Below are 114,804 nucleotides of genomic sequence, written 5' to 3' on the forward strand. Positions count from 1 at the left end.
GGTTTGCCCATGGCTTCCAGACCCTGACCGAAGACGCCGAGCTGCTTTACTTGCACAGTGCCGACTACGCTCCCGAGCACGAGGGCGGCCTGTCGGTGAATGATCCGCGGCTGGCGATTGCTTGGCCGCTGCCTGTCAATAATCTGTCGAGCCGGGACAGCAACCATCCCTTGCTCGACGAGCGTTTCGCTGGAGTGCGTCTATGAACTGTCGAGGTTGCGGAACTGCCCTGGCTTTGCCTTTGATCGATCTTGGTACTTCGCCGCCATCCAACGCCTATGTGCGGGCCGACCAACTGGATCAGGCCGAGCAGTGGATGCCGCTCAAGGTCGCGGTGTGCCAGCAATGCTGGTTGGTGCAGACCGAGGACTACACCCGCGCGGACACATTGTTCGACGCTGAGTACGCCTATTTCAGTTCGTTCTCCAGCACCTGGCTGGCCCACGCCGAGCGCTACGTTGCCGAGATGGTGGAGCGCTTCGAATTGAGTGCAGACAGTCGCGTGGTGGAAATTGCCGCCAATGATGGCTACCTGTTGCAGTACGTGGCCAAGCGCGGTATTCCCTGCCTGGGCGTCGAGCCGACGCGCAGCACCGCCGAGGCGGCTCGTGCCAAAGGCCTGGTGATCCGCGAGTTGTTCTTTGGTCGCGAAACGGCCACGCAACTGATCGGCGAAGGCTGGGCAGCGGATTTGATGGCGGCCAACAACGTGTTGGCCCACGTGCCGGACATCAACGATTTCCTCGCCGGCTTCGCCACACTGCTCAAGCCAACCGGCGTCGCCACGTTCGAGTTTCCGCAACTGCTGACATTGATGGCCGGGCAGCAATTCGACACGCTGTACCACGAGCATTTTTCCTACTTGTCGCTGACCTCCGTGCAAACCCTGTGCGAGCGCAACGGGCTGGAAGTATTCGATGTCAGCCGGTTGTCGACCCATGGCGGTTCGTTGCGAGTCTTCGTCCAGCGTGCCGACGGAGTGCGGCGTTCGATCCAGTCCTCGGTGCAGCAACAATTGCAGGCCGAACAGGAGGCTGGCGTGAAGACCGCCGCGTACTACGCCACCCTGGCGCCGGCTGCCGAAGCGATCAAGCATGGCTTGCTGCGTTTCCTTTTGCAGGCCAAGGCCGACGGCAAGCGTGTGGTGGGCTACGGCGCAGCGGCCAAGGGCAATACATTGCTGAATTATGCGGGGGTCAGGCCCGACCTGCTGGCATGGGTAGCCGATGCCAATCCACACAAACAAGGTAAATACTTGCCGGGCAGTCGCATTCCCATAGTGGCGCCTGAGCGTATTGCCGCCGAGAAGCCTGATTACATTCTCGTCCTGCCTTGGAACCTGCTGAGCGAAGTCAGCCAGCAGTTGGAAGAGGTGCGTGGGTGGGGTGGCCGATTTGTAGTCGCCGTACCTGAGTTGACGCTCCTATGAAGGTGCTGGTGACGGGGGCAACCGGATTTGTGGGTCGACATCTCGTCGAAGCTCTGCTCGCGCGTGGTTGCCAGGTTCGGGCCGTTGCGCGTCGGATCGAGCCGGCCGAGGCGCTGCCCTGGTTCGACCGTGTTGAATTCGTCGCGGCCGATGTCCATTCCAAAGAGCTGGACGTCGCTGCATTGGTCAAGGGTGTCGATGCCTTGGCGCACCTGGCGTGGCCGGGATTGCCGAATTACCAGGCCCTCCTTCATTTCGAACATAACCTGATGGCCGATTATCAATTCATCAAACAGGTAGTCGTGGCGGGGGTGGGACAGGTGCTGGTCACGGGTACCTGTTTTGAATATGGCCTGCAGAGCGGGCCGCTTGACGAGAAGACTGCGCCACAACCGTCCAACCCTTACGGCTTGGCAAAAAATACCTTGCGCCTGTTTCTTGAACACCTGCAACGCGAGCATTCGTTTACGTTGCAGTGGGTACGCTTGTTCTATTTGCACGGCATCGGTCAGAACCCCAACAGCCTGCTCGCGGCGCTGGACCGGGCCATCGATGCCCAAGCGCCGGTATTCGATATGTCGGGTGGCGAGCAGTTGCGCGATTACCTGGCCATCGAAACAGCGAGTGCTTATATGGCGGGTCTGCTGTCGCTGCGCGAATTCAATGGTGTCGTCAATTGCTCAAGTGGCGAACCGGTGTCGGTTCGCGCACTGGTAGAAGCACGCCTGCGCGAGCGTGGCGCGGCCATTCGCCTGAACTTGGGCCATTATCCCTATCCGACCCACGAACCCATGGCGTTCTGGGGCGTGGCCGAACGTTTGCAAACCTTGTTGGGAGCCGAACATGACGCGTGAGCTGTACCGGGCCGCCGGCCTTCCGGTTCTGCAGAACCGTACCTTCGCCGATGAGCAGTCGGCCAGAGCCTCGGCGAGTGCCGACATGGTGTTGGTTCAGGACGACGTGAGCGGGTTGGTTTTCAACCAAGCGTTCGATGCGGACAAGCTCAGCTATGACAGCGACTACCAGAATGAACAGGCCCACTCCGGTCAGTTCCAGAAGCATCTCGCTGACGTGGAAGGCATCATCGCCAGGCATTTCAGCGGTCAGGACTTGATCGAGGTCGGTTGCGGCAAAGGCTATTTCCTGGAACTGCTCAAGGAACGTGGTTATGCGATCACGGGTATCGACCCTGCCTATGAGGGCGACAACGCCGACGTGATCAAGGCGCCGTTCACTCGCGATCTGGGCCTGTCGGCCGACGCGGTCGTGCTACGTCACGTGCTGGAGCATATTCAGGATCCGGTGGCTTTCCTTGCAGAAATCTCAGCGGCCAACCAGGGCGGACAGATTTACATTGAAGTGCCGTGCCTGGACTGGATCCTGGAGCATCGTGCCTGGTTCGACCTGTTCTATGAGCACGTGAACTATTTCCGCCTCGATGACCTGCGCCGGATGTTTGGCACGGTGCATGAGGCCGGGCACCTGTTCGGCGGTCAGTACCTGTACATCGTTGCCGATCTGGCCACGTTGCGCCTGGAGCCGGAGCAACCCGTTCCAGCCTTGCAAATGCCAGACGAATTCACCGCCAGCCTCAGTCGCGCCGTGCAGATCGTTCAGGCCGCGCCGCAACAAGGCTCGGCGATCTGGGGGGCATCCTCCAAAGGGGTGATCTACTCGCTATTCCTGCAACGAGCCGGTGTAGCGGTGGACTGCGTGGTGGATATCAACCCGGCCAAGCAGGGGCGATATCTGCCGCTGTCGGGCGCCCGGGTGTCTTCGCCGCAAGAAGCCATGAATGCATTGCCCGAAGGCGCCAACCTGTTCGTAATGAATTCCAATTACCTCGAAGAGATCAAGCGGATGACCGGTGGGCGCTACGTCTACCACGCCGTTGATAGCGCTTCGTTCCAATAACCGCGAGATTCGAAAAATGACTGACAACACTATCCATACAGCTTTCGAAGCCCAATGCCAGACCGAAATCGCCGGGCAAGGCCAAGATCAGAAACTCGTCGGCTTGGCCAAGGAGTTTTTCAACGAGTCGGCCCGCCACAAGTACAGCTACCATTTTTCATGGATGGGCCGGCCAATCATCCAACTGCCGCAGGACATGATGGCCATGCAGGAACTGATCTGGCAGATCAAGCCTGACCTGATCATCGAATGCGGTATCGCCCACGGCGGTTCGATCATCTATTACGCTTCGTTGCTGGAGTTGCAAGGCCACGGCGAAGTATTGGGCATCGACCTGGATATCCGCCCGCACAACCGTGAAGCCATCGAGAGCCATCCGATGAGCAAGCGCATCTCGATGATCGAGGGTTCGAGCATCGATCCGGCCATTGCCGAGCAGGTCCATGCAGCGGCCAAAGGCAAGAAAGTTATTCTGGTACTCGACTCCAACCACACCCATGACCATGTCCTCGAAGAACTGCGCCTGTACGCGCCGCTGGTTTCGGTGGGCAGCTACTGCGTGGTGATGGACACGGTGGTGGAAGACATGCCGGCGGACTTCTTCCCGGATCGCCCATGGGGCCCGGGCGACAACCCGAAAACCGCTGTGTGGAAATACCTCGAAGAAAACGACAGCTTCGAAATCGACCAGCAACTGCAGAACAAGCTGCTGATCACCGTTGCGCCGGATGGTTATCTGCGTCGGGTTCGTTAATCCATCCGTTTAAGTCATTGGCGTCTGGCAGGTTGTGGGGACTAGGAAATATGCAGGTTCGAAATATGCTTCAAAACAACGTGGCACCGCTGAGCGAGCGGTTCACCGTGGTAGTCATCTCCCACAACCGCAGCGCATTTCTGCGCCGCACATTGCATTACTACAGCAGCTATCCGTGTTCGGTACTGGTATTGGACTCGTCGGTGGAGCGCGATGATCGGATCGCCGAGGATTTTCCGTCGGTCGATTACCGCCACTTGCCCCAGTTCACCTACAAAGGGCTTCAGGAAAAATTGACCTACGGTGTCAACCAGGTCAAAACGCCTTATATGGTGTTCGCCGCCGACGACGATTTCCTGCTGCATGATGCCTTGACCGAATCGGTTGAGTTTCTCGAAGCCAACCCCGACTACGGCCTTTGCCACGGCTACGGCATCATGTATTTGTCCTGCGCAGCAGAAGTCTGCTACTTCCGCCGTGACCGCAAGGTGCATGAGGACTACGACAGCGAACTGGCCGAGGACCGTGTGATCCGTTTCATGGATCAATTCCTGCCGCCGTTCTACGCCGTGACCCGCACTGACTTGCTGCAACAGTGGTACGGCATGTTGCCGCCTGGCACCAGTTTCGAGTGGCAGGAGATCGGCCATACCTTTTACTTGCTGGCTTGTGCCAAGGCGCGGATCCTGCCGATTCCGTTCGCCGTGCGCGAACTCAACTACGGCGGTTCCGAACACAACACCAACGTCCTGACGGTGTTGAGTTACAAAGACGCCAAAAGCGTCGCCGAGCGTGAGCAGTTCGCCGAGTTCCTGGCATCGGTGCCGACCCAGCTCAGCGAGCAGGCTCCGGAACGCATCAAGCAGATTGCCCTGGACAGTTTTGCGGCCATGGCCGACTGCCTGCAGCAAGGGCGTTCGCTCAAGGGCACGCAGATTATCCGTTCGGCCTGGTTGGAGGCCGGTGGTGAGCCGGTTCGTTCGTTTGGCCCACAGCAATTTGTTGAAATGCCTTTCTACAATCAACGGGTCTTCGATCTTCTGACTCACTTTGAATTCCTGCTGCATGCCATGCCAGCCGGCCGCCTTCAGCTTCAACAATTGGAAGGCATTCTGCTGCGTCAGCATGAGCTGATGCGTGTGCAACCAAACGATAACGAGCGCACCCTACGCAGCCGTCTGTGGGAAGCCCAAGGCCTGTACGCGTTCAACCGCACCGTGATCAAGCGCCTAGCCGAGTCGTTGAAAAGCAGCGATGAGCCTGATGAGGCAGTGAAACTTCAGGCCTGGGCCGAGCGCCTGGACTCGGTGCCGGGTCAGCAAGAGCGCCGGTTACTGGAAAACATGCACTCCGGCCGTTTGTTGAATTGGCTTGAGGCGCGTAATCCAGATGCGCAGCAGCTCAAGTCCATCGCGGCGCACCTGGCCGAGCATCAAGGCGGCCCGCGGTTCGGCATCTTGTTGCTGGACCTGGACGCTGACATGTTCAAGCTGCAGGCGACCTTCGACAGCCTGGTCAACGGTCATAGCAAGGCGTTCAACGTGGTGGTTTTCACCACCGGCGACCTGCCGGCGACCACCACCGTGCGCGACACCGTGCACTTCGTCAAAGTCAGCACTGGCAATTATGTCGAGCGCATCAACCAGATCATCGGGCAGTCCTCCGCCGACTGGATGGTACTGGCCGAGGCTGGCGACCAGTTCACCGAAAGCGGTCTGCTGCGCGCCAGTCTTGAACTGATCGGCGCCGATGGCGTGCGTGCCGTGGCCATGGACGAAATCCAGCGTAAGGCCGACGGCAGCCTGGTCGATGTGTTCCGTCCTGGCGTCAATCTTGACTTCCTGCAATCGGTGCCTTCGCTGATGGCGCGGCATTGGCTGATTCGTCGTGACGTGCTGGTACAGGCACGCGGTTTTACGCCTGAATACACCCAGGCGTTGGAGTTGGACGTGTTGTTGCGTCTGATCGAAGAGGCGGGGCTTGCCGGCCTGGCGCATCTGTCCGAGCCGTTGCTGATCTGCAATGCCCCGGCGCAAGAGGAAAATGCCCAGGAGCGTCAAGTACTGACGCGCCACTTGGCGGCCCGGGGTTATCGCGCCCAGGTCACCTCGGCGCAACCGCTGACCTATCAAATCGACTACCAGCATGCCGAGCGGCCGTTGGTATCGATCATTCTCGAAAGCCGGGACAACTTCGAACAGATTCAACAGGCGCTGGTCAGCGTGCTGCAGCGCACCCGTTATCATCGCCATGAAATCCTGATCGCAGATAATCATAGCCAGTCCGAAGCAATGGCCCAGTGGCTCGACAGCCTGGAAGGCAAAGGCGATCGGATCCGTATCCTGCGCAGCGATCGGCGCTTGAGTGCGTCGGCTCTGTACAATTGGGCGGGCGCCCAGGCCAAGGGTGAATACCTGGTGCTGTTGTCGGCCGAGGTGCAAGTGATCAACGCCAACTGGCTCGACAGCTTGCTCAACCAGGCCCAGCGACCGGAAGTGGGGATCGTCGGCAGCAAACAGATGGATGTTCGCGGCATCACCACTCAGGCTGGCCTGGTGCTCAAGCCCGATGGCCAGGTGGCCTCGGTGTTCGTTGGCGAACGCAAGGACGCCAAGGGTTATCTCAATGGCCATCAGGCGGAACAGAACTACTCTGCGGTGTCCGGCGTTTGCCTGATGATTCGTAAGGATTTGTTCGAAGCCGTAGGCGGCCTGGACGAAGAACATTTCGCCGAGGCCTTTGCCGACGTCGACCTTTGTCTGAAAGTAGCTGACGCAGGCTATCTCACGGTCTGGACACCCCAGGCGCAGATGCTGCACGCCGGTACGGTCCCCGATGCGCCGGAGGCACTCGATGCCCTATGCAAAAAGTGGCAGGCGCGTTTCGAACACGACGCGGTCCGTAACCCGAACCTGGCCTTGACGGACAAAGGTTTTGCGCTGGGTACCGCCACGGCTGTCGACTGGGCGCGGTTGCTGGCATAGCCCGATGCCTCCTTCCATTGTCGTATAAGCCCTCGCAAAAAGGGCTTATTCGGCAATTTAGCGTGACCTGCGAGTCATAACGCGCATCTTCACTGTATTGTATTGACCGGGAAGATGGCGCCTGGCCCTTATCAGGACCGGTGATAGCCCTTTACACTTCCCGTTTGTCGGCGCCCCTCGATTCCTTGCGAGCGGTGGTATTGGGCTGTTTTTGATTGGGAAGCCGTAATGATTGGCATAAAAAGCATTGCGAGCTACGTTCCTGTAGCCGGCGTGGACAATTACGCACAAGGTGCAAAATTTGAAAAGGATGAAGAGTTCATCCTCGGCAAGATCGGTTCCGCCTTCTTGCCACGCAAGGATGACGGCCAGGAAACCTCGGATCTGTGCGTCGAAGCGGCCAATGCGCTGTTTGCCAATAATCCCGATCTGAAGCGCGAATCCATTGACGTGCTGATCGTCGTCACCCAGAACGGCGATGAAGAAGGGTTGCCCCACACGGCGGCTATCGTTCAGGACAAGCTCGGCCTGCCCACCAGCGTAGCGGCGTTCGATATATCCCTGGGTTGCTCGGGTTATGTCTATGGCATCTACGCCATCAAGGGCTTCATGGAAGCCGCTGGCCTGAAGAATGGCCTGTTGGTAACCGCCGACCCATACTCGAAAATCGTCGACCCGGAAGATCGCAACACCACGATGCTGTTCGGTGATGCCGCCACGGCGACGTGGATGGGCGAGGATGCGCCGTGGCAACTGGGCAAGGCAAAGTTCGGCACCGACGGCTCCGGTGCGCCGCACCTGAAGGTCAGCGACGGCGTATTCTTCATGAACGGTCGCCAGGTGTTCAACTTCGCGTTGCTCAAGGTGCCGGCACATTTGCATGAGTTGCTCGCCGATTCCGATCTGCAACCCAGTGACATCGATGCGTTCTGCATTCATCAAGGCAGCGCCGCAATCGTCGATGCCGTGGCGCGGCGTTTCGAAGGCGAGCCGGAGAAGTTCATCAAGGACATGGTCGAGACCGGCAACACCGTGTCGTCGAGTATTCCGCTCTTGCTGGAGAAGCACGTGCTCGATTCCGACTGGAAGCGAGTGGCGTTGAGTGGCTTTGGCGTGGGCTTGTCATGGGGCTCGGCGATCATCTATCGCCCTTGAGCGCCTAAAACCCAGGCACAAAAATAGCGTCCAAGGTGTAACCTTGAACGCTATTTTTTTGCCTGGTGCAAAAGCGAGACGCCATGAGCGAGTATTTTGAGCGCAATCTACAGGTGATCCAGCGGCGTTGGCCTGCACTGGCCGAGCGCTTGCTGCTGGAAGACGTGGGTAGATTGCAAGCTGATCTGGTGGAGGGCATTGGTTCGACCCTGAGTATCAATGGAATCCAACTGACCAGCCGACATGACCGTCTTGCCGAGGCGGAGCTGCAGGCCGCCAGTCTGCCTTTGGACGCTTGCGTCGTGCACGTCTACGGAACCGGGCTGGGCGACCTGCAAAACCGTTTGCTGGAACGGGCAGGGCTCGAGCGGTTGTATGTCCATGTGCTCAATGGCGCGGTGTTTGCCTTGGTATTGCAGGTGCTGGATCAGATGCCATGGCTTGCCGATCCCAGGGTGGTATTGCTCTACGCGGGAGATCTGACGGAAATCCAGCTGCCATTCTTCGCACTCCCCGCCGAGCTGGTACTGGCCGATGATTACAGTGCCAAGATTCGCGATCGGTTGATCAGTGAAGTTCATCTGGACTTCACCAACCGAACGTTCGACCCCAAGGCTCCCGAGGTCGTCGAGCGGCTGCAATCGACGTTCAATCTTGTACAGGGCGACCGCGATGTTGCCGAGCTGTTCGGCGCATTCCAGGGGCGTGAGGTATTCGTCGTTGCCACCGGCCCGAGCCTTGAGCACCATTTCGACAGGCTGCGCCGCGTGAGCGAGCGAGCTGAGCGACCGTTGTTGATTTGTGTCGATACGGCTTACCGACCGTTGATCAATCACGGCATCCGTCCTGATGTCGTGGTCAGCATCGACCAGCGTATCTCGGGGCGTCATCTTCCGCCTGAGCAAACCGAAGGCATTGCCCTTGTTTATCTGCCCATGGCCGACCCCTTAGTGATTCAGGCATGGCGGGGGCCGCGCTACGCCGGTTATTCCTCCAGTCCCGTCTACCGCCAGATGCGTGAGCGACTCTGCCGGGCCGAACTTCATGTGGGCGGGAGCGTGATTCATCCAGCGGTCGATTTAGCGGTGCAAATGGGCGCTGCGCAAATCACGCTGTTTGGTGCCGATTTTGCCTTCCCCCATGACAAGACTCACGCAGGATGGGGCGATGGCGATTTGGGGCCGCAGTTGGGGGCGTCAAGGCATTGGGTGCTCGATGGGCATGGACGGCGCGTCAAGACCCAGCTCAACTTTCGCAGCTACCTCTGTGAACTGGAGCGTTTCATTGCCAGGCACCCCAACGTACGCTTCTTCAACAGCAGTCGGGACGGGGCGATGATCGTCGGCACCGATTTCCATCCGGAGTACGTGCAATGACCACGCTTGATGAGGCACTCATTGATGCCCGCGCATGCGCGCGCCTGTTTCGACTAGGGCGGGATGTTGAGGCGGGGTTGGCGATGGTCACGCTGATCGAGTCGGCGCAGCCCCTGGTCGAACGGATGCCAGGCGATGTCCTCTCGTCGTGGAACGCGCTGCTTGCCCTGATGCTCGATGATCAACAGGCGCAGAATTGGGTTTCGCTGGCCGATTATCTTGAGTACGAGTGGGTCCAGCTGCTGACCGCTGGTCACTCCATCTAGCTACTTTTCGCAGCTTTCCCGCTGTCATGCGCTTCCAGCGACGTCAGCGGCGTTTCCCTGACGCCATTTTTTCACCCTTGAATCGCAGCCAAGTCCTTGATTTACGAGGGGTGGCACCCTGATGGCAAAATTTTTGAAAAATCTGCTAAAGCAAGTTCCGAATACGACGATAACTATTACGAAGGTTCTCTAGGCCACACCCGGCGGTTGCCAGGGCCGGAAGCCGCAGTACCCAACCAACGAGGAATTCGTCATGGCTTTAACAGTAAACACCAACGTCACATCGTTGAACGTTCAGAAGAACCTGAACAAGGCTTCCGATGCTCTGTCCACTTCGATGACCCGCCTGTCGTCCGGCCTGAAAATCAACAGTGCCAAAGACGACGCCGCCGGCCTGCAGATCTCCACTCGTATGACTTCGCAAATCCGCGGTCAGACTGTTGCGATCAAGAACGCCAACGACGGTATCTCCATCGCTCAGACCGCTGAAGGCGCTCTGCAGGAATCCACCAACATTCTGCAGCGTATGCGTGAACTGGCCGTACAGGCACGAAACGACAACAACGGTACAGCTGACCGTGATGCTCTGAACAAAGAATTTGCTCAGATGTCGGACGAGCTGACTCGTATCGCTGATTCGACCAACCTCAACGGCAAGAACCTGATCGACGGTTCCGCTGGCACCATGACCTTCCAGGTCGGTTCCAACACTGGTGCTACCAACCAGATCACTCTGACCCTGAGCGACAGCTTCGACGCTGCTACCCTGAGCGTTGACTCTGGTGCCATCGCGATCAGTGCTGCAGACAGCGCCGAAGCCGAAACCAACACCTCTGCTGCAATCGACGCGATCGACGCTGCTTTGGCGACCATCAACGCCAGCCGTGCGGACCTCGGTGCTGCCCAGAACCGTCTGACCAGCACCATCTCCAACCTGCAGAACATCAACGAAAACGCCGCTGCTGCACTGGGTCGCGTACAAGACACCGACTTCGCTGCTGAAACTGCCCAGCTGACCAAGCAGCAGACTCTGCAACAAGCTTCCACTTCGGTTCTGGCCCAGGCTAACCAACTGCCGTCCGCTGTACTGAAGCTGCTTCAGTAATAGTCGGATGAGTTTTAGCGGGGGAGTGCGCTTGCGTACTCTCTCGCTTTTTCCGTTCAAGAGGTGATGGACATGGATATGAGCGTGAAGCTGAACTTGTCTTATCCGGCGGCGAAACCGGCGCCTAGTGTGGCCGATAAGCCGGTGGAGAAGCCTCGGGCCGAGATGGCTGTGGTAGCTCCGGTCAAAGAAGTCCCTAAGGATGCTGCTGCCGAGCAGGACAAACTCAAGAAAGCCGTTCAGGAAATCGAGAAGTTCGTTCAGTCGGTCAAGCGTAACCTGGAGTTCTCTATCGATGAGCCTTCAGGCAAAGTAGTGGTCAAAGTGATCGCCAGTGGTTCCGGTGAAGTGATTCGCCAGATCCCGAACGAAGAAGTTCTGAAACTGGCCAACAGTTTGAATGATGCAAACAGCTTGTTGTTCAGCGCTGAAGCCTGACAACCGGCACGAATTCTGTTGTTATGTTCTTTTGGACGTTGTAAAGGTCAAAAGGCCGGCGACACACTGAAGGGAGTCCCACATGGCAAGTCCAATTCTACCTGGCTTGGGTTTAGGCTCTGGCCTTGATACCACTGCTATCGTCAAGGCACTGGTTGATTCTGACAAAGCGGCCAAGCAAGGTCAGATTGATCGTGCCACCAAGATCAATACGGCCAATATTTCGGGGATCGGCACCCTGAAGTCGCTGTTGGCTACCTTCCAATCCACGCTGAAAAGCCTGGGCAGCACGACTACGCCTCAATTTACCGGGGTTTCCGCGACTTCGGCCAACACCAGCGCGTTGACGGTGACAGCCGGCAACTCGGCGGTTAGCGGCACTTACACGGTAAACGTTACTCAGTTGGCAACCTCGTCGAAAGTTGCGACGGCTGCTTTCGCCGGTGGTGCTTCCAGTGCTGTGGAGACCGGTACGCTGACCATCAGTCAAGGAGACACGGATTACACCCTTGATATACCTGCTGATTCGACGCTGCAGTCGGTTCGGGACGCCATCAACAGTAAGTACTCGTCCAGCGGTCTGACCGCCAACATCGTGACCGACAGCTTTGGTTCACGCCTGGTGGTCGGCTCGACTAAAACCGGTGCGGGTAACGATATCTCCCTCAGCGGCATTGCCAGCCTCGCAGCTGATGGCTCCGTAGCCATGGCCTCATCACCCACCGCGACTTCTTCGGGGTCGCTGGGGTTTGCCAAGGACGCTATTTTCACTGTTGACGGCTTGGCAATGACCAGCCCGACCAACAAGCTGGATAACGTGGTCTCGGGCTTGAGCATGACGTTACTCGTCGAGGACACTGGCCCGACAGTCGTTACCGTCGCTACCAACGCCGACGGCCTTAAAGCTTCGATCCAGAAGTTCGTCGACGCTTATAATGCTGTTGCTAAGGCCGTGACGTCCCTGACCAAGCCGACCACAGATGCTGAGGGTAACTCGGTTCCAGCGGCCTTGACCGGTGACTCGTTGCCTCGCTCGCTTTTGGCGGCCATTCGCGCGCCTTTGTCTGAGACCGGGGCAGGTGACAAGCTGACGGTTCTTTCTCAGTTGGGAATCACCACCAATCAGACGACCGGGGCTCTGGATTTCGACAGTGGGAAATTCACCTCTGCGTTGAATGACAAACAGTTGGGTGGGGAGATCCAGACACTGTTTGTAGGTGAGAATGGCCTGCTTGAGCGCATGGATAACGCCATCAAGCCGTACACTGAAGGCAAAACGGGTGTGGGCGGTATCGGGGGCTCAGAGGCTATCCTGACTACTCGCTCCAAGAACCTCGACATCATCAAGACGAAGCTGTTCGAAGATCAGCAGGCTCTTGATCGCCGAATCGAAACCCTCACCGCCGTACTGACCAAAAAGTACAACGACATGGATACCCTCGTCGGCAAGCTGAAAGCCACTGCCAGTAACATCACCTCGATGTTTGAAGCGATGACGGCACAACAGAAGAACAGCTGATTTTCGACCGATACAAAAAGCCCGGCAGCGTTTTGACAACGCTCCGGGCTTTCGGCTTTTCGGTCTAAAGTTTTTTGACACAGCGTCGATACGCTGTTTATACGAACCGAAGTTTTTGATGAGGTAGAACATGAATCCGATGTTAGCCCTTCGCCAATACCAGAAGATTGGCGCCCAGGCGCAAACCTCCGAAGCAAGTCCCCATCGTCTCGTGCAGATGCTCATGGAAGGTGGGTTGGACCGTATCGCCCAGGCCAAGGGCGCTATGGAGCGCAAGGACATAGCCAACAAAGGCGTACTGATCAGTAAGGCCATCGGTATCGTGGGTGGCCTGCGTGAAGGCTTGGATCTGGAAAACCAGGCCGAGTCGGTAGCCGAGTTGGATGCTCTTTACACCTACATGATGAAACGTCTCGCCGAAGCCAACGCCAAGACCGATCCGAAGATCCTCGACGAAGTTGCTGATCTACTGCGCACGGTCAAGGAAGGCTGGGACGGTATCGCGCCACCTGGCCCGCAATTCTGAGGAATAAGCTCATGAGTCTTGTCTTGCAGCGCATAGAACAAACCCGAGATGCCCTGGTTGATGCCCTGGCTGAGCGCAATTGGGAGGCCATCGGTCAATTGGATCTGGCGTGCCGTTCCTGCATGGAAGACGTCATGGGCGAGTCCGAGGTGGACGAGGCGGCGTTGCGTAACAACCTGGAAGAGTTGCTTGGCGTGTATCGGCAGTTGCTGGATGCCGCGACGGGGGAACGTCAGGCGATCGTGAACGAAATGTCACAGATTAACCAGGCACAGAACGCGGCGAAGGTTTATCACCTGTTCGGATGATTTAATTTTCATTTAATCCGAACAAAGTGCGCCATAAATTTGACTGTGCACGATTTTTTGACTTAACTAGTGGCTGTTTACAGATTTCAGGCGTCTACAGGCATGACAAGTCTGCAAGCGTCTAGCTTGCCCCCAAATTCGGGCACTGAGTTGACTAGGGAAGTTGCTATTGCATGTGGCGTGAAACCAAAATTCTCCTGATCGATGACGATAGCGTCCGCCGCCGCGACCTGGCGGTGATCCTTAATTTTCTCGGCGAAGAAAATTTACCCTGCGGCAGCCATGACTGGCAGCAGGCTGTCGGCTCATTGTCGTCCAGCCGTGAAGTCATTTGCGTCCTTATCGGGACCGTAAATGCCCCCGCATCGCTTTTGGGCTTGCTAAAGACACTCTCAACCTGGGATGAGTTCCTTCCCGTTTTGCTGATGGGCGAAAATTCTTCCCTAGACCTGCCGGAAGACCAGCGCCGCCGGGTACTTTCCACCTTGGAAATGCCGCCCAGCTACAGCAAATTGCTTGATTCGCTGCACCGTGCCCAGGTTTATCGCGAAATGTATGACCAGGCCCGTGAACGCGGCCGGCATCGTGAACCCAATCTTTTCCGCAGCCTTGTCGGCACCAGCCGTGCGATCCAGCACGTGCGCCAGATGATGCAGCAGGTGGCCGACACCGACGCCAGCGTGCTGATCCTGGGTGAGTCCGGCACCGGCAAGGAAGTGGTTGCGCGCAACCTGCATTACCATTCCAAGCGCCGCGAAGCGCCGTTCGTTCCAGTCAACTGCGGGGCGATCCCAGCCGAGTTGCTGGAAAGCGAATTGTTCGGCCACGAGAAGGGCGCCTTCACCGGCGCAATTACCAGTCGCGCCGGGCGTTTCGAATTGGCTAACGGCGGAACGCTGTTCCTCGATGAAATCGGCGACATGCCGCTGCCGATGCAGGTCAAGCTGCTGCGCGTGCTGCAAGAGCGCACCTTTGAACGCGTGGGCAGCAACAAGACCCAGAGCGTCGACGTGCGGATCATCGCCGCGACTCACAAGAATCTGGAAAGCATGATCGAGGTCGGCAGTTTCCGCGAGGATCTCTATTACCGCCTCAACGTATTCCCGATCGAAATGGCGCCGCTGCGTGAGCGGGTCGAAGACATCCCGCTGCTGATGAACGAATTGATCTCGCGCATGGAGCATGAGAAGCGCGGTTCGATCCGCTTCAACTCCGCGGCGATCATGTCCCTCTGCCGCCATGGCTGGCCGGGCAACGTCCGCGAGTTGGCCAACCTGGTGGAGCGCATGGCGATCATGCACCCCTACGGCGTGATCGGCGTGGCCGAGTTGCCGAAGAAGTTCCGCTACGTCGACGACGAAGACGAGCAGATGGTCGACAGCTTGCGCAGCGACTTGGAAGAGCGCGTAGCGATCAATGGCCATACGCCGGACTTCACCAGTAACGCGATGCTGCCGCCGGAAGGCCTGGATCTGAAGGATTATCTGGGAGGCCTGGAGCAGGGCCTCATCCAGCAGGCGCTCGACGATGCCAACGGCATCGTCGCCCGCGCGGCGGAACGCCTGCGCATCCGTCGCACGACTCTGGTGGAAAAGATGCGCAAGTACGGCATGAGCCGTCGCGAAGGAGATGAACAGGCGGATGATTGACGCCTGTTTTACAACCGCCTGATTTCTGGGCGGTTTTTTTTCGGCACGGGTATTGCTACTGCCCTCGCAACGTTCCGTTTAACTGACGGTCAGCCAAGCGAGAGAGCACGATGACCCAAGCCGCCCTGATGTCTCCTGTCCCTGAGCCGGGACTCATGCCGTCCGCCGAGCAGGCTAGCCGGCTTGGACTTGAGCAGGCGTTTTCGCTGTTTAACCAGGTCTCCAGCCAGTTATCCGACTCCTACAGCCTGCTCGAAGCCCGGGTCACCGAGCTCAAGGGTGAGCTGGCGGTGGTCAGCGCTCAGCGCATGCAGGAGTTGGCGGAAAAAGAACGCCTGGCCAATCGGCTGCAAAACCTCCTCGACCTCTTGCCTGGCGGCGTCATTGTCATTGATGAGCACGGTTTCGTGCGCGAAGCCAACCCGGCAGCGTGCGAGCTGCTCGGCCTGCCATTGGAGGGCGAGCTGTGGCGGCATGTGATTGCCCGCTGCTTCGCTCCTCGCGAAGATGACGGCCATGAGATTTCCCTCAAGGACGGTCGACGCCTTTCTATCTCGACCCGTTCGCTTGACGCCGAGCCCGGGCAGTTGGTGCTGCTCAACGACCTGACTGAAACCCGTCACCTGCAAGATCAGCTGGCTCGCCACGAGCGGCTGTCTTCCCTTGGGCGGATGGTGGCGTCGCTGGCCCATCAGATCCGTACGCCGCTGTCCGCCGCGTTGCTCTACGCCAGTCATTTGACTGAACAGCAACTGCCGATGGATACCCAGCAGCGCTTCGCCGGCCGCCTGAAGGAACGCTTGCATGAGCTGGAGCACCAGGTCCGCGACATGCTGGTGTTTGCCCGCGGCGAATTGCCGTTGACCGACCGCGTGACGCCCAAGGCGTTGCTGCAATCCTTGCAGGCCGCAGCGTCGACCCACGTACAGGGTTTGCCGATCCGCTGGCAGTGTGACAGCCGCGCGGGCGAAGTCCTGTGCAACCGCGACACGCTGGTGGGCGCGGTATTGAACCTGATTGAAAACGCGATCCAGGCGGGCGACGGCGACGTTCGCCTGAAAGTCCACCTATACACCCGTGGCAGCACGTTGCGCCTGTGTGTCAGCGACAACGGCAGCGGCATCGATCCAGCCGTGTTGACCCGCCTGGGTGAGCCTTTTTTCACCACCAAGACCACCGGGACGGGCCTCGGTCTGACCGTGGTCAAGGCCGTGGCGCGGGCCCATCAGGGTGAATTGCAGTTGCGCTCGCGGCCGGGGCGCGGCACGTGTGCGCTGGTCCTCCTGCCGCTGTTTTCCAGTGTGCCAAGGGTGGAGTGAAGGCAATGGCAATCAAGGTTTTGCTGGTGGAGGACGATCGTGCCCTGCGCGAGGCGCTCGCCGATACACTGCTGTTGGCCGGGCATGATCATGCCGTCGTCGGTTCGGCGGAGGAGGCGTTGTTGGCGGTCGCCCGTGAGCCGTTCAGCCTGGTGGTCAGCGACGTCAATATGCCGGGCATGGACGGCCATCAGTTGCTCGGTTTACTGCGGGCGCGCCAGCCTCAATTGCCAGTCCTGTTGATGACGGCCCACGGTGCGGTCGAACGAGCAGTGGATGCCATGCGCCAGGGGGCGGCGGACTATCTGGTCAAGCCGTTCGAGCCCAAGGCGCTGCTTGACCTGGTGGCGCGCCATGCCCTGGGAAGCCTTGCCGTTGAAGGTGAAGGCCCGGTGGCGATCGAGCCGGCCAGTGCGCAGCTGCTGGAATTGGCCGCGCGGGTGGCACGCAGCGATTCAACCGTATTGATTTCCGGTGAGTCCGGTACGGGCAAGGAAGTCTTGGCCCGTTATATTCACCAGCAGTCCCGTCGCGCCAGCGAGCCGTTCATTGCCATCAACTGCGCGGCGATTCCCGACAACATGCTCGAAGCAACATTGTTCGGCCACGAAAAGGGTTCGTTCACCGGCGCCATCGCGGCCCAGGCTGGCAAGTTCGAACAGGCCGATGGCGGCACCATCCTGCTGGATGAAATCTCTGAGATGCCCCTGGGCCTGCAGGCAAAATTGCTGCGGGTGTTGCAGGAGCGAGAAGTGGAGCGGGTCGGCGCGCGCAAGCCCATCAGCCTGGACATCCGGGTGGTCGCGACGACCAACCGCGACCTGGCGGGCGAAGTGGCGGCGGGGCGTTTCCGGGAAGACCTTTATTACCGGCTGTCGGTTTTTCCGTTGGCCTGGCGTCCGTTACGCGAGCGCACCGCCGATATCCTGCCGCTGGCCGAGCGTCTGCTGGCCAAGCACGTCAATAAAATGAAGCACGCAACGGCGCGCCTGTCCGCCGAGGCACAGGCTTGCCTGATCGGGTATCCCTGGCCCGGTAACGTCCGGGAACTGGATAACGCGATCCAGCGGGCGCTGATCCTGCAGCAGGGCGGCTTGATCCAGCCCGAGGATTTCTGCCTGGCCGGTCCGGTGGCTTGTGCGCCTTTGCCGGTACCGCCGCTGGCGCCGGTAGTGCCTCCGGTCGAGGTAGCCGAATCAGCCGGTGCGTTGGAGGACGATCTGCGTCGTCGCGAATTCCAGATGATCATCGACACCCTGCGCGCCGAGCGCGGCCGTCGCAAGGAAGCGGCCGAACGCCTCGGCATCAGTCCCCGAACCCTGCGCTACAAGTTGGCGCAAATGCGTGATGCCGGGATGGATGTGGAGGCTTACCTTTTCGCCAGTTGAATCATTGATCCAAGCAGTTGCACCTCTAAATCTGTGGGAGCGAGCCCTGCTCGCGAAGGCGGTGATTCAGGCGATGTAGATGTTGACTGACAGACCGCTATCGCGAGCAGGCTCGCTCGCACATGAGTCCGGATGAGCTCGCGCATGCATTTGTTTTTTACGGCCATCGAGCTGGCACCCTTGTTGCTAACACCTACGTACCCGCTGAGTAAGTGTCAAAAAAATGCGGGCCGCCAGAGAGAATAGACCATGAGCCAAGGTATTGAATTTAATCGATTGATGTTGGACATGCGGTCCATGCAAATGGACGCCATGGCCCAGCCGAAATCGGTAGCGGTCCCCCAGGTGGGTGGCAGCAGCTTTTCCGACATGCTCGGTCAGGCCGTCAATAAAGTGAACGATACCCAGCAGGCTTCGAACCAGTTGGCCAGTGCTTTCGAGATTGGTAAAAGTGGCGTCGACCTGACGGATGTAATGATCTCTTCGCAGAAAGCCAGTGTCTCGTTTCAGGCGTTGACCCAGGTACGTAACAAACTGGTTCAAGCCTACCAAGACATCATGCAGATGCCGGTCTAAGGAAACTATTGAGTCATGGCAGAAGCAGCCGTTGATAACGTTCCAGCCAAGGCCACTCCGGTAGACGGCAAACCGCCGTTGTTCGGTCTGTCTTTCCTGGAAAACCTCTCCGAGATGACCATGCTGCGTCAGGTTGGCCTGTTGGTCGGCCTGGCTGCCAGCGTGGCGATTGGTTTCGCCGTCGTGTTGTGGTCCCAGCAGCCAGACTACCGTCCGTTGTACGGTAGCCTGGAAGGCATGGACGCCAAGCAGGTCATGGAAACCCTGGCTTCTGCCGACATTCCCTACACCGTTGAACCCAATTCTGGCGCCTTGCTGGTCAAGGCCGACGACGTGGCGCGCGCGCGCCTCAAGCTCGCTGCCGCTGGCGTGACACCGACCGATGGCAACATCGGTTTCGAGATTCTGGACAAGGACCAGGGCCTGGGCACCAGCCAGTTCATGGAAGCGACTCGTTATCGTCGCGGCCTGGAAGGCGAACTGGCGCGCACCATCTCCAGCCTCAACAACGTCAAGGCTGCCCGTGTGCACTTGGCGATCCCGAAAAGCTCGGTGTTCGTGCGCGATGAGCGCAAGCCGAGTGCTTCGGTACTGGTTGAACTGTATTCCGGCCGCTCCCTGGAGCCAGGCCAAGTCGTTGCCATCATCAACCTGGTGGCGACCAGCGTTCCCGAACTGAGCAAGTCGCAAATCACCGTGGTCGACCAGAAGGGCAACCTGCTGTCCGACCAGGCGGAAAACTCCGAACTGACCATGGCCGGCAAGCAATACGATTACAGCCGCCGCATGGAAGGCATGTTCACCCAGCGGGTGCATAACATCCTGCAACCTATCCTGGGCAATGGCCGCTACAAGGCCGAAGTCTCGGCGGACGTGGATTTCAGTGCGGTCGAATCGACCTCCGAGCAATTCAACCCGGATCAACCCGCGTTGCGCAGCGAGCAGTCGGTGAACGAACAGCGTACCGCCAGCAATGGACCGCAAGGCGTGCCGGGTGCCCTGAGCAACCAGCCGCCGTCGCCGGCCAGCGCGCCGCAAACCACCGGTGGCGCCACCGCCGCCGCGGGCATGGTGCAGCCCGGCCAGCCGCTGATCGATGCCAACGGCCAACAGATCATGGACCCGGCCACCGGCCAGCCGATGCTTGCGCCGTACCCGGCCGACAAGCGTCAACAATCCACCAAGAACTTCGAGCTCGACCGTTCCATCAGCCACACCAAGCAGCAGCAGGGCCGTTTGAATCGCCTGTCGGTCGCCGTCGTCGTGGACGATCAGGTCAAGATCAACCCGGCCAACGGCGAAACCAGCCGCGCGCCGTGGAGCGCCGACGAATTGGCGCGCTTCACTCGCCTGGTGCAGGACGCCGTTGGTTTCGACGCCAGCCGTGGCGACAGCGTCAGCGTGATCAACGTGCCGTTCTCCCTGGAGCGCGGTGAAGAAATCGCCGACATTCCGTTTTATTCGCAACCCTGGTTCTGGGATGTGGTCAAGCAAGTATTGGGTGTGTTGTTCATCCTGATACTGGTATTCGGCGTGTTGCGCCCGGTGCTGAACAACATCACCGGTGGCGGCAAGAACAAGCAGTTGGCAGGCTTGGGCGATGTAGAGCTGGGAGGCATGGGCGGCCTGGATGGCGAATTGGCCAACGATCGCGTCAGCCTCGGCGGGCCGCAGAGCATCCTGCTGCCAAGCCCGAGCGAAGGCTACGACGCTCAGTTGAACGCCATCAAGAGTCTGGTGGCAGAAGATCCGGGTCGTGTGGCCCAGGTCGTGAAAGAGTGGATTAACGCAGATGAGTGATAATCGAGCCGCTGTTGCCAAATTGTCCCGGGTCGACAAAGCCGCGATCCTGCTGCTGTCCCTGGGTTCGACCGACGCCGCCCAAGTGCTGCGTCACATGGGGCCCAAAGAGGTCCAGCGCGTTGGCGTGGCCATGGCCCAGATGGGCAATGTCCATCGCGAGCAGGTCGAGCAGGTCATGAGCGAGTTCGTCGACATCGTCGGCGACCAGACCAGCCTGGGCGTCGGTTCCGACGACTACGTGCGCAAGATGCTCACCCAGGCCCTGGGCGAGGACAAGGCCAACGGCCTGATCGACCGGATCCTGCTGGGTGGCAACACCAGCGGCCTGGACAGCCTCAAGTGGATGGAGCCGCGCGCGGTTGCCGACGTGATCCGTTACGAACACCCCCAGATCCAGGCGATCGTGGTGGCGTACCTCGACCCGGACCAGGCCGGTGAAGTGCTGGGCAACTTCGACCATAAGGTTCGCCTCGATATCATCCTGCGTGTGTCGTCGTTGAACACCGTGCAGCCGGCGGCCCTGAAAGAACTGAACCAGATTCTCGAGAAGCAGTTCTCGGGCAACTCCAATGCCTCGCGCACCACCTTGGGCGGTATCAAACGCGCGGCGGACATCATGAACTTCCTCGACAGTTCGATCGAAGGTCAACTGATGGACTCGATTCGCGAAGTCGACGAAGACCTGTCCGGTCAGATCGAAGACCTCATGTTCGTGTTCAACAACCTGGCCGATGTCGACGATCGTGGTATCCAGGCTCTGTTGCGCGAAGTGTCCTCCGACGTTCTGGTCCTGGCCCTCAAGGGTTCGGACGAAGGCGTCAAGGAGAAGATCTTCAAGAACATGTCCAAACGAGCGGCCGAATTGTTGCGCGACGACCTCGAGGCCAAGGGCCCGGTGCGCGTCAGCGACGTGGAAACCGCACAGAAGGAAATCCTCACCATCGCCCGCCGTATGGCCGAAGCCGGAGAAATCGTGCTCGGTGGCAAGGGCGGCGAAGAGATGATCTAAGGTCGTTATGTCTGCCAAGAGTGATGATGCACCCAGCGACCTGATCCGCGCCCGGGACGTCGGAGGTTTCGACGTCTGGTCGCTGCCCAGTTTCGACCCCTTCGTGCCCGAGCCCGAGCCGGAGCCGGTGGAAGAACTGCCGGAGATGGAGGAGGTGCCGCTGGAGGAAGTCCAGCCACTGACCCTCGAAGAAGTCGAGAGCATTCGTCAGGAGGCTTACAACGAAGGCTTCGCCATTGGCGAGAAAGAAGGTTTCCACAGCACGACGATCAAGGTTCGCCAGGAAGCCGACGTGGCGCTGACGGCGAAGCTACGTGCGTTGGAATCACTGATGCTCAATCTGTTCGAGCCCATCGCCGAGCAGGACACCCAGATCGAAAAGTCATTGGTCGGGCTGGTGCAGCACATCACCCGCCAAGTGATCCAGCGCGAGCTGGCGATCGATTCGAGCCAGATCGAACACGTCATGCGCGAAGCCCTCAAGCTGCTGCCGCTGGGCGTGGGCAACGTGCGGCTGTACATCAATCCTCAGGACTTCGAACTGGTGAAGGCCCTGCGCGAGCGCCACGAGGAAACCTGGCGCATCGTCGAGGACGAGTCCCTGCTGCCGGGCGGTTGCCGCGTAGAAACCGAGCACAGCCGCATCGACGCGACAATCGAGACGCGCATCAGCCAGATCATGGCGAAACTCTTTGACCAACTGCACGAACAGGCCCTGCATCCGGCTCCGGCCGACCTCAGCCTGGATCTGCCGGACGAACCCAAGGCCGCTGTCATCGTCGATCCGGACGGTGACGAACCGCTTGTTGGCGCAACGGACAGCCGCGATGCGCCTTGAGCGAACCAGCTTTGGCAAGCGCCTGGGCAGCTACGCCGAGGCCACCGAACTGGCCGGCCAGCCGATCCTGGAAGGTCGTCTGCTGCGTATGGTCGGCCTGACCCTTGAGGCGGAAGGCTTGCGTGCCGCCATGGGCAGTCGTTGCCTGGTGATCAACGATGACAGTTATCACCCGGTGGAGGTCGAAGCCGAGGTCATGGGTTTCTCCGGCAGCAAGGTATTCCTGATGCCGGTGGGCAGTGTCGCCGGCATCGCCCCGGGTGCCCGCGTGGTACCGCTGGCCGATACCGGTCGCCTGCCCATGGGCATGAGCATGCTCGGCCGGGTGCTGGATGGCGCTGGACGGGCCCTGGACGGCAAGGGCGGTATGAAGGCTGAAGATTGGGTGCCGATGGATGGCCCGACGATCAACCCGCTCAAGCGCGACCCCATCAGCGTACCGCTGGACGTGGGCATTCGTTGCATCAACGGTTTGTTGACGGTTGGACGCGGCCAGCGCCTGGGCCTGTTCGCCGGTACTGGTGTGGGCAAGAGTGTGCTGCTGGGCATGATGACCCGCTTTACCGAAGCCGACATCATCGTGGTGGGCTTGATCGGCGAGCGGGGTCGCGAGGTGAAGGAATTCATCGAGCACATCCTCGGCGAAGAAGGGCTCAAACGTTCCGTGGTGGTGGCTTCGCCGGCGGACGATGCGCCATTGATGCGCCTGCGTGCCGCCATGTACTGCACGCGTATCGCTGAATATTTTCGCGACAAGGGCAAGAATGTCCTGTTGCTGATGGACTCACTGACCCGTTTCGCCCAGGCCCAGCGGGAAATCGCCCTGGCCATCGGCGAACCTCCGGCGACCAAAGGGTATCCGCCTTCAGTCTTCGCCAAGCTGCCGAAATTGGTGGAACGCGCCGGAAACGCGGAGAAGGGCGGTGGCTCCATCACCGCGTTCTACACCGTGCTGTCCGAGGGCGACGACCAACAGGATCCGATCGCCGACTCGGCCCGTGGTGTGCTCGACGGCCATATCGTATTGTCCCGGCGTCTGGCGGAAGAAGGACATTACCCCGCCATCGACATCGAAGCGTCGATCAGCCGGGTCATGCCATCGGTGATCAGCCCCGAGCACATGAAGCGGGCGCAACAGTTCAAGCAGTACTGGTCCCGTTACCAGCAGAGTCGCGACCTGATCAGCGTAGGTGCCTATGTGCCTGGCGGCGATCGCGAAACCGACACGGCCATCAACCTCTATCCGGCCATGGCGGTGTATCTGCGCCAGGCGCTGAATGACAGCATCGGCATGGGCGCCAGCGAAGCGCACCTGCAAACCATTTTCGCCCCAGTCTCCGGCACGTAACCGATCATGGCCACGAGTCGTGCGGCGCGCCTGGCACCGGTGGTGGACATGGCGGAAAAGGCTGAGAAAACCGCTGTACAGCGGTTGGCGTATTTCCAGGGGCAAGTGGCTGTTGCTGAAAGCAAGCTGGCTGACCTGGAGAATTTTCGTCTGGAATACCAGGAACAGTGGATTGCCCGTGGCAGCCACGGCGTTTCCGGGCAGTGGTTGTTGGGTTACCAGGGGTTCCTGGCCCAATTGGGCACCGCCATCGATCAGCAGCGCCAAAGCCTGGTATGGCACCAGAACAATCTCGAGAAGGCTCGCCAGAGTTGGCAGGAAGCGTTCGCCCGAGTCGAGGGGCTGCGCAAGCTGGTACAGCGTTACATCGACGAGGCGCGGCAATTGGAGGATAAGCGTGAGCAGAAACTGCTGGATGAATTGTCCCAGCGCTTGCCGCGTCAGGACCCGTATTGATATTGGCGGTAGAGTTTTGTCGGGCAGGCGATTTGAAACCTTGCTCAGACCTCTACCAGGTGCTAAACCTTGTACACGTATGTCCACGACAAGGAAGTGAATATGTCTGTCGTTACCGAAGTATCTCCTGATGGGCAAAAACTGACGATCTCGATCAAGGGCCGCTTCGATTTTGGCCGGCATCAGGAGTTTCGTGAGTCCTATGAAAAGCTCAACACGAAACCCGAGTCCATCGTGGTGGATCTGAAAGAGGCCACTTACCTAGATAGCTCTGCCTTGGGCATGCTCCTGCTGTTGCGTGACCATGCCGGTGGCGACGAATCGGATATCCGCGTCGTCAACAGCAGCAGCGACGTCAAGAAAATCCTCGCGATTTCCAATTTCGACAAGCTGTTCGATATCAGTTGATCGCCATGCAATCGTCGCCGGAGCCGCTGACGATCCTGATTGCCGAAGACAGTGCCGCCGACCGACTGCTGTTGTCGACCATTGTCCGTCGCCAGGGGCACCACGTGCTCACCGCCGCCGATGGCGCCGAGGCGGTCGACGTCTATCTGGAGCAGCGTCCTCATCTTGTGCTGATGGACGCGATGATGCCGGTCATGGATGGCTTCGAAGCGGCGCAGAAGATCAAGCAATTGGCCGGGGATCAGTTGGTCCCGATCATTTTCCTCACCTCATTGACCGAAAGCGAAGGGCTCGCCCGATGCCTTGAGGCCGGTGGGGATGACTTCCTGGCGAAACCCTATAACCAAGTCATCCTGGCTGCGAAAATCAAGGCCATGGACCGCTTGCGTCGGTTGCAGGCCACGGTGGTCGAGCAGCGCGACCAGATCGCCCGACACCACGATTACCTTCTCAATGAGCAGCGGGTCGCCAAGGCCGTGTTCGACAAGATTGCCCACTCCGGTTGCCTGAGCGCGCCGAATATCCGTTATCTGCAATCACCTTATGCCTTGTTCAACGGCGACTTGCTGCTGGCCGCGTTCAACCCGGCCGGCGACATGCATATCCTGCTCGGCGATTTTACCGGGCACGGCCTGCCGGCGGCGGTCGGCGCGATGCCGCTGGCGGAAGTGTTCTACGGGATGACGGCCAAAGGATATGGCCTGGCGCAGATCCTGCGGGAGATGAATGCCAAGCTCAAGCGCATCCTGCCGGTGGATATGTTCTGTTGCGCGACGCTGTTAAGCATGAGTTTCCAGCGCTGCACCGTCGAGGTCTGGAATGGCGGCATGCCTGACGGGTATCTGCACGACAGCCTCAGTGGCGTGCGCACGCCGTTGCCGGCGCGGCACTTGCCGCTGGGTGTGCTGACGCCCCAGTTGTTCGACGATCGCACCGAGGTCCACTCGCTGTCGGTGGGTGATCGGGTCTTCCTGTTGTCCGACGGAGTGATAGAAACCAGCGACCACGATGATCAACCGTTTGGCGTGGAGCGGTTGCAGCAGGTGTTCTCGGCCAACCGCGAACCCGACCGTCTCTTCGAGGATATCCAGCAAGCCTTGCGGGATTTTCGCGGTGAGGCCCGTGATGACTTCAGCATGGTCGAGGTGCGGCTGGTCGCGCCGACGCAACTCAACCCGCCGCCACCGGTCTATTCCGATAGTGGCCAGTCCAGTCCGCTGGATTGGTCGTTGAGTTTCGAATTCCGCGCGCAAACACTTAAGCGCTTCAACCCGATGCCTTACCTGCTGCAATTATTGTTGGAGGTCCACGGGCTAAGGGCGCAGAGTGGAGCACTATACAACGTGTTGTCGGAGCTTTATTCCAACGCCCTGGAACACGGGGTGCTGGGGCTCGACTCCAGCCTGAAGCGTGATGCGACCGGTTTTGCTCGTTACTATCAGGAGCGCGGCGCGCGTCTGGACAAGCTGGACGATGGTCACGTGCGGGTGCATCTGCACGTCACGCCCCAGGGCGACGGTGGCAGACTAATCATTGAAGTCGAAGACAGCGGAAAGGGCTTCGATGTCGCCAAGGTGTTGGCGCGGCCGCTGGACCGGGATCGATTGTCCGGGCGCGGCGTGAGCCTGGTGCGCCAACTCTGTCATCAGGCCTCCTGGTCCGACGATGGTCGTAGTGCGCGCGTGGAGTTTTTCTGGGGGGCTCTGTCATAATCGGGGCCATTCTTGATCAGGGAGCGAACAAGTGAACGAAGTTCATCTGGATCTCGACGTGCTGAGCACGTTGAAGGAAGTCATGGAGGACGGGTATCCGGAGCTGTTGGATACTTTCCTCAAGGATTCCGAAGCCCGCCTTCGTGTACTGCACGAGGCGAGGGACGCGCAAATGCTCAGTGCTACTGCCCATAGCTTCAAGGGCAGCAGCAGCAACATGGGCGCCATTCGCCTGGCCGAGCTGTGTGGTGAGCTGGAGCAGCGTGCCAAGGAGCCGTCGCTGCACGGTATCGAGAGCCTGGTCAATGAAATCGATAGCGAATTCGCTCACGTTCGTACGCTTTGTCGAGAAGAGCGCGAAAGCTTTCACTGCTGAAGCATCCCGTTTGCTTCATTGGCCCGTCCCTTGCATTGCCCTGTCTCAACTGCATCTATGATTCCAGTGCAGCGGAGACCATCTTATGCCCGTTACACCCAACACACTGCTCCAGGCCACCGCCCAGGCCAAGCCGCAGGCCGCCGTCAATCCACTGGCAGCAGGTCCGGACGCCGAGAACAGAGCCTCCAGCTTCGCCCAGGTCTTCGCCAAGCAGGCACCCGTCAAATCACCGGCGGTGCCTGAGCCATCGGCAAAACCGGTGCGCGACAAGACCGCCGACAATGCCGCCAAGAAGGACGCGGGCAGCGATACTGCCGCTCCGGAGCCGGCGGTTGCCGATAGCGGCAAACCCTTGCCCGCCGACAAGCCGACCACTGCCGGCAGCAAGACGGCGGATGATGCCGACAGCGATGCGCCAGAAACGCCGGTAGCGGATGCCGCGCCTGTCGATCCGACGCTGGACCCTGCGTTGTTGCCGGGCACCGTTATTCCAGAGGGCGTCGCTGAGGCGCAGCCTGCCGTGGTGCCTACGATCGAGGCCCAAGTCACTGCGGCGGTAGCGGCTCCCGTTGCCCCGAGTGTGGCGGCCAATGCCTCGGCGCCGGTGACGGACCCGGAGTTCGACCCGCAGGCCGATCCGCTCGACGCACTACCGGCGTTGCGGTTGGCGATGGAGCAGAGCGGCCACGTGTCCGCTTCCAGCCAGGCGCAGTCCAAGACCGCTGCGCCGGCGTCTCTCGATGGTGAGCCGACTTCGGCCCAGACGTTCGCCGCCGGTATGGCGAGCATGCTCACCGTGCAAGCCGACCAGGACAGCACCGGTGCCGGCAGCCAGGGGGGTGACAAGGCGTTCAGTGGCCTGATCAGCGAAGGCCTCAAGGATCTGACGGCCGCTTCCAGCGATACGCGCGTGGATGACTTTGCCAACCGCCTGGCGGCGCTGACCCAGGCCGCCACACCGAAAACCGCCAACGCGGTGCCGGTCAATCAGCCCATCGCCATGAACCAGGGCGGCTGGACCGAGGAGGTGGTCAACCGGGTGATGTACTTGTCGAGCGCCAATCTCAAGGCGGCCGACATCCAGTTGCAACCTGCCGAGCTCGGACGCCTGGATATTCGGGTGAACATGATTCCAGACCAGCAGACCCAGGTGACCTTCATGAGCGCCCACTCAGGCGTGCGCGAAGCCCTCGAAGGCCAGATGCATCGTCTGCGTGACAGTTTCGCCCAGCAGGGAATGGGGCAGGTCGACGTCAGCGTGTCGGATCAATCCCGTGGCTCGCAGAACCAGGATCAACAGGCCCAGCAGCAAGCCCAGGCTGGACGCACCACGTCCTCCGGCGGCCGAGTTGACTCGCTGGATGAAGAGGTGCCGGCCAGCGTTGCCGAAGTGGCGGCCAGCACCACCAGCGTCATTGGCACCAGCGCGGTCGATTATTACGCCTGATTCAACGCATTAACCTTGTGGGAGCGAGCTGGCTCGCGATAACGATGGATCAGTCACCTGCAACGGTGGCTGAAAAATCGGCGTCGCGAGCAAGCTCGCTCCCATAATGGTTTAGGGTGTTCTCGAAATTGCGTCGACCATCGTTTCTCTTCTGGCATAACACTTGCTCCAGCCTAGCCATGCAACAGTGAACCCCCGATTAACGACGGATTATTGGCATGGCGAAGAGCGAAGCAGCAGCTGTAAAAGACCCCGCAACCAAAGGCAAACTCAAGATGATCATCCTGATCGTGGTGGGCTTGCTCCTGGCCGTGGGCGTGTCCGTGGGGGCGACCTGGTATTTCATGCACAACGCCCAGAGCAAGCCGGCCGAGGCGGTGGAAGCTGCTCCGGTGGGCAAGCAGCCAGCGGTTTTCGAGCCGATGGCCCCGGCCTTCGTCGCCAACTACACCCAGAACGGTCGTCAGCGCTACATGCAGGTGAGCATTACCTTGCTGGGGCGCAACCAGGCCGACCTGGAAGCGTTGCGTGTACACATGCCGCTGATTCGCAATAATCTGGTGATGCTGTTTTCCGGACAGAGTTTCGACACCCTGGCCACTCCGGTGGGCCAGGAAATGCTGCGTCAGAAAGCCACGGCCAGCGTGCAGGAAGTGGCCCAGAAAGAACTCGGCAAAGTGGTGATCGAACAGTTGCTCTTCACTAACTTCGTATTGCAGTAGGAACACGACATGGCCGTGCAGGACTTGTTGTCCCAGGACGAAATCGACGCGCTGTTGCACGGTGTCGACGACGGCCTGGTGCAGACCGAAAACGCTGCTGAACCGGGCAGCGTCAAAAGCTACGACCTGACCAGCCAGGATCGCATCGTTCGTGGACGCATGCCGACCCTGGAAATGATCAACGAGCGTTTCGCCCGATACACCCGCATCAGTATGTTCAACATGCTGCGCCGCTCGGCCGACGTGGCCGTGGGTGGCGTGCAGGTGATGAAATTCGGCGAATATGTTCATTCGCTGTACGTGCCCACCAGCCTCAATCTGGTGAAGATCAAGCCGCTGCGTGGCACGGCATTGTTCATCCTCGACGCCAAGCTGGTGTTCAAGTTGGTGGACAACTTCTTCGGCGGCGACGGTCGTCACGCCAAGATCGAAGGTCGCGAATTCACACCGACCGAACTGCGTGTCGTGCGCATGGTGCTGGAGCAGGCTTTCGTCGATTTGAAGGAAGCCTGGCAGGCGATCATGGAAGTGAATTTCGAGTACATCAACTCGGAAGTGAACCCGGCGATGGCCAACATCGTCGGCCCAAGCGAAGCGATTGTCGTCTCGACGTTCCACATCGAGCTCGATGGGGGTGGCGGCGACCTGCACGTGACCATGCCGTATTCGATGATCGAGCCGGTGCGTGAAATGCTCGACGCCGGTTTCCAGTCGGACCTCGACGACCAGGACGAGCGTTGGATCAACGCCTTGCGCCAGGACGTGCTGGATGTCGACGTGCCGATCGGCGCGACGGTCGCCCGGCGTCAGCTACGATTGCGGGACATCCTGCACATGCAGCCGGGGGATATCATCCCCGTCGAAATGCCGGAAGACATGATCATGCGCGCCAATGGCGTGCCGGCCTTCAAGGTCAAGATGGGCTCTCACAAAGGCAACCTGGCGTTGCAGGTGATCGAGCCGATCGAACGCCGCTGAGCGGTGTCAACTTCTTAAGTTTTGGTTTTTAACCGATTTTTGCCCGCCGAGGAAACATGATGGCTGACGATATGAATACCCAGGATGACCAGGCGCTGGCCGATGAGTGGGCTGCGGCCCTGGAAGAAACCGGCGATGCCGGGCAGGCAGACATCGATGCATTGCTGGCGGCTGACACAGGCAACCATGGGTCCAACCGCTTGCAAATGGAAGAATTCGGCAGCGTGCCGAAAAGCAACGAACAAGTGACGCTCGACGGTCCCAACCTGGACGTGATCCTCGACATCCCGGTGTCGATTTCCATGGAAGTGGGCAGCACCGACATCAACATCCGCAACTTGCTGCAGCTCAACCAAGGCTCGGTGATCGAGCTGGATCGCCTGGCCGGTGAGCCGCTGGATGTGTTGGTCAACGGCACCCTGATCGCCCATGGCGAAGTGGTTGTGGTCAACGAGAAGTTCGGCATTCGCCTGACGGACGTGATCAGCCCGAGCGAACGCATCAAGAAGCTGCGCTGAATGAAAGGCTTTCTCGCCGCAGCCCTGATGCTGCCGTTCAGTGTTCTGGCAGCCGAGCCGGTGGCCACGGCTGCCGTTGCGCCGGCGAGTGGCAGCGGCATGGCCGGGCAACTGGCGCAACTGGTGCTGGGCCTGCTGGTGGTGCTCGGGTTGATTTTCTTCCTGGCGTGGATGCTGCGACGCGTTCAGCAGGCGGGGCCTGCCGGCAAAGGGCAGGTCATCGACATTGTCGGTTCCCGCGCGCTGGGGCCACGGGATCGGCTGGTGCTGGTGCAGGTCGGCACCGAGCAGATCCTGCTCGGCCTGAGTCCTGGCAGCATCACTGCGCTGCATGTCCTGAAGGAACCGGTGCAGGTGCCGGTCACGGAGCAGGCCACGCCCGAGTTTGCCCAACGGCTCATGGAACTGCTGGGAAAAGACCAAAAGGATAAAAAGTAATGCCGTTGCGCATTCTCTTGGCGTTGGCCCTGATGCTGGCCGCGCCGTTGGCGTTCTCCGCCGACCCGCTGTCGATCCCTGCGATCACCTTGGGCACCAACGCCGAAGGGGCACAGGAATACTCGGTCAGCTTGCAGATCCTGCTGATCATGACCGCGCTGAGTTTCATCCCGGCGTTCGTCATGCTGATGACCAGTTTCACCCGGATCATCATCGTCTTTTCGATCTTGCGCCAGGCCCTTGGCCTGCAACAGACGCCGTCGAACCAGATCCTCACCGGCATGGCGCTGTTCCTGACCATGTTCATCATGGCGCCGGTGTTCGACCGGGTGAACCAGGACGCGCTGCAACCCTATCTGGCGGAAACCCTCAGCGCCCAGGATGCCGTGGCCAGGGCCCAGGTGCCGATCAAGGATTTCATGCTCGCCCAGACCCGCAGCAGCGACCTGGAGCTGTTCATGCGCCTGTCCAAACGCACCGACATTGCCAGCCCCGACCAGGCGCCATTGACCATCCTGGTGCCGGCGTTCGTGACCTCCGAGCTCAAGACCGCCTTCCAGATCGGTTTCATGATATTCATCCCGTTCCTGATCATCGACCTGGTGGTCGCCAGTATCCTCATGGCCATGGGCATGATGATGTTGTCGCCGCTGATCATTTCGCTGCCATTCAAGATCATGCTGTTCGTGCTGGTGGATGGCTGGGCGTTGATCATCGGCACCCTGGCGGGCAGTTTCGGCGGTGTTTAGACCTCTCACGCGGGTAGCACGATATGACGCCTGAAGTAGCGGTAGACCTGTTCCGCGAGGCCCTCTGGCTGACCACCATGATGGTGGCCATCCTGGTGATCCCGAGCCTGCTGGTTGGCTTGCTCGTGGCGATGTTCCAGGCCGCCACGCAGATCAACGAGCAGACCCTGAGTTTCCTGCCGCGCCTGCTGGTGATGCTGGTAACGCTGATCGTCGCCGGCCCCTGGCTGGTGCAAACCTTCATGGAATACATCCTGCAGTTGTACGGCAGTATTCCGCAGTTGATCGGCTGACGATGTCGATGCTCGCGCTGACGGATACCCAGATCAGTACCTGGGTGGCGTCGTTCATCCTGCCGTTGTTTCGTGTCACGGCCGTGCTGATGAGCATGCCGGTCTTCGGCACGACCTTGGTGCCGGGTCGTGTGCGCCTGTATTTCGCTCTGGCGATTACGGTGGTCATCGCCCCCGGGCTGCCGCCCATGCCGCCGGTCAACGCCCTGGACCTCACCGCGTTGATGCTGGTGGCCGAACAGATCCTCATAGGCGCCTTGTTGGGCTTTTCGCTGCAGTTGTTTTTCCAGGCATTCGTGGTGGCCGGGCAAATCATCTCGATCCAGATGGGCATGGCGTTCGCCTCGATGATCGACCCCACCAACGGCGTGAACACTGCCGTTATCGGGCAGTTCCTGACGATGCTGGTGACGTTGCTGTTCCTCGCCATGAACGGGCATCTGGTGGTGTTCGAAGTATTGACGGAGAGCTTCACCACATTGCCGATAGGCAGCGCGATGCTGGTCAATCATTTCTGGGACATTGCCAGCAAGCTTGGCTGGGTCCTCGGCGCGGCGATGGTACTGGTGTTGCCGGCGATTACCGCGCTGCTGGTGGTCAACATCGCCTTCGGCGTGATGACCCGGGCGGCGCCGCAGTTGAACATCTTTTCCATCGGCTTCCCGCTGACCCTGGTGCTGGGCATGGTGATTTTCTGGGTCAGCCTGGGGGACATTCTCAATCAGTATCAGCCGTTGGCCACCCAGGCCTTGCAGCTGTTACGCGACATGGCACAGGCGCGCTGAACCATGGCCGAGAGCGAAAGCGGTCAGGATAAAACAGAAGACCCCACCGAGAAACGCAAGAAGCAGTCCCGGGAAAAGGGCGAGATTGCCCGTTCCAAGGAGCTCAACACCCTGGCGATCATGCTCGCCGGTGCCGGTGGCTTGCTGATTTACGGTGGCGGACTGGCGTTGGATCTGCTGGAAATCATGCGGTTGAATTTTTCCTTGCCTCGCGAGGTATTGCTCACGCCGGGCGCTATGACGCAGTACCTGTTGCATTCGGGCAAGATCGCGATGCTTGCAATGCAACCGGTGCTCATTTTTCTGCTGTTGGCGGCTTTCATCGGCCCGATTTCCCTGGGCGGATGGCTGTTCGCCGCCGGTAGCCTGGCACCGAAGTTCAGCCGGATGAATCCGGCCGCCGGTATCAAGCGCATGTTTTCCACCACGGCGTTGATGGAACTGCTCAAGGCTTTCGGAAAATTTCTCCTGGTGTTGTTCGTCGCGCTGGCGGTGTTGCAGGCCGATATCGACGATCTGCTGCGCATTGCCCATGAGCCGCTGGAGCAAGCCATCATCCATAGCGTGCAGTTGGTCGGCTGGAGCACCTTGTGGATGGCTTGCGGGCTGATCCTCATCGCCGCCATCGACGTGCCGATCCAGCTCTACCAGAGCAAGCAGAAATTGATGATGACCAAGCAGGAGGTGCGCGACGAGTACAAGGACTCGGAGGGCAAGCCGGAGGTCAAGCAGCGGATCCGCCAGTTGCAGCGCGAGGTTTCCCAGCGGCGGATGATGGCGGCGATTCCCGACGCCGACGTGGTCATCACCAACCCGACTCACTATGCCGTCGCGCTCAAGTACGATCCCGACAAGGGCAATGCGCCGGTCCTGCTGGCCAAGGGCAGCGATTTCCTGGCGTTGAAGATTCGCGAGATCGCCGTCGCCAACGAAGTGATGCTGCTCGAATCTCCGGCATTGGCGCGGTCGATCTACTACTCCACCGAGCTTGACCAGGAAATCCCGGGAGGCTTGTACCTCGCCGTCGCCCAGGTGCTGGCCTACGTCTACCAGATCCGCCAGCACCGCGCCGGCAAGGGCAAGCGGCCAGAACCGCTCAAGGACCTGCCCATCCCGCCGGATTTGCGCCGCGATTCCTGAACCAAGGTGCCAAAGCCCCTGTGGGAGCGAGCTTGCTCGCGATAGCGGTCTTCCAGTCAACGCTCGCACAAACTGACCCTCCGCCATCGCGAGCAAGCCCGCTCCCACAGGTCGGCATCCCTTGAAAGCCTCTATTTCAACCTCCCGCAAAAGTTGGAAAGCTTCTTGCAATACCCCGCCTGCGCCCCTTCCGGGCGTCAAAAGTTTGCTTCCAGGAACGGGGAATATTGGTGGATCGCTCTCAGTTACTCAGCACCGCTCGCAGCAACGTCGTAGACCTCAGCAGGGGCAATCTGGGCGTGCCGCTGTTGCTGCTGGTCCTGCTCGCCATGATGATGCTGCCGGTACCGCCGTTCCTGCTGGACGTGTTCTTCACGTTCAACCTCGCCTTGTCGATCGTGGTGCTGCTGGTGTGCGTATACGCCCTGCGCCCATTGGACTTCGCCGTCTTCCCGACCATCCTGCTGGTGGCGACGCTGTTGCGCCTGGCGCTGAACGTGGCGTCCACCCGGGTGGTGATGATTCACGGTCACGAGGGGCACCAGGCCGCCGGTAAGGTGATCCAGGCCTTCGGCGAAGTGGTGATCGGCGGCAACTACGTGGTCGGTATCGTGGTCTTTGCCATCTTGATGATCATTAACTTCGTCGTGGTGACCAAGGGCGCCGGGCGGATTTCCGAGGTGAGCGCGCGTTTCACCCTCGACGCGATGCCTGGCAAGCAGATGGCGATCGACGCTGACCTCAATGCCGGCTTGATCGATCAGAGCCAGGCCAAGCTGCGCCGTCTCGAAGTAGCCCAGGAAGCCGAGTTCTACGGGTCCATGGACGGTGCAAGTAAGTTTGTCCGCGGTGACGCCATCGCCGGCCTGCTGATCCTGTTCATCAACCTGATTGGCGGCATGGCCGTCGGTATCTTCCAGCACGGCATGGCTTTCGGCGACGCCGGCAAGGTCTACGCGTTGCTGACCATCGGTGACGGTTTGGTGGCGCAATTGCCATCACTGTTGTTATCCACAGCGGCGGCGATCATGGTGACCCGTGCTTCGGGCTCCGAAGACATGGGCAAGCAGATCAATCGCCAGATGTTCGCGTCGCCCAAGGCCCTGGCCGTGGCGGCCGGCCTGATGGCGGTGATGGGTCTCGTGCCGGGAATGCCGCACTTTTCTTTCCTGAGCATGGCGGCCTTGGCCGCGGGTGGCGCGTACCTGTTCTGGAAGAAGCAGAACGTGCAGAAGGTCCAGGCGCTGGAAGAGGTCAAGCGCCAGCAGGAACTGCTGCCGTCGCCAGCGCGTGCCATGGAAACCAAGGAATTGGGTTGGGATGACGTGACGCCGATCGACATGATCGGCCTGGAAGTCGGCTACCGCTTGATTCCATTGGTCGATCGCAACCAGGGCGGTCAGTTGCTGGCGCGGATCAAGGGCGTGCGCAAGAAGCTGTCCCAGGATCTGGGCTTCCTCATGCCCACCGTCCACATTCGCGACAACCTCGACCTGGCGCCGAGCGCCTATCGCCTGACGCTCATGGGCGTGATCCTGGCGGAAGCCGAGATCTACCCGGACCGCGAGCTGGCGATCAACCCAGGGCAGGTCTACGGTTCGCTCAACGGCATTACCGCCAAGGATCCGGCTTTCGGCCTGGAAGCGGTGTGGATCGAAATCAGCCAGCGGGCCCAGGCCCAGTCCCTCGGTTATACCGTGGTGGACGCCAGCACGGTCGTGGCGACCCACTTGAACCAGATTCTCTACAAGCATTCCAGCGAGCTGATCGGTCACGAAGAAGTCCAGCAACTGCTGCAAGTACTGGCCAAAGGCTCGCCGAAACTGGCTGAAGAATTGGTGCCGGGCGTGGTTTCGTTGTCCCAATTGCTCAAGGTGTTGCAGGCGCTGCTGGCCGAACAGGTTCCGGTGCGCGACATACGCAGCATTGCCGAAGCGATCGCCAACAACGCTTCGAAGAGTCAAGATACCGCCGCTCTGGTGGCTGCGGTGCGGGTCGGCGTATCCCGCGCAATCGTCCAAAGCATTGTAGGCACTGAGTCTGAGCTGCCTGTGATCACTCTGGAACCAAGGTTGGAACAGATATTGCTCAATAGTCTGCAGAAGGCAGGACAAGGCTCGGAAGAGGGTGTTCTGCTGGAGCCAAGCATGGCCGAGAAGCTGCAGCGTTCGCTGATCGAAGCAGCCCAGCGGCAAGAGATGCAAGGCCAACCGGTGATCCTGCTGGTGGCCGGTCCGATACGCGCGATGCTTTCGCGGTTCGGGCGCCTCGCGGTCCCGGGGCTGCATGTGCTGGCGTACCAGGAAATACCGGACAACAAGCAAGTGACCATCGTTGCGACAGTAGGGCCCAACGGCTGAGGTAGTGGTTTATGCAAGTGAAGCGTTTTTTCGCCGCCGATATGCGTCAGGCCATGAAACTGGTTCGTGACGAGCTGGGCGCTGAAGCAGCCATCATCGGCAACCGTCGTATCGCCGGCGGTGTCGAGCTGACGGCGGCCCTGGACTACAAATTGTCGGCGCTGGCCCCTCGCGTTCCGAACATGGAGCTCGAGGACGAGCTGCGCAAGACTCAGTCGCGCATCGCCAGCGCCCAGGCCGAGTTGAGCCTGCGCAGCAGCGAAGGCTCGGCCAGCGCGGGCACCAATCGTCAATTGTTCGCCGGCCAGCCACTGACCGCAGGCCTGCCGCTGACCGCTGCCGAACCGCTGATCGAGCCGACGCCGGCCGAACCGCGTCGTCCGGCACCGGCACCCGTTGCCGCAGCCGCGGGCGTTGATCCCCGTGCCCTGGACTCGATGCGCTTCGAACTCAACAGCCTGCGCGAGCTGATGGAAGTCCAGCTCGGCTCGCTGGCGTGGAACCAACTGCAAGGCAGCCGTCCGGCCCAGGCCAACCTGTGGCGTCGCCTGCAACGCATTGGCCTGTCCGGCCCGCTGGCGCGCGACCTGCTGGCATTGATCAGCGACATCGACGAGCCTCGCCAGGCCTGGCGCATGCTGCTGGCGCACCTGGCGCGGATGATCGCCACGCCGGAAGTCGAGCCACTGGAAGAGGGCGGAGTGATCGCCATGGTCGGCCCGGCCGGCATGGGCAAGACCACCACTCTGGCCAAGCTCGCGGCCCGTTATGTACTCAAGTACGGCGCCCAGAGTATCGCTCTGGTGAGCATGGACAGTTTCCGCATCGGTGCCCAGGAGCAACTCAAGACCTTGGGCCGGATCCTCAATGTGTCGGTGACCCATGTGGATCCGGGCCAGTCCCTGGCCCAGGCGCTGGAACCGCTGATGCGCAAGCGCGTCGTACTGATCGACACCGCCGGCCTGCAAGCCAGCGATCCGGCCCTGCGCATGCAGCTGGAAAGCCTGGCCGGGCGTGGCATCAAGTCAAAAAATTATCTCGTGTTGGCAACCACCAGCCAGAAACAGGTTCTAACCGCCGCATACCACAGTTACAAACGCTGCGGGCTGGCCGGCTGCATCCTGACTAAGCTGGACGAAACGGCAAGCCTGGGCGAGGTGTTGAGCCTGGCGATCGGTCATGAACTACCGGTGGCCTACCTGACCGACGGGCCGCGGATCCCGGATGATTTGCATCTGCCGCGCCGTCATCAACTGGTCAGTCGTGCCGTGAGTGTGCAAATGCAGGAAGAACCCAGCGAAGAAGCCATGGCTGACATGTTCGCTGATATCTACCACAGCCCGACCAAGCAGGTTGGCTGAGGTATTCATGAATATTTTTTGTACCTACATCGATGGTCTGCCATGCATTGTTCCGTATGTGAACGCGCAGCCAGTAATGTGGCCTCCGTCTAAGTAAGACAAGGTAAAGAACGAACATGGGCAGCATGCATCCCGTACAGGTGATCGCGGTGACCGGCGGCAAAGGTGGCGTCGGGAAGACTAACGTGTCAGTGAACTTGTCCCTGGCTCTGGCAGAGCTTGGCCGACGGGTCATGCTGCTGGACGCCGACCTGGGCCTGGCGAACGTCGACGTGCTGCTGGGGCTCACACCCAAGCGCACGCTGGCGGACGTGATCGAAGGGCGCTGTGAATTGCGCGACGTGCTGTTGCAAGGCCCCGGCGGGATTCGCATCGTGCCGGCCGCCTCCGGCACCCAGAGCATGGTTCACCTGACCCCGGCGCAGCACGCCGGCCTGATCCAGGCCTTCAGCGACATCGGTGACAACCTCGATGTGCTGGTGATCGACACGGCTGCCGGTATCGGTGACTCGGTGGTCAGTTTCGTGCGCGCCGCCCAGGAAGTGTTGCTGGTGGTCTGCGACGAACCGACGTCGATCACCGACGCCTACGCGCTGATCAAACTGCTTAACCGCGACTATGGCATGAACCGCTTTCGCGTCCTGGCCAACATGGCCCAAAGCCCACAGGAAGGACGCAACCTGTTCGCCAAGTTGACCAAGGTCACGGATCGCTTCCTGGACGTCGCCCTGCAATACGTCGGCGCAGTGCCTTACGACGAAAGCGTACGCAAGGCTGTCCAGAAGCAACGTGCCGTTTATGAAGCTTTTCCTCGTTCCAAATGCGCCCTGGCGTTCAAGGCGATCGCCCAGAAGGTCGACACCTGGCCGCTGCCGGCCAACCCACGTGGGCATCTGGAATTTTTCGTCGAGCGTCTCGTGCAACAAACAGCAGGGCCCGTGTTATGACAGCCAGCGGTTACAACCATCTCTACACAAAATCGGCACGGGACGCCCAGTACGAATTGATCGAGCGTTACGCGCCACTGGTCAAGCGCATCGCCTACCACTTGCTGGCGCGTTTGCCGGCCAGTGTCCAGGTCGAGGACTTGATCCAGGCGGGCATGATCGGCCTGCTCGAAGTGTCGAATAAATACGACGCGAGCAAGGGCGCCAGTTTCGAGACATACGCCGGTATCCGTATCCGCGGGGCGATGCTCGATGAGGTCCGCAAGGGCGACTGGGCGCCGCGTTCGGTGCATCGCAACACCCGCATGGTCAGCGACGCGATTCGTGCGATTGAAGCGAAAACCGGGCGAGACGCTAAAGATCACGAGGTTGCGGCCGAACTCCAGTTGAGTCTCGATGATTATTACGGGATTTTGAACGATACCTTGGGCAGTCGCCTGTTCAGTTTCGACGACCTGTTGCAGGACGGCGAACACGAAGGGCTGCACGAGGACGGCGCGAGTGCTCACATGGAGCCGTCGCGCGACCTGGAAGATGAACGTTTCCAGAGCGCCCTGGCGGATGCGATTGCCAATTTGCCGGAGCGTGAGCGACTGGTCTTGGCGCTGTACTACGACGAAGAGCTGAACCTCAAGGAAATCGGTGAGGTCCTGGGGGTCAGCGAATCGCGGGTCAGCCAGTTACATAGCCAGTGCGCGGCCCGCTTGCGGGGGCGTTTGGGGGAGTGGCGAGCGCGCTGACGAGCAGTGTGGGGACGCTGCGAGCGGGGCTGGCATGGCGTATGCCGGGCCAGTCTCCATCCGTTGTGCTCCATACCGTTGTCGAGTGTTGTGCCGGATTGATTGAAATGGCGCGTCCAGGTGCTGGGCGCGTTTAAGACTGCTTGGAGGTCGAATTGGACAAGAACATGAAAATCCTCATCGTTGATGACTTCTCAACGATGCGGCGGATCATAAAAAACCTGTTGCGTGACCTCGGGTTCACCAACACGGTCGAGGCCGACGATGGCACAACCGCCATTCCGGTCCTCAACAGCGGGAGCATCGACTTTCTGGTGACTGACTGGAACATGCCTGGCATGACCGGTATCGACTTGCTGCGCCACGTGCGCGCCGACGAAAAACTCAAGCACCTCCCGGTGCTGATGGTCACTGCCGAAGCCAAGCGCGAGCAGATCATCGAAGCGGCCCAGGCCGGTGTGAACGGCTATGTGGTCAAACCCTTCACGGCCCAGGCGTTGAAAGAGAAGATCGAAAAAATCTTCGAACGCATCGGTTAACGGCGCCACGGGGGAGCTATGGACAACGAATCTTCAATGGGCGATTTCGAATCGACCCTGAAAAAACATGCCCGCGAACTGGTAGACAGCCTTGAAAAGGGCCGCTTCGGCGATGCGGTTCAAATGATTCATGAGCTCAACCAGACCCGTGATCGCGGTCTGTACCAGGAAGTCGGCAAGCTCACCCGTGAACTGCACAGCGCGATCGTCAATTTCCAGATCGATCCGAACATGCCGCAGGCCGAGGAAGTCTCGCAGATCACCGACGCCACCGAGCGCCTGGGTTATGTGGTCAAGCTGACCGAAGCCGCAGCGAACCGCACCATGGACCTGGTGGAAAGCGCAACGCCCCTGGTCAACGGCCTGAGCGAGGAAGCCCAGGCGTTGAGCACCGATTGGGGACGGTTCATGCGTCGCGAAGTCGGCGCCGAGGAGTTCCGGGAGCTGGCCCGTCGGGTTGACGGTTTCCTGGCGCGCAGCAGCGCCGAGAATCGCGCCGTGGCCAGCAACCTCAACGACATTCTGCTGGCCCAGGACTATCAAGACCTGACCGGCCAGGTGATCAAGCGTGTGACCCAACTGGTCACCGAAGTGGAAAGCAACCTGCTCAAACTGGTGCTGATGGCTAGCCAGGTCGACCGCTTTGCAGGTATCGAACACGACCGTGAAGCGATGCTTGCCGAAAAAGATCCACAAAAACATCTCTCTCAGGGTGAAGGTCCGCAGATTCATGCCGATAAAAGAGAAGACGTTGTGTCCGGTCAGGACGATGTGGACGATTTGCTGTCCAGCCTTGGATTCTAAGTTTTAGCCCTATTTTAGGAGCAGCCATTAATGAGCTTCGGCGCCGATGAAGAGATCCTTCAGGATTTCCTGGTTGAGGCCGGCGAGATTCTAGAGCAACTATCCGAACAGCTGGTCGAGCTGGAAAGCCGACCTGATGATGCGGATCTGCTCAATGCAATTTTTCGCGGTTTCCACACTGTAAAAGGAGGCGCCGGCTTCCTCCAGCTCAATGAGCTGGTGGAGTGCTGCCACATTGCCGAGAACGTGTTCGACATCCTGCGCAAGGGTGAGCGTCGCGTCGACTCGGAACTGATGGACGTGGTGCTCGAGGCCCTGGATGCGGTCAACAGCATGTTCAGCGAAGTGCGCGAGCGCTCGCCGATCACCCCGGCCACCCCCGAGCTGCTCGCCGCGCTGTCGCGCCTGGCCGAGCCGCAGTCGGCTGACGAAGCCATGCCCGTTGCCGAGCCTGTGGTCGAAGAACCGGTTGCGCAAGAATCGGGCGACATCACCGATCATGAATTCGAATCGCTGCTGGACTCGCTGAACGCCGTCAAGGCCGAAGCCGAGGCTCCGGCCGCGCCCGCTGCGCCAGCCGCCGATGCCGCTGCCAGCGATGAAATTACCGACGATGAGTTCGAATCGCTGCTCGACCAACTGCACGGCAAGGGCCAGTTCGCCCCCGATGCGGTCGTAGCGCCGGCGGCCCCGGCTGCGCCAAAGGCAGCGGGGGATGACTCCGACATTACCGACGACGAATTCGAAGCCTTGCTCGACCAGTTGCATGGCAAGGGCAACTTTGCCGTCGACGCGTTGGATTCGGCCATCGCTTCGGCGCCGACCCCGGCCAAACCAGTGGCAGCGGCAGCCGGAAGCGACTTGATCAGCGACCACGAATTCGAATCGCTGCTCGACGAGCTGCATGGCAAGGGCAAGTTCAGCGAAGTCGGCACGGCCGCCGCCGCGCCTGCCGCTGCCGCCACGGCTGCACCCGCCGCCAAGGCCGCGCCGAAGCCGGCCGCCAAGGCGCCGGAACCGAAAGCCGAAACCCCGAAGCCTGCCGCCGCAGTGGCGCCAGCCCCGGCTCGCGCGCCTTCCGCCGCGCCCGCCGAAAAACCGGCGAGCGAAGCCGAGACCACCGTTCGCGTCGACACCGCGCGGCTGGATGAGATCATGAACATGGTCGGCGAACTGGTGCTGGTGCGTAACCGGCTGGTGCGCCTGGGCCTCAACAGCCAGGACGAAGCCATGTCCAAGGCCGTGTCGAACCTCGACGTGGTCACGGCTGACCTGCAAACCGCGGTCATGAAGACCCGGATGCAGCCGATCAAGAAAGTTTTCGGGCGCTTCCCGCGCCTGGTTCGCGACCTGGCTCGCCAGCTCAAGAAAGAAATCAACCTGGAACTGGTGGGTGAAGAGACCGACCTCGACAAGAACCTTGTCGAGGCCCTGGCCGACCCGCTGGTCCACTTGGTGCGCAACGCGGTCGACCACGGCATCGAGTCGCCGGAAGAGCGCGAAGCGTCAGGCAAGGTCCGCAGCGGCAAGGTGATCCTGGCCGCCGAGCAGGAAGGCGACCATATCCTGCTGTCGATCTCCGACGACGGCAAGGGAATGGACCCGAACGTGCTCCGTTCCATTGCCGTGAAACGCGGTGTGATGGACAAGGACGCGGCCGATCGCCTGAGCGACACCGAGTGCTACAACCTGATCTTCGCCCCGGGCTTCTCGACCAAGACCGAGATTTCCGATGTGTCGGGTCGTGGCGTGGGCATGGACGTGGTGAAAACCAAGATTTCCCAGCTCAACGGTTCGATCAACATTTACTCGACCAAGGGCCAGGGCTCGAAGATCGTCATCAAGGTCCCGTTGACCTTGGCGATCATGCCGACCCTGATGGTGATGCTGGGCAACCAGGCGTTCGCCTTCCCGCTGGTCAACGTCAACGAGATTTTCCACCTCGACCTGTCGCGCACCAACGTCGTCGATGGCCAGGAAGTGGTCATCGTACGGGACAAGGCACTGCCGCTGTTCTACCTCAAGCGCTGGCTGGTCAGCTCTGCCGCTCATGTGGAGCAGGGCGAAGGCCATGTGGTGATCCTTTCGGTGGGCACCCAGCGGATCGGCTTCGTCGTCGACCAGTTGGTGGGCCAGGAAGAAGTGGTCATCAAGCCGTTGGGCAAGATGCTCCAGGGCACCCCGGGCATGTCCGGCGCCACCATCACCGGCGACGGCCGCATCGCGTTGATCCTCGATGTGCCTAGCATGCTCAAGCGCTACGCCGCTCGGCGTATTTGATTCTGGAGGGGCGCGGCCCGACGCCGCGCCTTGTCTAACGGAGTGTTTATGGTAGTTAAAGTCCTGGTGGTGGACGATTCGGGGTTTTTCCGCCGCCGCGTCTCGGAAATTCTTTCAGCGGACACGAGCATTCAGGTCGTCGGTACGGCGACCAATGGCAAAGAGGCGATCGATCAGGCCCTGGCGCTCAAGCCGGACGTGATCACCATGGACTACGAGATGCCGATGATGGACGGCATCACGGCAGTGCGGCATATCATGCAACGCTGTCCGACCCCGGTTTTGATGTTCTCGTCCCTGACCCATGAAGGCGCCCGAGTCACCCTCGATGCGCTGGATGCCGGGGCGGTGGACTTCCTGCCAAAGAACTTTGAAGACATCTCGCGCAACCCGGACAAGGTCCGCCAGTTGCTATGTGAGAAGGTCCACAGTATTTCCCGCAGTAACCGCCGCGTCAGTGCCTACAGCGCACCGGCGTCAGTGCCGGCTGCTGCGCCAGCACCAACGCCTGCGCCTTCTGCGTCGAGCAGCTTCAGTTCGGCGCCGGTTCGCAGTGCTCCTACGCCGGCGCCCGCTCGCCCGGCGCCCGCCAGCCCGTCGTCGCCAGCGCCCAAGCGCAAGGCCTACAAACTGGTCGCCATCGGCACGTCCACGGGCGGCCCGGTTGCGCTGCAACGGGTCTTGACCCAGCTGCCAGCGAACTTCCCGGCCCCGATCGTGTTGATCCAGCACATGCCCGCCGCGTTCACCAAGGCGTTCGCTGAACGTTTGGACAAACTGTGCCGCATCAGCGTCAAGGAAGCCGAGGATGGCGACATTCTCCGTCCAGGCCTGGCGCTGCTGGCACCGGGTGGCAAGCAGATGATGATCGACGGCCGTGGCGCGGTGAAAATCCTGCCGGGCGATGAGCGCTTGAACTACAAGCCTTGCGTAGACATTACCTTCGGTTCCGCGGCGAAATCCTACGGCGACAAAGTTCTGGCGGTGGTGCTCACCGGCATGGGTGCCGATGGCCGCGAGGGTGCGCGCCTGCTCAAGCAGGGCGGCAGTGCGATCTGGGCCCAGGACGAGGCCAGTTGCGTGATCTACGGCATGCCCATGGCGATCGTCAAGGCCGACCTGGCTGACGCGGTCTACAGCCTGGACGACATGGGTAAACATCTGATCGAGGCGTGCCTGTAATGGATGTGCTCAGTCTGATCGGCATCATCATGGCGTTCGTCGCCATCATTGGTGGCAATTACCTGGAAGGCGGTCATCTCGGTGCGCTGGCCAACGGCCCGGCCGCGTTGATCGTGATCGGTGGCACTGTAGGCGCTGCGCTGTTGCAGTCGCCGATGAGCGCCTTCAAGCGCGCCATGCAGGTCCTGGTGTGGATTCTGTTTCCACCTCGGGTCGACCTGGCCGGCGGCATCGACCGCGTAGTCAACTGGAGCCTGACCGCCCGCAAGGAAGGCCTGCTTGGGCTGGAAGGGGTGGCCGATGCCGAACCCGACAGCTACTCGCGCAAGGGCCTTCAATTGCTCGTGGACGGCGCCGAACCCGAAGCGATTCGCAGCATCCTGGAGGTGGATTTCTACACCCAGGAAAGCCGCGACATCGAAGCGGCCAAGGTGTTCGAGAGCATGGGAGGCTACGCGCCGACCATCGGTATCATCGGTGCTGTCATGGGTTTGATCCATGTGATGGGCAACCTGGCCGATCCGTCGCAACTGGGCAGCGGCATTGCCGTGGCATTCGTTGCCACCATCTACGGCGTGGCGAGCGCCAACCTGGTGCTGCTGCCGATCGCGGCCAAGCTCAAATCCATTGCGTTGCGCCAGTCGCGCTACCGCGAAATGCTGCTGGAAGGGATCCTGTCGATTGCCGAAGGCGAGAACCCGCGTTCCATCGAGTTGAAGCTCCAGGGCTTCATGGACTGATGGGGGAAATGGCAGATGGCGCGTCGCAGACATCGTGAAGAACACGTCAACCATGAACGCTGGCTGGTTTCCTATGCCGACTTCATCACGCTGCTGTTCGCCTTTTTTGTGGTCATGTATTCGATCTCTTCGGTGAACGAAGGCAAGTACAAGGTCATTTCCGAAGCGTTGATCGGCGTCTTTACCGATTCGGACCGCGCCCTCAAGCCGATTCCCATCGGCGAAGAGCGTCCGAAGACGACGACCCCGGCCAAGCCGCTGGTCAAGGACAGCGAACAGGTCGACGCCGGCATTGCCGGTGGCAGCGATCCGTTGAAGAGCATTGCCGATGACATCAGTTCGGCGTTCGGCGACCTGATCAGTTCCAACCAGATGACCGTGCGTGGCAACGAGTTGTGGGTCGAGATCGAACTCAACTCCAGCCTGCTGTTCGGCAGCGGCGATGCCATGCCCAGCGACATGGCGTTCAACATCATCGATAAAGTGGCGGCGATCCTGAGACCGTTCGACAACCCTATCCACGTCGAAGGTTTCACCGACGACCAGCCGATCCGCACCGCGCAGTACCCCACCAACTGGGAATTGTCGTCGGCCCGTTCGGCAAGCATCGTGCGCATGCTCGCCATGCAGGGTGTCAACCCGGGCCGCCTGGCGTCGGTGGGGTATGGCGAATTCCAGCCGGTGGCCAATAACGCCACGGCCGAGGGGCGCGCACGCAATCGACGGGTGGTGCTGGTGGTTTCGCGCAACCTCGATGTGCGTCGCAGCCTGACCGGTACCGGCACCGCCAACGCAAAGCCCGATGCGGCATTGAAGCGGGCTGGCACACAAACTGCACCGACCCCGGTCAAGTCGCCGGATAGACAGAACGCCGTCAATTCTCCGTCACCGGCTTTATAACCGAGCTATTTCTCGGTCGAGCACGTCTCGACCGGGAGGAACGATCCGAATGAGAGTCTGGGCAGTCGCCAATCAAAAAGGTGGTGTGGGCAAAACCACATCCTCCATCGCTTTAGCCGGTTTGCTGGCCGAGGCCGGCAAGCGCGTGGTCATCGTCGATCTGGACCCCCATGGCTCGATGACCAGCTACTTCGGCTACGACCCCGATAGCCTGGAACACAGCAACTACGATTTGTTCCTGCACAAGGGCAGCGTGCCCGAAGGCTTGCCGGGGCAGTTGCTGCTGTCCACCAGCGACGAGCGGATCTCCTTGCTGCCGTCGAGCACCGCCCTGGCCACCTTGGAGCGCCAATCGCCCGGCCAGAGCGGCCTGGGCCTGGTGATCGCCAAGAGTCTGGCGCAGCTGTGGCAGGATTTCGATTACGCGATCATCGACAGCCCGCCGTTGCTGGGCCTGCTGATGGTCAATGCGTTGGCCGCCAGCCAGCAATTGGTCATTCCTGTGCAGACCGAACACCTCGCGGTGAAGGGCCTGGAGCGCATGGTCAACACCCTGGCGATGGTCAACCGTTCACGCAAGCAGTCGCTGGCATTCAATATCGTGCCGACCCTGTTCGACCGTCGTACCCAGGCGTCCCTCGGCACCTTGCGAGTGCTGCGCGACATGTACCCGGACGACATCTGGCAAGGCTACATCCCGGTGGACACCCGTTTGCGCGACGCCAGCCGCGCCGGCGTGACACCGTCGCAATTCGATGGCAAAAGCCGTGGCGTACTGGCCTATCGCGCGCTTCTCAAGCACCTGCTGGCCCAGCAGCTCGTTGCGCAGCAGGTGGCTTGAGTTGATGAAGTTCTCCTTAGACGTTGTGCTTGCTTGCGGGCGCTCAAGTCCTGCCGTATCCATGCCGATAACCTTTTCAAGTGGCGCACAGTTCCCATGAACCGCCCCATCAAGACAACTTCGCGTCCCCAATTGGCCCTGCAGTCCTATCTGGATGGGCTGTTGCAGGAAGCGACCGATGAATTGCCAGCGCAGCCGAGCGCGTTCCAGGCGTTGCCCGAGCCTGTCGAAGCCGAACCCGCGCTCGACGAGTTCCAGGCCGCCGTGCTCGAGGAGCAGGCCCGTGATGCACAGGCTTCAGCGGTTGTGACAGCGGTGGAAGCGCCGTTCGTCAAGCCGCAGTTGGCGGTGATGGAAGCACCCGCACCGATCCTGGCGCCGGTCTCCACCGTCGCGCCATTGTTGCAGGGGTTGGTGACGCCGGTAGTGGAAATCCACATGCCGCCGAGCAACACGCCGCCGCCGGCGCCGGGCGATGATCGCCCGGCGTGGGCCGCCGAGCCGTTCGAGTGCTTGTTGTTCGATGTGGCCGGTTTGACGCTGGCGGTGCCGCTGGTGTGCCTGGGATCCATCTACTCCCTGGCCGGGCAGGAATTGACGCCGTTGTTTGGCCAACCGGAGTGGTTCCTCGGAATCCTGCCGAGCCAGGCCGGCAACCTGAAAGTGCTGGACACCGCGCGCTGGGTCATGCCGGATCGTTATCGCGATGATTTTCGCCAGGGCCTGCAGTACGTGATTTCTGTGCAGGGCTACGAATGGGGATTGGCGGTGCATCAGGTCAGCCGTTCGCTGCGCCTGGACCCGAACGAGATCAAGTGGCGCAGCCATCGAGGGCAACGGCCATGGCTGGCCGGTACGGTGATCGAACACATGTGCGCCTTGCTGGACGTTTCCGAACTGGCGGAGCTGATCGCCAGCGGCGGGGCAAAACACCTGGACGGCGCCAAGCCGGTCCGGAAACCGAAATAAGACAACCGGCGGCGCAGGGCGACGCCGGACAGAACACACACCGCCACAGGCGGTTTTTCGAGGGGTCAGGGTATGAATGATAAGGCGTCGTCTCTCAAGGGTTCCGAAGATCCGATCTTGCAATGGGTGACTTTCAAGCTCGATAACGAAACCTACGGCATCAACGTGATGCGCGTGCAGGAAGTGCTGCGCTACACCGAGATCGCCCCGGTCCCGGGTGCGCCAAGCTACGTGCTGGGCATCATCAACCTGCGTGGTAACGTCGTGACCGTGATCGACACCCGTCAGCGTTTCGGCTTGAACTCCACCGAGGTCAACGACAACACCCGTATCGTGATCATCGAGGCGGACAAGCAAGTGGTCGGTATCCTGGTCGATAGCGTTGCTGAAGTGGTTTACTTGCGTCAGTCGGAAATCGAAACCGCGCCTAACGTCGGTAACGAGGAATCGGCCAAGTTCATCCAGGGCGTGTGCAACAAGAACAACGAGTTGCTGATCCTGGTCGAACTGGAAAAAATGATGAGCGAAGAAGAGTGGTCGGAACTGGAGAGTATCTGATTTGATTCTTGAGGTAGCAGTCATTGTCCTGTTCCTTTTCTGGGCAGGCACGCTGGCGATGTTTTTGTCCTACATACGTGGCCAGCGGGAAATCGCCGCTCAACAGGCCCAGGGCGATGCGCTGCGCGATCAGCGCATCCGGGACCTGGCCAAGCGTGTCGACGACTATCAGAACGGCACCGTGCGCATGGGCGAAGCGCTCCATGAGCTGCGTGCCGTCGTCGCGCCATTGCCGGACAAACTGGCGCAACTGGAACAGCGCGACCCCTCCAGCCTGTCCTTTGCCCAAGCCGCCCGGCTGGTCGGCATGGGCGCCAGCATCGACGAACTGACCCAGGCGTGCGGCCTGACCCAGGCCGAGGCCGAATTGATGAGCAAGTTGCACAAGGGCGGCTGATATCTATCCATCCCCCAGGACCCATGTGGGAGCGAGCTTGCTCGCGATAGCGGTGTGACAGTCAGCAAATAGGTTGTATGACCGCCATCGCGAGCAGGCTCGCTCCCACAGGTTTTTCTGGCGTTCAGAAATAATCATTCCAGCCCGGTCCCCGTGGCGAGGGAGCTTGCTCGCGCTGGGTCGCGCAGCGGCCCCAGGTTTTTACGACTGCTTCGCAGCCGAGCGGGAGCAAGCTCCCTCGCCACGGGTAGCGTCGTCGCTGATCGCTGATCATTCCCGCGTTCCGTGACCTCTGTGTGGGAGCGAGCTTGCTCGCGATAGCGGTGTGACAGTCAGCAAATATGCTGAATGTATGACCGCCATCGCGAGCAGGCTCGCTCCCACAGGTTTTTCTGGCGTTCAGAAATAATCACTCCAGCCCGGTCCCCGTAGCGAGGGAGCTTGCTCCCGCTGGGTCGCGCAGCGGCCCCAGGTTTTTACGACTGCTTCGCAGCCGAGCGGGAGCAAGCTCCCTCGCCACGGATAGCGTCGTCGCTGATCGCTGATCATTCCCGCGTTCCGTGACCTCTGTGTGGGAGCGAGCTTGCTCGCGATAGCGGTGTGACAGTCAGCAAATATGCTGAGTGTATGACCGCCATCGCGAGCAGGCTCGCTCCCACAGGTTTTTCTGGCGTTCAGAAATAATCATTCCAGCCCGGTCCCCGTGGCGAGGGAGCTTGCTCCCGCTGGGTCGCGCAGCGGCCCCAGCTTTTACGACTGCTTAGCAGCCGAGCGGGAGCAAGCTCCCTCGCCACGGGTAGCGCCTTCAGCGATTAGTAATCATCCCCACGCTCCGTCACGTCTTTCTCGATGTTTTGCGCATGCGGGTCGAAGCCCTGGGGAAATTTGCCCTTCAGGTTCCAGGCAAACGCAATGATCTCGGCAATCGTGCGGTACAACTCTTCCGGAATGCTGTCGCCCAGCTCCAGCCGTGCCAGCAACTTCACCAGTTCGGCATTTTCGTAGATCGGTACTTCGCTCTCGCGGGCGATGCGCAGGATTTCCTCGGCCAGGGCTTCGTCGCCCTTGGCGGTGAGGGTGGGGGCGTGGTGGCCGTCGTACTTGAGGGCGATGGCCTGGCGGGGTTCGGTGTGGGTTGTCATGCGGTTTCGTCCACCCAGCGTTGTTCCAGCCGGGTCTTGGGTCCTTGGGGCGGGGTGCCGAGGTGGCAGTCGAGGTCGCCGACATTCAACCCGCACGTCACAAGGCGCTCGCGCAATGCGGTCAGGTTCCTTTCGATCAGGCTCGCGGTGTACGCTCGTTCTGCCCACAGCTGACTGGAAAGGCTGCCACTGAGCAACTGGGCCTGGATCTGCAGCGGCCCCAGCGGTTCCATGTCGAAGGCCAGCTCGACCCGCCAGAGCTGCTGTTTCGGTTCGGTTTGTTCGCGGCGTTCGTCCGGTTGTTCCCGGGCGGCGGTTTCCTCGCGCTGGAACTTGACCTGCAACGGCACGATGTCCTGCAGGTTGCGCATCGGAATCTCCAGTTGCCAAGTGCTCATCAACCGGCCGTCATCGGTCAGCCCGGTTTGCTCCAGGCTGGACAGCTGATGGCTTTGCAGACGTGACACGGCGGCGGCCGCCAGGCGCAGCAGATGCTCCAGGTCACCTTCTTCATCCTGACCTTTCAATAATCTGGCGGGCAGCGGAAAGCCGGTGGGTTGTGGCTTGGCGCTGACCTGGCCGAGCATCCCCAGGGCGCTGCGCACGAAGCTGGGCAATGCCTGGGCCAGGGTGTTGGCGGCGATGACCGCGGAGAGGTTGGTGGAAGCGGGCAGGGCGGGTGTCAGTTGGGCGATCAGTTTCAGGAGGTCGCCTTTCATGTCCGGGGCCAGGCTTGGCGGTTGGCCGGCCAGCAGCTTGCTTTCCAGGAACACGCCGCTGGCGGCCATGGCTTGGGCCAAACCCTTGGGTGTGCTCAGTTGTTGTACGTCCGGCAGGCCAGCCAGAAGGCGTGTCACCGCCGCGCGCAGTTCGGGGCCGGCGTCATCGCTGGCGGGAAGGTTTTGCAGGGCGGTGAGCAGGCTGTCCAGCGAGCCCTGGCGGCTCACTTGCGTCACCAATTGCTGGCTCACCGCCAATTGCTCCTGGCGATTGCTCAAGGGCACGAATTTCAATGTCTGAGCATCCTGTACCTGGGCGCTCAACAGCATGCCGATGCGCAGCGGCTGCGGGCTGTCGATGTCCAGGGTGCTGCCGGCCTGGGCGGTGTTGAGCAGGCTTACCAGCGAGCGATACACCGCCGGTTGCCCGGGCTGTTGCGGCAAGGCCTGGCTGGTCAGCACTTTGCCCTGCAACAAAGTGCCCACGGGCAATTGCGCGGTGTCGATCCGGGTCAGGGCGGCGACGCTGGAGGCGAGGGCCTGCTGCACGGTAATCGCCAGGTTGCTGGCCGAAGGCTGAGTCACGGCCAGGCTGGTGCCCTGGGGCAGCGGCTGGGTGCTGGTGGCTTGTACGGTGGCCTGCCGGCCGCTCTCCAGCGTGACCTTGAGCAGCAGTTGGAAAGCCTGGTCCGCCTGCTTGAGCGACAGCACCTCGGCCTTGGCGGTCTGGCCCGGACCGATCAATCCCTCGGCCGGTGCCAGCAGCTTGAGCAACTCGCCCGTGACCGCCGGCATACGTGTCGTTGCCGTGGGCTGGGGCAGCGGCGGGATGTTCATGTCGCCTGTCATCTGCGGTATTACCTTGGGGAAATCAGCGCTCTTGAGAGAAGAACTTCACATGTATAATGCCGCCCGCCTTCCAGAGAGTGGCAAAACCTTGCAATTGTTTGACGCAGCTCTGTGGATCGGGCCGTCAATGCATCTATGCTGCATCACTTTAACGGCTGCCGCACTGCCGACTTGAACCGTATAAGGCTCGTGATCCCTTGACCAGTCCTCTCCTGCAAACCGTCGGCCTCGCCTGTGAGCGAGATCTGCGACTGCTTTTCGAAAATCTCGAATTGAGACTCTCGCCTGGCGATATGGTACAGATCAGTGGCCCCAACGGCAGTGGCAAGACCAGCCTGTTGCGCCTGCTGGCCGGGTTGATGCAGCCCACCGCCGGCGAGATCCTGCTCAACGGCCAGCCGCTGCACAGCCAGCGTAGCGAACTGGCACGCAACCTGCTCTGGATCGGCCATGCCGCCGGCATCAAGGACCTGCTGACCCCCGAAGAGAACCTGAGTTGGCTCTGCGCGTTGCATCGTCCGGCTGGGCGCGAGGCGATCTGGCGGGCATTGGCGGCGGTGGGATTGAAAGGTTTCGAGGACGTTCCGAGCCATACCCTGTCGGCCGGCCAGCAGCGCCGCGTGGCCCTGGCCCGGCTGTACCTGGACAGCCCGCCACTGTGGATCCTCGACGAGCCGTTCACCGCTCTGGACAAGCAGGGCGTGGCGCAACTTGAAGAACACCTGGCCGGCCATTGCGAAAACGGCGGCATGGTGTTGCTGACCACGCACCACACCTTGGCCCGGATGCCCTCCGGTTATCGCAGCATCGACCTGGGGAACTGGGCGGTATGAGTGTCTTTGGCTTGTTGCTCGCCCGTGAGGCGCGCCTGTTGTTCCGTCGTCCGGCAGAACTGGCCAACCCGTTGGTATTCTTCGCAATCGTCATCGCCTTGTTCCCGCTTGCGGTCGGCCCGGAGACTCAATTGTTGCAAACGTTGTCGCCTGGACTGGTCTGGGTGGCAGCGCTTTTATCGGTCCTGCTCTCGCTGGACGGGCTTTTCCGCAGTGATTTCGAGGACGGATCCCTGGAACAGTGGGTCCTTTCGTCGCACCCCCTGGCCCTTCTGGTTTTGGCCAAGGTACTGGCACACTGGGTTTTTTCCGGCCTGGCGCTGGTGCTGCTCTCGCCGTTGATGGCGATGATGCTGGGCTTGCCCGCGGCCTGCATGCCGGTGCTGCTGTTGTCGCTGTTGCTGGGCACGCCGGTGCTGAGCCTGCTCGGCGCGGTAGGCGCGGCGCTGACTGTGGGGCTCAAGCGCGGAGGCTTGTTGCTGGCCCTGCTGATTCTGCCGCTGTACATACCGGTATTGATCCTTGGAAGTGGCGCCTTGCAAGCGGCACTGCAAGGCATGCCGGCAACCGGTTATCTGCTATGGCTTGGGAGCCTGACCGCCCTGGCGATAACCCTGACACCCTTTGCAATAGCCGCTGGCCTGAAGATCAGCGTCGGCGAATAATAATGAGGCCTGGTCAGGAGTTGACCACTTCCCAGGAAGTAAAGGCCGCCCCAGCGGTTCGCGATAGCGAGCCGCAACCGTGATGGAATCTGCAATGAACTGGACCTGGTTTCACAAGCTCGGCTCACCCAAGTGGTTCTACGGCATCAGTGGCAAAATGCTGCCCTGGTTGAGCATCGCCGCCCTGTTGCTGATCGGCATCGGCGTGGTCTGGGGCTTGGCGTTCGCGCCGCCGGACTATCAGCAAGGCAACAGCTTCCGCATTATCTATATCCATGTCCCGACGGCGATGCTGGCCCAGTCGATCTACGTGATGCTGGCGGTATGCGGCGTGGTCGGGCTGGTGTGGAAAATGAAACTGGCCGACGTAGCCCTGCAATGCGCCGCGCCCATCGGCGCCTGGATGACCGCCGTGGCGCTGGTCACCGGGGCCATCTGGGGCAAGCCGACCTGGGGTTCGTGGTGGGTCTGGGATGCACGACTGACGTCGATGCTGATCCTGCTGTTCCTGTACTTCGGTCTTATTGCGCTGGGCAACGCCATCAGTAATCGTGACAGCGCCGCCAAGGCCTGCGCGGTGCTGGCGATCGTCGGGGTGATCAACATTCCGATCATCAAGTACTCGGTGGAGTGGTGGAACACCCTGCACCAGGGCGCGACCTTCACCCTCACCGAAAAACCGGCGATGCCGGTGGAGATGTGGCTGCCGCTGTTGCTGACCGCGCTGGGGTTCTATTGCTTCTTCGGCGCGGTGCTGCTGCTGCGCATGCGCCTGGAAGTGCTCAAGCGTGAGTCCCGGGCCAGCTGGGTGAAAGCCGAAGTACAGAACAGCCTGGAGGCCGCTCGATGAGTTTCGCGTCATTCGGCGATTTCCTCGCCATGGGCCATCACGGCTTGTATGTCTGGTCAGCCTACGGCATTTGCCTGGCGGTGCTGGCTCTCAACGTGGCGGCGCCGATCCTGGCCCGCAAGCGGTATCTGCAACAAGAGGCGCGTCGTCTGCGCCGGGAGAATGGTCAGTGAATCCGCTGCGCAAAAAACGTCTTGTCATCATTCTGGCGATCCTGGTCGGCGTCGGCGCGGCGGTCGGCCTGGCCCTGAGCGCCCTGCAGCAGAACATCAACCTGTTCTATACCCCGACGCAGATTGCCAGCGGAGAGGCGCCCAAGGACACTCGCATCCGCGCCGGCGGCATGGTGGAGCAGGGGTCGCTGGTGCGTTCCGGCGATTCGCTGGACGTGAGGTTCAACGTCACCGACTTCAACAAGACCGTGACCATCACCTACCGCGGCATTCTCCCTGACCTGTTCCGCGAAGGGCAGGGCATCGTCGCCCTGGGCAAGCTCAATGCAGACGGCGTGGTGGTGGCCGACGAAGTGCTGGCCAAGCACGACGAGAAGTACATGCCGCCGGAAGTGACCAAGGCCCTGAAAGACAGCGGCCAATCGGCGCCCGCGCCCGCGAAGGAGGGTTGATAAGATGACCACCGGTATCTTCATCCCCGAGCTGGGCCATCTGGCGATGATCCTGGCCCTGTGTTTCTCCCTGGTGCAGGCCGTGGTTCCATTGCTCGGCGCCTGGCGTGGTGACCGTCTGTGGATGAGCCTCGCCCAGCCAGCGGCATGGGGACAGTTCGCGTTCATGCTGTTTGCCTTCGCCTGCCTGACCTACGCGTTCATGGCCGACGACTTTTCCGTTGAGTACGTCGCCAGCAACTCCAACAGCGCCTTGCCCTGGTACTACAAGTTCAGCGCGGTGTGGGGCGCCCACGAAGGTTCGTTGTTGCTCTGGGCCTTGATCCTCGCCGGGTGGACCTTTGCCGTGTCGGTGTTCTCTCGGCAATTGCCCCAGGTGATGCTGGCCCGGGTATTGGCGGTGATGGGCATCATCAGCACCGGTTTCCTGCTGTTTTTGATCGTCACGTCCAACCCGTTCGAGCGCATCCTGCCCCAGGTGCCGACCGACGGTCGCGACCTGAACCCGTTGCTCCAGGACATAGGCCTGATTGTCCATCCGCCGATGCTGTACATGGGGTACGTCGGTTTTTCCGTGGCCTTCGCGTTTGCCATCGCCGCGTTGCTCGGTGGTCGCCTCGATGCCGCTTGGGCTCGCTGGTCGCGCCCATGGACCATTGTTGCCTGGGCCTTTCTCGGCATCGGCATCACCCTCGGCTCGTGGTGGGCCTACTATGAACTCGGCTGGGGCGGCTGGTGGTTCTGGGACCCGGTGGAAAACGCCTCGTTCATGCCATGGCTCGTCGGCACGGCCCTGATCCATTCCCTAGCGGTCACGGAAAAGCGCGGGGTATTCAAGAGCTGGACGGTCCTGCTGGCCATCGCGGCATTCTCCTTGAGCCTGCTGGGAACCTTCCTCGTGCGTTCCGGCGTGCTGACGTCGGTGCATGCCTTCGCCTCGGACCCGGAGCGTGGCGTGTTCATCCTGATGTTCCTGATGGTCGTGGTCGGCGGTTCGCTGACGCTGTTCGCCCTGCGCGCGCCGGTGGTCAAGAGCCAGGTCGGCTTCAACCTCTGGTCCCGGGAAACCCTGCTGTTGGGCAACAACCTGGTGCTGGTGGTGGCGGCGTCGATGATCCTGCTGGGCACGCTGTACCCGCTGGTGCTCGATGCGTTGTCCGGCGCCAAGCTGTCGGTTGGCCCGCCGTATTTCAACGCATTGTTCATACCGCTGATGGCGATCCTCATGGTGGTGATGGCCGTCGGCGTGCTGGTGCGCTGGAAAGACACGCCGGTCAAATGGCTGATGGGCATGCTGACACCGGTGCTGTTGGGCACGGCTGCCCTGGCCGTGGTGGCCGGGATCGCCTACGGCGACTTCAACTGGGCCGTGCTGGCGACCTTCGTCCTGGCCGCCTGGGTATTGCTGGCCGGCGTTCGGGACATCTTCGACAAGACCCGTCACAAAGGCCTGATCAAGGGCCTGCCGACCCTGACCCGCAGTTATTGGGGCATGCAACTCGCCCACCTGGGCATCGCCGTTTGCGCCCTGGGCGTGGTGCTGTCCAGCCAGAACAGTGCCGAACGTGACCTGCGCCTGTCGCCGGGCGAATCCATGGACCTGGGTGGCTACCAGTTCGTCTTCGAGGGCGCCAAGCATTTCGAAGGGCCTAACTTCACCTCCGACAAGGGCACCGTGCGGGTCCTTCGCAACGGCCAGGAAATTACCGTGCTGCACCCGGAGAAACGCCTCTACACCGTGCAGAACTCGGTGATGACCGAAGCCGGGATCGATGCTGGTTTCACCCGTGATCTCTATGTCGCGCTGGGCGAATCCCTGGGCGATGGCGCCTGGGCGGTGCGCGTCCACGTCAAGCCGTTCGTGCGCTGGATCTGGTTCGGTGGCTTGCTGACCGGCCTGGGCGGAGTCCTGGCGGCGCTGGATCGTCGTTATCGCGTCAAAGTGAAGACCCGGGTGCGTGAAGCGCTGGGCGTGACAGGAGCCACTGCATGAAACGTTGGTTGATGGTATTGCCGCTGGCGCTGTTCCTGATGGTTGCGGTGTTCCTCTACCGGGGGCTGTTCTTGAATCCGTCGGAGTTGCCCTCGGCGCTGATCGGCAAGCCGTTCCCGGAGTTTTCCCTGCCCTCGGTACAAGGCGACAGGACCCTGACCCACGCCGACCTGCAGGGCAAGCCGGCGTTGGTCAACGTGTGGGGTACCTGGTGCATTTCCTGCCGGGTCGAGCATCCGGTGTTGAACAAGCTGGCCCAGAATGGCGTGGTGATCTACGGCGTCAACTACAAGGACGTCAACGCCGACGCCTTGAAATGGCTGGCTGAATTCCACAACCCATATCAGCTCGATATACGCGACGAGGAGGGCACCCTCGGCCTGAACCTGGGTGTGTACGGCGCGCCGGAAACCTTCTTCATCGACGCCAAGGGCATCATCCGCGACAAGTTCGTCGGTGTGATCGACGAACAGGTCTGGCGCGAAAAACTGGCTGGCAAATACCAGGCCCTGGTGGATGAGGCCAAGCCATGAAGCGCTGGTTAGCCGCTGCGGTCCTCGGCTTGAGTCTGTCGGGTGTGACCCATGCCGCCATCGATACCTATGAATTTGCCAATGACGCCGAGCGCGAGCGGTTTCGCGAGCTGACCAAGGAGTTGCGCTGCCCCAAATGTCAGAATCAGGACATCGCCGATTCCAACGCGCCGATCGCGACCGATTTGCGCAAGGAAATCTTCCGGATGCTCGGCGAGGGCAAGGACAACCAGCAAATCATCGATTTCATGGTGGATCGCTACGGTGAGTTCGTGCGCTACAACCCAGCCCTGTCTTCCAAGACCGCGCTGCTATGGTTCGGCCCCGCCGGGCTGCTGCTGGGTGGTTTCGTGGTGATCGCGGTGATCGTGCGCCGCCGTCGGGTGCAGCGCAGCGCCGCCCCGGATACGCTTTCTGTCGAAGAGCGCCAGCGCCTCGACCAACTGTTGGATAAAACCAAGCATGATTGATTTCTGGCTCGCCGCAGGTCTGCTTCTCCTGGTCGCCCTGAGTTTTCTGTTGATCCCCGTGTTACGTGGCCGTCGCGCCCAATTGGAAGAAGATCGCACCGCGCTGAACGTGGCGCTGTATCAGGAACGGGTTGCCGAACTGCAGGCCGAGCGGGAAGAGGGCGTGCTCAACGCGTCCCAACTGGACACCGGGCGCGCCGAGGCCGCCCGAGAATTGCTGGCTGATACCGAAGGCGCCGATGCGCCGCGTGAATCCCGCCTGGGCAAACCGTTGCCGCTTCTCGCCGCTGTGCTGGTGCCGGTGTTGGGCCTGGCGTTGTACCTGCATTTCGGCGCCATCGACAAAGTCGAACTGACCCGCGAATTCGCCCAGGCGCCGCAGTCCATGGAGGAGATGACCCTGCGCCTGGAGCGCGCGGTGGCGGCACAACCGGATTCCGCCGAGGGCTTGTATTTCCTCGGTCGGACCTACATGGCGCAGGATCGGCCGGCGGACGCGGCGAAGATTTTCGAACGCACCGTGGCGGTCGCGGGTCGCCAACCGGAGCTGTTGGGCCAATGGGCGCAGGCGCAGTACTTTGCCGATGGCAAGAAATGGTCGGATAAAGTCCAGGCCCTGACCGACGAAGCGCTGAAGCTCGACCCCAAGGAAGTGACCAGCCTTGGCCTGTTGGGCATCGCCGCGTTTGAAGGCGAGCGTTATCAGGAAGCGATCGATTATTGGGAACGCTTGCTGGCGCAATTGCCTGAAGGCGATAGATCCCGCGAAGCGTTGCAGGGCGGCATTACCCGGGCCACCGAGAAGCTCCAGGCCAGTGGAGGCAAGCTCGCCCAGGCGCCGACGGCCAAGGCCGTGGCACTGCTCAAGGTTCGCGTCGACCTGGCTCCGGCGCTCAAGGCGAAGGTGCAGCCGGGCGACAGCGTGTTCATTTTTGCCCGCGCCGTTTCCGGGCCGCCGGCGCCGCTGGCGGCCAAGCGCCTGACCGTCGCCGACCTGCCCGCCAGCGTCGAGTTGGGCGACGCGGACGCAATGATGCCGCAGCTGAAACTGTCGAACTTCCCCGAAGTCCAACTGGTGGCGCGTATATCCCGGGCCGGTCAACCGACCGCCGGCGAGTGGATCGGTCGCAGCCAGCCCTTGGCGAGCAGTACCACCGCACCGCAGCAATTGACCATCGACAGTCCGGACCAATGACAGGAACTCGCCCCATGACCGCCATCGCTCGTATCACACTGCTCACGCTCGTCCTGGGCCTGAGCGCTTGTGCGGTCCAGCGTCCGCCCGAACCTTCGGCGCCGCTGCCGCCCATACCGCCGTCGACACCGACCACCAAGCCAGCACCGTCGACCGCCCCCGGCAAACCGGTGACCCCGAACAAACCGGCCAAGCCAGTGCCGCGTACCTCCGCCAGTTTCGCGCCCCCACCCGGCGGCAACAGCCATTGGGATGCCAAGCTCGGGGTCTATGTGCTGGATGATCAGACCAATACCTTCTACCGCCAGCGCACCTACTATCGCTGGAACAATGGATGGAGCCGTTCCGTCAGCCCGAACGGGCCGTGGGAAGACACCACCATCGAAGGCGTGCCGGCTGGGCTCGGACGCAAATTCAACTAAAAAACCATGGTGGGGGAGCTTGCTCCCTCGCCACAAAGGCTGCGTTGTGTCGTCAGACAGTTGAAGGTTCGACCTGTCATCCCCAGCGTCGTAGAATGCGCGCCTTTGCGAGCCTCACTGGCCAACCGCGTATTTATCGGAGCACCTGACCATGACGACCACCCCGACCGGCGATTACCTTGAAACCCTCTACGAAGGCTATGGCCAGCGTTTTCGCATGGACAAGCTGCTGCATGAAGTGCGCACCGAGCACCAGCACCTGGTGATTTTCGAAAACCCGCGCATGGGCCGGGTCATGGCCCTGGACGGCGTGATCCAGACCACCGAAGCCGATGAATATATCTACCACGAGATGTTGACCCACGTGCCGATCCTGGCCCATGGCGCGGTCAAGCGCGTGCTGATCATTGGCGGTGGTGACGGCGGCATGCTGCGGGAAGTGACCAAGCATGTGGGCATCGAGCACATCACCATGGTGGAGATCGACGGCACGGTGGTGGACATGTGCAAGGAGTTTTTGCCGAACCATTCCAAGGGCGCCTATGACGACCCGCGCCTGAACCTGGTGATTGACGATGGCATGCGTTTCGTTGCCACGACCCAGGAAAAATTCGACGTCATCATTTCCGACTCCACCGACCCGATCGGTCCGGGCGAAGTACTGTTCTCGGAGAACTTCTACCAGGCATGCCACCGCTGCCTCAATGAAGGCGGGATCCTGGTCACTCAGAACGGCACGCCGTTCATGCAGTTGGGCGAAGTCCAGACCACCGCCGGGCGCTTGCACGGCCTGTTCGCCGACTGGCATTTCTACCAGGCCGCCGTGCCGACCTATATCGGCGGCGCCATGACCTTTGCCTGGGGTTCGACCAACGCCGCTTACCGCAAGCTCTCCCGCGAAACCCTGCGCGAGCGCTTTACCGGCAGCGGTATCGTGACGCGCTACTACAACCCCGAGATTCATATCGGTGCGTTCGCCATGCCGCAATACGTGCTGCAGGCGATCAACAAGCCGAGCAACGACTGACGTCAGCGACAGTCTGCTCCTGTGGCGAGAGAGCAAGCTCCCTCGCCACTAGGCGCTGGCCCTTTTGTGTTGCCAAATATTCAATCAACAAAATTTTCACGAAACCTTGCAGACAATCCCACGCGCTTTTATTGCGGCGGTTATTAATGGCAATGCCATGACCGTTCGTGCAAGATTTGCGCTTTCGCGCAAGCCCCGGCCTTGAATGGCTCAACAGAGGGCGCGCTGTTGTTCCTACTTTCGACCCCACTTCCAATAGGTCCTAAAACGACATGGCAATCCCGGACGCCCTGAGTCAGCAGCGCACCACGCATCGCCTGCTGCAACCGACCGTCAAATCGCACCTGGCCTACACGCTGCTCTGTGCCCTGGTGATGATGATCATGCTCAGCCTGCTGCGCGTGGCGCTGCTGGTCTACAACCGCCAGATGATCCTCGATACCCCAGCCTCGACCTTCGTGGAAGCTTTTATCAACGGGCTGCGTTTCGACTTGCGTCTGGTCGTCTATCTCTGCATTCCGCTGCTGCTGGCATTGTTCAGCGCGCGGGCCATGGCGGCACGTGGGTTCTTTCGTTTCTGGCTGACGGTCACCTCCAGCATCGCGCTGTTCCTGGGCTTGATGGAGATGGACTTCTACCGTGAGTTTCACCAGCGCCTCAACGGCCTGGTCTTCCAGTACGTGAAGGAAGACCCCAAAACCGTGGCGAGCATGCTCTGGTATGGTTTTCCCGTGGTTCGTTACCTGCTGGCCTGGGTGGGCGGCACCATCATCCTGAGCCTGGCGTTCAAGGGCGCCGATCGTGCCACACGGCCGCGTGGGCCTTTCAGTGGCGGCAGCATCGGCACGCGCCAGATCGCGCCGTGGTATGGCCGTGTCGCCGTGTTCCTGGTTTGCCTGCTGGTGGCCGTGGCCGCTGCGCGTGGCACCCTGCGCCAAGGGCCACCGCTGCGTTGGGGTGACGTCTACACCACTGATTCCAACTTCGCCAACCAGTTGGGTCTCAACGGCACGCTGTCGCTGGTGGCAGCGGCGAAGAGCCGGATGTCCGAAGACCGTGACAACATCTGGAAAGCCACTCTTGAGCAGCCGCTGGCGCAGCAGACCGTGCGCGACATGCTGGTGATGGCCGACGACAAGCTGGTGGAGGCCGAGACGGCCGCCGTGCGTCGCGACTACACGCCGCCTGCCGACAAGACGCTGCCGATCAAGAACGTCGTCGTGATCCTGATGGAAAGCATGGCCGGTCATTCCGTGGGCGCCCTTGGCGCGCCGGGCAACATCACGCCTTACCTGGACAAGCTGTCCAAGGAGGGCCTGCTGTTCGACCGCTTCTTCTCCAATGGCACGCACACCCACCAGGGTATGTTCGCCACCATGGCCTGCTTCCCGAACCTGCCAGGTTTCGAATACCTGATGCAGACGCCGGAAGGCAGTCACAAGCTGTCGGGCTTGCCGCAGCTGCTCAGCGCCCGTGAATATGACGACGTGTATGTCTATAACGGCGACTTCGCCTGGGACAACCAGTCGGGCTTCTTCAGCAGCCAGGGCATGACCACGTTCATTGGCCGTAACGACTTCGTGAACCCAGTGTTCTCCGATCCGACCTGGGGCGTGTCGGACCAGGACATGTTCGACCGTGGCCTGATCGAGCTCAAGGCACGGGAGAATGGCAAGCCGTTCTATGCGTTGTTGCAAACCCTGTCCAACCACACGCCCTACGCCCTGCCAACGCCGTTGCCGGTGGAGCGCGTGACTGACCGTGGCAGCCTGAACGAACACCTGACCGCCATGCGTTACTCCGATTGGGCGCTGGGCCAGTTCTTCGAGAAGGCCCGCAAAGAGCCTTACTTCAAGGAAACCCTGTTCGTGGTGGTCGGCGACCATGGTTTCGGCAACGAGCGCCAGATCACCGAAATGGACCTGGGCCGCTTCAACGTGCCGATGCTGCTGATCGGACCGGGCGTGCAGGAGAAGTTTGGCCAGCGCAATCACACCGTGGGCACCCAGGTCGATATCGTCCCGACCATCATGGGCCGCCTCGGCGGGGAAGTGCGCAATCAATGTTGGGGCCGTGACCTGCTGAACCTGCCGCAAGGCGATACCGGTTTCGGCGTGATCAAGCCGTCCGGTAGCGAGCAGACCACGGCGATCATTCGCGACGACAAGATCCTGGTGCTGCCAAAAGAGAAAGAAATGGCGCCCAAGATGTATCGCTATGAACTCGGTGCGAACCCGCGGGCAGAAGTCATTCCCGATGCACCGGAAACTGCCGAGATGAAACTCAAGCTTGAATCGTTCCTGCAAACCGCGACAAAGAGTTTGTTGGATAACACCGCCGGCGTTATCGACGGCAAGCCGGACTGATAACCGGTGAATAAAAAAGAGGCCTTGAAGGCCTCTTTTTTTTTGCGCTTGGGGATCTATATCTTGCCAAGTAACAGCAGGATCAACAGCACCACCAATACTACGCCGATGATACCGGACGGGCCGTAACCCCAACTTCTGGAGTGCGGGAAGACCGGAAGGCCACCGATCAGCAGGAGGATCAGGATGATGATAAGTATAGTGCCCATTGTTGATTTCCTTATTGGTCAGTTCTGGAGTGATGAAACTTTCAACTGCCAGCGCGCATGCATTAAATCCGGGCGGCTTATAAACTCCGACCGTAACGTCCTGTAAAAAATTCAAATTTTTTTGTCGTCGCCATTGCGCGCGGGTTGACGCCATCTCTTGCCAAGGTTTCAAACCCATCAACTGTCATGGTTTGCCCTCGCCATTCAGCAAGATGATGGAACGTGGGTCGGGCCGGCTCCTTCGCTACACTCGGCCCATCTCTCCCGGAACAACAAGGCTGTTTCCCTATGCAAAATCGCATGATGATCACCGGTGCTGGCTCTGGCCTGGGTCGCGAAATCGCGCTGCGCTGGGCCCGCGAAGGCTGGCGCCTGGCCTTGTCTGACGTCAGTGAACCGGGCCTGCAGGAAACCCTCAGGCTGGTTCGCGAAGCGGGCGGCGACGGCTTTGTGCAACGTTGCGACGTGCGTGACTACAGCCAGCTCACCGCGTTTGCCCAGGCTTGCGAAGAAAAACTTGGCGGCATCGACATCATCGTCAACAACGCTGGCGTGGCGTCGGGTGGATTCTTCAGCGAACTGTCCCTCGAGGATTGGGACTGGCAGATCGCGATCAACCTGATGGGAGTGGTCAAGGGCTGCAAGGCGTTCCTGCCACTGCTGGAGAAAAGCCGTGGCAAAATCATCAACATCGCCTCCATGGCGGCCCTGATGCAAGGCCCCGCCATGAGCAACTACAACGTGGCCAAGGCCGGCGTGGTGGCGTTGTCGGAAAGCCTGCTGATTGAACTGGCGCAGCAGGAAATCGGTGTGCACGTGGTCTGCCCGTCGTTCTTCCAGACCAACCTGCTGGACTCGTTCCGCGGGCCGACTCCCGCCATGAAAGCCCAAGTCGGTAAATTGCTGGAGAGCTCGCCGATCAGTGCCGCTGACATCGCCGACTACATCTACCAGCACGTTGCCGAGGGCCAGTTCATGATCCTGCCCCACGAACAGGGGCGCGCGGCCTGGACGTTGAAGCAGAAAAACCCACAGCTGCTCTACGACGAAATGACCGCCATGGCAGACAAAATGCGCGCCAAGGCGCGACAGTCCCCAAGTTGACCTGCCTTCCCGGCATCCATCAGGATAGCGCCTCGTGCCCTCCTGATGGACCGCTCCATGCTCAATTACCTGTGGTTTTTCCTTGCCGCGCTCTTTGAAATCGCCGGGTGCTATGCCTTCTGGATGTGGTTGCGCCAGGGCAAGAGCGCCTGGTGGATCGCGCCGGCGTTACTCAGCCTGACATTGTTCGCCCTGCTGCTGACTCGTATCGAAGCCACGTATGCCGGTCGCGCCTATGCCGCCTATGGTGGGATCTATATCGTCGCGTCCATCGGCTGGCTGGCGGTCATCGAGCGCGCGCGGCCGCTGGCTTCCGACTGGATCGGCGTGGCGCTCTGTGTAATGGGGGCGGGAATAATTCTCTTCGGGCCGCGATTCACGGGACCTTGATCGGCTTCGATAAACGTTTTTTGCAGGACATTTCCTTCAGTTACAAGGATCCCGATGTGTAGGGGAATACTGAATTCGCGCCGGTATCTTGTGCATGGAAAACAGGCCGGGCATGGTCAAGGTCCAGACACTCTTAAGGACAAGAACCATGCTCGTATTAAGCCGCGCAGTGGGCGAGTTGATTTCCATCGGTGACAATATTTCCGTGCGCGTGCTGTCGGTCAGCGGCAGCACCGTGCGTTTCGGCGTGGAGGCGCCTCGACACGTCGAAGTGCATCGTTCCGAAATCTACGACAAGATCCAGAGAAAAAAGGCCCAGGCGGCACGCAAGGCCTGTTCAATCGAATAGATGCTTGGGCACGTCGTGCTTGAGCATCAATTGGCATTGTTCGCTTTCCGGATCGAAGACAATCATTGCCTGGCCTTTGGTCAGGGCCTGGCGGACCCGCAGGACGCGGGTTTCCAAAGGCGTGTCGTCGCCATTGTCGGTCCCGTCACGGGTGACGAAATCCTCGATCAGGCGGGTGAGGGTGTCGACTTCGAGTTGGTCGTGGGGGATCAGCATGATAGGGCTCCGCTAAATATTGGGCGGATGCTACGGCGGATGAGCTGTGGCGGCTAGCCCGGGCTTTCTCATGTCTGCTCTGGCCTCATCGCGAGCAAGCTCGCTCCCACAGGGCCTCAGTGCATTGAAGTCTATCGTGGGAGCGAGCGTGTTCTTGATGGAATAGTGAGCATGTGGGATCAGCTATCGGAACGCTGCCCAATCAGGCTGTCCACAGAAGGCACCCGGGTGTCGCTTTCCATTTGTGCATCGTGTTCGATCTGATGGCTGAAGCGGTCCAGTGAACCCTGGGCCGGTTGCGCATCGCTGGCAAACACCGGCGGGCTGAGGATGTAGGCGCCGAGCAGACGGCTGAGAGCCGCCAGGCTGTCGATGTGGGTGCGTTCGTAGCCATGGGTGGCGTCGCAGCCGAAAGCGAGCAGGGCGGTGCGGATGTCGTGGCCGGCGGTGATCGCGGAATGGGCGTCACTGAAGTAGTAGCGAAACAGGTCACGGCGCGCCGGCAGTTCGTTTTCCTTGGCCAGTTTCAATAAGTGCCGCGACAGATGGTAGTCGTAAGGGCCGCCGGAATCCTGCATCGCCACGCTTACGGCGTGTTCGCTGGAGTGCTGGCCCGGCGCGACCGGTGCGATGTCGATCCCGACGAACTCACTGACGTCCCAGGGCAGCGCGGCGGCCGCGCCGCTGCCGGTCTCCTCGGTGATGGTGAACAGCGGATGGCAATCGATCAGCAGCTCTTCGCCGCTGTCGACGATGGCCTTCAGCGCCGCCAACAACGCGGCGACCCCGGCCTTGTCATCCAGGTGACGGGCGCTGATATGGCCGCTTTCGGTGAATTCGGGCAAGGGATCGAAGGCCACGTAGTCACCGATGCCCACGCCCAGGGTCTCGCAATCGGCGCGGGTGGCGCAGTAGGCATCCAGGCGCAGTTCGATGTGGTCCCAACTGATGGGCATTTCATCCACGGCGGTATTGAACGCGTGACCGGACGCCATCAACGGCAGGACGCTGCCGCGAATCACGCCCGTATCGGTAAACAGGCTGACCCGGCTGCCCTCGGCAAACCGGCTCGACCAGCAACCCACGGGCGCCAGTGTCAGGCGACCGTTGTCCTTGATGGCCCGGACCGAGGCGCCAATGGTGTCCAGGTGCGCCGAGACCGCGCGGTCGGGGCTGCTTTTGCGGCCCTTGAGGGTGGCGCGAATGGTACCGCGCCGGGTCATTTCGAAAGGAATGCCCAGCTCTTCGAGGCGCTCGGCGACGTAACGGACAATGGTGTCGGTGAAACCGGTAGGGCTGGGAATGGCGAGCATTTCCAGCAAGACTTTCTGCAGGTATTCGAGATTCGGTTCGGGAATCTTACTGATCATGGAAACTCCTCGCGAAATATTGGAACGAGAGACCCGTGGCGAGGGAGCTTGCTCCCGCTCGACTGCGAAGCAGTCGCCTTGAGCTCAAATCGGAGCACTAAGTGAGTCAGCAGGGCCGCCTCGCGCTGGTGGCCGGCCCGGCCCAGCGGGAGCAAGCTCCCTCGCCACAGAAATCTCAGACCACCGCTTGGCTATGGGGAAACAACAAGTCCACAAAACGCTCTGCGGTGGGTTGCGGTTCGTGATTGGCCAGCCCGGCGCGTTCGTTGGCTTCGATGAACACGTATTCCGGTTGATCAGCCGCCGGGACGAGCAGGTCCAGGCCGACCATCGGGATGTCCAGGGCCCGTGCTGCACGAACCGCCGCATCGGCCAGGGTCGGATGGAGGATGGCGGTCACGTCCTCCAGGACGCCACCGGTATGCAGGTTCGCCGTGCGCCGTACGAACAGATGCTCACCCTTGGGCAGCACGCTATCGTAGGCATAACCGGCCGCGCTCAAGGTGCGCTCGGTTTCGGCATCCATCGGGATCTTGCTCTCACCGCCGGTAGCGGCCTGGCGCCGTCGGCTCTGGGCTTCGATGAGCGCGCCGATGGTGTGCTGCCCGTCGCCGATTACCTCGGCCGGGCGACGGATTGCCGCGGCCACCACTTCAAAACCGATCACGAGGATTCGCAAGTCCAACCCTTCGTGGAAGCTTTCTAGCAATACCCGGCTGTCAAACCGCCGGGCAGCTTCGATGGCGGCCTGTACTTCTTCGATCGTGCGCAGGTCCACCGCCACGCCTTGGCCCTGTTCGCCGTCCAACGGCTTCACGACCACCCGTTCATGCTCATCGAGAAACGCCAGGTTGTCGTCGGCATTGCCCGCCAGCTGTTGGGCCGGCAGGTTCAGGCCAGCGTTTTTCAGCACTTTGTGGGTCAGGCTCTTGTTCTGGCAGAGCGTCATGCTGATTGCGCTGGTCAGGTCGCTCAGCGATTCCCGGCAGCGAATCCGGCGGCTGCCGTGCATCAGGGTGAACAGGCCGGCCTCGGCGTCGTCCACTTGCACTTCGATGCCGCGACGATGCGCTTCCTCGACGATGATCCGCGCATAGGGGTTGAATTGCGCCTCGGGGCCGGGCCCAAGGAACAACGGCTGGTTGATGCCATTCTTGCGCTTGATGGCGAAGGTCTGGAGGCTGCGGAAACCGAGTTTGGCATAGAGGTTTTTCGCCATCCGATTATCGTGCAGTACCGACAGGTCGAGGTAGCTCAAGCCCCGGCTCATGAAATGCTCGATGAGGTGGCGCACCAGCACCTCGCCAACGCCGGGGCGTGAACACTGTGGGTCCACCGCCAGGCACCAGAGACTGCTGCCGTTTTCTGGATCGTTGAAGGCTTTCTGGTGATTAAGGCCCATGACGCTGCCAATCACCGCGCCGGTGTCGTCGTCCTCGGCCAGCCAGTAGACCGGGCCACCTTGATGGCGCGGTGTCAATCGCTCCGGGTCGATGGGCAGCATGCCGCGAGCCTGGTACAGCTGATTGATGGCCTGCCAGTCGCTATCGTTCTGGGCGCGGCGGATCCGGAAACCGCGGAATACTCGCGTGGCTTGTCGGTAATCGCTGAACCACAGGCGCAGGGTGTCGGACGGATCGAGAAACAGGTGCGCCGGCTCCAGCCCCAGCACTTGTTGGGGCGCGGCGACGTACAGGGCGATGTCCCGTTCGCCGGGTTGTTCGTTGAGCAGTTCCTGGGCCAGGGTCGCCGGGTCCGGGAACGTATGGCCGATCAGCAGCCGGCCCCAGCCGCAATGCACGGCGATGGGGGCGGCATTGAGTTCGCTGCCGTCTTCGGCCAGGCGTGCCTGCAAGCGTTCGTAGGACGGCGGTTGGCCGCGCAAGAGTCGTTGGTTGTGGAGGGTGGAATGGGGTTTCATCGGTCAGATTCCTTGCTCGCTGAGCCACAGGTTCAGCGCTGCCAATTGCCACAGCCGCGAACCGCGCAACGGCGTCAGCTGGCCGTTGGGGTCGGTCAGCAGGCGATCAAGCATGGTCGGGTTGAACAGGCCGCGATCCTGGCTCGGATCCAGCAGCAGTTCACGGACCCAGGCCAGGGTGTTGCCTTCAAGGTGCTTGAGGCCCGGCACCGGGAAATAGCCTTTCTTGCGGTCGATGACCTCGCTCGGGATCACCCGGCGTGCCGCTTCCTTGAGCACGTGCTTGCCGCCCTCGGGGAGCTTGAATTTGGCCGGCACCCGAGCGGAAAGCTCCACCAGACGGTAGTCGAGGAACGGTGTGCGTGCTTCCAGGCCCCAGGCCATGGTCATGTTGTCGACGCGCTTGACCGGGTCGTCCACCAGCATCACCGTGCTGTCCAGGCGCAAGGCCTTGTCGACGGCGGCATCGGCGCCCGGCTGGTCGAAGTGCTCCTTGACGAAGTCTCCGGCGGCATCGTTGGCCGTCAGCCATTTGGGTTGAACGGTGGCGGCATACTCCTCGTAAGTGCGGTCGAAGAACGCCGAGCGATAGGCCGCATACGGGTCGCTGGCGCCATCCACCTGCGGATACCAATGGTAACCGGCGAACAACTCATCGGCGCCCTGGCCGCTCTGAACCACTTTGCAGTGCTTGGCCACTTCCCGCGAGAGCAGGTAGAAGGCGATGCAGTCGTGGCTCACCATCGGTTCACTCATGGCGCGGAACGCGGCGGGCAACTGTTCAATGATTTCTTTTTCGTCGATGCGCAACTGATGGTGGCGGGTGCCGTAGTGCTTGGCGATCAGGTCTGAATATTGAAACTCGTCGCCGCGCTCGCCGCCGGCGTCCTGGAAGCCGATGGAGAAGGTGGACAGGTCGTCAACGCCGACTTCGCGCAGCAGGCCCACGAGCATGCTCGAGTCCACGCCGCCCGACAGCAGCACGCCGACATCGACGGCGGCGCGCTGGCGGATGGCGACCGCTTCGCGGGTGCTGTCCAGTACGCGCTCGATCCAGTCTTCCAGGTTGAGGTTCTGCTCGTCGGGCCGGGGGCCGTATGGCAGCGTCCACCAGGTTTTCTGCTCGGTGCTGCCATCCGCCTCGACGCGCATCCAAGTGGCCGGGGGCAACTTCTCGATGCCAGCCAGCAAGGTGCGAGGCGCCGGGACGACCGCGTGGAAATTGAGGTAGTGATTCAGCGCGACCGGGTCGAGCACCGGGTTGATGTCGCCGCCCTTGAGCAATGCCGGCAATGCCGAGGCGAAGCGCAGGCGCTGGCCGGTGCGAGACAGGTACAGCGGCTTCACGCCGAGACGGTCACGGGCGATGAACAGCCGCTTGGCGTCGCGCTCCCAGATGGCGAAGGCGAACATGCCGTTGAGCTTGGGCAGCAGAGCTTCGCCCCAGGCGTGATAGCCCTTGAGCAGCACTTCGGTGTCGCCGCCCGAATGAAAGGCGTAGCCCAGGCCTTCGAGTTCGGCCCGTAATTCCGGGTAGTTGTAGATCGCGCCGTTGAACGCCAGTGACAGGCCCAGTTGATTGTCGATCATCGGCTGGGCCGAGCCGTCGGACAGGTCCATGATTTTCAGGCGTCGATGGCCGAGGGCAATTGGGCCCTGGCTATGAAAGCCCCACGCGTCGGGGCCGCGAGGGGCCAAGTGATGGGTGATGCGCTCTACGGCCGCAAGGTCCGCAGGGTGTTGATCGAAACGTAACTCACCAGCTAATCCGCACATAAGTCCTTACCGGTTTTTCCGTTGGGGAGGGGTCAAGCCATACACGCCAAAAGGGCGGGTACTCTGAAACTGACCGGAGGGATGGCTGTGAGTTTTATATCGATGCGTTATAAGCCGACGGATGGAGGCTGTGGGTCTTGCGACATTTGTCCAGGAAAAACTAGACCTTGTGGGAGCGAGCCTGCTCGCGAAGGCGGTGGTTCAGCCAACTTCTAAGCCGGTTGAACCACCGCTTTCGCGAGCAGGCTCGCTCCCACAGGAGAATGTGGCGAATCGTCAAAGTCCGTCAGGCCTTGCCCCGAATCAACGCCCGTAACGCAAATCGGTTGGGATGACAGGCCTCGGCCACGCTTCGCGGCAGGGGCAGCGGTTCGTTCTCCAGCCACGCGGCGATCAGCTCGCCCGACAGCGGCGCGGTGATCAGGCCTCGGGAGCCGTGGCCGCTGTTGACGTACAGGCCGTCGAGCCAGGGGCAGGGGGCGTCGGGCACTTGACGGGCGTCCTTGGTCAGAACCGAATACGCCTCGATGAAGGCGGAGTGATCGGCCAGTGGCCCGACGATTGGCAGGTAGTCCGGGCTGGTACAGCGAAACGCCGCGCGGCCTTCCAGTTGCGCTGGGTCCAGCGCTTTGGCGTTGAGCCGGTCTACCAGGTCCACGGAAATATCTTCGAGCATCTTAAGATTACCGGCATGCTCGGCGGCGGTGGGGGTCAGGTCGTCGCTGTGGAAATCGAAACTGGCGCCCAACGTGTGCTCGCCCATTCGCGGCGGCGCCACGTAGCCTTCGGCACAGACCACCGTTGCCAGGCGCTGGCTGCGGGTGGTTTGCGGCAGGCGAGTGATCTGCCCGCGAATGCGCTTGAGGGGCAGCTCGGCGGCAGGCTCGAAACGTTTGATCTCGGCCGCGCTGGCGAGGATCGCCACCGGTGCGCTGGCCACGCAACGTTCGCCGTCCCAGGCCTGCCATTGGCCGTCGACACGCCGCAGTTCCAACACTTCATGGTGTGGCTGCAAGGTAATCGCAGGGTTCGAAGCCTGCCAGCGACACAGCGCTGGCGGATGCACCCAGCCGCCCTCGGGGTAAAACAGGCCCCCGCTGGGCAAACCAATGCCGGCATGCGCCTCGGCCTCGTCGCGATCAAGCGCCTTCAACAGACTGGCCGCAAAGGCCTCGGCCAAGCGCGCCTGGCGCTCGGCTTCCTTGGCATCGAAGGCCAATTGCAGGACACCGCAGCCGTCCCAGTCGAGGCTGCGCTGCAGGTGTTCGAGCACGCGCCGCGTGTAGCCGAAACCGCTGAGGATCATCTGCGACAGCGCCGTGCCGTGGGCCGACAGCTTGAGGTACAGCACGCCCTGGGGATTGCCGGACGCTTCCTCGGCCAACCCAGCGTGACGCTCCAGCAAGGTCACGTGCCAGCCACGGGCCGCGAGGCTGGCCGCGCTGGCGCAACCGGCCAGTCCGCCGCCGATGACCAAGGCCCGCCGCTCGCCGGTATGCGGGGCGGGCCGGGCGTACCAGGGCTTGATCGGCGCGGGTGCCGGCGTCTGCTCCGGCCAACCGAGGAACACGCCGCGAAGAATCTCCCATTTATGGCCGATGCCTGGCGTGCGCTTCATCTTGAAACCCGCCGCGTTCAACCGGCGCCGCACCCAGCCGGTGCTGGTGAAGGTGCTGAGGGTAGCCCCCGGCGCGGCCAGTCGCGCCAGCTCGGCGAACAGCTCGGCGCTCCACATCTCGGGGTTTTTCGCCGGGGCGAAACCGTCGAGGAACCAGGCGTCGATCCGCCCATCCAGTTGCGGCAATTGCTCCAGGGCATCGCCAATCAACAACGTCAGGGTGACCCGGCCGCTCGCCAGGGTCAGGCGCTGGAAACCTGGGTGGATCGCCACGTACTGCCCGAGCAATTGATCGGCCTGGACTTTGAGCGCGGGCCATAAGGCCAGGGCCCGGCGCAGGTCCTCGGGGCTCAGGGGAAACTTCTCGACGCTGACAAAATGCAGCCGTGCCCCGGCCGGTGCGCATTGCTCGAACAACTGCCAGGCGCAGAGGAAATTCAACCCGGTACCAAACCCGGTTTCACCGATCACCAGCCGCCCGCCCTCCGCCAGCCCGGCGAAACGCTCGGCGAGGTTGTTCTGTTGCAAGAACACGTAGCGGGTTTCTTCCAGGCCCGACTGGTCGGAGAAATAGACATCGTTGAACACCCGGGAGCGGGGGCGACCCTGGTCGTCCCAGTCGAGTTGGGCGTGGTGTTGAATGGGCGTCATGACGGGCTCGGCGAAAATGAAGGCGCCATTCTAGCCGATCGGCAAGGCGTTGCTTGATCCAAGGCAAGGGTGCCCGCACGCGGAAGGAATCTGCTGCGCAGGCGCGCATCCAATCCGCTAGTCTTGCCCCATTCCTTGAAGGAGCTGCCCATGTTCGAGTCCGCCGAAATCGGTCACGTCGTTGATAAAGAAACCTATGAGGCTGAAGTCCCGGCACTGCGCGAAGCGTTGCTCGAAGCGCAATACGAGCTGCACCAGCAGGGGCGTTTCCCGGTCATCGTACTGATCAACGGCATCGAAGGCGCGGGCAAGGGCGAGACGGTGAAGTTGCTCAACGAGTGGATGGATCCGCGATTGATCGAGGTCCGCACCTTCGACCAGCAGACTGACGAGGAGCTGGCGCGGCCGCCGGCCTGGCGCTATTGGCGGATGCTGCCGGCCAAGGGGCGCATGGGGATTTTTTTCGGTAACTGGTACAGCCAGATGCTGCAAGGGCGGGTCCACGGCGAGTTCAAGGACCCGCGGCTCGACCAGGGGATCAACGGTGCCGAACGCCTGGAGAAAATGCTCTGCGATGAGGGCGCGCTGATCTTCAAGTTCTGGTTTCACCTGTCCAAGAAACAGATGAAGGCCCGCCTTAAAAGCCTCAAGGACGATCCGCTGCACAGCTGGCGCATCAGCCCGCTGGACTGGCAGCAGTCGAAGACCTACGACAAGTTCGTCAAGTACGGCGAGCGCGTGCTGCGCCGCACCAGTCGCGATTACGCGCCGTGGCATGTGATCGAAGGGGTGGATGCTTGTTATCGCAGCCTTGCGGTCGGACGCATCTTGCTCGAAGGCTTGCGCCAGGCCCTGGATCGGCCGAAGGTCAAGGCGGCCAAGGTCAACGTGGCGCCGTTGCCAGCGCTGGATGACCAGGTGACCTTGATCGATAGCCTGGACATGACGCTACGTCTGGACAAGGCCGACTACGAAGAACAGTTGATCACCGAGCAGGCCCGCTTCGCCGGCCTGCTGCGCGACAAGCGCATGCGCCGGCATGCCCTGGTGGCCGTGTTCGAAGGCAACGACGCGGCGGGCAAGGGCGGTGCCATCCGCCGGGTCGCGGCGGCGCTCGATCCGCGCCAGTACAGCATCGTGCCGATTGCCGCGCCCACTGAGGAAGAACGTGCCCACCCCTACATGTGGCGGTTCTGGCGACATATTCCGGCCCGGGGCAAGTTCACCATGTTCGATCGCTCCTGGTACGGCCGGGTGCTGGTGGAGCGGGTCGAAGGCTTTTGCAGCCGCGCCGACTGGCTGCGGGCCTACGGCGAAATCAATGATTTCGAGGAACAGCTGGCCGATGCCGGCGTGGTGGTGGTGAAGTTCTGGCTGGCGATCGACAAGGAAACGCAGCTGGAGCGCTTCCAGGAGCGGGAGGAAATCCCCTTCAAACGCTTCAAGATCACCGAGGACGACTGGCGCAACCGGGACAAGTGGGACGCCTATCGCTCGGCGGTCTGCGACATGGTCGATCGCACCAGCACCGAGATCGCGCCCTGGACGCTGGTGGAGGCCAATGACAAGCGCTGGGCCCGGGTCAAGGTGTTGCGCACGCTCAATGACGCGCTGGAGGCCGCGTTCGAGCGTTCCGCCAGGCAAGCGCGGAAAAAGAGCTAGCACGATGGGCACGCATACGCGGGGTGAATGATTGTCGCGTTCGGTTATGCGGTGGATTTATCCTCGAATCCACTCTTAACCGATAACAACAATGAGGTGCCGCCATGCGTGAAGTGGTGATCGTCGACAGCGTACGGACCGGATTGGCCAAGTCCTTTCGCGGCAAGTTCAACATGACCCGTCCGGACGACATGGCGGCGCATTGCGTCAATGCGTTGCTGGCGCGTAACGACATCGACCCGGCCAGTGTCGAGGATTGCATCGTCGGCGCCGGTTCCAACGAAGGCGCCCAAGGCTTCAACATCGGGCGTAACGTGGCGGTGCTCTCGCAACTGGGCATCGGCACCGCCGGGATGACCCTCAACCGTTTCTGCTCCTCGGGCCTGCAAGCCATCGCGATTGCCGCCAACCAGATCGCCTCGGGTTGCAGCGAGATCATCGTCGCCGGCGGCGTCGAATCCATCAGCCTGACGATGAAGAGCGTCAACACCGACAACTTGATCAACCCATTACTCAAGGAGCAAGTGCCGGGGATCTACTTTCCCATGGGTCAGACTGCCGAGGTCGTCGCGCGCCGTTATCAGGTGAGCCGCGAGGAGCAGGACCGCTACGCCTTGCAGAGCCAGCAGCGCACGGCCCGGGCCCAGGCCGAAGGGCTATTCAACGATGAAATCGTGCCGATGACGGTCAAGTACCGGGTCGAGGACAAGAACACCGGCGCGGTTCAGATTCTGGACGGTGTGGTTGACCGCGATGACTGCAACCGCCCCGATACCACCTACGAAAGCCTGGCCGGCTTGAAGCCGGTGTTTGCCGAGGACGGTTCGGTGACGGCGGGCAACTCTTCCCAACTGTCCGATGGCGCCTCGATGACGCTGGTGATGAGCCTGGAAAAAGCGCTGGCCCTGGGGCTCAAACCCAAGGCGTTTTTCCGCGGCTTTACCGTCGCCGGTTGCGAGCCGGACGAGATGGGCATCGGCCCGGTGTTCTCGGTGCCCAGGTTGCTCAAGGCCAAGGGGCTACAGATTGGCGACATCGACCTGTGGGAGCTCAACGAAGCGTTTGCCTCCCAATGCCTCTACAGTCGCAACCGGTTGGAAATCGATAACGAGAAATACAACGTCAACGGCGGCTCGATTTCCATCGGTCACCCGTTCGGCATGACCGGCTCGCGGCAAGTGGGGCATCTGGTGCGGGAGTTGCAACGGCGCAACCTGCGCTATGGCGTCGTGACCATGTGCGTGGGCGGCGGGATGGGGGCGACGGGGTTGTTCGAGGCGGTGCGATAAGCGCCGCCTCTGGAGCTTCGTGGCGAGGGAGCTTGCTCCCGCTCGGCTGCGAAGCAGTTGCCCCTTTTTACTGGGTATGAACCATAGAAGGGCCGCTTTGCGGCCCAGCGGGAGCAAGCTCCCTCGCCACGGGAGCTGCAAACTGTTCAGCCACCTTGGGCAACTTCTGCATCCGTTGGATGTATGCCGCAATCTCCTGCTCCGCCGCCTCACGAGTTTCGAACGGACCTTCCTGGGTGCCTTCGCGCGTATTGAAATAAAATTCGCCATTCACCCGGCAGATCCGGTCACTTCGGAATACTGTCTTGGGGGCGTCTGTATCGTTTGCGCGCGTTCCTGGCATTTCGGGTCTCCATGGGGGCTGCGTGGTTGTCTCAATTGAGCATATGTGGTGTCGCAGGTTTGCGCCTGTCCAGCCGATCGACGGCTAGCGACCCGTACAATTGCGTCGGCGCCAAATGCCCGATTGTGCCTGTGCCACCGATCGATCCGAGCCTAGAATGGGCGTTCATATCGAGGGCTTCGAGGGTTGCATGCACATATCGTCCGGTCGCTGGGTCTACGGGCTTCTTCTGGCTTTGTTGACCGCCCTGTTGTGGGGAATCCTGCCGATCAAGCTCAAGCAAGTGCTGCAAGTGATGGATCCGGTGACGGTGACCTGGTTTCGGCTGACGGTGTCCGGCGGGTTGCTCTTCGTGTACCTGGCGGCGACACGGCGCCTGCCCAGCCGCAAGGTGCTCGGACCGCGTGGCGGCTGGCTGGTGGTGATGGCGGTGTTGGGGCTGGTGGGTAACTACGTTCTGTACCTGATGGGCCTGAACCGCTTGAGTCCCGGTACGGCGCAACTGGTGGTGCAGATGGGGCCGATCATGCTGCTGGTCGCCAGTCTGTTTGTATTCAAGGAGCGTTTCAGCGTGGGGCAGGGCATTGGCCTGCTGGTGTTGCTGATTGGTTTTGCGCTGTTCTTCAACCAGCGTCTCACCGAGTTGCTGACGTCGTTGAGCGACTACACCGCCGGGGTCTTGCTGGTGCTGTCTGCGTCGACGGTCTGGACGTTTTATGCCCTGGGCCAGAAGCAACTGCTGACGGTCTGGAATTCATTGCAAGTGATGATGGTGATCTACCTGTTCTGCGCGTTGTTGCTCACGCCTTGGGTACATCCGCTGGAGGCGTTGCAACTGACCCCATTGCAGGGCTGGCTGTTGCTCGCCTGTTGCCTCAACACGTTGATTGCTTATGGTGCGTTTGCCGAGGCGCTGGCCCATTGGGAAGCCTCGCGGGTCAGCGCGACCCTGGCGATCACGCCGCTGGTGACGTTCGCCGCCGTGGCGATGGCCGCCTGGTGGTGGCCCGAGTATGTCCATGCCGAACAGATCAACGTTTTGGGGTATGGCGGGGCGGTGTTGGTCGTGCTGGGATCCGCGCTGGTGGCGTTGGGACCATCGCTCATCGCCGGGCTCAGGGCCCGGCGCGAGCGTTTGGCGGTGGGTCGCTAGATCGCTGAGGGAGCGTAGGTGGGTGTCATGTATGGTGATGTCGAGCCTGCTGGCGATGGCGGCCTTCAGGACAACAAACTCAACCCTGCCCACCGGCCTCCAGCATGTTCTCCGGCCGGACCCAGGCCTCGAACTCCTCATCGGTCAGGTACCCCAGCTGCAACGCGGCCTCCCGCAGGGTCAGCCCCTCGCTGTAGGCTTTCTTGGCGATTTCCGCCGACTTGTCGTAGCCGATGTGCGGGTTCAGCGCCGTCACCAGCATCAATCCGCGTTCCAGGTGCGCCGCCATCTGCTCGGCATCCGGTTCGAGGCCGGCGATGCAATGCTGTTGGAAGTTGCTGCAGCCATCGGCCAGCAGGCGGATCGATTGCAGCAGGTTGTGGATGATCACCGGCTTGAACACGTTCAGCTGCAAGTGACCCTGGCTGGCGGCGAAACCGATGGCCACGTCGTTGCCCAGGACTTGGCAGGCGAGCATCGACAAGGCTTCGCACTGGGTCGGGTTGACCTTGCCAGGCATGATGGAACTGCCCGGCTCGTTGGCCGGCAATTTCACCTCGGCAAACCCCGCTCGCGGCCCGGAACCCAGCAGGCGAAGGTCGTTGGCGATTTTCATCAGGGTCACGGCCAGGGTCTTCAGCGCGCCGGACAATGTGGTCAGCGGCTCATGGCCCGCCAGCGCAGCGAACTTGTTCGGCGCGGTAACGAAGGGCAAGCCGGACAGCGCCGCCAACTCAGCGGCAATCGCTTCGCCAAAACCATGGGGGGAATTGAGCCCTGTGCCCACCGCCGTGCCGCCCTGGGCCAGCTCGCAGACGGCCGGCAAGGCGGCCCGGATCGCTCGTTCGGCGTAATCAAGTTGGGCGATGAACGCGGACAGTTCCTGGCCGAACGTGATCGGCGTGGCGTCCATCATGTGGGTACGGCCGGTCTTGACCAGCTTCATATGGCGCGCCGCCAGTTCCGCGAGACCACCCGACAACTCGCTGATGGCCGGCAGCAATTGCTGGTAGACGGCTTGGGCGGCGGCGATGTGCATCGCGGTGGGGAAGCAGTCGTTGGAACTCTGGGAACGGTTGACGTGGTCGTTGGGGTGAACCGGGCTCTTGCCGCCTCGCGGGTTGCCCGCCAGCTCATTGGCGCGCCCGGCGATGACCTCGTTGACGTTCATGTTGCTCTGGGTCCCGCTGCCGGTCTGCCAGACCACCAGAGGAAACTGGTCGTCATGCTGGCCGGCCAGCACCTCGTCGGCGGCCTGCTCGATCAGGCGGGCGATGTCGGCGGGCAGGTCACCGTTGCGGTCGTTGACCCGCGCGGCGGCTTTTTTGACCAGCGCCAAAGCGTGCAACACCGACAGCGGCATGCGTTCGTTGCCGATGGCAAAGTTGATCATGGAGCGCTGTGTCTGTGCGCCCCAATAGGCTTCATCCGGGACTTCAACCTGGCCAAGGCTGTCGGTTTCAATACGGCTCATCGGGTCAAACTCCTGTAGGTCTGAATGCGCAGTTTAGGCCCTGGTGGGCGCCAGCGGTTCCCTCAATCACCCCTCAATCTAGGAGCGCGCGGTTCTGTCCGTCAATCGGCCCCGCCAAGGGTCGGGGTTGAGCCCCGGCGTTTATTAGGCGCAGAATGGTCGCCCTTGGGGTTTTACCTCGCCTGTTAGAAAAGGAAACTCGATGACCCGTCTTCGTGCCATCTGTACCGCCGTTGCTCTGGTGTGTGCCAGCGGCCCTGTCTTCGCCGATACCGCCAGCCACAACGCCAGTGCCGAAGCGTTCCTGACCCTGGCGCATGCCGACAAGCTGGGTACCCCCGTCTACATGCAAGTACAGCAGATGTTTGCCCAGCGCTTCGAGCAGACCAAAGCTCCCGAGTCGAAAAAGGCCACGCTGGAAACCTACCAGGCCAAGGCCAATGCCGCGCTGGACCAGGCCATCGGCTGGAACAAGCTCAAGCCGGACATGGTCAAGCTCTACACCAGCAACTTCAGCGAATCGGAGCTCAAGGAACTGGTGTCCTTCTATCAGTCTCCCCTGGGCAAGAAAGTCCTGGAAAAAATGCCACAGCTGACCCAGCAATCGGCGCAACTGACCCAGGCCAAGCTGGAAAGCGCGGTGCCGGTGGTCAACAAGCTGCTGGCGGACATGTCCGCCGAGCTCGAGCCGAAAGCCGCTGCCCCGGCCAAGAAAAAGCCATAAGCGGAGCCCTGGCATGAGCATGCAACAACGCATTGAATCGACCCTTGGGCTTCTGCAGCCCGAGCACTTGCAAGTGCTGGACGAAAGCCACATGCACAGCCGTGGGTTGCAGACCCACTTCAAGGCGGTCGTGGTCAGCCGACAGTTCGAGGGGCTCAATCGGGTCAAGCGTCACCAGGTGGTCTACGGCACGCTGGGCGAATTGATGGGCGAATTCCATGCACTGGCGCTGCACACCTACACGCCGCAAGAATGGGCCCAGATCGACGCGGCCCCGGCTTCGCCGACCTGTGCCGGAGGCAGCAAGCACTGATTGTCATGGGTGAAGTAGCTTGTTGTGGCGAGGGGATTCATCCCCGCTGGCCTGCGAAACAGGCCCATCCGGAAGGAAGCCTGGCGCCTGCTTCGCAGCCGAGCGGGGATAAATCCCCTCGCCACAGGGCAGTGTCCGGCCTTGCAATTGCAGCCCTGCAATACATATGTTTTTGCTAGAATCCGCACCGCGCCGCTTACCCGGCGCGTTTTTTTTCGCATCCGGTTCACCCTTTGCGAGGGTAGCCACCTGGAGAAATACCCATGACACCACCCATTGTCGTGGCGGCACTGTATAAGTTCGTCACCCTGGAAGATTACGTCGAGCTGCGCGAGCCCCTGCTCAAGGCGATGCTCGACAACGGCATCAAAGGCACGTTGTTGATCGCCGAGGAAGGCATCAATGGCACCGTTTCCGGCACCCGCGAAGGGATTGACGGATTGATGGCCTGGCTCAAGAACGACCCGCGCATGGATGATATCGACCACAAGGAGTCGTACTGCGACGAGCAGCCGTTCTACCGCACCAAGGTCAAGCTCAAGAAAGAAATCGTCACCCTCGGCGTCGACGGCGTGGACCCGAACAAGCAGGTTGGCACCTATGTCGAGCCGCAAGACTGGAACGCCTTGATCAGCGATCCGGAAGTCCTGCTGATCGACACGCGCAATGACTACGAAGTGGCCATCGGCACCTTCGAAGGCGCCATCGATCCCAAGACCACCAGCTTCCGAGAATTCCCCGACTACATCAAAGCCCACTTCGACCCAACCCGGCACAAGAAAGTGGCGATGTTCTGCACCGGTGGCATTCGTTGTGAAAAAGCGTCGAGCTATATGCTTGGCCAAGGTTTCGACGAGGTCTATCACCTCAAGGGCGGCATCCTTAAATACCTTGAAGAGGTGCCCCAGGAAGAAACCAAATGGCGCGGCGACTGCTTTGTATTCGATAACCGCGTGACCGTGCGCCACGATCTCAGCGAAGGCGACTACGATCAATGTCATGCATGCCGTACGCCGGTGAGCGTTGAAGATCGCGCCTCCGAGCACTACGTGCCCGGGATCAGTTGCCCGCACTGCTGGGACAAGCTGAGCGAGAAGACCCGCCGCAGCGCCATCGACCGGCAAAAGCAGATCGAACTGGCCAAGGCCCGCAACATGCCGCACCCGATCGGCTACAACTACAAGCAAACACCTTCCGAGGCTTGAGCCATGGCGTCGCGCCTGCTGTATGTGATGGACCCGATGTGTTCCTGGTGCTGGGGCTTCGCGCCGGTGGCCGAGGCGTTGGCCGAGCAGGCGCAGGCCGCGGGCGTGGAATTGCACCTGGTGGTGGGCGGCTTGCGCACTGGCAGCGGTTCGGCCTTGGAGCCGACGACTCGGCGCTACATCTTGGAACACTGGCAGGCGGTCACCCAGGCCACCGGCCAGCCGTTCAAGCTCGAGGGTGCGCTACCGGACGGTTTCGTCTATGACACCGAGCCCGCTTGCCGCGCGCTGGTGACGGCCCGCAGCCTGGCGCCGGACATGACCTGGACGCTGATGAAGCTGATCCAGCAGGCTTTTTATGCACAGGGTCGCGACGTGACCCACGCCAGCGTCCTGGTGGAACTGGCGGAGCAGGCCGGGCTGCCTCGCATCGAGTTTGCCGCCGCCTTCGATCGCGCCGATCAACATGCCGCCACGGCCGCTGACTTCACTTGGGTACAAGACCTGGGCATCGCCGGATTCCCCACGCTGCTGGCCGAACGGGACGGCCAATTGGCCTTGCTGACCAACGGCTACCAACCTTTGGATCAGTTGGCTCCGCTGCTGGGCCGCTGGTTGGAGCGCGCGGCCTGTGCCTGACCTGCCCGGTGATGGCGTATCCGCCACGCGGCGCATCGATCGGTTGAGCTGGGCGGAAATCCGTCGCCTGGCCCTCAAGCACAAGAAAGCCCTGTGGATCGCCAACGGCGTTGCCGTGCTGGCGACGCTGTGCAGCGTACCAATCCCGTTGTTGCTGCCGTTACTGGTGGACGAAGTCCTGCTGGGTCACGGCGACGCGGCATTGAAGGTCATGAATCATGCGCTGCCGGCGGCCTGGCAGAGTGCGGCCGGCTACATTGGGTTGATGCTGCTCGTGACGTTGGCACTGCGTTGCGGCGCATTGCTGTTCAACGTCTTGCAGGCCCGTTTATTCGCCAGCCTGGCCAAGGACATCGTCTATCGCATCCGTATCCGGCTGATTGAACGCCTCAAACGCATTTCCCTCGGCGAATACGAAAGCCTGGGCAGCGGCACCGTGACCACCCATCTGGTCACCGACCTGGACACCCTGGACAAGTTCGTCGGCGAAACCCTTAGCCGGTTCCTGGTGGCCATGCTGACTCTGGTGGGCACCGCCGGGATCCTGATGTGGATGCACTGGAAGCTGGCGCTGCTGATCCTGTTGTTCAATCCGTTGGTGATCTACGCCACGGTGCAGCTGGGCAAGCGGGTCAAGCACCTGAAGAAGCTGGAAAACGACAGCACCTCGCGTTTCACCCAGGCGCTGACTGAAACCCTGGATGCCATCCAGGAAGTACGCGCCGGTAACCGCCAGGGATTTTTCCTCGGACGATTGGGGATGCGTGCCCGGGATGTCCGGGACTACGCGGTGAATTCACAATGGAAAACCGACGCCTCGAACCGTGCCAGTGGCCTGCTGTTCCAGTTCGGCATCGACATTTTCCGCGCCGCGGCCATGCTCACCGTGTTGTTTTCGGACCTGTCCGTGGGCCAGATGCTCGCGGTGTTCAGCTACTTGTGGTTCATGATTGGCCCAGTCGAGCAACTGCTGAACCTGCAATACGCCTATTACGCGGCGTCCGGCGCCTTGAATCGCATCAACGAATTGCTGGCCCGCGCCGATGAGCCTCAGTACGACGGTGGCGTCGACCCATTCAAAGGGCGGGACACGGTAGGCATCGACATTCAGGGGCTCAGTTTTGGCTACGGCGAGGAGCGGGTGCTCGATCAGATGAACCTGTCCATCTCGCCGGGGGAAAAGGTCGCAATCGTCGGGGCCAGCGGTGGCGGAAAAAGCACCCTGGTGCAACTGCTGTTGGGGCTCTATACGCCACAGGCCGGCAGTATTCGGTTCGGGGGCGCGAGCCAACAGGAAATCGGCCTGGAAACCATCCGGGAAAATGTCGCGGTGGTGCTTCAGCACCCGGCGCTGTTCAACGACACGGTGCGGGCCAATTTGTCCATGGGTCGCGATTGCAGCGATGAGGATTGCTGGCGAGCACTGGCGATCGCCCAGCTCGAATCGACAGTGCGGGCGCTGCCCATGGGGCTGGAGAGTGTTGTGGGTCGATCCGGGGTGAGGTTGTCGGGCGGGCAGCGTCAGCGACTGGCGATTGCGCGCATGGTCCTGGCCGATCCCCGGGTGGTGATCCTCGATGAAGCCACATCGGCGCTGGACGCCGCCACCGAATATAACCTGCACCAGGCATTGGCGAAGTTCCTGCACGGGCGCACCACCTTGATCATCGCCCACCGGTTATCGGCGGTGAAACAGGCCGACCGGGTATTGGTATTCGACGGCGGGCAAATCGCCGAAGACGGCGACCATCTGCAACTGATTGCCGAGGGTGGTTTGTACGCTCGACTCTATGGTCACTTGCAACAAATACAGCGACCTTGAGTTTCCTTTGCTTTTCTGTGCTTAGTATCGGAAAAAAATCAGCCAGAGCCCCCGATTCGTCCGAATCTCCACCCCAAGCCAAGCGATCCCGTGATCCATTCGTTCGAAGGATCGAAAACTAGCCTAGGCTGTGGAATCTGGAGCGGAATTCTCGCGGGTGCTCATTGGCAATGCTTGTGCAAGGGACCTCATGAAGCAAAAGCGGACTCTCGGAACGCCACGATTGTTGGGCATTGTCTGGCCCTTTATTGCCGTTGTGCTATTTCAAGCATTGCTTGGCGGCGTCAGCCTGTATGTCTTGTCTGCGGTACGCGGATATGTGGCGGGGGAAAGTCTTTGGTCCAAGGGCCAGAAAGACGCCATTTATTACCTCAATTTGTATGCCGACAGCCGTGACGAATCGATTTTCCGCAAATACCAACAGGCCATCGCCGTGCCTGAGGGCGGCCATGACCTTCGCGTGGCCCTCGACCGCCAACCGCCGGACCTGGAAGCGGCGCGGGCCGGGATCCTCCAGGGCGGGAATCATCCGGACGACGTTTCCAGCCTGATCTGGCTGTACCTCAACTTTCGCCACTTCAGTTACCTGGAAGAAGCCATCGACCTCTGGACAGTGGGCGATGGCTACCTCACCGAGCTGGATAATGTCGCGCGACAAATGCACCGCAGCATCACGGCGGGGGAGGCGACGGAAAACGACGTGCGAGGCTGGAAAGCGCAGATTTTTGCGATCAACGATTCGGTGACGCCGGCCGCCAAAGCTTTCAGCGATGCGCTGGGCGAGGGGTCGCGGTTCATCCTGCGCCTGTTGCTCGTGACCAACTTCGCCACGGCCCTGGGGCTGATCGTGCTGGCGCTGTTGCGCACGCATAAATTGCTGGCCCAGCGACAAGTCTTCGCCAACGCGCTGCAGTTAGAGAAGGAGCGGGCACAGATCACCCTGCAATCGATCGGCGACGGGGTGATCACCACCGACGTTGAAGGCGCCATTGCCTACATGAACCCCGCGGCCGAAGCGATGACGCACTGGAAAGCCGAGCATGCGGCGGGGCTGCCCCTGGCGGCGCTGTTCAATCTGCTCGATGACAATGCCCAGACCGAGGGGCTGACATTGATCGAGCATATCCTCAGCGGGCGGCTTGGCGGCGGCAGCGAGCATTCCAAGCTGATCCAGAGGCTGGACGGCAGCACCGTGTCGGTCACGCTGGTCGGTGCGCCGATCCGCCACGCGGGCAAGGTCAGCGGCGCGGTGCTGGTGTTGCACGACATGACCCAGGAGCGGCAGTACATCGCCAACCTGTCCTGGCAGGCCACGCACGATGCATTGACCGGCCTGGCGAACCGTCGCGAATTCGAATACCGCCTCGAACAGGCCCTGCATAACCTGACTCGTCAAGTGGGCCGCCACGCCTTGATGTTTCTCGACCTGGATCAGTTCAAGCTGGTCAACGACACGTGCGGTCATGCCGCGGGTGACGAGTTGCTGCGCCATATTTGCGCGCTGCTGCAATCGGGGTTGCGGGAAAACGATACATTGGCCCGGCTGGGCGGGGATGAGTTCGGCATCTTGTTGGAAAACTGTTCGCCGGACGCGGCGGAAAAAATTGCCGAAGGTCTGCGCCAGACCGTACAGAACCTGCATTTTGTATGGAAAGGCCGGCCATTCGTGACCACCGTGAGCATTGGCCTCGTGCACATCGCCCAGAGTCCGACCACGCTGGAGGCGTCCCTGCGGGCTGCGGACATGGCGTGCTACATGGCCAAGGAAAAAGGGCGCAACCGGGTCCAGGTCTACCATGCCGACGATTCGGAACTGTCCCTGCGTTTCGGCGAGATGGCCTGGGTCCAGCGCCTGCATATGGCCCTGGAAGAAAATCGCTTCTGTCTCTACGCCCAGGAAATTGCCGCATTGGGTCCGGGTGACCATGGCGGCGGTCACATTGAAATCCTGTTGCGCCTGCATGACGAGGCGGGCCGGATGATCCTGCCGGACAGTTTCATCCCGGCGGCGGAACGTTATGGCCTGATGACTTCGCTGGACCGTTGGGTAGTGGAGAATGTTTTCAGGATCATTCGCCAGTGCCTGAACGAATCAAGGCGGGGTCCGTTGGCAATGTGTGCGATTAATCTGTCAGGCACGACTATAGGAGATCAGGCATTCCTGGACTTCCTGCGTAAACAGTTTGAGACGTACGCCATCCCACCAGAAATGATTTGTTTTGAAATTACCGAGACCAGTGCAATTTCCAATCTGGGCAGTGCGATCCGCTTTATCAATGAACTCAAAGGCTTGGGTTGTTACTTTTCCCTGGATGACTTTTGTGCCGGAATGTCTTCATTCGCTTACTTGAAACATTTACCTGTAGACTTCCTGAAGATCGATGGGAGTTTCGTAAAGGATATGCTGGACGACCCGATTAACCGGGCAATGGTCGAAGTGATCAATCATATCGGCCACGTCATGGGTAAGCGTACGATTGCCGAGTTCGTAGAAACGGTACAGATCGAACAGGCATTGCTTGAGATTGGCGTGGATTACGCTCAGGGGTATGTTATCGAGCGTCCACAAATGTTTACCTGTGACACATTGCAGTGCAGGCCGGCCAGGCCCCAACCGTTGTTATTCAAGGCCCCCGGCACGTTCCGCTGAAACTCTTGTTGGTCCGCAAAAAATCACAATCAAAAGGAGCCCGACAGTGATCGACACATTCAACCGAACAGGCCCGCTCATGGACGCTAGTAGCTATCCGAAATGGGCACAGCAGCTCATTACAGATTGCAGCGAGAGCAAGCGCCGGGTTGTCGAACACGAGCTGTATCAACGCATGCGTGACAACAAGCTCAGCGCCAAGACCATGCGCCACTACCTCATTGGTGGTTGGCCGGTCGTTGAACAGTTCGCTTTATACATGGCACAGAATCTCACCAAGACCCGCTTTGCCCGCCACCCTGGCGAGGACATGGCGCGTCGCTGGCTGATGCGCAACATTCGTGTCGAACTCAATCACGCCGACTACTGGGTGAACTGGAGCGCCGCCCATGGTGTGACGCTCGAGGATCTCCAGGCACAGCAGGTGCCGCCAGAGCTGCACGCACTGAGCCATTGGTGCTGGCACACCAGCTCGGCGGACTCGCTGATCGTGGCGATCGCGGCGACCAACTACGCCATCGAGGGCGCGACCGGGGAATGGTCGGCGCTGGTCTGCTCCAATGGCGTCTACGCATCGGCCTTCGCCGAGGAAGACCGCAAGCGGGCCATGAAATGGCTGAAGATGCATGCCCAATATGACGATGCCCACCCTTGGGAAGCGCTGGAAATCATCTGCACACTGGCCGGCATGAACCCGAGCAAGGCGCTGCAGGTGGAGCTGCGGCAGGCCGTTTGCAAGAGCTACGACTACATGTATCTGTTCCTGGAACGATGCATGCAGCTGGAGCAATCGGGCGTAGCCGAGAAGACCCCGCCCAGCCGCGAGCGCCTGGCGTTGGCGGGTAGCTGATACCCGATAGCTTGACCCACCTGTGGGAGCGGGCTTGCTCGCGATGGCGGTCTGGCAGTTAATCTTGTGTTGGCAGACCCGGCCCCTTCGCGAGCAGGCTCGCTCCCACAGTGGTTTTGTGGTGAGTGAAGATCTTATCTACACCGCCAATCCCTTGTGGGAGCGAGCCTGCTCGCGATGGCGGTGTGTCGGCGTCAAGCAGTTGGGGCTTCAGCCCGCCATCGTCAACCGGTTTCTGCCCTCGCGCTTTGCTACATACAGCGCACTGTCGGCTCGGCGCAAGAGGCTTTCGGCCGACTCGCCCGGCAGCAATGTCGCGCAGCCGAGGCTGACGGTCAGTTCAATCCTTGTCCCGCCGGCGAAATAATCCTGGGTCTGGGCGGCATAACGCAGCCGTTCGCCGACCATGGCCGCGGCATCCCGGCTGGTGTTGGCCAGCAGGATCAGGAACTCTTCCCCGCCAAACCGGAACACCATGTCGACATTGCGCAGATGGCTCTTGATCGAGTCAGCGACGGCCCTGAGCACTTCATCGCCGACACCATGCCCATGGGTGTCGTTGATCCGCTTGAAATGATCGATGTCCAGCATCAACAGCGACAGTGGCTGCATGTGGCGCCGGGCCATGTCGATCTCACGTTCCAGCGTCTGGTCCATCGCGATGCGGTTGCCGGTGCCGGTCAGCGGATCGCGTAGGGCGCTTTGGGTGGCGGCGCGGTAGAGCAAGGCGTTGCGTAGCGGAAAAAACAGCGAAGACAGTGTCGATTCCAGATCGCTCTGTTCCGACTCGGTAAAGCGCTGATTACGGCGGAACACCAACTCGCCCAGATGTTCGCCCTCATGGCTGAGGTTGTAGCTGAGGTTGTGGTGTCCGCGTTGGCCGAATTCCATACGCAGGTCGCTGGGCTTGTGCTGATACGCCAGCGCGTCCAAGGGCACCAGCCGTTGCACTTCGCGGAAGAACAAGCCAAGGATCCGTTGCGGTTCCAGGCTGGTCTGCAACTGTTGACCAAGTTGTTGGCGCAGCTGGGACAGGCTGACGGGCCGCGCCACGAGTGGAGACGGCTGGGCCAGGCCCAGGCGCTGCAACTTGGCGCTATCAAAGTCGATCGCGTTGGTCTGTGTGGGCGTTTTCATATGGCGTGAGCCCCTGAACTTTATCGATCCTGACCGGCGGGGGTGAGGTGGCCCTAGGCTACGCGTCGTACTGATCCATCAGTCCCGAAGGACACTGAGTTGAGTTTAGTCCGCTTTATCTGGCAGGCATAAACCCTTCGCAATGTTCGCTACTCGCCGGACACGGCGTGTTTAAAAGGGTTAGAGCGAAACTCGTGCCATTCAGTTCACCTTGATAAAAACCACTATTGAATCAAGGCGTTGATGACTGACGGTGGTCGTAATGCGAGCAAGGGGGCGGCGACGGCTTGGCGTTTCGGTTGGGTGGCGCATCGAGGAAGGGTGCGTCGCGACGGTAAACCGCCGCGACGCGGATGGCTGTCACTGCGCGTTGAGCGCTTGGCCATTGACGCCCTGGCTGTCAGGTCCCATGAGGTACAGGTAGACCGGCATGATTTCTTCGGGTGTCGGATTGTTGAGCGGATTTTCTCCTGGGTAGGCCTGGGCCCGCATGCTGGTGCGGGTGGCGCCGGGATTGATGCTGTTGGAACGCACTGGCGCTACGGTGTCGACTTCGTCAGCGAGAGTTTGCATCAGCCCCTCGGTGGCGAACTTGGACACGCCATAAGCGCCCCAATACGCCCGGCCTTTGCGTCCGACGCTGCTGGAAGTGAACACCACGGAGGCATCCCTGGACAATTTGAGCAGCGGCAACAACGTGCTGGTGAGCATGAACATGGCGTTGACGTTCACTTGCATCACGCGCATGAAGTTCTCGCCGGAAAGCTGCTCCAGCGGCGTGCGCGGACCAATGATCGAGGCGTTGTGCAGCAGCCCGTCGAGGTGACCGAACTCGGTCTCGATCATGGCGGCCAGCTCATCGTATTGATGGGGCAGGGCAGTTTCGAGGTTGAAGGGAATCACCGCTGGTTGCGGATGGCCGGCCGCTTCGATTTCGTCATAGACCTGGGTCAGGTTGGCCTCGGTCTTGCCCAGCAACAGCACGGTGGCGCCATGGGCGGCATAAGCCTTGGCGGCAGCGGCGCCGATCCCGCGGCCGGCGCCGGTGACGAGAATGATGCGGCCTTCGAGCAGGTCGGGGCGGGCGGAGTAATCAAACATAAAGAAACCTCACGAAACAAAACAATGCGTCAGTGGTGCGCAGTTGTGGCGAGGGGATTTATCGAAACGTCGCACCGCCCCTCTGGGTTCGGTTTGATGTACTGCGGTGGCAGTTATATTTTTGGGGACGCTGCGCACCCCAGCGGGGATAAATCCCCTCGCCACAGCAAGCTCCCTCGCCACAAGAGCGGGCCTCAGATCAGCAACTGCACAACGCGTTATCCAGCACTTCACGCAGGGCCAGGGGATGGTCGATCACCACATCCGCGCCCCAGTGCTTGGGATTGTCGTCTGGATGGATATAGCCATAAGTGACCGCACAGGTCTTGGTGCCAGCGCCGCGGCCCGACTCGATATCGCGTAGGTCATCACCCACGAACAGCACGCTGGCCGGATCCAGGTCGAGCATCTTGCAGGCCAGGGTCAACGGTTCGGGATCCGGCTTGCTGTTTTTCACATGGTCGGGGCAGATCAACACTTTCGAGCGCTCGGCCAGGCCCAGCTGCTGCATGATCGGCTCGGCAAAACGTACCGGTTTGTTGGTGACCACGCCCCAGATAAGGTTGGCCGCCTCGATGTCGGCCAGCACTTCGGCCATGCCATCGAAGAGGTGACTGTGGACCGCGCACCCTTTGAGGTAACGGTCGAGGAATTCCTGGCGCAGTTCTTCGAAGCCCGGTGATTCGGGGTCCATCGAGAACGTCGCCGCGACCATAGCCCGGGCACCGCCGGATATTTCGTCGCGGATGTGCTGGGTGTTCATCGGCGGCAAGCCACGGTCGGCGCGCATGGCCTGGCAGATGACGATGAAGTCGGGCGCGGTGTCGAGCAGCGTGCCGTCCATGTCGAAGAGAACCGCTTTGAGACGCATCGACTTATTCCTCGCGCAGGGTCTGGATCATGTAGTTGACGTCAACGTCGGCGGCCAGCTTGTAGTGCTTGGTCAGCGGGTTGTAGGTCAGGCCGATGATGTCCTTGACGGTCAACCCGGCCATGCGGCTCCAGGCGCCGAGCTCGGAAGGACGGATGAATTTCTTGAAGTCGTGGGTGCCGCGCGGCAGCAGCTTCATGATGTATTCGGCGCCGATGATGGCGAACAGGTAGGCCTTCGGGTTGCGGTTGATCGTGGAGAAGAACACCTGGCCGCCGGGCTTGACCATCTGGAAGCAGGCGCGGATGACCGACGAAGGGTCCGGCACGTGCTCGAGCATCTCCAGGCAGGTGACCACGTCGAACTGGCCGGGCATTTCCTCGGCCAGGGCTTCGGCGGTGATCTGCTGATATTCCACGCTGACGCCGGATTCAAGCTGATGCAATTGCGCAACCGCCAGCGGCGCCTCGCCCATGTCGATGCCCATGACAGTGGCGCCACGCAGGGCCATGGCTTCGCTGAGGATGCCGCCGCCACAACCGACGTCGAGGACTTTCTTGCCCGCGAGGCTGACGCGCTCGTCGATCCAGTTGACCCGCAGCGGGTTGATGTCGTGCAGCGGTTTGAATTCGCTCTCGCGGTCCCACCAGCGATGGGCCAGGGCTTCGAACTTGGCGATTTCGGCGTGGTCGACGTTGCTCATGTGAAGATCCTCGAAAAACTTGAAAAATCAGTGACCCCGAGCCTTGGCTCAAAGGGCGTGCTATTCGTCCTGGCCGCTCACCCGCCGGCCCCAGGCCTGGGCCGTGGCAGTCAGTTGCGACTCGTCCATGCGAGTCAGGCGACCTTCCTCCAGCAATTGTTTTCCGGCCACCCACAGGTGTTTGACGCAATGCCGGCCCGTGGCGTAGATCAACTGCGAAACCGGGTCGTAGACCGGTTGTTGCGCCAGCCCGGACAGGTCGAAGGCCACCAGGTCGGCGGCCTTGCCGACTTCCAGTGAACCGACCGTCGCTTCGATGCCCAAAGCCCGGGCGCCGTTGAGCGTGGCCATGCGCAGCGCACGGTGGGCGTCCAGGGCGGTGGCCGAGCCCGCAACGGCCTTCGCCAGCAGGGCGGCGGTGCGGGTTTCGCCCAGCAGGTCCAGGTCATTGTTGCTCGCCGCACCGTCGGTGCCGACCGCGACGTTGACGCCAGCCTGCCACAGGCGCTCCACCGGGCAGAAGCCGCTGGCCAGCTTCAGATTGGACTCCGGACAATGGATCACGCTGCAGTTGTGTTCTACCAGCAGGGCCTGGTCCTCGTCGCTGACCTGGGTCATGTGCACCGCCTGGAAGCGTGGCCCCAACAGGCCAAGCCGCGCCAGTCGGGCCATCGGCCGCTCGCCGGTATTATCCACAGCCTGCTGCACTTCGAAGGCGGTTTCGTGAACATGCATGTGGATGGCCGCGTCCAGTTCTTCGGCGATCACCCGGATCTTCTCCAGGTTGTCGTCGCCCACGGTGTATGGCGCATGCGGGCCGAATGCGACTCTGATCCTCGGGTGGTGCTTGAGGTCGCCGAATAATTCGATGCCCTGACGAATGGCGTCGTCGGCGTTGGCGGCGCCGGGGATCGGAAAGTCGAGAATGGGAATGGCTATTTGCGCGCGGATGCCGCTGTTATGGACGCGGTCGCTGGCGACCTTGGGGTAGAAGTACATGTCCGAAAAGCAGGTGATGCCGCCCTGGATCTGCTCGGCGATCGCCAGGTCGGTGCCGTCGCGGACGAAATCCTCATCGACCCATTTGCCCTCGGCGGGCCAGATGTGCTGTTCGAGCCAGGTCATCAGCGGCAGGTCATCGGCCAGGCCGCGGAACAGCGTCATCGCCGCGTGACCGTGGGCGTTGACCAGGCCTGGGCTGAGCAGCATGCCGGGCAATTCGCGGACTTCAGCGGCGTCGCACCTCATGGCTTCGGCCCGTGGCCCGATGAACACGATGCAACCGTCGCGAATCCCCAGGCCATGATCCTTGAGCACGACACCGGCGGGTTCGACAGGCACCAACCAGGTCGGCAGCAATAATAAGTCGAGCGCAACGGCAGGCTTGGGCATCGTGGAACGGTTCCATGAGTTATAAAGGAGGCGAAGTATACCCGAGCGTCTTCGCGGAGGGATCGCTATAATCGGCGGCTTTTGTTTCTGAGTGCGGGGTGAAGGATGCGCAATCGACTGTTGGCTGCGGAGAAGGTGAAGGCCATCGATTGGCGTGATGGCGCTCTTTATCTGCTCGATCAGCGTGTTTTACCATTCGAGGAGAACTGGATCGGCTACACCAGTGCGGCCGGCGTGGCCGAGGCCATCCGTTCGATGGTAGTGCGCGGCGCGCCGGCCATCGGCATCAGTGCCGCCTATGGCGTGGTGCTGGCGGCGCGGGCGCGGTTGGCCGAGGGCGGTGACTGGCAAGATGCGCTGGAAGCGGATTTCGCCTTGCTGGCCGATTCCCGGCCGACGGCGGTCAATCTGTTCTGGGCGCTTGACCGCATGCGCGACCGCTTGGCGCGCCTCAAAGAGCATGCCGATCCACTGGCGGCCCTGGAGGCCGAAGCCATGGCGATCCACGAAAGCGATCGCGAGGCCAACCTGACCATGGCCCAGCTCGGCGTCGACCTGATTCGCAAGCATCAGGGCAACGCCCAGGCGATCCTGACCCACTGCAACACCGGCGCCCTTGCCACCGGCGGCTTCGGTACCGCGCTCGGGGTGATTCGCGGTGCATTCCTTGAAGGCATGGTCGAGCGGGTCTACGCCGACGAAACCCGCCCATGGCTACAGGGTTCGCGGTTGACCGCGTGGGAACTGGCGAACGAAGGCATTCCGGTGACCCTCAACGCCGACTCCGCTGCCGCCCATATCATGAAGACCAAAGGCGTGACCTGGGTGATCGTCGGCGCCGACCGCATCACCGCCAATGGCGATGTGGCGAACAAGATCGGCACCTATCAATTGGCAGTCTGCGCCATGCACCACGGTGTGCGCTTCATGGTGGTGGCGCCGAGCTCGACCATCGACATGAACCTGGCCAGCGGTGAAGACATTCCCATCGAAGAGCGTGACGGCCGCGAATTGCTGGAAGTTGGCGGCAAGCGGGTCGGGGCCGATGCCGACGCCTTCAATCCGGTTTTCGACGTGACCCCGGCAGACCTGATCGACGCTATCGTGACGGAGAAAGGCATTGTTGAGCGGCCAGATGCGGCGAAGATGGCCCAACTGATGTGTCGCAAGCGGTTGCACTAAGGGCTTCGGCGCCTGAGCTGGCCCCATCGCGAGCAGGCTCGCTCCCACATTGGACGGCGTACGTTGCCCTGTGGGAGCGAGCCTGCTCGCGATGGGGCCGGCAAAGCCTGAAAAAACAGCCAAATCCGGCCACCAATCGCCATTCCCAGCGCCTCTGAGCTTCTCTCGTCCCTTTTCAGCCTGTCATCGGTCAACTAACTACGCACCATGCGCATCTGGGGGATAGGTGCGTGGCGGCTCTTGTGATAACATCCGGCGGTTTCCAAGGCTGCCTCGCGAGGTGGCCTTTACTGCGCAGATCCATGGCATAACTCGTTGATTTGTCGTAAGTCGCTGCTCGGCATTTGTCCTGCAGCGGCGAGCTTCGTTCGTCCCATCTGGACGTGACGAGGTTTCACCAGAAAAAGGAATCAGGCTTCTCATGGGCGAACTGGCCAAAGAAATCCTCCCGGTCAATATCGAAGACGAGCTGAAACAGTCCTACCTCGACTACGCAATGAGCGTGATCGTCGGGCGGGCGCTGCCGGATGCGCGCGATGGCTTGAAGCCCGTGCACCGGCGCGTGCTGTTCGCGATGAGCGAGCTGGGCAACGACTTCAACAAGCCGTACAAGAAATCCGCCCGTGTCGTCGGCGACGTGATCGGTAAGTATCACCCCCACGGCGACACTGCCGTGTACGACACCATCGTGCGGATGGCGCAGCCGTTCTCCCTGCGCTACCTGCTGGTGGATGGCCAGGGCAACTTCGGTTCGGTGGACGGCGACAACGCCGCGGCCATGCGATACACCGAAGTGCGCATGACCAAGCTGGCCCACGAGCTGCTGGCCGACCTGCATAAGGAAACCGTGGACTGGGTGCCGAACTACGACGGCACCGAGATGATCCCGGCGGTCATGCCGACCCGTATCCCGAACCTGCTCGTCAACGGCTCCAGCGGTATCGCCGTGGGCATGGCGACCAACATCCCGCCGCACAACCTCGGCGAAGTCATCGGCGGCTGTCTGGCCCTCATCGACAACCCGGAACTGTCCGTCGATGAGCTGATGCAGTACATCCCCGGCCCGGATTTCCCGACCGCCGCGATCATCAACGGTCGCGCCGGCATCATCGAGGCCTATCGCACCGGTCGTGGCCGCATCTACATGCGCGCCCGTTCCACCGTCGAGGACATCGACAAGGTTGGCGGCCGCCAGCAGATCGTCATCACCGAACTGCCGTACCAACTGAACAAGGCTCGCCTGATCGAGAAGATCGCCGAGCTGGTGAAAGAGAAGAAACTCGAAGGCATCACCGAGCTGCGTGACGAGTCCGACAAGGACGGCATGCGCGTCGTGATCGAGTTGCGTCGTGGCGAAGTGCCCGAGGTGATCCTCAACAACCTCTACGCCCAGACCCAGCTGCAAAGCGTGTTCGGCATCAACATCGTCGCGTTGATCGACGGCCGTCCGCGGATCCTGAACCTCAAGGACCTGCTGGAAGCCTTCGTCCGTCACCGTCGCGAAGTGGTTACCCGCCGTACCGTGTTCGAGCTGCGCAAGGCGCGCGAGCGCGGCCATATCCTCGAAGGCCAGGCCGTTGCCCTGTCGAACATCGACCCGGTGATCGCCTTGATCAAGGCCTCGCCAACGCCGTCGGAAGCCAAGGAAGCGTTGGTCAGCACCCCTTGGGAATCCAGTGCGGTAGTGGCGATGGTCGAACGCGCCGGTGCCGATTCGTGCCGTCCGGAAAACCTAGATCCACAATACGGCCTGCGCGAAGGCAAGTACTTCCTGTCCCCGGAGCAGGCGCAAGCCATCCTGGAACTGCGCCTGCACCGCCTGACCGGTCTGGAGCACGAGAAGCTGCTGGCCGAATACCAGGAAATCCTCAACCAGATCGGCGAGCTGATCCGCATCCTCAACAGCGCCACGCGCCTGATGGAAGTGATCCGCGAAGAACTGGAAGTGATCCGCGCCGAATACGGCGACGTGCGCCGCACCGAAATCCTCGATGCGCGCCTGGACCTGACCCTGGGGGACATGATCCCGGAAGAAGAGCGCGTGGTGACCATTTCCCACGGCGGCTATGCCAAGACCCAACCGTTGGCCGCCTACCAGGCCCAGCGTCGCGGTGGCAAAGGCAAATCGGCTACCGGCGTCAAGGACGAGGACTACATCGCACACCTGCTGGTCGCCAACAGCCACACTACGCTGCTGCTGTTCTCCAGCAAGGGCAAGGTGTACTGGCTCAAGACCTACGAAATTCCCGAAGCATCCCGCGCTGCCCGTGGTCGTCCGCTGGTCAACCTGTTGCCGCTGGACGACGGTGAATACATCACCACCATGCTGCCGGTGGAGGAATACACCGAAGGTCACTACATCTTCATGGCAACCGCCAACGGCACCGTGAAGAAGACCCCGCTGGAATCCTTCAGCCGCCAGCGCAGCGTCGGCCTGATCGCCCTGGAGCTGGACGAGGGCGACGTGCTGATTTCCGCCGCCATCACCGACGGCGAACGCGAAGTCATGCTGTTCTCCGACGGCGGCAAGGTCACGCGCTTCAAGGAATCCGATGTCCGCGCCATGGGCCGTACCGCCCGTGGTGTGCGCGGCATGCGTCTGCCGGAAGGGCAAAAGCTGATTTCCATGCTGATCCCCGAAGAAGGCAGCCAGATCCTCACCGCTTCCGAGCGTGGCTACGGCAAGCGTACCGCCATCAGCGAGTTCCCCGAGTACAAGCGTGGCGGCCAGGGCGTGATCGCCATGGTCAGCAACGAGCGTAACGGTCGCCTGGTTGGCGCGGTCCAGGTGCTCGACGGCGAGGAGATCATGCTGATTTCCGATCAGGGCACGTTGGTGCGTACGCGGGTCGACGAAGTCTCCAGCCTGGGTCGTAACACCCAGGGCGTGACGCTGATCAAGCTGGCCAAAGACGAAAAACTGGTCGGCCTTGAGCGCGTCCAGGAGCCTTCGGAAGTCGAAGGCGAAGAGCTGGAAGGCGAGGACGGCGTGGCGTTCGATGGCGCCCTCGGTGCCGATATTGACGACGTCGCCGGCGACCAACCGCTCGATGCTGCCGCAGACGAAGAAGAGCCGCAGGACTAAGCGGGAACGCAGGGGGCGGATGAAAATTCGCCCCCTTGTTGTTTGTTCCGTTTGAAAATTTGCGACACTGCGCAATCCCTATGGGGACTGCCCCTCTCTTGAGGCTTGTTTGATTCATTGTGGTGAGGGAGCTTGCTCCCGCTGGGCCGGCTGGCGCTCCAGTGCGCAGCGGCCCCTATTTTTTGTGAGCGCTTCGCATTCAAGCGGGAGCAAGCTCCCTTGCCACTGATTCAGCCATGTCTTGACTAAGCGGTAGCCCTGTAACGGCGGTGTGCGGACCAAAAGATTTATGTGACCACCAGATCAGAGCGAGATTGGATGTGAGCAAGAGAGCCTATAACTTCTGTGCCGGCCCGGCGGCGCTTCCCGAAGCGGTCCTGAAGCGTGCCCAGGGCGAACTTCTCGACTGGCATGGCAAGGGCCTGTCGGTCATGGAGATGAGCCATCGCAGCGATGAATTCGTGTCCATCGCCACCAAGGCCGAGCAGGACCTGCGTGATCTGCTGAACATCCCGTCCAACTATAAAGTGCTGTTCCTGCAAGGCGGCGCCAGCCAGCAGTTCGCCCAGATTGCGCTGAACCTGCTGCCGGAAAACGGCTCGGCTGACTACATCGACACCGGTATCTGGTCGCAGAAGGCCATCGAAGAAGCGTCGCGCTACGGTCACGTCAACGTGGCGGCCACCGCCAAGCCCTACGACTATTTCGCGATACCCGGCCAGAACGAGTGGAAGCTGTCCAAGGACGCGGCGTACGTCCACTACGCGCCAAACGAAACCATTGGTGGCCTGGAATTCAACTGGGTCCCGGAAACCGGTGACGTGCCGCTGGTGGCCGACATGTCCTCGGACATCCTTTCGCGTCCAGTGGACATCTCCCGTTTCGGCATGATTTACGCCGGCGCCCAGAAGAACATCGGCCCGAGCGGCATTCTGGTTGCGATCATCCGCGAAGACCTGCTCGGTCGCGCCCGCTCTCTGTGCCCGACCATGCTCAACTACAAGGTCGCGGCGGACAACGGCTCGATGTACAACACCCCGCCGACCCTGGCCTGGTACCTGTCAGGCCTGGTCTTCGAGTGGCTGAAAGAGCAGGGCGGTGTCGAGGCTATCGGCAAGCTCAACGAAGTGAAGCAGCGCACGCTGTATGACTTCATCGATGCCAGCGGCCTCTACAGCAACCCGATCAACAAGTCTGATCGCTCCTGGATGAACGTGCCGTTCCGCCTGGCGGATGATCGTCTCGACAAGCCGTTCCTGGCCGGCGCCGACGAGCGCGGCCTGCTGAACCTCAAGGGCCACCGCTCGGTCGGCGGCATGCGCGCCTCCATCTACAACGCCGTGGACATCAACGCAGTCAACGCGCTGATTGCCTACATGGCGGAGTTCGAGAAGGAACACGGCTGATGTCTGAGCAAGAACTCAAGGCGCTGCGCCTACGCATCGATGCCCTGGATGAGAAAGTCCTGGAGTTGATCAGCGAGCGTGCACGCTGTGCCCAGGAAGTCGCCCGGGTAAAAATGGCGTCCCTGGCCGAAGGCGAAGTGCCGGTGTTCTACCGGCCGGAGCGCGAAGCCCAAGTGCTCAAGCGTGTCATGGAGCGCAACAAGGGGCCGTTGGGCAACGAAGAGATGGCGCGCTTGTTCCGCGAAATCATGTCCTCGTGCCTGGCTCTCGAACAGCCGCTGAAGGTCGCTTACCTGGGCCCGGAGGGCACCTTCACCCAGGCAGCGGCCATGAAGCATTTCGGTCACGCCGTGATCAGCAAGCCGATGGCGGCCATCGACGAAGTCTTCCGCGAAGTGGCGGCCGGTGCCGTGAATTTCGGCGTGGTGCCGGTGGAGAACTCCACCGAAGGTGCGGTCAACCACACCCTGGACAGCTTCCTCGAGCACGACATGGTGATCTGCGGCGAAGTCGAGCTGCGCATTCACCATCATCTGCTGGTGGGTGAGAACACCAAGACCGACAGCATCAGCCGGATCTACTCCCACGCACAGTCCCTGGCCCAGTGCCGCAAGTGGCTGGACGCCCATTACCCGAACGTCGAGCGCGTGGCGGTATCGAGCAATGCCGAGGCGGCCAAGCGGGTCAAGGGTGAGTGGAACTCGGCGGCGATCGCCGGCGACATGGCGGCAGGCCTTTACGAGCTGACGCGCCTGGCCGAGAAAATCGAGGACCGTCCGGACAACTCCACCCGGTTCCTGATGATCGGTAACCAGGAAGTCCCGCCGACGGGCGACGACAAGACCTCGATCATTGTCTCCATGAGCAACAAGCCGGGGGCGCTCCATGAACTGTTGGTGCCGTTCCATGACAACGGCATCGATCTGACGCGGATCGAGACTCGCCCTTCGCGCAGTGGTAAATGGACCTACGTGTTCTTCATCGATTTCGTCGGCCACCACCGCGATCCGCTGGTGAAAGGTGTGCTGGAGAAAATCAGTCAGGAAGCAGTGGCACTCAAGGTGCTGGGTTCCTACCCCAAGGCAGTTCTTTAAGGGCGGATAGCAAATGAGTGGCAACTTCCTCGCCCTGGCCCAGCCAGGCGTGCAACAACTTTCGCCCTACGTTCCAGGCAAGCCTGTGGACGAACTGGCCCGCGAGCTGGATCTTGATCCGGCCAGCATCGTCAAGTTGGCGAGCAACGAGAATCCGCTGGGCGCGAGCCCCAAGGCACTCGCGGCAATTCGCGACGAACTGGCCGAGCTGACGCGCTACCCCGATGGCAACGGCTTCGCCTTGAAAAGCCTGCTGGCCGAGCGCTGCGGCGTCGAGCTGAACCAGGTGACCCTGGGTAACGGCTCCAACGACATTCTCGAGCTGGTCGCCCGTGCGTACCTGGCGCCGGGCCTCAATGCCGTGTTCAGTGAACATGCGTTCGCGGTCTACCCGATTGCCACCCAGGCCGTCGGTGCCGATGCCCGTGTCGTTCCAGCCAAGGCTTGGGGGCACGACTTGCCCGCCATGCTCGCCGCCATCGACGCCAATACCCGCGTAGTCTTCATCGCCAACCCGAACAACCCGACCGGCACCTGGTTCGACGCCCAAGCCCTGGACGACTTCCTGCAGGACGTGCCCGAGCACGTCCTGGTGGTGCTGGACGAGGCCTACATCGAATACGCCGAAGGCAGCGACTTGCCCGATGGGTTGGATTTCCTCGCCGCCTACCCGAACCTGCTGGTGTCGCGCACCTTCTCCAAGGCTTATGGCCTGGCGTCGCTTCGGGTTGGCTACGGCTTGTCCACTGCGGTGGTGGCCGATGTGCTGAACCGCGTGCGCCAACCATTCAACGTCAACAGCTTCGCCCTGGCTGCCGCTTGCGCCGCATTGCAGGACGAAGCCTACCTGGGGCAAAGCCGTCGCTTGAACGAAGCCGGCATGCAGCAATTGGAAGTGGGCTTGCGTGAGTTGGGTCTGGGCTGGATTCCTTCCAAGGGCAACTTCATTTGTGTGGACGTGGGACGCGTCGCGGCGCCGGTCTATCAAGGCTTGCTGCGCGAAGGCGTGATCGTGCGTCCGGTGGCCAACTACGGCATGCCGAATCACCTGCGGGTCACCGTTGGCCTGCCGGCGGAAAACAGCCGTTTCCTGGAGGCGCTGAGCAAGGTCCTGGCTCGTGGTTGATGTCACCTTGCTGCAACCTGCGACCCCTATGATCGGTCGCCTGGTGGTGGTCGGCCTGGGGTTGATTGGCGGTTCGTTCGCCAAGGGCCTGCGTGAAAGCGGGCTGTGCCAGGAAGTCGTGGGCGTCGATCTTGACCCGCATTCACGCAAGCTGGCGGTAGAGCTGGGCGTGGTGGACCGCTGTGAAGACGATTTGCAGGTCGCTTGCCAGGGCGCGGATGTGATCCAGCTGGCGGTGCCGATCCTGGCCATGGAGAAACTGCTGGCCCGATTGGCCGGCATGGAGCTCGGGCAAGCGATTCTCACCGACGTCGGCAGTGCCAAGGGCAATGTTGTGCGGGCGGCGACCGAGGCGTTTGGCGGCGTGCCGGCGCGTTTCGTGCCCGGTCACCCGATCGCCGGCTCCGAACAGAGCGGGGTGGAGGCCTCCAATGCCGAGCTGTTCCGTCGTCATAAAGTCATCCTGACGCCGTTGGATCAGACGGACCCGGCGGCGCTGGCGGTGGTGGATCGCCTGTGGCGCGAGTTGGGTGCCGATGTCGAGCACATGCAGGTCGAGCGACACGACGAAGTATTGGCCGCCACCAGCCATTTGCCGCATCTGCTGGCGTTCGGTCTGGTGGATTCATTGGCCAAACGCAATGAAAATCTTGAGATCTTCCGTTACGCTGCCGGCGGTTTCCGCGATTTCACGAGAATCGCGGGTAGCGACCCGGTCATGTGGCATGACATCTTCCTCGCCAACCGTGAAGCTGTCCTACGCACACTCGATACATTTCGCAGCGACCTCGACGCCTTGCGCGACGCGGTCGATGCAGGGGACGGGCACCAATTGCTGGGCGTTTTCACACGTGCCAGGGTGGCCCGCGAGCATTTCAGTAAAATCCTGGCCCGTCGGGCCTATGTGGACGCTATGAACTCCAACGATCTGATTTTCCTGGCACAACCTGGTGGCTCCCTCAGTGGGCGGATTCGTGTACCGGGCGATAAATCGATTTCCCACCGTTCGATCATGCTCGGCTCGCTGGCCGAGGGCGTGACCGAGGTGGAAGGTTTCCTCGAGGGCGAAGACGCTCTGGCGACGCTGCAAGCGTTTCGCGACATGGGCGTGGTCATCGAAGGTCCGCACCACGGCCGCGTGACGATTCATGGTGTCGGCCTGCACGGCCTCAAGCCTGCGCCGGGCCCGATCTACCTGGGCAACTCCGGCACCTCGATGCGCCTGTTGTCCGGCCTGCTGGCCGCCCAGGACTTCGACAGCACCCTGACCGGCGATGCCTCGCTGTCCAAGCGCCCGATGAACCGTGTTGCCAACCCGTTGCGGGAAATGGGCGCGGTGATCGAGACCGCTGCCGAGGGCCGTCCACCCATGACCATTCGTGGTGGCAACAAGCTCAAGGGCCTGACCTACACCATGCCGATGGCCAGTGCCCAGGTGAAATCCTGCCTGCTGCTGGCGGGCCTCTACGCCGAAGGCAAGACGACGGTCACCGAGCCGGCGCCGACCCGCGACCACACCGAACGCATGCTGCGTGGCTTCGGCTACCCGGTCACGGTCGACGGCGCCACTGCGTCTGTTGAATCCGGCAACAAGCTGACCGCGACCCACATCGAAGTGCCAGGCGATATCTCCTCGTCGGCGTTCTTCCTGGTGGCGGCCTCGATCGCCGAAGGATCCGACCTGGTGCTGGAGCATGTCGGCATCAACCCGACCCGTACCGGCGTGATCGACATCCTGCGCCTCATGGGTGCCGACATCACCCTGGAGAACCAGCGTGAAGTGGGCGGCGAACCGGTTGCGGACTTGCGCGTACGAGCGGCTAAACTCAAGGGCATCGAGATTCCGGAAGCGCTGGTTCCCCTGGCGATTGACGAGTTCCCGGTGCTGTTCGTGGCGGCTGCCTGCGCGGAAGGCCGCACTGTGCTCACTGGCGCCGAAGAGCTGCGGGTCAAGGAATCGGATCGCATCCAGGTGATGGCGGATGGCCTGCTCGCGCTCGGCGTCAAATGTGAGCCGACGCCGGATGGCATCATCATCGACGGCGGCCAGATTGGTGGCGGCGAGGTCCATGGGCACGGTGATCACCGTATCGCCATGGCCTTCAGTGTTGCGTCCCTGCGCGCCAGCGCGCCGATCCGCATCCATGATTGCGCCAACGTCGCCACGTCGTTCCCGAACTTCCTGGCGTTGTGCGCGCAGGTCGGTATTCGAGTAGCACAAGAGGCACAGTCGTGAACATCAAGGCACCGGTCATCACCATCGATGGCCCAAGCGGATCGGGCAAGGGCACCATCGCCGGCATGCTGGCCAAGCAACTGGGCTGGAATCTGCTCGATTCCGGTGCCCTGTATCGCTTGCTGGCCTTCGCCGCGGCCAACCATGGCGTCGATCTGACCAACGAAGAGCTGCTCAAGGCCCTTGCCGCCCATCTGGACGTGCAGTTCATCGCGGCCACCGATGGCCAGTTGCAGCGGATCATCCTCGAAGGTGATGAAGTCAGTGACGTCATCCGCACCGAAAGCGTTGGCGCCGGGGCTTCCCAGGTCGCCGCGCTGCCGGCGGTGCGCGAAGCGTTGCTGCAACGCCAGCGGGCTTTCCAGGAGCCGCCGGGGCTGGTGGCGGACGGCCGGGACATGGGCACGGTGGTGTTCACCGATGCGCCGCTGAAGATTTTCCTGACCGCCAGCGCGGAGGAGCGGGCTCGCCGCCGATATTTGCAGTTGAAGGGCAAAGGCGAGGATGTTAGTCTGTCGAGTCTGCTAGATGAGATCCGTGCACGCGACGAGCGTGATACCCAGCGCGCAGTGGCCCCGCTAAAGCCGGCGGCCGATGCGATACAGCTGGATTCCACGGAGTTGTCCATCGATCAGGTGTTGCAACGCATCATGAGTGAAATCGCGCTTCGCGATATCGCCGGGTGACCAGGAAGCTCCGCAGGGGACCAGTCATAGTCCTGCGGTGCTTCTTATATATGAAACTAACCCACATCGTCTGGGGTGTGGAGATGGGCGTTTACTTCGCCCTAATCAACAGGAATTAAAATGAGCGAAAGCTTTGCGGAACTCTTTGAAGAAAGCTTGAAAACCCTGAACCTTCAGGCAGGCTCCATCATCACCGGCGTTATCGTTGATATCGATTACCAGGCTCGCTGGGTAACCGTTCACGCTGGTCTGAAGTCTGAAGCGCTGATCCCGCTTGAGCAGTTCTACAACGACGCTGGCGAACTGAACATCAACGTTGGTGACGAAGTTCACGTAGCGTTGGATTCGGTTGAAGATGGCTTCGGTGAAACCAAGCTGTCCCGTGAAAAAGCCAAGCGTGCTGAATGCTGGATCGTTCTGGAAGCGGCCTTCGCAGCTGAGGAAGTGGTCAAGGGCGTTATCAACGGTAAGGTTAAAGGCGGCTTCACTGTCGACGTTAACGGCATCCGTGCGTTCCTGCCAGGTTCCCTGGTTGACGTTCGTCCAGTGCGCGACACCACGCACCTGGAAGGCAAAGAGCTGGAATTCAAGGTCATCAAGCTGGACCAGAAGCGCAACAACGTTGTCGTTTCCCGTCGCAGTGTCCTGGAAGCCGAGAACTCCGCCGAGCGTGAAGCTCTGCTGGAATCGCTGCAGGAAGGCCAGCAGGTCAAGGGTATCGTCAAAAACCTCACCGATTACGGCGCATTCGTCGATCTGGGTGGCGTCGATGGCCTGCTGCACATCACCGACATGGCCTGGAAGCGTATCAAGCATCCTTCGGAAATCGTCAACGTTGGCGACGAGATCGATGTCAAGGTTCTGAAGTACGATCGCGAGCGCAATCGTGTTTCCCTGGGCCTCAAGCAACTGGGTGAAGATCCATGGGTCGCTATCAAAGCCCGTTACCCAGAAGGCACCCGCGTCACCGCTCGTGTTACCAACCTCACCGACTACGGCTGCTTCGCTGAGCTGGAAGAAGGCGTTGAAGGCCTGGTACACGTTTCCGAAATGGACTGGACCAACAAGAACATCCACCCTTCGAAAGTCGTACAAGTCGGCGACGAAGTGGAAGTCATGGTTCTGGACATCGACGAAGAGCGTCGTCGTATCTCCCTCGGCATCAAGCAGTGCAAGTCCAACCCATGGGAAGACTTCTCTGGCCAGTTCAACAAGGGCGATAAAATCTCCGGCACCATCAAGTCGATCACCGATTTCGGTATCTTCATTGGTCTGGACGGCGGCATCGACGGCCTGGTTCACCTGTCCGACATCTCCTGGAACGAAGTGGGCGAAGAAGCCGTACGCCGTTTCAAGAAGGGCGACGAGCTGGACACCGTTATCCTGTCGGTTGACCCAGAGCGCGAGCGCATCTCCCTGGGTATCAAGCAACTGGAAAGCGATCCGTTCTCCGAGTACGTTCAAGAGAACGACAAAGGCGCAATCGTTAAGGGCATCGTGAAAGAAGTTGACGCCAAAGGCGCCATCATCACCCTGGCCGACGATATCGAAGCGACTCTGAAAGCCTCCGAAATCAGCCGTGACCGCGTTGAAGACGCGCGCAACGTCCTGAAGGAAGGCGAAGAAGTAGAAGCCAAGATCATCAGCGTTGACCGCAAGAGCCGCGTAATCCAGCTCTCCATCAAGTCGAAAGACGACGCTGAAGAGAAAGAAGCAATCCAGAGCCTGCGCGACAAGCCAGCTACTGACATTGCTGCTGGTCCTACCACTCTGGGCGACCTGCTGCGTGCACAGATGGAAAAACAGAACTGAGTTCTGTCAGACCATAGAAAAAGGGCGACTTCGGTCGCCCTTTTTTGTGCCTGCGATTTCTGGTTTGCCAAGGCATTGTAGGGTTGTCCCAGGCGTTCCTCTCGAAGCGTTGCGAAACCAAACGGCCAGCATGGGTGTCTCTTCTATGACACAGCTGGAAAAATTCGGGACAGGGATGCGTCCCTCTAACGAAGGATCTGAATGAATAAGCTCTTTCTGATGTTGGTTGTTCTGCTGCTGGCAGGCTGCGCCACGAGCGCCAAGACCCACGCCGTGCGAGGTGTCAGCGGTATCGAGATCGATTGCTCAGGGCTGGGCTCCGGCTGGGAGAAGTGCCATAAGCGCGCAGCCAAGGAGTGCAAGGGGGCAGGCTACAAGGTGATCACTCGATCCGATGATGCAAAAGACCAGGATCAATACCCCTTTGGCTTCAATCCGGCGGGTTACCTGACTCGCACCATGCTGGTCATGTGCCGCTAACTTGCAAATTGTTTTCAGTCTGCGCCAAAAAGGGGCGATCAGGGGGCGCTGAAGATATGTCAAGAGTTGGGCTGTTCAAATTCCTCCGGGCATGCTAAAACCTTTGAAGCGATTTTCCTAGCTGCTTGAAAAAGAAGGGAAAAACATGACGAAGTCGGAGTTGATCGAACGAATTGTCACCCATCAAGGGCTGCTCTCATCCAAGGATGTAGAGCTGGCCATCAAGACCATGCTTGAACAAATGTCCCAATGCCTGGCGACCGGAGATCGTATCGAAATCCGCGGGTTCGGCAGTTTCTCCCTGCACTACCGCGCCCCTCGTGTGGGTCGCAACCCAAAAACAGGTCAATCTGTCAGCCTCGATGGAAAATTCGTACCTCATTTCAAGCCGGGCAAGGAGCTCCGAGACCGGGTGAACGAGGAAGAGGGTGACGAGGTCTGAATCGACCCCAAAAAAAGAGGTCTCCATGCGGAACTTTAAGCGCCTTGCGCTTGTCGTACTTGCGGTGCTCGTGGCTTCGGCTATCGTACTGTTCGTGCTTGAAAACAATCAGCCTGTCGCGCTGTTGTTCCTGGGATGGTCGGCACCGCAACTTCCTGTTTCGGTTTTTGTGTTGCTCGCGCTCCTCTCTGGAATGATGATTGGCCCCCTATTGGCGTGGATCGCCGGGAGAGGTCGGCGGCTGAAATAAATGGATGTGTGAGCCCAGTAGTCTCGTAGTAAGGATCACTGCCGCAAATTTCTGACTTTGGGTATGTTGCATTTGTTTAAGTTTAATAAAAAGACCGCTGTGTCCGTCGGGGACTTGCCCGCCTTACCTTTTAATGCGACCCGTGTGTCTGCAAGCGCAAAGCTAAAAAAAGGGAGCGAGGCTATCCATGCAAGATAATCGTATTGCAACGCGCGACGACGATGAAATCGACCTGATCGCCCTCGCTCGCGGGCTTTGGGCTCAAAAATGGCTGATCCTCGCCATTACTCTTCTGGTCACTGCTGGCGCTGCTGCTTACGCGTTCCTCAGCAAACCTGTCTATGAAGCAAAGCTTTTTATCATGCCGCCGACTCAGAATGAGATCGCTGAGTTGAACTATGGGCGTGGGAAAAGTACGGAGCTGGAAACTTATACCATCAAGCATGTTTACGATGTTTTTGCTCGTAACTTGCAGGGTGAGTCGCTTCGTCAGACTTTTTTTAATGAGGTTTATCTTCCTTCGCTTGATGAGTCGCAACGAGAGGGGGCTCTTGATCGTTTGTATGAGCGGTTCTCTCGCCAGCTGGTCGTCAAAGGGCCTGGGAAGGATACGCCAGATCGTTTCTCCGTCACTGTGCAAATCGGCGACCCGGTAAAGGCTGCCGAGTGGGCCAAGGCCTACGTGGCGCGCGCCAGTAAGGCTGCCGAGGCTGAGCTGGTCAAAAACGTAACGACTGAAGCTTCGGTGAGAGCGCGCAATTTGGAACAACGTATTGTCAGCTTGCGCGAGACTGCTCAGCGGATACGTGAGGACAGGATTCAGCAATTGCGGGAAGCGTTGAAAATTGCCGAGGCGATTGGATTGACTACGCCGACGGTCAACTCCTCTGCTGCGGTGGATATTACCGTTGATACCGGTAGCAAGATGGATTATCAGCGTGGTAGTAAAGCTTTGGCTGCTGAGATCAAAACGTTGGAGTCCAGAACCTCAGATGACGCGTTTATAGAAGATCTGCGGACGTTGCAGATGCGGTATAACTTTTATCGTAAGTTGAATGTTGATCCTGAGCTTGTTTCGGTTTATCGACAGGATGGTAGTGTTGAGGTGCCGGAGAGCCCGGTTAAGCCGAGGAAGAGCTTGATTGTGGTGTTGGGCGCAATCATAGGTTTGATTCTGGGTGGGTTTGCGGCATTGATTTGTTTTGCCTTTGTCCGGAACCGGATTAAGTGAGTTCTCTTCATTCATAGAATTTAGTGTCTGGGGGGGGGGCTTTGCTGGCCTGTTATCGTCGTGGTGTGCGGCGATAGCGGGCTTTTTATATTTTTTGAAACTGAGTTTATGCTTGAGTAAGTTATTTAATCGGTAGCTATAACGCGCGTCATATATTCGATAGTATCTATGGCTTCATAGGCTGGCTACTTCGTTTTATAGATTTGCCTTGGCATGTTGTCGCAGGCCAGCTACATACCCAGCAGCAGACGCATACTTACGATCATCACGCTGCTCCATCGCTCTACCTGTGCTAGCAAGCTGAGTTGAATCATCTGGACAAAATTCTCATTTACCCATGAAAATGGAGCTGGTGCGGGCGAGGGGAAATGCTTCCTTGGTGACCCTCCTCAGCAGGTTTCATTCGTCGATATAGTGATATTTTTTTGGGTTTTTGTAGCTGATAAGCAGGGAAATCATGTTGACAAAATATAAAATTATGCGTGGCTTGTTTAAGCGAAGGTCAGTAAGGACTCTGATTTGGACTGTCGTGGCCTTTTTTAATAAGAAGCGCCTAGCTGATTTTGTAAGGACTCAGGTAAATAGAAAAGAGGAGTCATTTGTAGTATTCGATGTCGAGTCTATAGATTCGGTGGTTGCAGAGCTGGAGATTAATGGTGCTCTAGCTGGGCCGTCGTTGCCAAAGGATGTTGTCGAGTATCTCTTGGACTATTCGGAAAGCAATCCCTGTTTCGCGGACAGAGATCAAGCAAAAGGTTTTTATTTAACAGATAGGGATAAAGCCCAGAAAGCGCTCGGCAAGGAGCTTTTGTTGGCTCAATACTTTGATGCGGAGCAAGACGAAAAAATTTCTAAATTGGCTAACGATCCGTATTTGCTATTGGTTGCTGCTAAGTACTTGAAAGTTCCTCCAAAGTTAATGAGTGTTAATATGTGGTGGACTTTTCCGGTAAACGCCAGTGCGGAAGACAAGGCGCGCCATGCGCATGTCTTTCATTTTGATTTGGATGACTTGAAGTTCGTTAAATTTTTCTTTTATTTGACCGATGTGGATGATGATGCTGGTCCTCATATTTTTGTAAAAACGTCGAATAGATTGATTAAATACGAATCGCCGATGTTCAAGTCTCGCCGCTTTACCGACGAAGAAATTATCTCCGCGTATGGGGCTGATAATGTTGTCAAGGTTTTAGGGCCGGCTGGGACGTGTTTGATAGAAGACACTATCACTGTACACAAAGGTGTTACGCCAGTTTCTCGGGCAAGGCTTATGCTGCAGTTCGAGTATTCGATTAATACTTATTCGGAAGTTAGTTGTGTTGGTGATAGAGAGGCTCAGAAAATATTCGTCTAGGCTGAATGCCTGGTCCTATTTGTTGTTCGCTGGCGGAGCCTCTATGATTGCTGCGCTAAAGGGGTTCGCTTACGCGCATTTACTTTCTTTTGATCAATATGCTCAAATAAATTATTATTTGTTGATTGTAGGGCTGGGCGCCCTTCTTGTTGGTTCTGGTGTAATAGTTAGATGCCATTCGGAGATGCCGTTATTAGCCAGTAATGAGAAGAAGTTATCTGAGTTTGTGTTGAATGTAAAATGGTTTGGTGGCGTTTGCTGGCTGGTTGGGCTTATCGGATTAATTGGCTACGGGGTTCTTTCGAATGCTCCGATGCTTATATTTTTACTCTCGCTAGTCCAAGTGTTGGTTTTTTTTGTTTTTACTGTTGATCTGATGGTTGTAAAGAGCAAAAAGAGGTTCGTGGAGTATGCGAAGCGGTTGCTTTATCGAAACTTGTTCATCGCTTTAGCTGGCTTGTGTGTTGCATTTGTCACAGTTAATGCCACATACGCGATTTTGGCTGAGGTTCTTGTAGGGGGTATTCTTTGCTTTAAGTCTCTGATGTCATGGCTCGTAAAAATGGTTGTTCCAAGCCGGACATTTCTTCTGGATTGCTTGAAGTTTGTGCCTGTGACTTGTGTTGGGGCATTTATGCAGTACGTGGATAGGGTCTTTGCTGCCTATTATTTAAGTCCCAAAGATTTTTCACGCTTTTCTTACCTCTCACTTGTTGTGATGGTGGCGCTTTCTATTCAGCAGTTGATAAATACCCGGGTGATTACTCTGTTGCCGGAGATATGTCTGGATAGTCCTAGGGCGGGTTTCAGGTACGTTGCCAGGATTTCCTTCCTGGTATGCTTGTTTTTGTCGGTGGCGCTGCTATGTTTGCTTTGGCTTTTGCAAAGTCGCTGGTTTGCTGCCGAATGGCTAGAGGCGAGTGCTGGGGTTGGCGCGGTTTTCTTGATGTGCGCAATATTGCGTTCGGCTGATTTCTTCACGTCTTATTTGCTTGTGATGTCGCAAAGAAACAAACTTCTTGCTGTTCAGTTATGTATGCTTGGGTTGTTTTTTATTCTTTCTGTGTCTTACAGCTTGATATTTGAGTCGGGTGGTATTTTTGCTTTCGTTTCTTTGATGTGTGTAGGTTTCTCTGTGCAGTTGTTTTTTTTGATTTTCTTTTCTTGGAGAGTTAGTTTTGCTAAAGAAACTATCTGATGGTGTGGTTGCCCGGCTTAGAGTCTTCGGGTTGTTTTTTTCGATGCTCGCCCGTAGATCGTTAATCTCGCCTTTTTCTAGGGTCTCTAGGCGAGGACGTATATTGATCGGGAGGCGAGTCACTGTAAAAAGTGCGTTGTTGAACGCAGGTGTTGGAGAGGTCAAACTCGATGATGGGGTGTGGCTAAATAGTGGCGTTGAGCTTTCCGCGCTGACGCGAATCCGTATAGGCGAAGGAACGACAATCCAGCGGAACGTGACCATAAATGGTGACGTTTCAATTGGCAGGGAATGCCTTCTGGCGCCAAACATTTTTATGTCTTCAGCTTCGCATGTGCATGATCGTTACCCCGGGATCAGCATTCGCGAGCAAGAGCGGCGAATTTCCCGTGAGGACTTTTTGGCGACCTACAATAAGCCAATCGAGATCGGCGATGATGTTTGGATTGGCGCGAATGCGGTTATAATGCCCGGTGTTGAAATAGGTTCGCATTCGGTGATTGGTGCTAATTCTGTGGTGACCAAGGATGTTCCGGTAGGGGCAATTGTAGTAGGTGGTCCTGCAAAAATAATTAAGTTTCGCTTTGGGTTTGAGGGACTGTAGATGTTGAGCAACAAGACGATTTTGGTGACCGGCGGTACCGGCTCGTTCGGTAACACATTCGTACCGATGACCCTGGCCAAATACAACCCCAAGAAGATCATCATCTTCTCAAGGGACGAAATGAAGCAATGGGACATGGCGAAAAAATTCGAGGGTGACCCTCGTGTTCGCTTCTTTATTGGCGATGTTCGCGACAAAGAACGCCTTTATCGGGCCCTTGATGGCGTTGACTACGTTGTCCATGCGGCCGCTACCAAGATCGTACCGACTGCTGAATACAATCCTTTCGAGTGCATCAAGACCAATATCAACGGCGCCATGAACCTGATCGATGCCTGCATCGACAAAGGCATCAAGCGGGTGGTGGCGTTGTCCACCGACAAAGCCAGCAGCCCGATCAATCTGTACGGTGCCACCAAGCTGGCGTCTGACAAACTTTTCGTTGCCGGGAACTCATACGTAGGTGGTCACGAAACTCGCATGGCTGTTGTGCGCTATGGCAACGTCATGGGCTCGCGGGGCTCGGTTATTCCCTTTTTCATGTCTATCAAGGACAAGGGCGAGCTACCGATCACCGATGAGCGAATGACCCGCTTCATGATTTCGCTGGAGGAAGGTGTCGAGTTGGTCTGGCACGCTTTCGAAGACATGGAAGGCGGCGAAATCTATGTGAAGAAGATCCCTTCAATGAAGGTGACCGACCTTGCCCGTGTTGTGGCTCCCGACGCCAAGCAAAAGATTGTTGGTATCCGCCCAGGCGAAAAATTGCACGAGCAGATGATCAGCGCTGAGGATTCGTATTACACCTACGAGTACCCAGAGCATTTCAAGATCCTGCCGGTCATCAACGAGTGGGCGACCTGCCCGAAACGCATCAAGGATGGCAAGAAAGTCGCGGAAGGGTTCGTCTACGCCAGCGATAACAATACCGAATGGATGAGCGACGAGGATCTACGCAACTGGATCACCGCTAACGAAGCGAAGATCGGGAGTATCTGATCCATGATTCCATACGGTCGCCAGGATATAACCCAAGCCGATATCGACGCGGTTGTCGGTGTGCTGCAATCTGATTTCCTCACCCAGGGGCCGATGGTGCCTCGTTTTGAGCAGCAGGTTGCTGCCCATGTGGGCGCCAGGCATGCGCTTGCGGTGAATAGCGCTACGTCGGCGTTGCATATCGCATGTCTTGCGTTGGGTCTTGGTCCCGGTGATCGTTTATGGACGAGTCCCGTTACGTTTGTCGCTTCTGCGAACTGTGGTTTGTATTGCGCTGCTCAAGTTGATTTCGTTGATATCGATCCTCGTACCTACAATCTTTGCCCTCAGGCGCTGGAGCGCAAGCTGGTAAAGGCTGAGCGAGAGGGTACGCTGCCTAAGGTGGTCGTGCCGGTACACCTTTGTGGCCAGCCCTGCGATATGCAGGCCATACAAAAACTCGCCAAGCGCTACGGCTTCAAGGTGATAGAGGATGCCTCTCACGCCATCGGTGGAAAATACCAAGGCGATTTCATTGGGAGCGGCAAATACAGCGACATTACGGTATTCAGCTTTCATCCGGTGAAGATAATCACTACCGCAGAAGGTGGGATGGCGCTGACCAATAATGCCGAACTTGCGAACAAGATGGCGCTTTTGCGCAGCCACGGCATTACTCGTGATCCGCAACAAATGACTCACGACTCAGACGGTCCCTGGTACTACCAGCAGATAGACCTGGGTTTCAATTATCGAATGACCGAACTGCAAGCAGCCTTGGGCTTAAGTCAGATGGAGCGTCTGGATCAGTTCATTGCTCGGCGACACCAGTTGGCAACGCGTTATAACGATCTGCTCGCGGCGCTGCCTGTAACTGTTCCATGGCAACATCCCGACAGTTATTCAGGCTTGCACCTCTACGTGATTCGGCTACAACTGGCAAAAATCAGCAAGAGCCACCGTCAAGTGTTCGAATCGCTGAGGGACCAGGGGATCGGGGTGAACCTGCATTACATTCCTGTCCATACGCAGCCGTACTATGCGCAGATGGGGTTCAAGCCGGAAGATTTCCCGGTAGCCCAGGATTACTATCGCGAAGCTATCAGCATTCCGATGTTCCAGACCATGAGTGATGAACAGCAAGACCAGGTGGTAGCTGCCATCAAACAGGCAGTGAACGCATGAGACTGGCCGTCATTCCTGCCCGGGGCGGCAGCAAGCGCATCCCAAGAAAAAACATCAAGATTTTTTGTGGCAAGCCGATGATCGCTTGGTCAATCGAGGCGGCGCTCGAGAGTGGCTGTTTTGATAAGGTCATTGTGTCTACGGATGACGAAGAGATTGCCGGTGTTGCGCGTGATTGCGGAGCCAGCGTTCCATTCATGCGTCCAGCTGAGTTGGCTGACGACTACACCGGAACAATACCGGTTATTCAGCAAGCAATTGAACGTCTCAGGGCTGATGGGTTTGAAGCCCAGCAGGTTTGCTGCCTTTATGCTACAGCCCCGTTTGTCAGCCCTGAAGATTTGCAGCGAGGTCTGGCGACTCTTGAACGAACGGGCAGCCAATACGCGTTTTCAGTCACCAGCTATGCATTCCCCATTCAGCGAGCGATTCGCCTGTCTGAAAACGGAGGCGTGGAAATGTTTCACGCCGAGCACTTCAACACTCGCTCACAAGATCTGGAAGAAAGCTATCACGACGCCGGGCAGTTTTATTGGGGGCTGACAACTGCATGGCTGGCTGGGCATATGATTTTCAGCCCACAGTCGAGCGCTGTTGTACTACCGCGCCATCGTGTGCAAGACATCGATACCCCAGAAGATTGGGTTCGTGCTGAATGGATGTATAAAGCCTTTCAAGCGGAAAGCGCCAAAGCATGAAAGGCATGACGGTAGTATTCAGGGCAGATGCCTCGCTGCTGATTGGCAGCGGGCATGTAATGCGTTGCTTAACTTTGGCTGAAGCTCTGCGTGCTGAAGGCGCTACATGCTATTTCATTTGTAGGGAGCACCCAGGAAATCTGCTTGATTTTGTTCGGAGCAAGCATTTCGAAGCGTTTGCACTGGACGCGACTGAGAGCCCTGGCGCCGCTGGCTACTCAGTTTTCCCGGAAAGCCAACTAACTCACTCTGCTTGGCTCGGAGCTTCCCAAACGCAAGATGCCAGCGAGTGTGCTGCCCTGTTAGGCGAGTTAATGCCTGACTGGCTGGTAGTGGATCATTATGCTCTGGATGCCCGGTGGGAAAACGCACTGAAGAAATACTATAACGATCTTTTAGTTATAGATGACCTCGCGGACCGTCCGCATGTTTGCAAAATACTCCTCGATCAGAACCACGGGCGTACGGAGCGAGACTACATAGGGCTTGTGCCCGATGGCTGCCAAATACTGGCTGGTGCACGGTTCGCACTGTTACGCCCAGAGTTTGCCCAGCTGCGTAAGCGAAGCCTTGAGAGACGAAGCTCTTCGGTGCTCCAGCATCTGCTGATTACGATGGGAGGCGTCGATCAAGCAAATGCCACAGGGCTCGTCCTGCGGATCCTGCGAGACTGCCCTCTACCTGACGATTGCCGAATAAGCGTAATCATGGGACTTAACGCTCCTTGTCTGGCTTCTGTAAACGAAATCGCGGCGACCATGCCTTGGCCTACCGAAGTGTTGGTTAACGTGTCTGATATGGCTGAGCGCATGACTTCGGCAGATCTAATCATCGGTGCCGCTGGCAGTACCTCCTGGGAGCGCTGCTGCTTGGGTGTGCCGACCATTATGGTGGTGTTGGCGGATAATCAAAAATCTGGGGCAGAAGCACTCTCGCGTTCCGGCTGCGTCGTGCTCGTTGGACAAGCGAACGATGTTCCCGAACGCTTACCGGCGGCCATATTCGATTTAACACAAGGCTGTTCCTTGTCGGAGCTAAGCCGGCAGGCAAAAAACGTCTGCGACGGTTTAGGTGTTGAGCGGTTAATCGGGAGCATGGGCAATGGATAATGCGCAGCGGGACTCATCTATCCGGAAGATGACGGCAGACGATTTGAACCTTGTACTTGCCTGGAGGAATCATCCGGATATACGTCGTTTTATGTATACCCAGCATGAAATCAAGCTTGAAGAGCATCGAACCTGGTTCATGCGTGCGTCCGTTGATGCAAGCAAGCATTTACTGATTTTCCAAATGGACGGCGCAGCCCAAGGCTTCGTGAATATAACCGAACTCGGCGTACCTGGAGTCGCTGACTGGGGGTTCTACATAGCGCCTGAAGCAGAGAAGGGCACAGGCCGAGAATTGGGAAAGGCGGCGCTGGATTACGCGTTTAGAGCTCTCCATCTGCATAAGATCTGCGGACAAGCCCTTGCCTATAATGAACGATCAATCAAGTTTCATCTTGGTATGGGATTTCAGCAAGAAGGAGTTCTGCGCGATCAACACTACGACGGCGAAAACTATCATTCAGTTATTTGCTTTGGATTATTGAGCGCCGAATGGCAGCCAGAAGAGAGTCAATCGTATGCGAAATCCTAGTATCAATATAGCCGGCAGAAAAATTGGCGCAGACGAGCCCCCGTATATTATTGCAGAGCTGTCCGCCAATCATAATGGCAATTTTGAGACTGCAAAGCGGATTATGGAAGAGGCCAAGAAGGCGGGCGCCGACGCGATCAAGCTGCAGACATATACCGCTGACACTATTACGTTAGATTGCGATTCGGCCGATTTCCAGATTCGTGGTGGGTTGTGGGATGGGCGGACATTGTATGAGCTTTATAAAGAAGCCCACATGCCCTGGGAATGGCATGCTCCGCTTTTTGACTATGCAAAAAAGCTCGACATCACTATTTTCAGCTCGCCTTTCGACTCGACGGCAGTTGATCTTCTCGAAAGTCTGAACGCACCTGCTTATAAAATTGCTTCGTTCGAAGCGATTGACCTACCGCTAATAAAATATGTGGCCAGTACGGGCAAACCGATGATCATCTCTACCGGGATGGCAGACGCAGACGAGATAGCTGAGGCAATCGAGGCCGCGCGAGAGGGCGGTTGTAAGGAACTGGCTGTCCTTCACTGCGTTAGTGGTTATCCAGCGCCGGCAGAAGATTATAATCTACGTACTATTCCGGATATGATCCATCGCCATGGTTTGGTGACCGGGTTATCTGACCATACATTAGACAATACAACGGCAATTACAAGCGTTGCACTCGGGGCGTCGATTATCGAGAAACACTTTACCCTTGATCGCAGCGGCGGCGGCCCAGATGACAGTTTTTCGCTACAACCCCAAGAGCTTATGGCGCTGTGCCAGGATAGTAAAACGGCATGGGCGGCGCTGGGCAAGGTTGATTATGGGAGTAAGTCTAGTGAGCAAGGGAATGTGCAATTCAGGCGCTCCCTCTATGCAGTGGAAAATATCGCCAAGGGTGAGATCATTAGTCTGAAAAATGTACGAAGTGTGCGCCCGGGCTATGGGTTGCCGCCGAAATACCTCGACATTATCTTAGGAAAAAGCGCTGCTGTTGATATCAAGAAAAACACGCCGTTGAGTTTTGACGTCTTAATATGAGTGGCAATGTAAGTGGGAAAGGGCGGGCTGAATTGATAATTGCCAAGAAAAATTTATTGCATATTATTTTGCCTGTTGCAATAGTGTTGGCTGTCGCGTTGTTGTTCTT

At 60.1% G+C, this 114,804-nt stretch carries 110 protein-coding genes and 1 pseudogene (2 of these 111 only partly in view); 96 read left to right on the forward strand and 15 right to left on the reverse strand.

Annotated elements, in window-relative coordinates:
• From rfbC to J3P92_RS08225, 49 genes are all read left to right on the forward strand, one after another.
• On the forward strand, positions 1-206 hold the end of the coding sequence (gene rfbC / locus J3P92_RS07985) for a dTDP-4-dehydrorhamnose 3,5-epimerase (RefSeq protein ID WP_434562972.1). 355 nt of this gene lie to the left of the window's left edge; the window shows 206 of its 561 coding nt (coding positions 356-561); the start codon falls outside the window, past its left edge; the stop codon is at positions 204-206.
• Positions 203-1,429, forward strand: a complete 1,227-nt coding sequence (locus J3P92_RS07990; protein ID WP_434650310.1) for a methyltransferase domain-containing protein — start codon at positions 203-205, stop codon at positions 1,427-1,429. The genes rfbC and J3P92_RS07990 overlap by 4 nt, the downstream gene beginning before the upstream one ends.
• The gene (locus tag J3P92_RS07995; RefSeq protein WP_434650313.1) at positions 1,426-2,283 is read left to right on the forward strand and encodes an NAD-dependent epimerase/dehydratase family protein; all 858 of its coding nucleotides are present in this window, start codon (positions 1,426-1,428) and stop codon (positions 2,281-2,283) included. Before J3P92_RS07990 ends, J3P92_RS07995 begins: the two co-directional genes overlap by 4 nt.
• On the forward strand, positions 2,273-3,343 hold the full coding sequence (locus J3P92_RS08000) for a class I SAM-dependent methyltransferase (protein ID WP_434650315.1): 1,071 nt from the start codon (positions 2,273-2,275) through the stop codon (positions 3,341-3,343). Before J3P92_RS07995 ends, J3P92_RS08000 begins: the two co-directional genes overlap by 11 nt.
• A gap of 16 nt (positions 3,344-3,359) precedes the next feature.
• Complete coding sequence (locus tag J3P92_RS08005) at positions 3,360-4,097, forward strand: cephalosporin hydroxylase family protein (RefSeq protein ID WP_420767392.1); 738 nt, start codon at positions 3,360-3,362, stop codon at positions 4,095-4,097.
• Positions 4,098-4,147: 50 nt separating this feature from the next.
• Positions 4,148-7,081 carry a TIGR00180 family glycosyltransferase gene (locus J3P92_RS08010; RefSeq protein ID WP_434650317.1) on the forward strand — a complete coding sequence of 978 codons (2,934 nt, stop codon included), beginning with the start codon at positions 4,148-4,150 and terminating at the stop codon, positions 7,079-7,081.
• Between the two features lie 228 nt (positions 7,082-7,309).
• On the forward strand, positions 7,310-8,236 hold the full coding sequence (locus J3P92_RS08015) for a ketoacyl-ACP synthase III (RefSeq protein WP_217860066.1): 927 nt from the start codon (positions 7,310-7,312) through the stop codon (positions 8,234-8,236).
• 83 nt (positions 8,237-8,319) lie between these two features.
• The gene (locus tag J3P92_RS08020) at positions 8,320-9,612 is read left to right on the forward strand and encodes a motility associated factor glycosyltransferase family protein (RefSeq protein ID WP_434650319.1); all 1,293 of its coding nucleotides are present in this window, start codon (positions 8,320-8,322) and stop codon (positions 9,610-9,612) included.
• Positions 9,609-9,878 carry a hypothetical protein gene (locus J3P92_RS08025; RefSeq protein WP_434562994.1) on the forward strand — a complete coding sequence of 90 codons (270 nt, stop codon included), beginning with the start codon at positions 9,609-9,611 and terminating at the stop codon, positions 9,876-9,878. The genes J3P92_RS08020 and J3P92_RS08025 overlap by 4 nt, the downstream gene beginning before the upstream one ends.
• A 253-nt stretch (positions 9,879-10,131) precedes the next feature.
• Positions 10,132-10,983 (forward strand): flagellin domain-containing protein, encoded by an 852-nt coding sequence (locus J3P92_RS08030; protein WP_079305252.1) that lies wholly within the window; start codon positions 10,132-10,134, stop codon positions 10,981-10,983.
• A 72-nt stretch (positions 10,984-11,055) separates the two neighbouring features.
• Positions 11,056-11,421 carry a flagellar protein FlaG gene (locus J3P92_RS08035; RefSeq protein ID WP_434650321.1) on the forward strand — a complete coding sequence of 122 codons (366 nt, stop codon included), beginning with the start codon at positions 11,056-11,058 and terminating at the stop codon, positions 11,419-11,421.
• 82 nt (positions 11,422-11,503) lie between these two features.
• On the forward strand, positions 11,504-12,940 hold the full coding sequence (gene fliD / locus J3P92_RS08040) for a flagellar filament capping protein FliD (RefSeq protein ID WP_434563000.1): 1,437 nt from the start codon (positions 11,504-11,506) through the stop codon (positions 12,938-12,940).
• A gap of 130 nt (positions 12,941-13,070) precedes the next feature.
• Positions 13,071-13,466 (forward strand): flagellar export chaperone FliS, encoded by a 396-nt coding sequence (gene fliS, locus J3P92_RS08045; RefSeq protein WP_092222857.1) that lies wholly within the window; start codon positions 13,071-13,073, stop codon positions 13,464-13,466.
• An 11-nt stretch (positions 13,467-13,477) separates the two neighbouring features.
• Entirely contained in the window at positions 13,478-13,774 is a 297-nt protein-coding gene (locus J3P92_RS08050) for a flagellar protein FliT (protein WP_420767383.1), read from the forward strand.
• A gap of 173 nt (positions 13,775-13,947) precedes the next feature.
• Positions 13,948-15,423 (forward strand): sigma-54 dependent transcriptional regulator, encoded by a 1,476-nt coding sequence (locus J3P92_RS08055; RefSeq protein ID WP_434563002.1) that lies wholly within the window; start codon positions 13,948-13,950, stop codon positions 15,421-15,423.
• 110 nt (positions 15,424-15,533) lie between these two features.
• The gene (locus tag J3P92_RS08060; protein WP_434563004.1) at positions 15,534-16,742 is read left to right on the forward strand and encodes a sensor histidine kinase; all 1,209 of its coding nucleotides are present in this window, start codon (positions 15,534-15,536) and stop codon (positions 16,740-16,742) included.
• 5 nt (positions 16,743-16,747) lie between these two features.
• Complete coding sequence (gene fleR / locus J3P92_RS08065) at positions 16,748-18,130, forward strand: sigma-54-dependent response regulator transcription factor FleR (RefSeq protein WP_420767381.1); 1,383 nt, start codon at positions 16,748-16,750, stop codon at positions 18,128-18,130.
• Positions 18,131-18,379: 249 nt separating this feature from the next.
• Positions 18,380-18,706 (forward strand): flagellar hook-basal body complex protein FliE, encoded by a 327-nt coding sequence (gene fliE / locus J3P92_RS08070; protein ID WP_003184044.1) that lies wholly within the window; start codon positions 18,380-18,382, stop codon positions 18,704-18,706.
• Between the two features lie 15 nt (positions 18,707-18,721).
• Positions 18,722-20,506 (forward strand): flagellar basal-body MS-ring/collar protein FliF, encoded by a 1,785-nt coding sequence (fliF, locus tag J3P92_RS08075; RefSeq protein WP_258648065.1) that lies wholly within the window; start codon positions 18,722-18,724, stop codon positions 20,504-20,506.
• Positions 20,499-21,518, forward strand: a complete 1,020-nt coding sequence (fliG, locus tag J3P92_RS08080; RefSeq protein ID WP_007958288.1) for a flagellar motor switch protein FliG — start codon at positions 20,499-20,501, stop codon at positions 21,516-21,518. Before fliF ends, fliG begins: the two co-directional genes overlap by 8 nt.
• Positions 21,519-21,525: 7 nt before the next feature.
• The gene (gene fliH, locus J3P92_RS08085; RefSeq protein ID WP_434610273.1) at positions 21,526-22,356 is read left to right on the forward strand and encodes a flagellar assembly protein FliH; all 831 of its coding nucleotides are present in this window, start codon (positions 21,526-21,528) and stop codon (positions 22,354-22,356) included.
• Entirely contained in the window at positions 22,346-23,704 is a 1,359-nt protein-coding gene (gene fliI / locus J3P92_RS08090; RefSeq protein ID WP_434650323.1) for a flagellar protein export ATPase FliI, read from the forward strand. Before fliH ends, fliI begins: the two co-directional genes overlap by 11 nt.
• A 6-nt stretch (positions 23,705-23,710) precedes the next feature.
• Positions 23,711-24,160 carry a flagellar export protein FliJ gene (gene fliJ / locus J3P92_RS08095; protein ID WP_003184033.1) on the forward strand — a complete coding sequence of 150 codons (450 nt, stop codon included), beginning with the start codon at positions 23,711-23,713 and terminating at the stop codon, positions 24,158-24,160.
• Positions 24,161-24,262: 102 nt separating this feature from the next.
• A complete protein-coding gene (locus J3P92_RS08100; RefSeq protein ID WP_258648063.1) occupies positions 24,263-24,568 on the forward strand; it encodes an STAS domain-containing protein in 306 nt (101 codons plus the stop codon).
• 5 nt (positions 24,569-24,573) lie between these two features.
• Positions 24,574-26,280 (forward strand): ATP-binding SpoIIE family protein phosphatase, encoded by a 1,707-nt coding sequence (locus J3P92_RS08105; protein ID WP_434650325.1) that lies wholly within the window; start codon positions 24,574-24,576, stop codon positions 26,278-26,280.
• A 31-nt stretch (positions 26,281-26,311) separates the two neighbouring features.
• Positions 26,312-26,656: an Hpt domain-containing protein gene (locus tag J3P92_RS08110; RefSeq protein WP_434610278.1), complete on the forward strand. Its 345-nt coding sequence runs from the start codon at positions 26,312-26,314 to the stop codon at positions 26,654-26,656.
• Positions 26,657-26,741: 85 nt separating this feature from the next.
• A complete protein-coding gene (locus J3P92_RS08115; RefSeq protein ID WP_434650326.1) occupies positions 26,742-28,106 on the forward strand; it encodes a flagellar hook-length control protein FliK in 1,365 nt (454 codons plus the stop codon).
• Between the two features lie 218 nt (positions 28,107-28,324).
• Entirely contained in the window at positions 28,325-28,828 is a 504-nt protein-coding gene (gene fliL, locus J3P92_RS08120; protein ID WP_420767373.1) for a flagellar basal body-associated protein FliL, read from the forward strand.
• 9 nt (positions 28,829-28,837) lie between these two features.
• Positions 28,838-29,806, forward strand: a complete 969-nt coding sequence (gene fliM, locus J3P92_RS08125; RefSeq protein WP_003184019.1) for a flagellar motor switch protein FliM — start codon at positions 28,838-28,840, stop codon at positions 29,804-29,806.
• A 59-nt stretch (positions 29,807-29,865) separates the two neighbouring features.
• A complete protein-coding gene (gene fliN, locus J3P92_RS08130; RefSeq protein WP_420767372.1) occupies positions 29,866-30,324 on the forward strand; it encodes a flagellar motor switch protein FliN in 459 nt (152 codons plus the stop codon).
• Entirely contained in the window at positions 30,325-30,762 is a 438-nt protein-coding gene (gene fliO / locus J3P92_RS08135) for a flagellar biosynthetic protein FliO (protein ID WP_434610286.1), read from the forward strand.
• Complete coding sequence (fliP, locus tag J3P92_RS08140; RefSeq protein ID WP_420767370.1) at positions 30,762-31,511, forward strand: flagellar type III secretion system pore protein FliP; 750 nt, start codon at positions 30,762-30,764, stop codon at positions 31,509-31,511. The genes fliO and fliP overlap by 1 nt, the downstream gene beginning before the upstream one ends.
• 23 nt (positions 31,512-31,534) lie before the next feature.
• The gene (gene fliQ, locus J3P92_RS08145) at positions 31,535-31,804 is read left to right on the forward strand and encodes a flagellar biosynthesis protein FliQ (protein WP_003184009.1); all 270 of its coding nucleotides are present in this window, start codon (positions 31,535-31,537) and stop codon (positions 31,802-31,804) included.
• A 2-nt stretch (positions 31,805-31,806) separates the two neighbouring features.
• Positions 31,807-32,589: a flagellar biosynthetic protein FliR gene (gene fliR / locus J3P92_RS08150; protein WP_434650327.1), complete on the forward strand. Its 783-nt coding sequence runs from the start codon at positions 31,807-31,809 to the stop codon at positions 32,587-32,589.
• 3 nt (positions 32,590-32,592) lie between these two features.
• Positions 32,593-33,729 (forward strand): flagellar biosynthesis protein FlhB, encoded by a 1,137-nt coding sequence (gene flhB, locus J3P92_RS08155; RefSeq protein ID WP_420767368.1) that lies wholly within the window; start codon positions 32,593-32,595, stop codon positions 33,727-33,729.
• 230 nt (positions 33,730-33,959) lie between these two features.
• The gene (gene flhA, locus J3P92_RS08160) at positions 33,960-36,089 is read left to right on the forward strand and encodes a flagellar biosynthesis protein FlhA (protein WP_420767367.1); all 2,130 of its coding nucleotides are present in this window, start codon (positions 33,960-33,962) and stop codon (positions 36,087-36,089) included.
• Positions 36,090-36,100: 11 nt separating this feature from the next.
• Positions 36,101-37,450 (forward strand): flagellar biosynthesis protein FlhF, encoded by a 1,350-nt coding sequence (gene flhF / locus J3P92_RS08165; RefSeq protein WP_420767366.1) that lies wholly within the window; start codon positions 36,101-36,103, stop codon positions 37,448-37,450.
• Between the two features lie 116 nt (positions 37,451-37,566).
• Complete coding sequence (fleN, locus tag J3P92_RS08170) at positions 37,567-38,397, forward strand: flagellar synthesis regulator FleN (RefSeq protein ID WP_003184001.1); 831 nt, start codon at positions 37,567-37,569, stop codon at positions 38,395-38,397.
• Positions 38,394-39,137: an RNA polymerase sigma factor FliA gene (gene fliA, locus J3P92_RS08175; protein WP_434650329.1), complete on the forward strand. Its 744-nt coding sequence runs from the start codon at positions 38,394-38,396 to the stop codon at positions 39,135-39,137. The genes fleN and fliA overlap by 4 nt, the downstream gene beginning before the upstream one ends.
• A 167-nt stretch (positions 39,138-39,304) precedes the next feature.
• The gene (locus J3P92_RS08180; protein WP_003183998.1) at positions 39,305-39,676 is read left to right on the forward strand and encodes a chemotaxis response regulator CheY; all 372 of its coding nucleotides are present in this window, start codon (positions 39,305-39,307) and stop codon (positions 39,674-39,676) included.
• Positions 39,677-39,694: 18 nt separating this feature from the next.
• Positions 39,695-40,480, forward strand: coding sequence for a protein phosphatase CheZ (locus J3P92_RS08185; RefSeq protein WP_420767365.1), 786 nt, complete (start codon positions 39,695-39,697; stop codon positions 40,478-40,480).
• Positions 40,481-40,510: 30 nt separating this feature from the next.
• A complete protein-coding gene (locus J3P92_RS08190) occupies positions 40,511-42,760 on the forward strand; it encodes a chemotaxis protein CheA (protein ID WP_434610292.1) in 2,250 nt (749 codons plus the stop codon).
• A 48-nt stretch (positions 42,761-42,808) separates the two neighbouring features.
• Positions 42,809-43,942 carry a protein-glutamate methylesterase/protein-glutamine glutaminase gene (locus J3P92_RS08195; protein ID WP_434650331.1) on the forward strand — a complete coding sequence of 378 codons (1,134 nt, stop codon included), beginning with the start codon at positions 42,809-42,811 and terminating at the stop codon, positions 43,940-43,942.
• A complete protein-coding gene (locus tag J3P92_RS08200) occupies positions 43,942-44,682 on the forward strand; it encodes a flagellar motor protein (protein WP_305499634.1) in 741 nt (246 codons plus the stop codon). The genes J3P92_RS08195 and J3P92_RS08200 overlap by 1 nt, the downstream gene beginning before the upstream one ends.
• 15 nt (positions 44,683-44,697) lie before the next feature.
• A complete protein-coding gene (gene motD / locus J3P92_RS08205; RefSeq protein WP_420767362.1) occupies positions 44,698-45,582 on the forward strand; it encodes a flagellar motor protein MotD in 885 nt (294 codons plus the stop codon).
• Between the two features lie 49 nt (positions 45,583-45,631).
• Positions 45,632-46,423 (forward strand): ParA family protein, encoded by a 792-nt coding sequence (locus J3P92_RS08210; protein WP_420767361.1) that lies wholly within the window; start codon positions 45,632-45,634, stop codon positions 46,421-46,423.
• Positions 46,424-46,519: 96 nt separating this feature from the next.
• Positions 46,520-47,392, forward strand: a complete 873-nt coding sequence (locus J3P92_RS08215; protein WP_420767360.1) for a CheW domain-containing protein — start codon at positions 46,520-46,522, stop codon at positions 47,390-47,392.
• A 72-nt stretch (positions 47,393-47,464) separates the two neighbouring features.
• Complete coding sequence (locus J3P92_RS08220) at positions 47,465-47,950, forward strand: chemotaxis protein CheW (protein WP_024778681.1); 486 nt, start codon at positions 47,465-47,467, stop codon at positions 47,948-47,950.
• A gap of 1 nt (position 47,951) precedes the next feature.
• Positions 47,952-48,347: a DUF2802 domain-containing protein gene (locus J3P92_RS08225; protein ID WP_420767359.1), complete on the forward strand. Its 396-nt coding sequence runs from the start codon at positions 47,952-47,954 to the stop codon at positions 48,345-48,347.
• Between the two features lie 812 nt (positions 48,348-49,159).
• Here the strand turns inward: J3P92_RS08225 and J3P92_RS08230 are convergent.
• Entirely contained in the window at positions 49,160-49,489 is a 330-nt protein-coding gene (locus tag J3P92_RS08230; protein WP_420767903.1) for an EscU/YscU/HrcU family type III secretion system export apparatus switch protein, read from the reverse strand.
• Positions 49,486-51,057 carry a flagellar hook-length control protein FliK gene (locus J3P92_RS08235; RefSeq protein WP_434650333.1) on the reverse strand — a complete coding sequence of 524 codons (1,572 nt, stop codon included), beginning with the start codon at positions 51,055-51,057 and terminating at the stop codon, positions 49,486-49,488. Before J3P92_RS08235 ends, J3P92_RS08230 begins: the two co-directional genes overlap by 4 nt.
• A 197-nt stretch (positions 51,058-51,254) precedes the next feature.
• Here J3P92_RS08235 and ccmA point away from each other — a divergent pair, with 197 nt between their 5' ends.
• From ccmA to J3P92_RS08295, 12 genes are all read left to right on the forward strand, one after another.
• Entirely contained in the window at positions 51,255-51,890 is a 636-nt protein-coding gene (gene ccmA, locus J3P92_RS08240; protein ID WP_434563026.1) for a cytochrome c biogenesis heme-transporting ATPase CcmA, read from the forward strand.
• Complete coding sequence (gene ccmB, locus J3P92_RS08245) at positions 51,887-52,555, forward strand: heme exporter protein CcmB (RefSeq protein WP_420767900.1); 669 nt, start codon at positions 51,887-51,889, stop codon at positions 52,553-52,555. Before ccmA ends, ccmB begins: the two co-directional genes overlap by 4 nt.
• Positions 52,556-52,649: 94 nt before the next feature.
• Positions 52,650-53,405, forward strand: a complete 756-nt coding sequence (locus tag J3P92_RS08250; RefSeq protein ID WP_420767899.1) for a heme ABC transporter permease — start codon at positions 52,650-52,652, stop codon at positions 53,403-53,405.
• Positions 53,402-53,578: a heme exporter protein CcmD gene (gene ccmD / locus J3P92_RS08255; protein WP_007939192.1), complete on the forward strand. Its 177-nt coding sequence runs from the start codon at positions 53,402-53,404 to the stop codon at positions 53,576-53,578. Before J3P92_RS08250 ends, ccmD begins: the two co-directional genes overlap by 4 nt.
• On the forward strand, positions 53,575-54,030 hold the full coding sequence (ccmE, locus tag J3P92_RS08260; protein ID WP_434563028.1) for a cytochrome c maturation protein CcmE: 456 nt from the start codon (positions 53,575-53,577) through the stop codon (positions 54,028-54,030). The genes ccmD and ccmE overlap by 4 nt, the downstream gene beginning before the upstream one ends.
• 4 nt (positions 54,031-54,034) lie before the next feature.
• Complete coding sequence (locus J3P92_RS08265; RefSeq protein WP_434610304.1) at positions 54,035-56,023, forward strand: heme lyase CcmF/NrfE family subunit; 1,989 nt, start codon at positions 54,035-54,037, stop codon at positions 56,021-56,023.
• Positions 56,020-56,556, forward strand: coding sequence for a DsbE family thiol:disulfide interchange protein (locus tag J3P92_RS08270; protein ID WP_420767896.1), 537 nt, complete (start codon positions 56,020-56,022; stop codon positions 56,554-56,556). The genes J3P92_RS08265 and J3P92_RS08270 overlap by 4 nt, the downstream gene beginning before the upstream one ends.
• A complete protein-coding gene (locus J3P92_RS08275) occupies positions 56,553-57,026 on the forward strand; it encodes a cytochrome c-type biogenesis protein (RefSeq protein ID WP_434650335.1) in 474 nt (157 codons plus the stop codon). Before J3P92_RS08270 ends, J3P92_RS08275 begins: the two co-directional genes overlap by 4 nt.
• Entirely contained in the window at positions 57,019-58,221 is a 1,203-nt protein-coding gene (gene ccmI / locus J3P92_RS08280; protein ID WP_434610306.1) for a c-type cytochrome biogenesis protein CcmI, read from the forward strand. Before J3P92_RS08275 ends, ccmI begins: the two co-directional genes overlap by 8 nt.
• Before the next feature lie 14 nt (positions 58,222-58,235).
• The gene (locus tag J3P92_RS08285) at positions 58,236-58,643 is read left to right on the forward strand and encodes a hypothetical protein (protein WP_434563034.1); all 408 of its coding nucleotides are present in this window, start codon (positions 58,236-58,238) and stop codon (positions 58,641-58,643) included.
• 151 nt (positions 58,644-58,794) lie between these two features.
• On the forward strand, positions 58,795-59,670 hold the full coding sequence (gene speE / locus J3P92_RS08290) for a polyamine aminopropyltransferase (RefSeq protein ID WP_434563036.1): 876 nt from the start codon (positions 58,795-58,797) through the stop codon (positions 59,668-59,670).
• Positions 59,671-59,942: 272 nt separating this feature from the next.
• A complete protein-coding gene (locus tag J3P92_RS08295) occupies positions 59,943-62,036 on the forward strand; it encodes an LTA synthase family protein (RefSeq protein ID WP_434650337.1) in 2,094 nt (697 codons plus the stop codon).
• 56 nt (positions 62,037-62,092) lie between these two features.
• On the opposite strand, the gene J3P92_RS08300 is transcribed toward J3P92_RS08295, so the two are convergent.
• Entirely contained in the window at positions 62,093-62,245 is a 153-nt protein-coding gene (locus tag J3P92_RS08300) for a DUF3309 family protein (RefSeq protein ID WP_018606531.1), read from the reverse strand.
• A gap of 288 nt (positions 62,246-62,533) precedes the next feature.
• On the opposite strand from J3P92_RS08300, the gene J3P92_RS08305 reads away from it, so the two are divergent.
• The 3 genes from J3P92_RS08305 to csrA all read left to right on the forward strand — a co-directional run bounded on the left by J3P92_RS08305 (position 62,534) and on the right by csrA (position 64,088).
• A complete protein-coding gene (locus J3P92_RS08305) occupies positions 62,534-63,349 on the forward strand; it encodes an SDR family oxidoreductase (protein ID WP_420767890.1) in 816 nt (271 codons plus the stop codon).
• A gap of 57 nt (positions 63,350-63,406) precedes the next feature.
• Entirely contained in the window at positions 63,407-63,739 is a 333-nt protein-coding gene (locus tag J3P92_RS08310) for a YnfA family protein (protein WP_434563038.1), read from the forward strand.
• A gap of 148 nt (positions 63,740-63,887) precedes the next feature.
• Positions 63,888-64,088 (forward strand): carbon storage regulator CsrA, encoded by a 201-nt coding sequence (gene csrA, locus J3P92_RS08315; RefSeq protein ID WP_420767888.1) that lies wholly within the window; start codon positions 63,888-63,890, stop codon positions 64,086-64,088.
• Here the strand turns inward: csrA and J3P92_RS08320 are convergent.
• The 5 genes from J3P92_RS08320 to mnmC all read right to left on the reverse strand — a co-directional run bounded on the left by J3P92_RS08320 (position 64,077) and on the right by mnmC (position 71,640).
• Positions 64,077-64,304: a YheU family protein gene (locus tag J3P92_RS08320; protein ID WP_024778700.1), complete on the reverse strand. Its 228-nt coding sequence runs from the start codon at positions 64,302-64,304 to the stop codon at positions 64,077-64,079. The genes csrA and J3P92_RS08320 overlap by 12 nt on opposite strands.
• A 179-nt stretch (positions 64,305-64,483) precedes the next feature.
• Entirely contained in the window at positions 64,484-65,674 is a 1,191-nt protein-coding gene (locus tag J3P92_RS08325) for an osmoprotectant NAGGN system M42 family peptidase (RefSeq protein WP_420767887.1), read from the reverse strand.
• A 175-nt stretch (positions 65,675-65,849) separates the two neighbouring features.
• The gene (gene ngg, locus J3P92_RS08330; protein WP_420767886.1) at positions 65,850-67,595 is read right to left on the reverse strand and encodes an N-acetylglutaminylglutamine synthetase; all 1,746 of its coding nucleotides are present in this window, start codon (positions 67,593-67,595) and stop codon (positions 65,850-65,852) included.
• A gap of 3 nt (positions 67,596-67,598) precedes the next feature.
• On the reverse strand, positions 67,599-69,371 hold the full coding sequence (locus J3P92_RS08335; protein WP_434650339.1) for an N-acetylglutaminylglutamine amidotransferase: 1,773 nt from the start codon (positions 69,369-69,371) through the stop codon (positions 67,599-67,601).
• 286 nt (positions 69,372-69,657) lie between these two features.
• Positions 69,658-71,640, reverse strand: coding sequence for a bifunctional tRNA (5-methylaminomethyl-2-thiouridine)(34)-methyltransferase MnmD/FAD-dependent 5-carboxymethylaminomethyl-2-thiouridine(34) oxidoreductase MnmC (gene mnmC, locus J3P92_RS08340; RefSeq protein WP_434650341.1), 1,983 nt, complete (start codon positions 71,638-71,640; stop codon positions 69,658-69,660).
• 150 nt (positions 71,641-71,790) lie between these two features.
• Between mnmC and pap the strand changes: the two genes are divergently transcribed.
• Together pap and J3P92_RS08350 are read left to right on the forward strand one after the other, a co-directional pair.
• Positions 71,791-73,302, forward strand: coding sequence for a polyphosphate:AMP phosphotransferase (pap, locus tag J3P92_RS08345; RefSeq protein WP_434563044.1), 1,512 nt, complete (start codon positions 71,791-71,793; stop codon positions 73,300-73,302).
• Positions 73,303-73,406: 104 nt separating this feature from the next.
• Positions 73,407-74,591, forward strand: a complete 1,185-nt coding sequence (locus J3P92_RS08350) for a thiolase family protein (RefSeq protein WP_434610322.1) — start codon at positions 73,407-73,409, stop codon at positions 74,589-74,591.
• Positions 74,592-74,739: 148 nt separating this feature from the next.
• Here the strand turns inward: J3P92_RS08350 and J3P92_RS08355 are convergent.
• Positions 74,740-74,934, reverse strand: a pseudogene (locus J3P92_RS08355) (DUF6316 family protein); the annotation flags it as partial.
• Between the two features lie 190 nt (positions 74,935-75,124).
• On the opposite strand from J3P92_RS08355, the gene J3P92_RS08360 reads away from it, so the two are divergent.
• A complete protein-coding gene (locus J3P92_RS08360) occupies positions 75,125-76,087 on the forward strand; it encodes a DMT family transporter (RefSeq protein WP_420767914.1) in 963 nt (320 codons plus the stop codon).
• Positions 76,088-76,166: 79 nt separating this feature from the next.
• Here the strand turns inward: J3P92_RS08360 and J3P92_RS08365 are convergent, their stop codons facing one another.
• A complete protein-coding gene (locus tag J3P92_RS08365) occupies positions 76,167-77,561 on the reverse strand; it encodes a class II fumarate hydratase (protein ID WP_030141034.1) in 1,395 nt (464 codons plus the stop codon).
• Positions 77,562-77,763: 202 nt separating this feature from the next.
• Here J3P92_RS08365 and J3P92_RS08370 point away from each other — a divergent pair, with 202 nt between their 5' ends.
• The 7 genes from J3P92_RS08370 (at position 77,764) to J3P92_RS08400 (ending at position 85,764) form a co-directional block, all read left to right on the forward strand.
• Entirely contained in the window at positions 77,764-78,285 is a 522-nt protein-coding gene (locus J3P92_RS08370; RefSeq protein ID WP_434650342.1) for a DUF2059 domain-containing protein, read from the forward strand.
• A gap of 13 nt (positions 78,286-78,298) precedes the next feature.
• Positions 78,299-78,598: a BolA family protein gene (locus J3P92_RS08375; RefSeq protein ID WP_434650344.1), complete on the forward strand. Its 300-nt coding sequence runs from the start codon at positions 78,299-78,301 to the stop codon at positions 78,596-78,598.
• A 263-nt stretch (positions 78,599-78,861) separates the two neighbouring features.
• Positions 78,862-79,803 carry a rhodanese-related sulfurtransferase gene (locus tag J3P92_RS08380; protein WP_420767907.1) on the forward strand — a complete coding sequence of 314 codons (942 nt, stop codon included), beginning with the start codon at positions 78,862-78,864 and terminating at the stop codon, positions 79,801-79,803.
• A gap of 3 nt (positions 79,804-79,806) precedes the next feature.
• Positions 79,807-80,442 carry a DsbA family protein gene (locus tag J3P92_RS08385; RefSeq protein ID WP_434650346.1) on the forward strand — a complete coding sequence of 212 codons (636 nt, stop codon included), beginning with the start codon at positions 79,807-79,809 and terminating at the stop codon, positions 80,440-80,442.
• A complete protein-coding gene (locus tag J3P92_RS08390; protein ID WP_434563050.1) occupies positions 80,435-82,264 on the forward strand; it encodes an ABC transporter ATP-binding protein in 1,830 nt (609 codons plus the stop codon). Before J3P92_RS08385 ends, J3P92_RS08390 begins: the two co-directional genes overlap by 8 nt.
• A gap of 190 nt (positions 82,265-82,454) precedes the next feature.
• The gene (locus J3P92_RS08395; RefSeq protein ID WP_434563052.1) at positions 82,455-84,914 is read left to right on the forward strand and encodes an EAL domain-containing protein; all 2,460 of its coding nucleotides are present in this window, start codon (positions 82,455-82,457) and stop codon (positions 84,912-84,914) included.
• 79 nt (positions 84,915-84,993) lie between these two features.
• Complete coding sequence (locus J3P92_RS08400) at positions 84,994-85,764, forward strand: TenA family transcriptional regulator (protein ID WP_420767904.1); 771 nt, start codon at positions 84,994-84,996, stop codon at positions 85,762-85,764.
• Positions 85,765-85,974: 210 nt separating this feature from the next.
• Here J3P92_RS08400 and J3P92_RS08405 read toward each other — a convergent pair whose 3' ends face one another.
• The 5 genes from J3P92_RS08405 to J3P92_RS08425 form a co-directional block, all read right to left on the reverse strand.
• The gene (locus J3P92_RS08405; protein WP_420767781.1) at positions 85,975-86,901 is read right to left on the reverse strand and encodes a GGDEF domain-containing protein; all 927 of its coding nucleotides are present in this window, start codon (positions 86,899-86,901) and stop codon (positions 85,975-85,977) included.
• A 360-nt stretch (positions 86,902-87,261) separates the two neighbouring features.
• A complete protein-coding gene (locus J3P92_RS08410; RefSeq protein ID WP_420767782.1) occupies positions 87,262-88,002 on the reverse strand; it encodes a YciK family oxidoreductase in 741 nt (246 codons plus the stop codon).
• Positions 88,003-88,201: 199 nt separating this feature from the next.
• Positions 88,202-88,873, reverse strand: a complete 672-nt coding sequence (gene mupP, locus J3P92_RS08415) for an N-acetylmuramic acid 6-phosphate phosphatase MupP (protein WP_434650348.1) — start codon at positions 88,871-88,873, stop codon at positions 88,202-88,204.
• Between the two features lie 4 nt (positions 88,874-88,877).
• On the reverse strand, positions 88,878-89,576 hold the full coding sequence (gene ubiG / locus J3P92_RS08420) for a bifunctional 2-polyprenyl-6-hydroxyphenol methylase/3-demethylubiquinol 3-O-methyltransferase UbiG (RefSeq protein ID WP_434650350.1): 699 nt from the start codon (positions 89,574-89,576) through the stop codon (positions 88,878-88,880).
• Between the two features lie 60 nt (positions 89,577-89,636).
• A complete protein-coding gene (locus J3P92_RS08425; RefSeq protein WP_434650351.1) occupies positions 89,637-90,968 on the reverse strand; it encodes a TRZ/ATZ family hydrolase in 1,332 nt (443 codons plus the stop codon).
• Positions 90,969-91,073: 105 nt separating this feature from the next.
• On the opposite strand from J3P92_RS08425, the gene mtnA reads away from it, so the two are divergent.
• From mtnA to J3P92_RS08535, 22 genes are all read left to right on the forward strand, one after another.
• Positions 91,074-92,150: an S-methyl-5-thioribose-1-phosphate isomerase gene (gene mtnA, locus J3P92_RS08430; protein ID WP_434610335.1), complete on the forward strand. Its 1,077-nt coding sequence runs from the start codon at positions 91,074-91,076 to the stop codon at positions 92,148-92,150.
• A gap of 421 nt (positions 92,151-92,571) precedes the next feature.
• On the forward strand, positions 92,572-95,235 hold the full coding sequence (gyrA, locus tag J3P92_RS08435) for a DNA gyrase subunit A (protein ID WP_434650353.1): 2,664 nt from the start codon (positions 92,572-92,574) through the stop codon (positions 95,233-95,235).
• Positions 95,236-95,555: 320 nt separating this feature from the next.
• Entirely contained in the window at positions 95,556-96,641 is a 1,086-nt protein-coding gene (serC, locus tag J3P92_RS08440) for a 3-phosphoserine/phosphohydroxythreonine transaminase (protein ID WP_420767787.1), read from the forward strand.
• Positions 96,641-97,735 (forward strand): prephenate dehydratase, encoded by a 1,095-nt coding sequence (gene pheA, locus J3P92_RS08445; RefSeq protein ID WP_420767788.1) that lies wholly within the window; start codon positions 96,641-96,643, stop codon positions 97,733-97,735. The genes serC and pheA overlap by 1 nt, the downstream gene beginning before the upstream one ends.
• A gap of 13 nt (positions 97,736-97,748) precedes the next feature.
• Entirely contained in the window at positions 97,749-98,861 is a 1,113-nt protein-coding gene (gene hisC, locus J3P92_RS08450; RefSeq protein ID WP_434650355.1) for a histidinol-phosphate transaminase, read from the forward strand.
• 28 nt (positions 98,862-98,889) lie between these two features.
• Entirely contained in the window at positions 98,890-101,097 is a 2,208-nt protein-coding gene (locus tag J3P92_RS08455; RefSeq protein ID WP_434651112.1) for a bifunctional prephenate dehydrogenase/3-phosphoshikimate 1-carboxyvinyltransferase, read from the forward strand.
• The gene (cmk, locus tag J3P92_RS08460) at positions 101,094-101,783 is read left to right on the forward strand and encodes a (d)CMP kinase (protein WP_030141014.1); all 690 of its coding nucleotides are present in this window, start codon (positions 101,094-101,096) and stop codon (positions 101,781-101,783) included. Before J3P92_RS08455 ends, cmk begins: the two co-directional genes overlap by 4 nt.
• Positions 101,784-101,903: 120 nt before the next feature.
• Positions 101,904-103,595 carry a 30S ribosomal protein S1 gene (rpsA, locus tag J3P92_RS08465; RefSeq protein WP_030141013.1) on the forward strand — a complete coding sequence of 564 codons (1,692 nt, stop codon included), beginning with the start codon at positions 101,904-101,906 and terminating at the stop codon, positions 103,593-103,595.
• Between the two features lie 201 nt (positions 103,596-103,796).
• Positions 103,797-104,075: a hypothetical protein gene (locus J3P92_RS08470; protein ID WP_420767790.1), complete on the forward strand. Its 279-nt coding sequence runs from the start codon at positions 103,797-103,799 to the stop codon at positions 104,073-104,075.
• 145 nt (positions 104,076-104,220) lie between these two features.
• Entirely contained in the window at positions 104,221-104,517 is a 297-nt protein-coding gene (gene ihfB, locus J3P92_RS08475; protein WP_420767791.1) for an integration host factor subunit beta, read from the forward strand.
• Positions 104,518-104,542: 25 nt separating this feature from the next.
• Positions 104,543-104,767, forward strand: a complete 225-nt coding sequence (locus J3P92_RS08480; RefSeq protein ID WP_420767792.1) for a lipopolysaccharide assembly protein LapA domain-containing protein — start codon at positions 104,543-104,545, stop codon at positions 104,765-104,767.
• A 187-nt stretch (positions 104,768-104,954) separates the two neighbouring features.
• Entirely contained in the window at positions 104,955-105,998 is a 1,044-nt protein-coding gene (locus J3P92_RS08485; RefSeq protein ID WP_434650357.1) for an LPS O-antigen chain length determinant protein WzzB, read from the forward strand.
• Positions 105,999-106,455: 457 nt separating this feature from the next.
• Complete coding sequence (locus J3P92_RS08490; protein WP_434650359.1) at positions 106,456-107,352, forward strand: hypothetical protein; 897 nt, start codon at positions 106,456-106,458, stop codon at positions 107,350-107,352.
• 43 nt (positions 107,353-107,395) lie between these two features.
• Complete coding sequence (locus J3P92_RS08495) at positions 107,396-108,550, forward strand: hypothetical protein (RefSeq protein ID WP_434650361.1); 1,155 nt, start codon at positions 107,396-107,398, stop codon at positions 108,548-108,550.
• A gap of 139 nt (positions 108,551-108,689) precedes the next feature.
• Complete coding sequence (locus tag J3P92_RS08500) at positions 108,690-109,154, forward strand: acyltransferase (protein WP_434650363.1); 465 nt, start codon at positions 108,690-108,692, stop codon at positions 109,152-109,154.
• The gene (gene pseB / locus J3P92_RS08505) at positions 109,155-110,153 is read left to right on the forward strand and encodes a UDP-N-acetylglucosamine 4,6-dehydratase (inverting) (RefSeq protein ID WP_434650365.1); all 999 of its coding nucleotides are present in this window, start codon (positions 109,155-109,157) and stop codon (positions 110,151-110,153) included.
• Positions 110,154-110,156: 3 nt separating this feature from the next.
• Entirely contained in the window at positions 110,157-111,317 is a 1,161-nt protein-coding gene (gene pseC / locus J3P92_RS08510; protein WP_434650367.1) for a UDP-4-amino-4,6-dideoxy-N-acetyl-beta-L-altrosamine transaminase, read from the forward strand.
• A complete protein-coding gene (gene pseF, locus J3P92_RS08515; RefSeq protein WP_434650369.1) occupies positions 111,314-112,015 on the forward strand; it encodes a pseudaminic acid cytidylyltransferase in 702 nt (233 codons plus the stop codon). Before pseC ends, pseF begins: the two co-directional genes overlap by 4 nt.
• Positions 112,012-113,124: a UDP-2,4-diacetamido-2,4,6-trideoxy-beta-L-altropyranose hydrolase gene (gene pseG / locus J3P92_RS08520; RefSeq protein WP_434650371.1), complete on the forward strand. Its 1,113-nt coding sequence runs from the start codon at positions 112,012-112,014 to the stop codon at positions 113,122-113,124. Before pseF ends, pseG begins: the two co-directional genes overlap by 4 nt.
• The gene (pseH, locus tag J3P92_RS08525) at positions 113,117-113,656 is read left to right on the forward strand and encodes a UDP-4-amino-4,6-dideoxy-N-acetyl-beta-L-altrosamine N-acetyltransferase (RefSeq protein WP_434650373.1); all 540 of its coding nucleotides are present in this window, start codon (positions 113,117-113,119) and stop codon (positions 113,654-113,656) included. The genes pseG and pseH overlap by 8 nt, the downstream gene beginning before the upstream one ends.
• Positions 113,643-114,695, forward strand: a complete 1,053-nt coding sequence (gene pseI / locus J3P92_RS08530; protein ID WP_434650375.1) for a pseudaminic acid synthase — start codon at positions 113,643-113,645, stop codon at positions 114,693-114,695. The genes pseH and pseI overlap by 14 nt, the downstream gene beginning before the upstream one ends.
• Positions 114,692-114,804, forward strand: partial view of a hypothetical protein gene (locus J3P92_RS08535; protein WP_434650377.1) — the beginning only. Its footprint extends 1,240 nt past the window's final position; the window shows 113 of its 1,353 coding nt (coding positions 1-113); the start codon lies at positions 114,692-114,694; its stop codon lies off the right edge, out of view. Before pseI ends, J3P92_RS08535 begins: the two co-directional genes overlap by 4 nt.

Source organism: Pseudomonas sp. D3-27 (assembly GCF_051132165.1).
GTDB lineage: Bacteria > Pseudomonadota > Gammaproteobacteria > Pseudomonadales > Pseudomonadaceae > Aquipseudomonas.

Bases quoted from the DNA above. Each gene is read 5' to 3' on its own strand.
- J3P92_RS07990 (WP_434650310.1), top strand. From the start codon at position 203: ATGAACTGTCGAGGTTGCGGAACTGCCCTGGCTTTGCCTTTGATCGAT.
- J3P92_RS07995 (WP_434650313.1), top strand. From the start codon at position 1,426: ATGAAGGTGCTGGTGACGGGGGCAACCGGATTTGTGGGTCGACATCTC.
- J3P92_RS08000 (WP_434650315.1), top strand. From the start codon at position 2,273: ATGACGCGTGAGCTGTACCGGGCCGCCGGCCTTCCGGTTCTGCAGAAC.
- J3P92_RS08005 (WP_420767392.1), top strand. From the start codon at position 3,360: ATGACTGACAACACTATCCATACAGCTTTCGAAGCCCAATGCCAGACC.
- J3P92_RS08010 (WP_434650317.1), top strand. From the start codon at position 4,148: ATGCAGGTTCGAAATATGCTTCAAAACAACGTGGCACCGCTGAGCGAG.
- J3P92_RS08015 (WP_217860066.1), top strand. From the start codon at position 7,310: ATGATTGGCATAAAAAGCATTGCGAGCTACGTTCCTGTAGCCGGCGTG.
- J3P92_RS08020 (WP_434650319.1), top strand. From the start codon at position 8,320: ATGAGCGAGTATTTTGAGCGCAATCTACAGGTGATCCAGCGGCGTTGG.
- J3P92_RS08025 (WP_434562994.1), top strand. From the start codon at position 9,609: ATGACCACGCTTGATGAGGCACTCATTGATGCCCGCGCATGCGCGCGC.
- J3P92_RS08030 (WP_079305252.1), top strand. From the start codon at position 10,132: ATGGCTTTAACAGTAAACACCAACGTCACATCGTTGAACGTTCAGAAG.
- J3P92_RS08035 (WP_434650321.1), top strand. From the start codon at position 11,056: ATGGATATGAGCGTGAAGCTGAACTTGTCTTATCCGGCGGCGAAACCG.
- fliD (WP_434563000.1), top strand. From the start codon at position 11,504: ATGGCAAGTCCAATTCTACCTGGCTTGGGTTTAGGCTCTGGCCTTGAT.
- fliS (WP_092222857.1), top strand. From the start codon at position 13,071: ATGAATCCGATGTTAGCCCTTCGCCAATACCAGAAGATTGGCGCCCAG.
- J3P92_RS08050 (WP_420767383.1), top strand. From the start codon at position 13,478: ATGAGTCTTGTCTTGCAGCGCATAGAACAAACCCGAGATGCCCTGGTT.
- J3P92_RS08055 (WP_434563002.1), top strand. From the start codon at position 13,948: ATGTGGCGTGAAACCAAAATTCTCCTGATCGATGACGATAGCGTCCGC.
- J3P92_RS08060 (WP_434563004.1), top strand. From the start codon at position 15,534: ATGACCCAAGCCGCCCTGATGTCTCCTGTCCCTGAGCCGGGACTCATG.
- fleR (WP_420767381.1), top strand. From the start codon at position 16,748: ATGGCAATCAAGGTTTTGCTGGTGGAGGACGATCGTGCCCTGCGCGAG.
- fliE (WP_003184044.1), top strand. From the start codon at position 18,380: ATGAGCCAAGGTATTGAATTTAATCGATTGATGTTGGACATGCGGTCC.
- fliF (WP_258648065.1), top strand. From the start codon at position 18,722: ATGGCAGAAGCAGCCGTTGATAACGTTCCAGCCAAGGCCACTCCGGTA.
- fliG (WP_007958288.1), top strand. From the start codon at position 20,499: ATGAGTGATAATCGAGCCGCTGTTGCCAAATTGTCCCGGGTCGACAAA.
- fliH (WP_434610273.1), top strand. From the start codon at position 21,526: ATGTCTGCCAAGAGTGATGATGCACCCAGCGACCTGATCCGCGCCCGG.
- fliI (WP_434650323.1), top strand. From the start codon at position 22,346: ATGCGCCTTGAGCGAACCAGCTTTGGCAAGCGCCTGGGCAGCTACGCC.
- fliJ (WP_003184033.1), top strand. From the start codon at position 23,711: ATGGCCACGAGTCGTGCGGCGCGCCTGGCACCGGTGGTGGACATGGCG.
- J3P92_RS08100 (WP_258648063.1), top strand. From the start codon at position 24,263: ATGTCTGTCGTTACCGAAGTATCTCCTGATGGGCAAAAACTGACGATC.
- J3P92_RS08105 (WP_434650325.1), top strand. From the start codon at position 24,574: ATGCAATCGTCGCCGGAGCCGCTGACGATCCTGATTGCCGAAGACAGT.
- J3P92_RS08115 (WP_434650326.1), top strand. From the start codon at position 26,742: ATGCCCGTTACACCCAACACACTGCTCCAGGCCACCGCCCAGGCCAAG.
- fliL (WP_420767373.1), top strand. From the start codon at position 28,325: ATGGCGAAGAGCGAAGCAGCAGCTGTAAAAGACCCCGCAACCAAAGGC.
- fliM (WP_003184019.1), top strand. From the start codon at position 28,838: ATGGCCGTGCAGGACTTGTTGTCCCAGGACGAAATCGACGCGCTGTTG.
- fliN (WP_420767372.1), top strand. From the start codon at position 29,866: ATGGCTGACGATATGAATACCCAGGATGACCAGGCGCTGGCCGATGAG.
- fliO (WP_434610286.1), top strand. From the start codon at position 30,325: ATGAAAGGCTTTCTCGCCGCAGCCCTGATGCTGCCGTTCAGTGTTCTG.
- fliP (WP_420767370.1), top strand. From the start codon at position 30,762: ATGCCGTTGCGCATTCTCTTGGCGTTGGCCCTGATGCTGGCCGCGCCG.
- fliQ (WP_003184009.1), top strand. From the start codon at position 31,535: ATGACGCCTGAAGTAGCGGTAGACCTGTTCCGCGAGGCCCTCTGGCTG.
- fliR (WP_434650327.1), top strand. From the start codon at position 31,807: ATGTCGATGCTCGCGCTGACGGATACCCAGATCAGTACCTGGGTGGCG.
- flhB (WP_420767368.1), top strand. From the start codon at position 32,593: ATGGCCGAGAGCGAAAGCGGTCAGGATAAAACAGAAGACCCCACCGAG.
- flhF (WP_420767366.1), top strand. From the start codon at position 36,101: ATGCAAGTGAAGCGTTTTTTCGCCGCCGATATGCGTCAGGCCATGAAA.
- fleN (WP_003184001.1), top strand. From the start codon at position 37,567: ATGGGCAGCATGCATCCCGTACAGGTGATCGCGGTGACCGGCGGCAAA.
- fliA (WP_434650329.1), top strand. From the start codon at position 38,394: ATGACAGCCAGCGGTTACAACCATCTCTACACAAAATCGGCACGGGAC.
- J3P92_RS08180 (WP_003183998.1), top strand. From the start codon at position 39,305: ATGAAAATCCTCATCGTTGATGACTTCTCAACGATGCGGCGGATCATA.
- J3P92_RS08185 (WP_420767365.1), top strand. From the start codon at position 39,695: ATGGACAACGAATCTTCAATGGGCGATTTCGAATCGACCCTGAAAAAA.
- J3P92_RS08190 (WP_434610292.1), top strand. From the start codon at position 40,511: ATGAGCTTCGGCGCCGATGAAGAGATCCTTCAGGATTTCCTGGTTGAG.
- J3P92_RS08195 (WP_434650331.1), top strand. From the start codon at position 42,809: ATGGTAGTTAAAGTCCTGGTGGTGGACGATTCGGGGTTTTTCCGCCGC.
- J3P92_RS08200 (WP_305499634.1), top strand. From the start codon at position 43,942: ATGGATGTGCTCAGTCTGATCGGCATCATCATGGCGTTCGTCGCCATC.
- motD (WP_420767362.1), top strand. From the start codon at position 44,698: ATGGCGCGTCGCAGACATCGTGAAGAACACGTCAACCATGAACGCTGG.
- J3P92_RS08210 (WP_420767361.1), top strand. From the start codon at position 45,632: ATGAGAGTCTGGGCAGTCGCCAATCAAAAAGGTGGTGTGGGCAAAACC.
- J3P92_RS08215 (WP_420767360.1), top strand. From the start codon at position 46,520: ATGAACCGCCCCATCAAGACAACTTCGCGTCCCCAATTGGCCCTGCAG.
- J3P92_RS08220 (WP_024778681.1), top strand. From the start codon at position 47,465: ATGAATGATAAGGCGTCGTCTCTCAAGGGTTCCGAAGATCCGATCTTG.
- J3P92_RS08230 (WP_420767903.1), bottom strand. From the start codon at position 49,489: ATGACAACCCACACCGAACCCCGCCAGGCCATCGCCCTCAAGTACGAC.
- J3P92_RS08235 (WP_434650333.1), bottom strand. From the start codon at position 51,057: ATGACAGGCGACATGAACATCCCGCCGCTGCCCCAGCCCACGGCAACG.
- ccmB (WP_420767900.1), top strand. From the start codon at position 51,887: ATGAGTGTCTTTGGCTTGTTGCTCGCCCGTGAGGCGCGCCTGTTGTTC.
- J3P92_RS08250 (WP_420767899.1), top strand. From the start codon at position 52,650: ATGAACTGGACCTGGTTTCACAAGCTCGGCTCACCCAAGTGGTTCTAC.
- ccmD (WP_007939192.1), top strand. From the start codon at position 53,402: ATGAGTTTCGCGTCATTCGGCGATTTCCTCGCCATGGGCCATCACGGC.
- J3P92_RS08265 (WP_434610304.1), top strand. From the start codon at position 54,035: ATGACCACCGGTATCTTCATCCCCGAGCTGGGCCATCTGGCGATGATC.
- J3P92_RS08270 (WP_420767896.1), top strand. From the start codon at position 56,020: ATGAAACGTTGGTTGATGGTATTGCCGCTGGCGCTGTTCCTGATGGTT.
- J3P92_RS08275 (WP_434650335.1), top strand. From the start codon at position 56,553: ATGAAGCGCTGGTTAGCCGCTGCGGTCCTCGGCTTGAGTCTGTCGGGT.
- ccmI (WP_434610306.1), top strand. From the start codon at position 57,019: ATGATTGATTTCTGGCTCGCCGCAGGTCTGCTTCTCCTGGTCGCCCTG.
- J3P92_RS08285 (WP_434563034.1), top strand. From the start codon at position 58,236: ATGACCGCCATCGCTCGTATCACACTGCTCACGCTCGTCCTGGGCCTG.
- speE (WP_434563036.1), top strand. From the start codon at position 58,795: ATGACGACCACCCCGACCGGCGATTACCTTGAAACCCTCTACGAAGGC.
- J3P92_RS08295 (WP_434650337.1), top strand. From the start codon at position 59,943: ATGGCAATCCCGGACGCCCTGAGTCAGCAGCGCACCACGCATCGCCTG.
- J3P92_RS08300 (WP_018606531.1), bottom strand. From the start codon at position 62,245: ATGGGCACTATACTTATCATCATCCTGATCCTCCTGCTGATCGGTGGC.
- J3P92_RS08305 (WP_420767890.1), top strand. From the start codon at position 62,534: ATGCAAAATCGCATGATGATCACCGGTGCTGGCTCTGGCCTGGGTCGC.
- J3P92_RS08310 (WP_434563038.1), top strand. From the start codon at position 63,407: ATGCTCAATTACCTGTGGTTTTTCCTTGCCGCGCTCTTTGAAATCGCC.
- csrA (WP_420767888.1), top strand. From the start codon at position 63,888: ATGCTCGTATTAAGCCGCGCAGTGGGCGAGTTGATTTCCATCGGTGAC.
- J3P92_RS08320 (WP_024778700.1), bottom strand. From the start codon at position 64,304: ATGCTGATCCCCCACGACCAACTCGAAGTCGACACCCTCACCCGCCTG.
- J3P92_RS08325 (WP_420767887.1), bottom strand. From the start codon at position 65,674: ATGATCAGTAAGATTCCCGAACCGAATCTCGAATACCTGCAGAAAGTC.
- ngg (WP_420767886.1), bottom strand. From the start codon at position 67,595: ATGAAACCCCATTCCACCCTCCACAACCAACGACTCTTGCGCGGCCAA.
- J3P92_RS08335 (WP_434650339.1), bottom strand. From the start codon at position 69,371: ATGTGCGGATTAGCTGGTGAGTTACGTTTCGATCAACACCCTGCGGAC.
- mnmC (WP_434650341.1), bottom strand. From the start codon at position 71,640: ATGACGCCCATTCAACACCACGCCCAACTCGACTGGGACGACCAGGGT.
- pap (WP_434563044.1), top strand. From the start codon at position 71,791: ATGTTCGAGTCCGCCGAAATCGGTCACGTCGTTGATAAAGAAACCTAT.
- J3P92_RS08350 (WP_434610322.1), top strand. From the start codon at position 73,407: ATGCGTGAAGTGGTGATCGTCGACAGCGTACGGACCGGATTGGCCAAG.
- J3P92_RS08360 (WP_420767914.1), top strand. From the start codon at position 75,125: ATGCACATATCGTCCGGTCGCTGGGTCTACGGGCTTCTTCTGGCTTTG.
- J3P92_RS08365 (WP_030141034.1), bottom strand. From the start codon at position 77,561: ATGAGCCGTATTGAAACCGACAGCCTTGGCCAGGTTGAAGTCCCGGAT.
- J3P92_RS08370 (WP_434650342.1), top strand. From the start codon at position 77,764: ATGACCCGTCTTCGTGCCATCTGTACCGCCGTTGCTCTGGTGTGTGCC.
- J3P92_RS08375 (WP_434650344.1), top strand. From the start codon at position 78,299: ATGAGCATGCAACAACGCATTGAATCGACCCTTGGGCTTCTGCAGCCC.
- J3P92_RS08380 (WP_420767907.1), top strand. From the start codon at position 78,862: ATGACACCACCCATTGTCGTGGCGGCACTGTATAAGTTCGTCACCCTG.
- J3P92_RS08385 (WP_434650346.1), top strand. From the start codon at position 79,807: ATGGCGTCGCGCCTGCTGTATGTGATGGACCCGATGTGTTCCTGGTGC.
- J3P92_RS08395 (WP_434563052.1), top strand. From the start codon at position 82,455: ATGAAGCAAAAGCGGACTCTCGGAACGCCACGATTGTTGGGCATTGTC.
- J3P92_RS08400 (WP_420767904.1), top strand. From the start codon at position 84,994: ATGGACGCTAGTAGCTATCCGAAATGGGCACAGCAGCTCATTACAGAT.
- J3P92_RS08405 (WP_420767781.1), bottom strand. From the start codon at position 86,901: ATGAAAACGCCCACACAGACCAACGCGATCGACTTTGATAGCGCCAAG.
- J3P92_RS08410 (WP_420767782.1), bottom strand. From the start codon at position 88,002: ATGTTTGATTACTCCGCCCGCCCCGACCTGCTCGAAGGCCGCATCATT.
- mupP (WP_434650348.1), bottom strand. From the start codon at position 88,873: ATGCGTCTCAAAGCGGTTCTCTTCGACATGGACGGCACGCTGCTCGAC.
- ubiG (WP_434650350.1), bottom strand. From the start codon at position 89,576: ATGAGCAACGTCGACCACGCCGAAATCGCCAAGTTCGAAGCCCTGGCC.
- J3P92_RS08425 (WP_434650351.1), bottom strand. From the start codon at position 90,968: ATGCCCAAGCCTGCCGTTGCGCTCGACTTATTATTGCTGCCGACCTGG.
- mtnA (WP_434610335.1), top strand. From the start codon at position 91,074: ATGCGCAATCGACTGTTGGCTGCGGAGAAGGTGAAGGCCATCGATTGG.
- gyrA (WP_434650353.1), top strand. From the start codon at position 92,572: ATGGGCGAACTGGCCAAAGAAATCCTCCCGGTCAATATCGAAGACGAG.
- pheA (WP_420767788.1), top strand. From the start codon at position 96,641: ATGTCTGAGCAAGAACTCAAGGCGCTGCGCCTACGCATCGATGCCCTG.
- hisC (WP_434650355.1), top strand. From the start codon at position 97,749: ATGAGTGGCAACTTCCTCGCCCTGGCCCAGCCAGGCGTGCAACAACTT.
- J3P92_RS08455 (WP_434651112.1), top strand. From the start codon at position 98,890: ATGATCGGTCGCCTGGTGGTGGTCGGCCTGGGGTTGATTGGCGGTTCG.
- rpsA (WP_030141013.1), top strand. From the start codon at position 101,904: ATGAGCGAAAGCTTTGCGGAACTCTTTGAAGAAAGCTTGAAAACCCTG.
- J3P92_RS08470 (WP_420767790.1), top strand. From the start codon at position 103,797: ATGAATAAGCTCTTTCTGATGTTGGTTGTTCTGCTGCTGGCAGGCTGC.
- ihfB (WP_420767791.1), top strand. From the start codon at position 104,221: ATGACGAAGTCGGAGTTGATCGAACGAATTGTCACCCATCAAGGGCTG.
- J3P92_RS08480 (WP_420767792.1), top strand. From the start codon at position 104,543: ATGCGGAACTTTAAGCGCCTTGCGCTTGTCGTACTTGCGGTGCTCGTG.
- J3P92_RS08485 (WP_434650357.1), top strand. From the start codon at position 104,955: ATGCAAGATAATCGTATTGCAACGCGCGACGACGATGAAATCGACCTG.
- J3P92_RS08490 (WP_434650359.1), top strand. From the start codon at position 106,456: ATGTTGACAAAATATAAAATTATGCGTGGCTTGTTTAAGCGAAGGTCA.
- J3P92_RS08495 (WP_434650361.1), top strand. From the start codon at position 107,396: ATGATTGCTGCGCTAAAGGGGTTCGCTTACGCGCATTTACTTTCTTTT.
- pseB (WP_434650365.1), top strand. From the start codon at position 109,155: ATGTTGAGCAACAAGACGATTTTGGTGACCGGCGGTACCGGCTCGTTC.
- pseC (WP_434650367.1), top strand. From the start codon at position 110,157: ATGATTCCATACGGTCGCCAGGATATAACCCAAGCCGATATCGACGCG.
- pseF (WP_434650369.1), top strand. From the start codon at position 111,314: ATGAGACTGGCCGTCATTCCTGCCCGGGGCGGCAGCAAGCGCATCCCA.
- pseG (WP_434650371.1), top strand. From the start codon at position 112,012: ATGAAAGGCATGACGGTAGTATTCAGGGCAGATGCCTCGCTGCTGATT.
- pseH (WP_434650373.1), top strand. From the start codon at position 113,117: ATGGATAATGCGCAGCGGGACTCATCTATCCGGAAGATGACGGCAGAC.
- pseI (WP_434650375.1), top strand. From the start codon at position 113,643: ATGCGAAATCCTAGTATCAATATAGCCGGCAGAAAAATTGGCGCAGAC.